This window comes from Leptospira barantonii (assembly GCF_002811925.1).
In the GTDB taxonomy this organism is placed as follows: Bacteria; Spirochaetota; Leptospiria; order Leptospirales; family Leptospiraceae; genus Leptospira; species Leptospira barantonii.
In genome coordinates, this window is sequence record NZ_NPDS01000005.1 from 107,672 (window position 1) to 223,014 (window position 115,343).

Here is a 115,343-nt window from a genome sequence, read left to right on the forward strand (position 1 = left end):
GTTTTAAAAACAATCCCACCATCCAAAAGTTCACCGGATTAAAAAGATATTTCCGGTCCCACGAAACTAAAATTTCCAGAGAAAGAATCGAAGACTTCAAAAAATTCTCCAGGCTTATCAATTTCGGAGGAGATGTAGTCGCGTTCGACATCTTGGGGTCGCTTAATTTCGGTCAGGCGACCGCGGAATCGGATACGGATATTGTGATGTACACTCAATGCGAAAATTCAAAAATGGGCGAGTGTGGAATGGAGAATTGTTATAAAATCTCCCTATTCAAACATTTGTTTATGAATCTCGTAACCTACGAACACAATACGGACGCGTATAAACTCGAGATCGTGGATTGTATCAATCTCAATCAACTCGAACAGGATATCAAAGACGGACAAACGGATTCCGAATTGGTGATACGATTTTGTTTTTATCGATCGATCTGCAGAGGAGTGAACCGTAAACTCTTGAGAAAATACGAACAACAGATCGCGTCCAACATTTCTTTGAGTCAATCCTTGGAACAATCGATCGAAAATTGTTTCGACGGAATCGTTCAAACTTCTCAACATACGTATTCGTTTCATAAGTATTCACATCGATTGCAGGACAAGGGCATCGGTCTTCCTTCCACGATGGCCGCAAAAATTAAGGACTATCTGAAACAATGACCGGATTTTTAACCGTTATGCTCTGCTTGGGAGTGGCCGCGGTTTTTTTTCATCTTCTTTACTCGGTCGATACGAAACGGATCGATAAGGCCGAAAAAAAACGCGACGCGGCAAACGGCGTATCGAAAGAATACGGAGATCCTAAAAAAGTTTACGGTAAGAATTGGGATCCGAATCTTCCCAAACCGAGAATTTGTCCCGTCTGCGGAAAATACTTGCAAAAAACGGAATATTTATACGCCGTTATAGCCGAACCTCCTTCTCCGGGTATCAAACGACACGCGAGAATTTACGGATGCAGATATTGTTATCTCGGTTTGAACGAAGAAAATCCGGCGGAAAATCAGGATCAAACACAAGCGGTAAACACGGATTCGGAATGGATTCCAACTGAAGTCAAGGATGAAGAACTCGGTCTCTAAAACGGAAAATACGAACGGAAATAGCGGACTTCTTTCACCGGTAACTGTGATCAAAGGAGTCGGCCCGGCCAAGGCCGGAGCCCTCGCGTCCATTGGCATTCATACTCTTCAGGACCTTTTGAATTTTTTTCCAAGAAGATACTTGGATCGCAATCTTACGGACAATGTCCTATTAAAAACGGGCGAAACCGTGACTCTGATCGTGGAAGTGGTGGACGCGTATCTCGCACACGGAAAAAAATCAAGGCTCGTAGTCGGCGCAAAAACAAGAAACAACGAAAGAATTTCGATCGTATTCTTTCGGGGCGTGAATTTCTTTCAAAGAATTTTCCAACCCGGGACCACGTTAGTCGCCACTGGAAAACTCGAATATTTCCGTGGTTTTCAACTCATTCATCCGGACTACGAGATTCTTACGAGCGCTATCAAACCGACTTACAACGTTTCTACAACTTCCTCAAAAACCGGCGGAAACAAAAAAGAAACTCAAGAACCCGAAGAGGAACTGGCCGAACTTCCAGAAATGATTCACGCGGGAAGAATCATTCCCTTGTATCCTTCGGGTGAAGCCTTAAAATCCGAAGGTCTCGATTCGAGGGGATTTCGAAAAATTCTTTACTTGGCCTTGGAAAAACTCAAAGGAAAAATTCCAGAAATTCTTCCGAGCGAAATCGTAAAACGAAGAGGTTTGGTTCAACGGGAAGAATCGTATCAGGAGATACACTTTCCTACCGACGAAACTTCTCTTGAAAACGCGAGATATAGACTCAAATACGAAGAATTATTTTATTTTAATCTTCTCATAGAACACAAAAAGAAGGAAAGAGAAAAGATCAAACGGGTTCTCTGGCCCTTACCCGAATCACAAACCGCCGCGACGGTTCGCAAAAATCTTCCCTTTCAACTTACCGAAGATCAGGAATCCGCGATCCAAAAGATCAAGGATCTCACAAAAAAGGAACAACCCGTCGCGGCTCTGATTCAAGGAGACGTCGGTTCCGGAAAAACGTTAGTCGCTCTTTTGACGGCGCTTCGTTATATGGACAATCAAATCCAGGTTTGTATGGTTGCGCCGACCGAAATTCTCGCGAGACAACATTACCAAACCATTCTTAACTTTTTAGGAAACATGCCCTTTCTGGGAATCGAACTTCTCGTAGGAAAGGAACCTAAAAAGAATCGATACGAAAAACTCTATCGAATCAAAAAGGGAGACGCGTTATTCGTCATTGGAACACACAGCGTTTTCCAAGAGGACGTCGTATTTTCCGAGCTCGGTCTTGTGATCATAGACGAACAACACAAGTTCGGAGTTGATCAAAGGGAAGCTCTTCGATCCAAAGGAAAGAATCCGGACATTCTCGCGATGACTGCGACTCCGATTCCGAGAACTCTTTGTCTTACTCTTTACGGCGACTTGGATCTATTGACGATCAAGTCAAAACCGAAGGGAAGAATGCCGATCCAGACAAAATGGTTTCAAGAGGATCGAAGAGAAGGCGTTTATAAATCCATCAGCAAATACGTTTCCTCCGGAAGACAATGTTATATCGTTTATCCTTTGGTGGAAGAATCCGAAAAGGTGGATCTCAAATCCTGTATCGAAGCTTACGAACAACTCAAACACGAAATATTTCCGAACTTCGAGGTGGGACTCGTTCACGGAAAGATGGAAACCGAAGAAAAAGATCGGGTGATGAAAGAATTTTCCAAAAACAGAATTCAGATTCTTGTGTCGACGACCGTGATCGAAGTCGGGATCGACGTACCAAATTCCACCGTGATGGTGATCGAACACGCGGATCGTTTCGGAATTTCCCAACTGCATCAGTTGAGAGGGCGAGTGGGTCGAGGCGATCAGGAAAGTTTTTGTATTCTTATGACCGATTCCAAAGTAACCGAAGACGCAAGGGTCAGACTCGATGCGATGGTAAATCTTTCGGACGGATTCGCGTTATCCGAAATCGATCTTCAACTGCGCGGACCGGGCGAGTTGATGGGAGTGCGTCAGAGCGGTCTTCCCGATTTTAGAATCGCGGATCTAAGAGAAGATTCCAAGTTGATAGAACTTACGAGAGAGGACGCGGCCTTATTCGGAAATCCAGGAGATTTGGAAAAGGAAGAGATTCGAGGAAGATTCAGCGAAGGAAGATTGTTGTTTTCGAATTGATCGGACGATTTAGAATTCGCCTTGTCGCTTAACAATTCTTTTGCGATTGAATTCGCACGATTTCGTTTTAACAGAAGGCGAACCGAAGCCCGCCCGCCGCGTCGAAACGATTAGTAAACGTACCAGAGAACGTATTCTCTCGGTTCCAAGTTACAAGTGAAACCGCCGATATCGATCGTTGCGATGTTGATGATCAGAGCGGAATTCGCACAATCATCCACGTCGACTTTTTTGTAGTAACGACCTTCGTCAACTTTCGCAAGTTGTGGAGAAATGACCGCGATGATCGCCGTGTTGTCCGGCGAAGCGATCGCTCCGATCAAAGCGCTGGTAAGAATTTGGTTTTTAGCTTCCTTGCCGGAAACGGTGTCAGGAATGGAAAGCCCGATCGAATCGAAAAGGTAACAATTTGTAAGCAACAGAAAAGGAATCAGGGACGTGATGAACCACTTTTTCATTGGAAAGATCTCCCTCAAATTTTTTTACTAAAATCCGCTTCCCGCTCGAGAAGTACAGTTCTTTTAAACAAAAGAATTCGAATTCGGAAAACCGAATTCACTAGATATATCCATTTCCACAATATTTCAATCTTTATTAGCGATTCTTAACGAAGAAGCGAATCCGATTTTGATCCCGGATTTTGCGGAATCGATCAGACAAAAACCATTGCAAGAGACTTGTAATCCTCCATTCTGACAACCAGATATGAAAAGCCTATTCTCCATCGTTTTACTTTTCTTTTTTCAAAACGCGATTTTTTCCCAAACGGGAAACGTTTCCGCGGAAGCGTATGTTCTCGGCGATTTTAAACAGGAAGCGATTCTTACCGCTTATTCCAATCCGGGAGAATCCAGGGTTCATTATTTAAGAAAGGACGTTTTGGAAAAACTTCTCGAGATGATACAAGCGTATCAAAGGGAAAACCCGGAAGAAAAACAAAAACCGTTTATCGTATCGGCGTTCCGATCCTTTAAGGATCAAAAAGGAATCTGGGAAGAAAAGTATTCCGGTAAAAGAAAGATGAGAGAACCCGTAAAAGGAAAAACTCCGCAGGAAATCATTGCCTTAATTTTAGAATTTTCAAGCGCGCCCGGAACCTCGAGACATCACTGGGGAACGGACCTAGATCTAAACGCATTAGAAAATTCTTATTTTGAAAAAGGCGGAAGAGGAGAAAAGTTTTACAACTGGATGAGCAAGAATGCGAAACGTTTCGGATTCTGCCAACCGTATTCTCCGAAAAGTTCCCGAGGAAACAAAGGATACAACGAAGAGAAATGGCATTGGTCTTATGCGCCGATCTCAAACAAACTTCAAGACGATTGGGTTCGATTCTATAAGGAAGGAAAGATACAGTTCAAAGACAAATTCTTAGGGGGAGAATTCTTACAAACCCTCCCCTTGGAATACGTGACTTCCATCAACCCGGAATGTAAATCGATCCGCTGACGTTCCTACGTTATGCGAAACATCAAGCAGAATGTTAAGCGAAATCGCTTACGCCGGATTCTGATAAACGTCCCACATCGTTTTTAAAAGAGTTTTCGCCTCGCTGTATTCGGGCGTCCACCGAAGCAATTTCTGAGCCATCGCGGAAGAAGCCAAAAGTTTCGCGGGGTCGCCCGCTCTTCTTCCTGAAATCTTATGAGGAATCGGTCTTCCCACCACTTCCTCGGCAAGACGAATGACTTCCAAAACGGAATATCCTTTTTCGGAACCTAGATTGACCGTAAGGGATTTTTTTTCAGCTTCCAAATATTCCAAACTCAACACATGAGCCTTTGCGAGATCGGTTACGTGGATGTAATCGCGTACACAACTTCCGTCCGGAGTATCGTAATCCGTTCCGAAAACTTCGAATTCTTTTCTCATTCCGGACGCGGCTTCCATGATGATCGGAAGAAGATTGGCCGGAGTTCTTTCCAAACCGCGCACTCTTCCCTGAGGATCGTAACCGGCCGCATTAAAATAACGTAATGCGGCAAACTTAAACCCTTTGAGTTGATCGAACCATTTCAGATTTTCTTCGACAGCGAGTTTCGTATAACCGTAATAATTTTCCGGATGAACCGGATGATTCTCGTCGATCGGGAGATATTCGGGAGAACCGTAAACCGCGGCGGAAGAGGAGAATATAAACTTCTTCGTTCCCGCTTTTTCCATAAAGGAAAGAAGTTTCAAAGTTCCGTTGACGTTGTTCAAAGCGTATTTGGAAGGATCGGTCATCGATTCGCCGGCGGCCTTCCAAGCGGCGAAATGAAACACCGCGTCGATCGGTTTTGAAAAGGCTTTTTCCAAAACGGAATCGTCCTGGATATTTCCCTGAATCAACTCGGGACCCGAAAAAAGATTGGCTTTGTTTCCCTTTTCGAGGTTGTCCACGATCACAAGTTCGTGTTTTTTTTCAAGAAGAAGGGCGACTACGTGACTTCCGATATATCCGGCGCCGCCCGTGATCAGTAATCTCACCTGTGATCCGTAACTCCCCGATCGCTATCTCTAAAGAATTTTATAATATACTTAACTTGATCGATCAGATTTCCAGAAGCTTCGAGTTCGTCCAGGGCTTTTTTCGTGGTCAATTTAGAATGATAGATGACCTTATACGCGTGTTTGATCGCGTTTCTTACGTCCGGAGAAAAACCCGCGCGTTTCATACCTACGCTGTTGAGTCCTACAACCGTACTCGGATTTCCGTCCACCGTGGAATATGGAGGAACGTCCTGAACCACCTTTGCAAGACCCGCGACCATAGAGTAGTCCCCGACGAAACAAAACTGATGAACCGCCGCAAGCCCGGAAATAAAAGAAAAATTTCCGAGAGTCACGTGACCCGCAAGAACACAACCGTGTGTAAGAATATTATTATTTCCGAGTATACAATCGTGACCGACGTGCGCGTTCCCCATAAAATAATTTTTATTTCCGATTACGGTGGGAGAATCTTCTTTCGTTCCCTTATGAATATTCGAATATTCGCGAAAAATATTATGATCGCCGATGATTGTTTTCGTCAGAAGCTGTTGATTGAATCCTAAATCCTGAGGCATCACACCGATCACGGCTCCCTGATGGAAACGATTGAATTTTCCGATTTCGGAACCCGCACAAATTTTTACGTGATTTTCAATTACCGTACCTTCTTGGATGGAAACATGTCCTTCGATAATAGAATAAGGACCGACCTCGACGGATTCGTGCAATTGGGCTCGAGAGTCGATAATCGCAGTCGGATGTATTTTCATTTAGACCTCACTTCGGTTCTAAAATACAAAAATCGACTCGGCTTTTTTATTCAAGCTTTTAAAGATGTCTTGAACATCCGTATAGTTTACTGAAAAGTAGCTTGTCTTAACCCGAAAAAAGGAAATATTTGGAGCGAGGTCACGAACATGCTTGTGGATTGGAACAGACTGGATTCTCTGAAGCAAGGAGACGATGAAGAGGAAGCCGCCTGGTTGAAGGAAATGGTGGAATCCCTTCTCACAAATATGGAAGTTCGAGTTAAGAACATCGTTCGTTTTACGGAAGAAAAAAAAGACGCGGATCTTCAAGCCGAACTTCATCAAACCAAAGGTGTTTCCGCTAACTTCGGTTTAGAGGATTTAAGATCCTTAGTCACCGAAGCCGAACATCTTTTAAAAAGCGCCGATTCCGGTTCTTGTTACGCTCTGAGTTTGAAAACTCCCGCGCTTTGGGAACAAACCCGCGACGAGCTCAAAAAAAAATTCGGAATCGTTTAACTTTTATTTCACGTTCATAATTCATTTTATCGTTGTTTTTCGTTTTAAAATCGAAATCGGTTTTCTTTTTCAAAAAGGGCTGAATTCCATTGGAAATATTTTCCGAATTCTTTTTTTAAACGGAGAATGGAATATCGAATCTTTTCCTTTAATTTTTAAAAAGGCAAGTATATGAAAAATCCGATTCTATTGTTTTGCATTTCGATTTTGTTCCTTCAATGCAGTATGGATACGAAGATCATCCGCGCCGTCAAAGAAAAGGACTTGAACAAAGTCCGTTCCCTAATCTCCCAAGGAGAGGATGTGAACGCGGTCGGAGAATGTTACAACGCTCTGAGCATCGCTGTGAACGATAAGAATATGGAATTGATCGAACTCCTTCTTTCCAAAGGTTCCAATCCAAATGTGCGCAATTACGAATGCTTTCGATCGATTCCTTATGTGGGAAGATTTCCGATCGGTCGAGATACGGCGTTGATCTATTCGGGAAATCTTGAAATCACCAAGGCATTGATCGGTGCGGGCGCAGATCCGAATATTTTGGATATCAACGGCTATTCTCCCCTGCAAAGGGCGGTCATAAACGGTTATACCGATATTGCAGAATATTTAATATTCAAAGGTGCGAATGTGAATTTGTTCGATAAGGACGGAAAAAACATTCATTTGAAGGCCGCGAATTCGATTCAAAAAAGCAAACCAAACGAATCCGAAAAATTGCTGAAGATTCTTACCGCGGCCAACGCAAAGGATTTCGATTTTGAATCCGCGAAAACCGATACGACGGTTCATGAAAGTTATTTTCATTCCGTTTGTAGATCTTCCACGAAGATGGGAAAAGAAATCGCCACTGCAGTAACAAATCGTCCGATTCAGTTTTCACCACAGACGTATTGCGCTAGCGAAAAGGCATTTTCTCATTACAGCGAATTCAACTGGGAAGACAATCAGCAAAACATGATGCACTGGTATATCAAACGATTGAAGGACACGAAGAAACCTGCGCCGACTACACCTTCACCTGCCGCCGCGCCTGCGGTTCCGTAGAATATTAGGGAAAGTAGGAGATTCTACAAAACTTCCGAAAACGAACTATTGCGGAGTTTTTTAAGAAGCGCAGTAGTTCCTACATTCTTTTATTCCGGAAATCAAACTGGCTCAGAGATTTTGTATGAGATCCTACAAAACTTCATTTTCACAATTAAACAATGACCCGATTCCAAAAAAATAAAAAAGGCGATCTCGAATTTTCAAGATCGCCTTCCCCGATTTGCCCCGCGTCATGCGGTGCTCGTTTTTACTTACCCGATTTTCGTTTCACGAAATAAGAATCCACGTCATCCGTAATCGGACGAATCGCTTCTTCGTATTTTAAGATGGATTGAACCGCTTTCTCATAGATACTCATCAAAAGAGCCTGAGCCGCGTCGCACATCTGCTCTTTTCTGAATTCTTCCACGTGAAGAGTTTCGGTGATCGAACCGTCCGGATTGAACGGAAGAGAAGCAAGAAGATTAGAAATCACGATCTTGTCGTCTCCCGCAACGTGAGAAGGATCGTAGATCACGGGAAGAATCGTTTGATTCTTTACATGAGTGATCACGTTCAAGTCCGGAGTGTTTCTACAGTAGCCTTCCTTGATAAAAAGAGTTTTAACCCCTCTTTCACAAAGAACTATATTCAAATTTCCTTGATTAGCGATGTATTCAGCGGCGGAAAACCATTCTACCGCTTCGTTTCCGAAACCGCGTTTGAGAATCACGGGCTTTCCCGTTCTTCCCACAGCTTCGAGGAGTTCGAAATCCTGCGCGTTTCTGGTTCCGATCTGAATCATATCGGCGTGTTTCGCGACTTCTTCCGCCATCGTATGATCCATCACTTCGGTTACGTAAGGAAGACCGGTTTCGGCCTTTACCTTATCCATCATCGCGATTCCTTCCCAACCGAGACCACGCCAGTCGGTAGGACGGGTGCGAGGTTTAAAAGCCCCGCCGCGAAAGATGATTCTATCTAAGATGTTGTATTTCTTTCCCATCTCGACGGCTTGTTTTGCGATCGTCAGAGTTTGTTCATACGTTTGTGGAGAATCCGGTCCAACGATAAAGATATGTTTTCCCGTTCCGAATTTACGAACCAGTCCGTCCGGACCTTTGACTTCTACGATTCTTGTTTCTCTGTGAACCACTTCTCCGTTTTTACCGGCCGCGGTTTTTGCGATGTTCTTATATGGAATGGACACGTTCCAGATTTTAGCAACCCCGGGGAGTTCTTTGACATAGCCTTCTTTTTCGGAAATATTGCGAGTATCGCCTATGAAATGAATCGTATCCGATACGGCCGCACCGCGGATGATTTCGGTTTGATTTCCGCATTCTTTTGCCAGTTCTTTAATTTTGCTCTCCGTATCCGGATGGCCTTTTTCTAACTCAACTATGTCCACACTTCACTCCAAACGGGATATTCTCCCTTAAGTTTACAACCTTCTATATTTCCGATTATCGTCAAGAATTCATCAGAAACTATGATCTTTCCCCGGAAACTCTCCGGATTTTACTTCCTTATTATAATTTCCGACCGCATCCTTTACGAAAGAATGTAGATTGGAAAACTTCTTCAGGAACTTGGGTTCAAAATTCGGATCCGACCCGAGCAGATCGTTCAAAACCAGTACTTGTCCGTCACAATCCGGCCCTGCTCCGATCCCGATGGTCGGAACTCCCGCCTCTTGACTCACTTTCTTTCCAAGCTCGGCGGGAATCATTTCCAAAACCATGGAAAACGCGCCCGACTCGGAAAGATTGATCGCCTCACGGAGAAGTTTCGCACCCGATTCTTCCCCTTTGCCCTGAACCCTGTGACCACCGAACACGTGAACGCTCTGCGGCGTTAAACCGAGATGTCCCATCACCGGAACTCCGATCTGCTTGAGAATGGTAACTAACTCGCAGATAAAATCCGATCCGCCTTCTATTTTGACTGCGTCGCAATCGGTTTCCTTCATCATTTTTCCGGCGGAACGAATTCCGTCCTCGATCGAGGTTTGATAACTGAGAAAAGGAAGATCCGCAACGATGAACTTGTCCGGCGCACCTCGACGGACCGCCTTGGTATGATAGATCATTTCTTCCAAGGTTACGGGCAAAGTGCTGGAGTTTCCTTGGAACACCATTCCCAGAGAATCTCCCACAAGAATAGAATCGATTTCGGTTTCGTTGAGAATTCTCGCAAAACTAAAATCGTAACACGTAACGACGGAAATTTTTTCTTTCCCCTTTTTCTCAGGAGAAAAAATCTTATGTACGTTTTTCATATTCGCCTCCCGTAAAATGCTCGTATAACGAACCTTCGTCGATCGATTCCAAAATTTCCCTAATAAAAGGACGAGTAAAGAGAGAATGATGCGGAAGATGCAGACCGCGAGTGTGCATCATTAGAATGTCGTAAGTGAGAATGTCGATGTCGATTTCTCTCGGACCTTTTTCGATTTCACGCACACGCCCCATTTCCTTTTCGATTCGAAGCGCGACTTCGAGCAATTCTTCCGGACTGAACGAAGTTTCGATTTTCAGAATTTGATTTAAGAAATCGGGTTGATCCGTAACTTCCAAAGCGATCGTGTTCATCGGTTCGGATTCTTTGATCACTTCGATTCCGATCGTGTTCTTGAGTTTACGCACGGCGATTTTCAAAAACTCGGCGCGGTTTCCGAGATTGGATCCTAAGGAAAGAAACGCTTCTTTCATCCTCTTCCTCCGGACTCGGAAAGTTTGAGACGATAGTCCGCACATTCCAAATGAATTTCCTGAGTCATCTCGCGAAGTCTGGAAAAAATTCTTCCTTCCGCTTTGTCCTTCCATTCCGCCGGAGATGTGTTCGAGGTAAGAATGGTGAGTTTTTCCTGTTCGTATCTCGCATCGATCAGATCGTATAATTTCGAGTTCGACCAATCGGATTCTTTCTGAACTCCGAAATCGTCTAACACCAGCACTTCGACTTCCGCAAAAAGAGTTTCAATCGTCTTCTCCATTCCGTGAGTTTCGGAATCTTTTTGATATGTTTCGCGTAACGTGTTCAAAAAGTCCCGGTTGATCTTCGCATATTTGCAATTCGTCTTATATCTAAAAATCAATTCGTTTAATATGATACAAGCGAGAAGGGTTTTTCCGGTTCCCGGTCCTCCCCAAAGATACAATCCCTGAGAATGGACGTTCGAATCCGCCCAACGATTGACGAGATCGTTCGCCCAGTCGTGAGCGATCGTAAAGGAAATTCCCACGTCGGCGCTGTGATCGGCTTGATCTAGGGTTCTATAACGGTATTTGGGAGGAATTCCAGATTTTTTGAATATAGTTTCCAAGTGCCCGAGTTCCATTCTCGCGTTGTGACAAACACAGGGAACCATCTTCCCCTGCGATTCGTCGTAAACCCTCCAGGGAGGTTTCCCCTGACAGGGACAATTCTCGGAAATGCAATGGCAAATGGATAAAACGCCGGAACTGGTTCCTGCAACATTCTCCGTAAGGGAGAATCCGACTCCCCCGCATTGCGGGCAATTGGGAGCGCCTTCTTGGACGGGTGTGTATTTCTTTAGAATCATACCGCTAATTCCAGTTTTTTCACCAAAAGGTTGAAGGAAAACCTTTTATGAAAGAAGAATCTGCTGGAAAAAAGCAACGAACTAAAGAAAGTAGGGAAAGCTTTTCGCAGAAGGAAAACTTTCCTAAAATTGCGAAAGATTCTTATAAATTCTCGGAATCTCGGGTTTTATGTCCCATCTCCGGAATAAAGTGGAAAAAAAATTCGTTCTTAGTTTATATCTCGGATCGTAAGTCCGATAGTTATACAGGAGAGAAGGCACAGGATGTACCTTTTCCCTAATACCATTGAAAGAGAAGTAAAAGGTGTGAGCATTATGAAGGTGATGAAAAGCATATTCATTCTTCTGGCCGTGCTGGGACTCAACCTGTCTGTTTTAGCTCAGCAAAACAATCAGGGTGGTAATCAGCAAGCCAACGAAGCAGTAGAGAAAATTGACGAGCTGTTAAAAGGCGAGTTGGTTCCCGAAGACGATGACAAGAACCTCACGGAAGAGCAGAAACGTCGTAAGAAGGCAATCCAAGAACAAGAAGCTCTGTGGAAGAACCCTGACTTTAAGGGCTATGACAAGAATTTCCAAGAACTCCACCAGCTCTCCAAGGCATTCGCGAACAACAAATTTAGATTGGCATTATCAAACTACCAATCGGGCGTAAACACGGTTCTCAAAATGAGAGAATCCGTTGAACAATACCGCAAAGAAGAAGCGGAGAAAAAGCGTCTCGATGAAAAGTGGTACTGGCAAAAGGTCGATCGCAAAGCTAGAGAAGATCGTGTCGTTTCCAGAGAAAAACTCGTTGCGAAACAACAAGCTCTGAACTATTTCACAAAGGCGATCAACCACTTAGATGAAATTAAGAACCCAGACTTAAGAGAAAGACCGGAGTTTAAAAGACTTCTTTCCGATACTTACAGATCGTGGATCCTCACTGAGTATGATTTACAAAATCTTCCACAGTGTATCCCCATCCTCGAGCTCTACATCGAAATCGATGAAAATGAGAAGGAATATCCTGCTCACAAGTATTTGGCAAGTTGCTACGCTTTCGAAGAGAACATGATTAAAAAATACGGTGGAGCATCCGAAGATCAGATGTTCAAATACCGTTACAAGAAAAACGTTCACCTTCTGAGAGCGACCGAGTTGAAATACGGAAAAGATTCTCCTGAATACAAACACATCGTTAACCTTGTAAACAAGGACGAAGTGATTTCAGTAAGACCGTAATCACACTCTCTTTCAAACGAAATGGACACGAACCCTGCCCTTCAAACGGCGGGGTTTTTTATTTTGACTCGCTTGAAGTAAATCTCCCGAAACTGCCCTTCCTCAAAAGTACCCGCACAATTTAATATTTCTTAAATCGGAATCTAATAGACGAACTCAACGTTATCTGCTATTTTCTTTCGTTAAACGAGGTTCATTATGTTTATATCCGAAAAGATACTCATCATCGCAGGTGTTTTAAACTTGGCATACGGAAGCCTCACCGGCTTTCCCTACGCGCTTGCAAGAAAGAAAGCCGAATTCCCCTCACGTTATTTGCAAGCGGCGCATATCGGTTCTTTGATGCAGGGAGCGATGCTTTTGGGGTTAGTGCTTGCATTTCGATACGCAAATCTATCCGAAACACTTTCTTTGTACGGTGCGGCCCTCTTTGCGCTCTCTTCCTTATTCTTGGGGCTCAAAGACACGGCCAATTGGCTTCAAGGAGTCAAAGACGAATTTCAAGAAAATCCTATATTAGGAAAAGCTTTAGGAGCGATCGGAGTGGTAACCAATCTCGCCGGAATCGTTATAATCCTGTACGGGGTCTTGTTCACGCAATAACGTAAGAACGGAGAATCGAAAACGTCAAACTTACCGTACGACTTGAAACTCCGTCTTTGCTTTCAAAACGCCGTTGATATGAATTTCCAAAACGTGTTTTCCGGGAATGTGAACGCGGGTCGTCATCTGTTTAAAGGATTGTTTCTTTTCGTAAGAAACGGATTCTTTCGGAAGAAAAACCCTTTCTTCGACCTGAAAAACTTTTCGGGACGTTTTGCCGGAAACTTTTGCATATTGAATCTTATATTCGATTCTCAACCGAAGCGGCTTCGAATCTTCGGATTGAACCTTAAAACCGAAAAATAGATCCGCGCCGATCTTAACCGATTTGGATTTCAGTTTTAAGTTTAGAATTTTCGCATGTATCTTGGAGCCGAAACCGAAGATCTCAAGCGCCTTAGGATTTCCTCCTTTCAAAAGACCGCGTAACGCGTGTTTTAAAAGCGCGTCTCTTTCTTTCGAAGAACCCGCCCAATTCTTTGCGATTTTCAAAACCAAATCCGGATGATCCTTCGATATGTCGTTGAGATGATTGGCGACACTTCTACGAACCACTTCGTCCGGATCGTCCTTTAGATTTTCCAAAATCGGAAGCGTTCTTTGCGGATCTTGTTTTAAACCCCGAATTCCCATTCCCCAAGGAAGTCGCGGTCTGCTTCCCTCGGAAGATAAACGACGAACATCCGCGTTCTCGCTTGAGGACCATTCCGACATTTGTTTCCAAGTAAGTTCCGGATGTCGGATTAAAAAAGGACGAATGGAAAACTCGCAGGAAATGAGTTTCGTGATCCTTTCGAAAGCTTTCATCGATTCTTTCGGATGATCGATCCCGAGAAGTTCCACCACGTCGCCCAAAAAAATCGTAAGAAAAACTTCCTTTCCTTCGAAAGATCGATCCAAGGAATCGGTGATGTTCAACAAAGGTTTTAACGTTTTCGGAAACGGCTTCGGTAATTCTTCGGATAAAACTTCCGCGATTCTGCGAATTCTTTGTTTGAGTTCGAGTTGTTTCCAATCCTTCTTTTTGAATCCGGAGATCCATTCTCCCCTTGAAACCGAAGGCAATTCTTTGGAGAAGGAATCCGCGATTCTCTCCAACACGTTTTCTGTATAAAGATTTTTTAGCAACTCAGCCATGTAAGAATTCCTACTTTGTCCAGTATTTTAATGAGGTCGATTTTAATTGTTCCGACAAACGAAAAGAAAAAAATTTCCGAACCGCGGCCGGTCACAACTTCCAATACAACAAAACTTCCTTGTTTCCGTCACGACCTTCGATCGGAGACCATTCCAATCCTAAAATTTTCGCGCCGATTTCCTTTTTTAAATAAGAACAAATCGAACGAACGATTCTGGTTCTGATCTTTGAATCCCGCAAAACACCCTTTACAAGATCGTTTTCGTTGGCCTCGAACTGAGGTTTGATCAAAGTAATACATTCTAATTTTGGAATATTCTTTTCTTCTCTGAATCGCTGAATCACGGGAAAGACGGATCGAAGAGAAATAAAACTTAAATCCATGACGATCAGAATCGATTCCGAATTCGGAACCGATAAACCGTTCGTTTCCCATTCGATTCCGGAAGAAGATAAATTTTTTAGATGAAAACGATCCTTTACGATCACCGCGGGATTGTTTCTGATTTTTTCGGCGAGTTGTCCATAACCTACGTCACAAGCAAAAACCTTCCAAGCCCCTTTTTCCAAAAGAACCTGAGTGAAACCGCCCGTGGACGCGCCCAGATCGATACAAAGTTTTCCTTCCGCTTTTACGGAAAAAACTTCGAAGGCCTTCAACAATTTGTAAGCCCCTCGACTCACGTATTGTGGAATTACGTTGAGAATTCTCAGTTCCGAGTTTTCCGAAAATTTTAATCCGACTTTGGTGATCTTCTGTTCGTCCACCAACACGGAACCGGAAAGAATCAAACTCCTCGCCTTTTCCAAGGAATCAGCCAATCCCCTTTTCAAAAGGAGATCATCCAGTCTAATTTTTTCTTTGGCCAATGTAGATCGGAAGTTCCCGGAAAAATATTTTTTCTTCGTCTGAAACGGAAAATTCGGAAGCCAGGGATATTAGATTTTTTTGAAGTTCTTCCACCATTTGTTTACAACGATCCATTCCGAATAACGCCGGATAGGTGGTTTTTCCGGATTTCTGATCCTTGCCGGGGGTTTTTCCCAAGGATTCCTGGGTTCCCTCCACGTCCAAGATATCGTCCGTGATTTGAAACAGAAGTCCTAAACTTTCTCCGTATCGGGTTAAGGATTCTTCCCTGGATTTCCAATCTTTTCGAAGACGATTTCCCAAAAGCAAGGACGCTTTGATCAAGGCCCCGGTTTTTAGACTATGAGTCAATTGAACCATCTCGATCTTTTCCGATTCGTTTTTGGAATTTTTATCTTCCGCGTTCTCCCGTTCCATCTGCAAATCGTAAATCTGACCGGAAACCATTCCGGGAGCTCCGGAACCTTTATGCAAAATTTCTAATAAATCTTTATGTAATGAAGAATCCCCATTCTCCCCTTGAACAAAGGAAACAAAATAAAACGCAAAAGAATTGAGAGCGTCTCCGGCCAAGATCGCGGTCGCTTCGGAAAACTTTTTATGAAGAGTCGGCAATCCCCTTCTAAAATCGTCGTTGTCCATACTCGGAAGATCGTCGTGAATCAAAGAATAGGTATGAATACATTCCAAAGAAGATCCGAGATACAATACGTTTGAACTCGTCGTTTGCAGACCGCCGAACGCGGCTAACGCCAACACGGGACGAAGCCTTTTTCCACCCGCGACGAGACTGTATTTCATCGCGTCGAAAAGTTCCGACGCGGATTGTTCGGAAAGAACGGAAAGAGTTTGAGAATTTAAAAAATTCTCAAACGCGGATCGATAAGAATCGAATATCGGAGAAAAGGCAGATTGACTCACTCTGCCTCCAAGTTGAAAGAAAACCCAGGATTGTAAAGCAAATCAGGATTTTACTTTTAAAACAACCTTCCCCACCGATGTTCCCGATTGAAAGTATTTCAACGCCTCGTCGATTTTTTCAAACGGAAACGTTTTGCCCACGAGTGGCGGGGAAATATTTAGTTTCACAAGACCGTTCAGATGTTTGGTCAATTTTTCCACTTTCTCGTAAAGCCAGATCAGATTGAATCCCATTACGGCCTTGTTGTCCGAAACCATCTGCATCGGATCCAATTTCGGTCTGGAAAGATATTTGTATGCGAGTCTCGGCCAATTTACGGAACTACTTCCGCCCATCATCTCGGCCGCGCCGTATACGACCATTCTTCCCATGGGAGCCATGATATCGTAACTTTCTTGAAAGATTTTTCCGCCGATACATTCGAGAACAAGATCGAGTTCCTTTCCGCCAAGAGCTTCTTGTAAATCCTTTGCGAATCGATCCGAACGAACGATTTGTCTATCGTAACCTTCCTTTTTTAGAAGTTCGGTTTTGGATGGAGTTCCGATCGTCCCGATCGTAAACGCGCCTAATTTTTTTGCGATTCGATTTGCGAGAATCCCCACGCCACCGGCCGCGCTGTGAATCAAAACGGTTTGACCTTTTTCAAGATCCCCCAGAGCAACTAACGCGTAATAGGCGGTTAGTCCTTGAACGAGGAACCCTGCACCTTGATCGAAGTTCCATTTGGAAGGAAGTTTAAAAACGTATTTCGAATCGATATTCAAATGGGAAACGTATCCGCCGAAACGGGTAACTCCCATAATCTTATCTTTCTTCTTAACGTTTTTAACTTTTTTTCCGGTTGCGATTACGATTCCGGAAAATTCCAAACCGGGAATAAACGCGCCTTCGGGTGTGGCGCTATACAATCCTTGAATTGCGAATAAATCGGCGAAGTTCAATCCGACCGAATGAACTTCGATTTGTACTTCATTTTCACCGGGTTCGTTTAGGGTTTCCGTTTCTAAACGAAGATTTTCAAGAGAGCCTTTTTTACGGACAAGAGCGATCGTTCTTTGCATGAGCGGAGGTTAAGAATTCGAAGGGAAAGAGCAAGAAAAATTTAAACGTTCTTTTTGAGCGTCGACTTTTTCCAACTCATCCCTTCGTTCGATTGTGTTTTTAATCGTTAAAACTCGGGAGAATAAAATTCCTTCTCGGCGCCTCTCGGTGCGATCGTAAATCTGTATTTTCTTTTTGAATGAAACTCCGGATTAAACCAACGAACTTCATAGATCGACATTCCTTGCGAAGAATTTCCTTGCAATCGAATGTCCAACTCGGTTCCGCTATCGTTTACAGTTCTTCCGTCTTGTTGTAAGGTTTTCCATTCTCCCTTATCTTCCTTATATTGAATGGAAATCAAAGACTGATGAAATTGAATCAAAGAAGGGTTCACGTCCTTATAACGAAAGATCCAATGTTTTTCGGAATTCTCTTCCGCCAGAACCAATCGTGGAGATTCTTTCAACTCTCTGTTTCCTTTTGCTTCTTTCTTTTCGGGCATATAACGTTTTGTATCGAGTTGAAATTCCCATGAATCCGGAAAACTTTCCTTTCCACCTTCGGAAGGCATTTGTTTTACGAGATCCGCAAGATGTGCTTGTAAGAACGGTTGAGTCGCCGGTCCGTAAATCGTATGTCCACCTTCGTAGTGTTGTCTGGAATATTCTTCCGGAGTTGTGGTATAACCGAAATATCCGTTCGTACAAGACAACACCGAAGTTTGTGTGATCGTTTCCTTGCTTTTTGCGGTCCGAAGTTTTTCCGCTTCCAACACTGCATTTGAGAATCTTCGGCCGGATTCGTTGGTGACTTCGAAAGGAACGGCGAGTAACGCGGTGTCTCCGATTCTTGCGGACTGGAGAATCATTCTATGTGGAAAATTCTTTTTTGCTAATACGATGTATTGAAAGAAAGAACCGGCGGTTCGTTTATGACCCTGACATCCCCCGGTAAAAATATAACGAGGCCAACCTTCTCCCCAAAATGGAAGCCAGAATAAAACGGGAGTCATTCCATCCTCGGCTCCTCCGGTCAAAGCGGTACCCGCAACCGGTCTGCTACAAAGTTCCGCTTCTCCCATCTTCGGATTTTCGTAAACGTCCACTTCTTTGGAGTTGTAAGAGTACGTTACGTCCGAGTTCAATTTTTTTCCGAGAAGCTGAAAGAGTTCATAAGATTTTCTTGATATTTCATAACCGAGTCGTTTGGATTCGATAAAACCCTGCATGTCTTCCCTGTAATCGGGAGAATTGTCCCCGTGTGTCGCGTTTGAAACGGCGTGTAAAGGTTCCCAATCGGTCTTAAATTCTTCTTTAATTTTCAGTTCGAGTTCTCGTTCGGGATAAGCGAACACGTCCGCGTTCACCACCTTATTCCAAGACGGAACCGTCGTACCGTGAATCGAATACGTGGAATAAACCGCGAGAGGTTTAAAGGCCCCGTCCTTGTCCTTTGCATCGACTCGGATCATGGTCATTTCCGGATTTACGGCTTCGTAAATTTGTTCGGTTTTGATTTCGTCGATTCCCGAATTTTGATTGGCCGCGTATGCTTCGATGGAGCGATTTCGGGTCAATCCCCAAATATTAGATTTTCCTGTTGCGATTCTCGCGGGTTTTGCGGATTGATACGCTTCCAAGACCGCGTTGTAAATTCTATCTTCTAAAAATTCATACCATTCTTTTTCGAAACCCGGTTTGTTTCCGGCGAACTCGTTGTAGAAATTATTTTCATAAAAATTTCCCGGCGCCGAGTGCGTATGTGTCCCCGAAAGAACGATTCCACCCAAACTGATATCCGTTTTATCGGCGAGTCTTTCCGCGAGTTTATGATGTAACAAAAGAGAACCGGAAAGAAGATCCGTTTGAATCAACACCAAGGGAGAATGTTGATCTTTTCTAATATAGATGACTCTTGCGTAAATTTTGGTCCTAAATCCTTTTTCCGTATTCGCCAACATGGAATAACCGGCAAGAGGAAGTCCCGGAGGAGGAGTGATGTCCACCTTGGAAGCTCCTGCAAAAAGTCCTTTCGTGTTCGAAACGACGGAAGGTTTTTTATTCTTAATCACATAGGTCGTCGAATCGCTACAATTCACGAGGCCGAACGTAAAAAACAAAAAGATCGGAATCGTAAGGACCAAACGGAAATAAAAAATTTTCAAAATCGAATTCCTCCGGGTGAGTTGTTCTATAAGATCGTTTCGAAAAATCAAGATGCTTTCTTTCGAAACGGGATATTTTAAGGAATTTTCATTATAAATCACTTATTTTCTGATTTCAAAATCGACGGAATCCGCTACAAAAGTAAAAACAACGCAAAGGTTCGATATCAAACTACATGAACTTAGGACAAAAACTTAAATTTTATTTTTTAAATTTCTATCCACCCTACTTCGGCGCCGGAATCCGCTACAAAAAAATCGGCAAAGGGTTTAACCATTTTCGACTTTCGATGAAACTTCATTGGTGGAATCGAAATCTCGTCGGCACGCATTTCGGCGGTTCCTTGTATTCCATGTGCGATCCGTTTTATATGCTGATGCTGATCGAAAACTTAGGGGACGAATACATCGTTTGGGACAAGGCCGCGACGATTCGTTTTATCGCTCCCGGCCTCGGAAAGGTTTATGCGGATTTCGAAATTTCTCCCGAAGAAGTCGAAAGAATCCGAAACGAGGCGGATGAAAAAAGAAAGTTAGACGCTTTCTTCCAGGCGAAGGTATACGACGAAAAAACCGGAAAGGTCGTAGCCGAATTGGATAAGGTTGTGTATGTAAGAAGAAAGGAAAGGATCAAAAAGGAAAAGAACTCAAAATAAGTAATAGAGTTCTCCGATTTCCTTTTCACTCAACTCGGGAAGAATCATCTCGACTCCCACAAAGATCGCATAGGCAAGTCTCGCTTTTTTTTCCGCTTGCCTGCGGTTTTCAGAAAGTTCCGAATACGTTTCCTTTAAAAAAGAAATTCTCTTTCGATCGACTCTCTCTTGTATTTTTTTTACCTTAGAATTTCGAAACGCCCAAGCTCGAATCGCCTTTTCCGCGTTTTTCGACAAACCGAACGTCAAAGCTCGCAGGGTTTTCAATTTTTTCTTCGGAGAATTTTCCGAGCCGGCCATTACGATGATATCGTCCGTGAACGTTTTTTCCCAATACATCAACATTCTCTGCGAAAAATCCTCGCGGTTCTTAAAATGATGATAAAAAGAACCTTTCGTAAGTTTCAATTTTTTGCATAAAGAATCTATGGTCAGAAACTTCTCCCCTTTGCGGTAAAGAAGATCCAATCCCGCCAAAATCCATTCTTCGGAAGATATCATAAAATTCTAATAAACCCACGAGATTAAAACGCGAACAAGGGGATCAGATACAAAATTCCGCCCGCGAAGAAGAAAACGGAAAGAATATGAACCATCGGAGAATTCACTCTCAAAAAGATAAACTGTTCGATCAACCTTCCCCACCAAAAGCCGGAAATTCCGATCAGAATCCAACGCCCCAATGAAGAATGCAAAAGTTCAGCCGAAAAAAAGAAAGTCAATCCGGCCATACATATAAAAAGATAAATCAGTCTCAGGTTTGCGATCTGTAAGATGGCTCGACTCGCCAAAGAAACCCGTTTCAGATCCTCTTTCCAACGGAATATCTTCCAGAAAAAAACGTGAAACACCGCAAAACCCAGACTGTGAATCGTTCCTAAAACAAGAAAATCATTCGGTTCCATATCGATTCTCCTAGATAAAATCTTAAACCCGAGAATCGAAGTTGTCAACATCCATACCATACCTTATGGTATGTTTTTTATATTTTTGCAGAACCGAATTCCAAGATTTTCCGAGTTTTGGCCAAATCGGTTTCGATTTAAGTTTAACTCTTTCCGAAATTCCCCGTTTTAGAGTCAGTTCTTTCAATTCTTAGATTTACCGAAAATCCGCACATAAACAAGAATCAAAAACGAAACCGTAAACATAAGGAAGCCAACAAACAAAAAGAAAAGTTTAACCGCAGTGATCGCTCCCGTAAAAGCCGCAAGTCCTTCGGGAACCTTCGGCCAAACGTTCAAAAAATAGAACATAAGAGAATTCTCAAGCAGATCGAAGATCAAAAAACCGTAAGCGAATAAATTCAATGCAATCGGGAGATTGATTCTCATAGCCGCTTTTGTATAAATCGCTCCAAAACAAAGAATCAAAGGAAACGGAAAAATCATATCGATTACGTCGACCCAAAAATACAAAGCGCGGCCAGCTTCTCCATAAAGGCTGAACACTTCCGTAAAATCCTTTGCGGAGGAAAAAGGTCGGAAGTCCATCTTTTTGGGAAGTTCGATTCCATCAACGAGTGGAATCGCTTTTTCCAAAACCTGCATAGCGCCCGAACAAAACATCGCCAGTATAAAAAGAATCAGAATACTTTTCGTCGAAGTGAATTTTGTAAATATCCCGCTCAATGTTTGGAAAAGCGGAGCAGACTTGGAACCCAACAAAAATGCGGTGACGATCATGGAAATCGGAAACAAAGGTCCGTGAGGAATATAACGAAAAATGAATGTAGATACGATCATCAAAATCGGAAGGAACATAAAGACGTTTCCTTCCATCTTTTTTTCGGAATGCATCTTAAATCCCAAATAACCAAACGCAAACAGAAGCAGAAAGATACAAGGCGCTTCGATCCATCGAAAACCGATGTTTCGAAATAATTCTCCAAAAAAACTTCCACCCCAATACGCGAGTAAATCTCCGAAAGTCGCGATCGAAAGGATCGAGAAAACGATCTTCAAAGGTTTTTTGGATGCGATGGGAAAAAATCCGTTTCGATTCAGTTCGAATAAACCCAAAAGGATTCCAAGATGAACCAAGATCACCATTCTTCCGAAAAAATAATAATCCGAAGTCGTCGGCGCGAGCGTTGTCCGCATTCTTAAAAAAGCGAAAACGAATTCCTCCGTTTTTAAAAGATATAAAGGCAAATCCTTACCGTTCCAAATCCAGGATTGAATCGGAGTTAAAATCAAAATCAGAACCGAGGCGAACAGGGAAACGATTGCGAAAGGTTTCATAGATTCTCCAGAAAGAAATTATATCTTGATATCAAGATTCTTGACGCCAAATCAACGATATCTTTATCTTGACGTCAAGATAAATTCTTAAAAAAAGGAATCATGAAATCTAAAAAAACCGAAGACCACGTCGATTTTATTCTCCGTCAATGGTCGGAAGAACGACCGGATCTGGATATGACGGCAATGGGAACGATCGGAAGAATTCATCGTTTGTCTTCGATTTTCTTTTACAACGTGCATAAGGAAGTTTTTGGAAGTCACGGTTTGGCCGCGCCCGAGTTCGATGTTATGGCCGCGCTTCTTCGAAGCGGAAAACCGTATAAAAAATCTCCCGGAGAATTGCTTTCCACTTTGATGATCACTTCGGGAACGATGACGAATCGTATCGATCGTTTGGAATCGTTAGGTTGGGTTGAGCGCGAACCGGATCCGAATGATCGGAGAGGAGTTTTGATCGGACTTACGACGGAAGGAAAAGTTGTGATTTCAAAAACTCTTACGGATCATGTAAAGAGCGGACACAAAATGATGAGTTCTCTTTCCGAAAAAGAACATTTGGAACTTTCGAAACTTTTGAAAAAACTTCTGATTCATTTTGAGGAATGAGTTTTGATTTGGGTAAAAGAAGAAAACGGAAGAGAATACTTCAACCGGAAACCTCCGATTGAAGTATTTACATTTGATTTGAATCAGTTTAAGCTCGGGTAATCGGAATATCCTTTTTCACCGGGTGTATAAAAGGTGCTTTGATCCGCGTCCGCAAGAGTTTTATCCTCTTTCAAACGATAGACGAAATCCGGATTCGCGAGGAAAGGTCTTCCGAAAGCGACCAGATCGCAATTTCCGTTTTCGAGATCGGCCTGTGCTCTTTTTTTATCGTAACCGCCGCTCAATATTAGAGTATTCTTAAATTGGTTTCTGATTTTTTGAACCACACTTTGTGGAACTTCGGGAGCTCCCATCGCGCTGTGATTTACCAAATGAATATATACCAAACCGATTTTATTCAATTCTCCGGCAAGGGCTTCGTATTGTTCTTCGATTCCTTCAAAGGCTCCGGTTTCGTTAAACACTCCGTAAGGTGATAAACGAATCGCAGTTTTTTCTTTTCCGATCGCAGACGCTACTTGTTGAGCCACTTCGATCACGAATCGATTTCGGTTTTCTTTAGAACCGCCGTAAGAATCCGTTCTTTTGTTCGCGTTCGGATTTAGAAATTGTTCGAGAAGATATCCGTTCGCTCCGTGAAGTTCCACTCCGTCAAAACCTGCGGCGATCGCATTCTTGGACGCGGCTACGAATTCTTGAATCGTGTTTTGAATGTCTTGTGCGCTCATTTCTTTCGGCAAAGAATAAGGTTGCATTCCGTTCGAATCGGTCCAGTTCTCACCCGAAAGTTGAACTGCGGAAGGTCCCATGAGCTCGGCGTTCTTTGGAAGATTGGCCGTAGTTCCGACCCTACCCGTGTGCATCAGCTGAACGAAAATTTTTGCGCCCTTCTTATGAACCGCATCGGTTACGAGTTTCCAACCGTCGGCTTGTTCCTTGCTGAAAACTCCCGGAATTCTCGCGTAGCCTAAACCGTTCGGTGAAGGAGATGTTCCTTCGGTAACGATCAAACCCGCAGTCGCTCTCTGAGAATAATAGTCCGCCATGATCGAATTGGGGATATTGTTGATCGCACGGGATCTTGTCATAGGGGCCATTACGATTCGGTTCTGAAGACCCAGATTACCCAGTTTCGCGGAACCGAATAAATCCACAGATGCCTTTGATTCAGTTGTCATTTAAATTACTCCAAAAATGAAATTCAGTATTTAGACAAGCGGGGTTGCCAGTTGTTACCTTTTTTGTAACAATTATTCTCATTTTTTTGGAGTTCATTGAAATTTTTTGATCGCACGGATTTTGTTTTTATATCAAACCTTATGGAGTATTTTATAGATTTTGAATATGATTCTCGCCCAAACGAAGTTTGATTTCAATCTGGTGAGTGATACTTTGAATTTTATCCTTCCCAATTCATACAAAAAAGGCCCTCCACTTGGAGAGCCTTTGAAAATTCTTACGTTGCGAATCGATCAAAAATTAAAAGAAAAGATTTGATCGATTGCGGTTCCGTTTACCGTTCCTGAAAAAGAAACGCTGAAATTTCCGGTTCCCGTCGGAGCCGTAGGACTTCCGCTCAAAGAAATGCTGGATTCGTATCCGTATTTTACGTTTTGAAGCGTTACGGTTTTCGAAGCACCCGGGGTCGCACCTTCGTATTCGATCATGGTCAAACCTGCGGGAGCATCAACGGTTGCGTCAAACTTTGAGTTGGACTGAACCGCAGAAGTCGAGTTTTGTCCGCTGTAAGTTCTCTTGTAAGTAACCGCCGCGCTTCCCGAAGATATAATCGCATACTTGTTGATCGTACTGAAAAAGGTTCCGAAACTTTGTTGAAGTCCCGCGCAAGTGGAGATATCCGGAGTGGCAGTCGGAGGGTTTTTATAAAACTGAATCATCGCTAGATAATCCGAATAAAAGACTCCGTAATTGGAGAATGCGACATTCGCACTTAGGTTACTGGTTCCGTTAAACGCTGTACTCGTTCCCGATCCGCTGAACGCCATCGTTCCGTTCGTAAACGTCGCGGTTCCTTGAGTTCCCGTTGAAGTAAGAAGCGTGATCGAGCAGTTCGGAATTCCCAATGCCGCTCCGAATGTCGTATTGTTCTGAGTTGTAACTCCCGTTCCGCTTACATCGCCCGAAAAAGTCCAAGTTTTATTCGGAGTACTTCCCGTAGAAGATGCGGTGATCGCGGTCAATTGTACCGGACTTTCCTGTTCGTTCTTATGCAAAGAAGCGATTTGAGAAGCGACTTCCCGAACGACAACCGGATCCATACCGTTTTCAAAAATTTCAGACACGAGCATTTGTTCGGTTTGAGAATCGTTAGAAGCGGTCATAGTGCCACTGTTCTGAGCCGACGCGGAAGCGTTCACCGCTCCGTTTGCAGTCGCGCTTGCTGATTTTTGTTCCGGCGAAAGTCCGCCGCTTCTGTTCAGAAGGGCCAATAAGGCCAAGTTTTTATTCGTATCGTCTTTAGAATCTTTCTTACAAGCGACAACGGCAAGAAGTAAGATCATACAAAGGATCAAACCTTGTTTGGATTTCATTTCAACTCTCCTAGAGATAAGGATCTTTAAAATCTATACGTCCAAATTTCGAAAGTAGGACATCGAAATTAAATTTTTCTAGGAAATATTTAATTTAGTAAATTTATTGCCAAAGAGACAGTTTAACATCGATTTCTCGACCGGAACGATACAAACGAATCGAAACTTCGCCTTGAATCGAACCAATTTCCCGATAAAACTCAGCGGAAGAATTCACCTTCTTGGAATTTACGTGCGTTATAAAATCGTATCTTTGAATTCCTGACTTTTCGGCGGGAGAATCTTTTTGAACATAGCTTACGATCATACCCAAAGGATAAGGAAGTTTTAATTTTTCTACGAGATGCGGAGTGACAAATGGAATCTCAACGATTCCTCTTTGTGCGCGAACTTTATTCTCCCTAAGCTGTGCCGAAGATTCGAGAAAATTCGAAACGTGTCCGACCGGAATCGCAAACCCCGGACCTACGGGAGAATTCCCCGAAGTATTGTAAGTAAATCGTTGAACACCGATTAGGTTACCTTGAATGTCAACGACCGCGCCGCCGGACATTCCCGGATAAATCGGTAAACTCAATTGAACAAAACCTTTTTCGGGATGAAACGGATCCACCTTTGCGCGTTGTGAAAAGGAAACGATTCCGAAAGAAATCGAATCGGGCAATCCGTACGCGGATCCGAAGGAAAGATACATCGTTCCTTCTTTGGGAACGTTGAGCTTTGGAACGGGAAGAAACGCGTTTTTATTTTCGTCAATTTCGGATTCCAAAAGAGCGAGATCGAAATTTGCGTCTTCCTTGACGACTTTTGCCTTGAGACGTTTTCCCGATCGCGCGGGTTGAACTATAAACTCGCTCGCACCTCGGATCACGTGTTGACAGGTGAGAATATGTCCGTCGCCATCCACAAAAAAACCGGAACCGATCGCACTCGACCCTTCCGTACTTCCTTTCGGAAAAATGCTGACAGTCGCGGGCGCGACCTTGTCGATCAAACCGTTCAACCGATTTTGAAGATGCAAAGAAACGGTAAGACTTTCCTCGTTTAGATCCTGGATATCGACCGAACTTTTGGAACAGGAAAAAAAGATTAAAATCAAAGATAAGGATATAAAATATTTCATGCTTCTTTCCAATTTTTGAATACGATTTCGGAATTGAGATTCGACTTTATTACCGCACAGGAATCAAAATTCGGACACAAAAAAAATCTTTATAGAAAAAAAATACGTTTAAAAATCGCGTCAACCCGGTCGATTTCGAATTCTTTTTACGAATCAGCTTAACGTGATCGTCGCGTAATATCCGGTTTCTTTTCTTCTTTTGTTGTTCGTTCCTTTGGCCTTCGCGGGACATATCTTGGGTATCACAATCCGCTGGAAAGAATGGAGGACGGAAGAAAAGTTGGTATGAGTCGCGGCTTCGAATTGTTAAACGAAGTGATCGGAAATCGAGGAAAGGAAAAAATCAATTATGGATTATATAGAACCCTTCGAAGGTGAAAGAGCAAACAAATACGAAAACAATATCGTGACGATGATTCCGTTCTACTCCGGAATTTCCGAATTGGTTGCCACTTTGATTTTACGATCGGTTCCATCGGGAACGAAAATTCTCACGGCGGGTTGCGGGACGGGCGCGGACTTTCGTTCTCTACTCAAAGTCGCACCGGATCGTTATCAAATTACGGGCGTTGATCCTTCGGCCGATATGATCGCCATCGCTCAAAAAAATTTTCCGGGAGCCGAGTTGATCTGCGCTCCGGTTTCCTCCTTGGATCCAAATCGAAAATTTTCCGCGGCGACGTTATTGCTCGTTCTTCATTTTCTTCCCGACGACGGCGCGAAACTTTCTTTGTTAAAGGATATTTCTTCTCGGTTGGAGCCGGGAGGAATGTTCATTCTGTTTGATATTCACGATTCTCAATCCGATATGGAAATCGTATTCGAGGAACTTTCCCTGTATCTGAAAGAATTTCAGGGTTGGGAAGAAGAAGCTTTAAAAACATACGTGAATCGCGTCAAAGGTTTGAAAAGAATTTCGAATTCCCGTTACGAAGAATTGTTCCGAGAAGCGGGATTCAAAAGTTGGAAAAAGATTTTCCAAGCCTATCACGTGGGCGGATGGCAATTGTTTTTATAGATTTAGAATATTCTAAACTTAGAATGTTTTAAATCGTCCAAATCAATCGGCCTCGGCCGCCACATTATCGTTCGGAGAATCTTCTCAAAACCGGAGTTCCATACGGATAGGATTCGTTCAAATGGGATATAAATCCTCCGTAAGTGAACCAACCCGCGGAACCGAATTCATTCGGAGCTTTTTCGATATGCATTTCCTGAGCGGGCATAAAGCTGAAACCGACCAGAAATAAATTCTCGCCATTCTTCCCTTTTGCGGAATCGAGAATCACGGAAACGTGCCCGATTCCACCGGTTTCGTTTTGGACAAAAAGATCGCCCGGTCTTAGATCCTTTTCTTCTACTTTCTCGCCGCCTTTTTTTAAAGAGTAAGAATTCGAGGACGCAAACGCCTTTCGTAAAAAAGACTGATAGGAAAGTCCACTTTCGGAAAATCGTTTTCGATTTCCGTTGTAATCAAAAAGATAAAGTCGGTTTAAATTGTTCGTCTGTTTGTGGTATTCCGCCCAAACTCGCATGGAATAATCGGCGCATTGTTCGAGATCGTCCTTGAACAAAAGTGGCAAATCGACGACCGCAATCATATCATAACGTCTGATGATGTTTTGTTTTTTGTAAGTCCAAAGAGTCGCTTCCGACTTTAAGGGAAGATTCCGCACGAATTCCGGAAACGAACCGTTTGGGAAACGAACCCTCACGGCGCCCGGAGGAAGGCGGATCTCGTTCACCTTCAAAGGAATCGGGTCCGCTTCCAAACAACCGCCGATGAAAAGATAAAAACCGAAGAGAATCAAAACGAAGACAATACGTTTTCCAATCTTTGAAGCGAAACTAAAACGAATCATTTTACCCATTGATTCGATCGCCTTCCGTATTTCAATGAACAAAGGATTTACCCGATTCGATAAAATCTTAGAATTTCCACACAAAAGAAATAATTACGGCCCGCGTTCAGAATCTTTTCTGCTTGAATTTTAAAAATCGGGTCTTGATACTTTTAATAAAAAGAAGAGTTTAAGAAAGAGTTAGATTTTTGTATATTCAGGAATTCTTATGGAATCGGTATTTTCAATCTCTCAATCCATCCTTCTAACTCTATTTATTCTTTTATTTCCTTGGCTTGCGATCCGTTTGGCTCAAAGGTTTAAAGTTTTGGGAATCTTAGGCGCAGTATCCCTTTGTTATATCGCGGGAATCGCGCTTGGAAACTTGATTCCAAGTTCATGGATTTCGAAACAGGTTCCGTTGACGATCGCGGATATAACGATCCCGCTTGCGATTCCGTTGTTATTGAGTTCCACGGATTTTAGAAAAGGTTTCGGCGAAGCCAAACAGGCACTGTTTTCATTCTTCCTTTCGGCGATTGCCGTTACGATCTCTTCCGCGTTAGCCGGTTATTATTACGCTACCGCACATCCCGAATCCATAAAAATCGCGAGCATGCTTTCGGGAATGTATACCGGAGGAACTCCGAACCTAAACGCGATCGGGTTGGCTTTAAACGCGAACAAGGAAACGATCGCGCTCGTAAATACGATCGACGTCGTATTCGGCGGGCTTTATCTTCTTTTCCTTCTTACGGTTGGAAAAAAATTCTTTTCTTTGTTCTTAAAAAAGGAAGAAGAGAAAAACGTTCCGATCGAACTCGTCGAAACGGCGCACGAAGAACAAACACCGGCGTGGAAAAGGATCATTCTTCCCAATGGAATCGGATTGTTGTTGGCGACCTTGGGTTTCGGAGTTTCGGTCGCGTTTACGTTTTTGATTTTTTCTTCGTTGTATGCGCCTTCCATCCTTCTCGGAATCACCACTTGGGGAATCGGAATCTCGTTTCATTCCAAGGTAAGACAACTCAAAACCTACGAGTTCGGAAGTTATCTCATTTTGGTTTTTTCTGTTGCGATCGGATTTCTTGCGGATCTGGAAGAATTGAAAAAAGACTTCGGAACCGTATCGTTGATTTTAGTTTCGATTCTCTTTGGAGCGATTGGAATTCATCTTATCTTGGGAATTTTATTTAAAATCCCGGTAGATACATGGATCATCACATCGGTCTCAAGCATCTACGGACCTGCGTTCGTTCCGCCGGTCGTACAAGCGATTCGAAACAAAGGAGTTTTGGTGGTCGGCATTCTAACAGGATTGATCGGCTACGCGCTTGGAAATTATTTAGGAATCGGAATCCATTCTTTCTTGGTTGGAATCGGAAGTTAAGAAAGTTTAGAAGTCAGAAATCGAATTTAGATTTTAAGATTAGAATTTAAGATTTTGTTTCACAAGTCGGATCGAAATTCAAAAGCAGATTCTTAAAAAAAGAATTCAACACTTCTCTACCTCGAACTTGAAGATTTCTTTTTTCGGGAGATATGTCCGCTTGAATTTGTAAACCGTCGAACACCGCGAGAATGGTTCTTGCGATCAGAATCGGAGACATGGAACTCACGATACTTCCCGCATCTTGACCTTCTTGAATCGTCTTGGCAAAAACGGTTTCCAGAGAATCGTAAAAGGCAACGATTTCATTTTCCATACTTCCACCGCTCGAAGTCGCTTCCGCAAACAAACGCGGAGAACAATTTCCCTCGATGGTCAGCCGTTTCGCAAGACGTTCCAGATATTCCTTCATTCTTAGATGAGGCGGAAGAGAAACAACTTCCGGATCTTGAAAACCGAATCGATCCAGATTCAAAAATTCTCGGATCAGAGTATCACGGATTTCTTCCTTACTTTCAAAGTGAAAGTAGATTCCGCCCTTGGTCAAACCCGCGGTTTCGGCGATATCTTGAACCGAAGTCTTTTCAAAACCCTTCGAAAAAAAACAACGCATCGCCGCGGATAAAATCGATTCTCTGCGAACGTCTTCGGGTAATTTTTTCCATCCGAGGGTTTTGGACATGGCGAAATTCTCCCTTTCATTCTCAAAGTCGTTCTCTCGCAGTCAAACGAATTCATTCTTTGAGTTAAAAATAAATACCAACTGGTAGGAATTAAAATTTGACAAAATTCTTTCAATAAATACCGATGGGTAGGAAAGGAATTTCCAAACGGAGAATGTACATGTCAAAATCCGCCTCCCCCCTATCTCAATCCCTCAAATTGCCAAACGGACAAGTTCTGCTAAATAGAATCGCAAAAGCGTCCATGGAAGAAAGTCTCGCAGACGATCGTTTCCTCCCCGGAAAAGATATGATCGGTTTATACCGACGCTGGGGACAAGGCGGAGCGGGTTTGCTTTTGACCGGAAACGCGATGGTCGATCCGAACGCGTTGACCGGACCGGGAAACGTGATCGTTCGAGATCAGGGAAATTTGGATTCGTTCAAACGTTGGGCCGAAGCCGGAAAATCGGGCGGTTCCAAAATGTGGATGCAGATCAATCATCCCGGAAGACAGGTCTTCAGTTTTGTTTCGGAAACTCCCGTCGCTCCTTCCGCAGTTAAGGTTCATATTCCGGGAAGAATGTTCGAAAAAGTTTTCGGAACTCCACGCGCTCTCACCGAAGATGAAATCAAAAAAATCATAGATCGTTTTATACAAGCCGCGGTTGTCGCGGAAAAATCAGGCTTCGACGGCGTGGAAGTTCACGCGGCTCACGGTTATCTTTTGAATCAATTTCTTTCTCCTTTGACCAATCTTCGAAAGGATCAGTGGGGAGGTTCTTTGGAAAACAGAGCGCGAATTCTTCTCGAAGTGGTGAACGGAATCAGAGCTTACACAAAAAAAGAATTCGGTCTGGGAGTTAAGTTGAACTCCGCGGATTTTCAAGGCGGCGGTTTCGCGGAAGAAGACGCGATCCAAGTGATTCGAATGTTAAATAAATCTAAATTAGATCTTCTTGAAATATCGGGAGGAAACTACGAATCCCCCGCGATGCAAGGCGGAGAATCCAACGGAACCAAAAAACGGGAAGCCTACTTTTTGGATTTCGCAAAAAAAGCAAGAGCCGTCGCCGAAATGCCTTTGATGTCCACGGGTGGATTCCGTTCCAAAAACGTAATGGAAGACGCGATCTCTTCCGGCGCGATCGACTTGGTGGGAATTGCCGCTCCATTCGCGTTCGAACCCGATTGCGCTTCCAAAATTATTTCCGGAGATCTGGATAAGCTTGAAGTGAATATTCCGAGCCTTTCCAATCCCGCTTTCAACTCGCTTTCTAAGATGTCCGCGATTCGTTTTCAGTTTAAAAGACTCGGAAACGGAAAAGAACCGAGAATTCCAAGATCCTTAGTCGGAAACCTCATTCTGGATCAGATCCGAGGAAGAAGAAACGCGAAGAAATACAAAAAGTTTCTGACAAAATTCGGAATTACGAACTAAAACCAAACACTTACTCTCTGGAGAATGGTGATTCGATGTTCTTTACATCGTTCACCATTCTTTTTTTTGTCCGTTGTCGGTCGCAATTGGCTCGTCACTCTTAAATATAATATTTTTAGAATATTCTTATTTTTGAATAACCTGGATCAATCGATCGGGATAATCGCTAATAATTCCATCCACTCCCGCTTCGATCAATCGTTTCATTTCTTCCGAATCGTTTACGGTCCAGGGAATCACGGAAATTTTTTTGGAATGAACTTCCTGCACGAATTCTTTCGTTACGTATAGGAAATAAGGAGAAATGATATCCGCCTTTACTTCCAAGGTTTTTTCGAGAGCGTTTTGACGCGTTCCGTTTCCGAATCCGAGTTTCATCATCGCACCTTGAAAATACGTTAAGGAAAAAAGTGCGCTCGTCTTAATCTTCGGATTTTTTTCTTTTACGATCGGCAACGCCGGAACGTAAAACGATTGAATCGTAGTTCGCTCGACGACCTTCGCTTTTTCAACCGCTTGTACCAATAAACTTACGTGATCCCTTACTTTGTCCGCGGGAAGGTTTGCCTTATCGTCGTTTGGAAACTTCGTTTCAATGTTGAATCTCAACCTAGGTTGTTTCGGATTTTTCCTTTCCAAATCGGCGACGAGCGTAAAAAATTCTTCGATCGTGATCAGCTCCGTGCCTGGAACGGGAACCTGTTCCGGATACTTCGGATTTTTTTTGGTTCCACAATCGAGTTGTTTCAATTCCGCCAAGGTAAGTTCGTATAAGGAAGTCGACGTGATTTGAGTTCCGTCTTTCTTTTGGCAGATCGTAGGATTGGTTTCGGAATCGTGATGAATTACGATTTTACGATCTTTTGTCAAAACGGTATCCAACTCCAATGTGGTCATCCCGTATCGAACGGCTTCTTCAAACGCGGGCCAAGTATTCTCAGGTTTTAAACCCCTTGCTCCTCGATGACCTTGCAAATCCAAACTTCCATCCAAGGGTTTGTTTACGATCGGCGCGCTGGAACACGAATGAACCGCGATACAAAAAACGAATAAGAACGTTGTCTCTAAAAGAAATCTAACTTTGAATTTTGAACTCATCTTAACGCAGAATACTTTTTACTTTCGGATTGCGGAAAAGCTTTTTTTATAAATTCCTTCTACATTACTTGACAAACAAAAGAACAAATGCTTTTTTTAATATAGATTCCGAGTCTTCTTCGGAATCTTCTCTTGAACGGTTTTGTGTTTCGCAAAACACCCACCTCGATCGACGCGATTCATTCGCAAGATCGACCTCAGTTTCAAATCCCAAAAGGTTAAACTAACATTCAAGAACTCGTTTGAATCGATCGATCGGATCGTTACAATTCGATTTCACCAAACATCAATTTTACGAACACGGAGAATTCTATGTACACAAGATTGTGGATCGTCGCGGCGGTTTGTATCTTTCTGATAAACCCAAGGAGTGTTATGAGTCAAAGTCAACCGGTCTTCCCGGATTACGGAAACCCGATCCGTTTGGATCTGGCAAAGAAGATCGTTCTCAAAGCGCAAGCGGAAGCAAAGAAGAACGGATGGAAGATGGTGATCTCCGTAGTAGATTCCGGGGGAAACTTGATTCTTTTGGAAAGAATGGACGGAGCTCAATTCGGTTCCATCGACATTTCGCAGGGAAAAGCGAAATGTGCGAACAACTTCCGAAGACCGACTAAGGCGATGGAAGATTCCGTTGCGGCCGGAGGAATGGGACTCAGAATCCTCGGACTTCCCGGAGTATATCCTCTGGAAGGTGGAGAATTGATTTTAATCGACGGAAAGATCGCGGGAGCGATCGGAGTTTCCGGCGGAACTTCGGCTCAAGACGGACAAGTCGCACGAAACGGCTTGGAAGCTCTGAAAGAATAATTTAAACCGACTTCGCTTAACAAAACCAGGAACGGTTTCGATTTTGGATTTTGTTAAGCGGAAGTTCGTATCAGAGATGTCGTATCTCTGCAGGTTGTTCTCTCCAGTTGTTATGAAGACCGTCCGCATACCAAAGAGGCGCGGTAACCAAGTCCGAAATTTCCAAATCGTTCAAGGTCGCCAAACTAACGCTCACAAAACTACCGCCGATTTCCTCGATATAACCTTCGGTAAACGTTCTCACACCGCAATTCTTACAGAATTTGTGGGTCGCACTTTTCGTTCCGAATTGATAACTTCCCAGTTCATCTTTTCCGGTAATCAATCGAAAGGCTTCCGGTTTTACCGTAGCGCTCCAATTTCTTACTTTGGAACAAAAGGAACAATTACATTTCCCCGTTCCTTGAGAAAGATCCAAATCGACCTCGTAACTTACTTTACCGCAATGACAACTTCCGGTATATTTTTTCAAAGACATATTCAACTTCCTGAATGATATGAATTTTGTTTCCAAAAATCGGATCGTCTAAATCCTAACGAATTCCGTTTGAAAGAATTTCCGATCAAAAAGGAATTCATTGAAAAAAGTATATCATAAGAAAGTTGCCAAAATATGTCATATATTCTCAAAAAAGTTATGAATGAAAAAAAAGACAAACCAAGAGGAGTATTAAAGAATACGAATACCCAAATTCACTCGGAACACGCGCGTTATCTCCCGAGTGAACGTCTTCAATCTTTGATCGAACATCACTGGACGGTTCGTTGGGATCTGAGAGGAAAAGAACCGTATCTTGCGCAAACCCTCCCGCATCCGAGCATACATATCGTTTTTGAAAAAGGCCAATCCAGAATCCAAGGAATCATCGAAGGAAAATTCTCCCATCTTCTCGAAGACGAGGGTTTTGTCTGGGGAATCAAATTCAAACCCGGAGCGTTCTATCCGTTTTTTCAAAAACCAATTCGCACCCTTACCAATCGTTCCATACCGATCGAATCCGTTTTCTCGGTGGACGTTTCCAAACTTGAACATTCCATTCTCAGCGCGAAAGATAACGACCAAAGGATCGAAATCACTGAGTCGATTCTGTTCGAAAGACTTCCTGAAATCGACACGAACATACCTTGGATTCAAGAAGTGGTTCAACTCATTCTGGATCAAAAAGAAATTCTACGCGCGGAAGACGTAGCTCAAAAAGTCGGAGTGAACCTGAGAACGTTACAACGTCTGTTCAGTCGTTACGTGGGGGTCACACCGAAGTGGGTGATTCAAAGATACAGATTGCACGAGGCCGCGGAACGATTGGAAAACGGGGAGAATGTGGACGGTAGCGGACTTGCGCTCGACTTGGGTTATTTCGATCAGGCGCATTTTATCAAGGACTTCAAGTCCATGATCGGAATCTCTCCCGAAAAATATTCAAAAAATCTAAAGTTTAAGAATTAGAATCCTTCGCAAGATCGATCTTCATTAGGGAAGAATTATATACGAAAGTGAGATACGCGTCGAAACAGATATTGAATCCGTCCATGGTTCGCAACAAGATTTGTTTTTTCAATTCTCCGTTCGGTCCTAAAACGGTAAGGCGAAACTGATTTTCGGACCCGTAACCGTCGTGTATGGATTCGACGATCGCGATATTTTTTCCGTCGAATGTGAAAAAATTTTTGAGAGGATTTTGAATCGGATATTCGGATACGAATTCTCCGTTTCGTTTTAGAATCGTTACGTGTCGATAATCCTCCGCGAATACGATCCGATCCTCGACAACAAGGGAAGGGAAAATCGGATTGGTGCTTTTGTGAGGTCCCAAAATATCCGTGCTGGTTTTATCGTATGTTTTGAGAATATCAAATTCCAAGTTCGTAATATACGATTTATCGTAACCGAAACAAAAAAGATAACCTTCCTCAAAGACCAACGGCGGAGAATTTAAAAAATGAATGAGTTCGACTCCGCTTTCCTTTTTGTCCTTAAATTCGATCCGCCTTTTTCTCTGCGGGTTTTCGATCTTCGCATAATAATAGAATAGATTCAGATATTCGTCTATAAAAACCGGATGAGCAGAGGATTTCCAATACGCCTTGAGTTTGCGTTCGGAATCGAAAACACAAATTCCTTTCAACGCGAAGAAGACCGAATTCCCTTCTCCGTCAAAAAGAACCTTCCCCGAAAAAATTTCGAGACCGGGCAGATCCAAGGTCCATAGTTCTTTTTGTTCCAGCAGATCGTATGCGACGACCGATTTGTTTTTTGGGAAATACAATACGTGGTTCAAAATCGTAACTTCGAAATTATGAACGGTTCTACATTCCGAAAAATCCCTTTCTCGGGTCGGATCGACTTCGTAGCAGGAAAGTTGCAGAGAAAATTCTCCCGCTTTATTTCCGTTTAAATCGTGAATCAGAAGAACGTCCGGACGATCCAAAAGCGAAAACGAAGTTTCTTGAACTCCGTGAAAGGAACACAGATAACCGGACTTCCAAAATAGGATCGGAATCTTAGGTCCGGTTTTGAACGGAGGAAGAACTTTCGTTTTCCATAATATACTTCCGTCCCCGACGTCGATCCCGGATAAAAAATTCTCGCCTTCCTTATTTTCGGTCCAAAGAACGATTTTATCCGAGTCGATGCTACAACTTTCGATCGTTTTCGTTTCTTCCGGAAGTGTTAGAAGAGCGACCGCGCCTTGGTGAAATCCTTTTTCAAAAATTCCCTTGTGTTCTTTCGGGAAATTTTCGGAAAACCATTTCTCCAACCAGTATTTAATCGAGGAATCAAGATTCGTCGATTTTTGAATATACAGATTTTTTAATGTTTCTCTTTCTCTAAGTTCTATCTTTTGAAGACAGGAGACCGCGAAGTCGTAGGGAAGAATCCGATTTTCATCGAATCGGACTTCCAGAAGTTTGGCAAGAGTCGGATCCTGAACCAGATCCTTTTCCTTTCCTTCCAAGAGCTTCGCTTCTTGAACGTAAAACTCTGGATAAGTCGATCTCGGATCGCCCGTTCCCCTACTCTGAATCACCCAAAATTCTCCGCAGGTTTTGCATCGGTAAATATCGGGAAAAACCTGGGTGGAATGTTCCACGATGTCCCGGATCGGAAAATCGTAGGAATACCGATCCTCCGTCAAGGTCACCCTTCGGAAAAAAGTTTTTTCACCGTTTTTACAGAACAAACAACTCATAATTTTCTACAATTGGACTTAAAAACACATTCTTTGCAAAGAATTAATCAAATCCGAGAATTCGCTTTAATGAGATAAATGTTAAACCGATCCGATTCACGAAATTTCCGATCGGAAATAATCCTTATTTTATCTTTAAGATTTCCTTTTTAAGATTCTGTGGTATCGTTTTTTCTCTGTAATCCGTTTTAAATCGGTGAGGAAAAGCCTCTTCCCATCTTCTTCCATCACCTAAGTATAAACGATAGGCTTGAAAGTGGTTCATTATGATTCATCATTATATCGATACTGCGACATTCCCGAAAAAAGAAGCGGCGTCCTCGTCCTTTGAAACTTTTTTCGCATTCTTAATCTCACCCATCGTATTCATAAGAAATTTACTCCGAAACTTATTCTTATCCAAAGGCAAGTTGACCCCATTCGATCTGGAAGAACAAAGAAAAGTGGAACTCCTTTTGGATCACCTCTTCCAAGTTTTCGAAGAACTTTCCGAAGGTAAGTCGCTCTCCGATATTCTACTTACCCTTGCCGAAGCGATCGAAAAATACAGACCGAATATTCATGCGAGTATTCTTTTATTGGATAACGACGGAACCACTTTAAGACATAGAGCCGCTCCGAGTCTTCCCAAGGATTACTGCGCGTTAGTGGACGGAGAAAAAATCGGACCGAAAGTCGGTTCCTGTGGCACCGCGGCTTATACGAAAAAACTGACGATCGTCGAAGACATACAAAATGATCCGCTTTGGGAAGATTACGTGGATATCGCGAATCGATTTCATCTGAGAGCCTGTTGGTCTCACCCGATCCTCTCTCCGAACGAACAAGTATTGGGAACCTTCGCCCTTTATTATTACGAACCGAAAAAACCTTCCGATTTGGATCTTCGATTGATCCATTCTTTGGCGCATATCGCGGGCATTGCGATCGAACGAAAAAGAATCGAAGATTTAAAAACAGAAAGCGAAGCGCGTTATCGTTCTCTTGTAGAACAGGCCTCGGATACGATCTTCCTCACCGATAAGGAAGGGAAATACGTCGAGATCAATCCGAGCGGCTGTGCGTTGTTAGGTTATACCAAGGAAGAATTTTTAAAACTTCATCTTTGGGACGTGATCGATCCGGACGATCTAAAAAAACAACCTCTTCGTGTGAACGATCTAAAAGCGGGAAAACACGTTTTATCGGAAAGAAAACTGGTTCGCAAAGACGGAAGTATCGTTCCTGTGGAAATCAACGCAAGATATTTGGAAAACGGTTATCTGCAGGGAATCGTCCGAAACATTTCCGAAAGAAAGATCGCGGAGGAAATCGTGAGACAGGCGCAAAAGATGGAAAGCGTCGGCTTGCTCGCAGGAGGAATCGCGCACGACTTCAACAACTTATTGACGATGATTCTCGGAAGCGCGGAGGTTATGGAACTAAGGATCGATAAGAATTCCGATCTAAACAAACACGTAACCAGAATCATAGAAGCGGCCAAACGAGGCGGATCGATCACAAAACAACTTCTTCTTTTTTCTCGTCCCGGTTCGTCCGAACTCAAGCCGGTTTCCATTTCGCATATTATCAAGGAAGTCACGGACATTCTCGCGTTTTCTCTTCCGAAAAACATTACGATCGAAACGAAGATTGATCTCGCAAACGGAATCATTCTCGGGGACAGCGGACATCTTCATCAGGTGATTCTAAACCTTGCCTTAAACGCAAGAGACGCGATGCCCGACGGCGGAAAGATAACGATTCAAGAAACCACGATCTCGGGAGAAGACGTAAGAAAAAAATTCTTATCCGGAAGCGCGTCTCAATACGTTTGTATTCACGTAATCGATACGGGCAAGGGAATGGATTCCGCAACCAAGTCGAAAATTTTCGAACCGTTCTTTACGACCAAAGAAAGAGGAAAAGGAACCGGCTTAGGACTTTCGATCGTGGACACGATCACTAAAAATCATTTCGGGTTTATCGACGTGGAATCGTTTCCGAACCGAGGAACAAAATTCTCCTTATACTTTCCGGCGGTTGCCGCCGGAGAAGCGATCGATTCCGAAACGATCAAAAGACAAACCAAAATCGACGCGAACATTCTGATCGTGGACGACGAGATTATGGTTCTGGACGTTCTCAAAGATATTTTGGAATTGTCCGGTTGCCGCGTATTTTCCGCGAACAACGGTAATCACGCTTTGGAAATTTATCAAGACCCGAAAAACAAAATCGATTTGGTTATTTCAGATTTGGGAATGCCCGATATGAGCGGCGACGTTCTTTTTACGAAACTGAAGAAATTCGATCCTTCCGTTAAGGTGATCATCACCTCGGGCCATATCGAAAGGGAAAAAAAGGAAAAGCTTCTCGAACAAGGTGTAAAAAACGTTTTGGACAAACCTTATAAAATCGAAGCCGTTCAGACGATCGTTCAGGAAATCATAAAAACATTATAAAAGAATGATTTAATAATCTATTTTATACTTCCGTTAAAACGACGTTTCAAAATTTCGGCGCCGTGGTTCCGACGCCGAAAACGTTACAATCAACGTAATTTCGTCCTTTTAATACTTATGTTTTTGGTTACAATCCGCTTCGCAGGCTTTCTGTAAAGCGTTACAAGTAACGGCCAGATTCGCGATTTCTTGGCTGTTAGGAGTTGAATTTGTCAACGAAGACGTAGCTCCCGATACGACAATAAAACCCGAAAAACAAGCCTGCGCTCTATTGTTACACGCGTTATTTTCCAAACACTTTTCGCGAGGAGAAAGATCGTCGCAAGAGTGAACCAAAATTCCCAAAAGAATACTTAATAAGATGAGTGATATTTTATTCATGTATTGAATCTTAAAGAAATCAAAATCCAGTCAATAAATTACAAAATCATCCCCTGCTCACCTTATAATTGAATAAAAGACACATTATGGAATGAGAATATTTAAAAAACAGAATGTGCTCCGAATCTGAAAAGGAAATATTTATTTCAAAATCGCGAACACCCTGTCTATCATTAATTTTATGTCAAACTATCGCTTTGTTTCTTTTTATAGAGCGAACGATAATTCTTCCCCGAAAAAAAAAGTGAAAAAACTGAAAAGCCCCCATTCTCCGATGAAAAGAAATCTAAAGGGCAAGAAAACGGCCCCAAACGCCCTTTGAACCGAAATTTTTACCCAAAAATCCATTTGTCCCGGTACGGAAGTAGTAAAAATTGGTACCCGGAAAGCCTTATGTCCCAAGATAAAAAAACTCCGCTCTACGAAACCCATCGCGCCCTGGGCGCCAAAATGATTCCGTTCGGGGGTTGGGACATGCCCGTCCAATATTCCGGCATTATCGCGGAACACAACGCCACACGGGAAGCCGCCGGGCTTTTCGACGTTTCCCACATGGGTGAAATTTTCGTTACAGGAGAACCGAAAGCGATTCTCGACTTTTTGGAATCCGTTACGTGCAATTCCGTTTCTTCCCTTTCCGATTTTCAGGTTCAATACAACGCGGTCCTGAACGAACAAGGCGGACTTGTGGACGACATAACGATCTACAAATTCTCCCCTGAAAAATATATGATCTGTTCAAACGCATCGAACTACGAAGCGGTGAACGCGCACCTACTCAAACATCTTCCTGCTTCGGGCGTAAAAGTCGACGATCAAAGTTTACGTTGGCATCAAATCGCATTACAAGGTCCTAAAGCGAATGAAATCTTTTCCAAATTCTTAAACAGAGAATTGGACTCCGTTAAATACTATCACTTCGCATTATTGAATCATCAAGGCGAAGAGATCATCGTTTCCAGAACCGGTTACACCGGCGAAGACGGTTTCGAAATTTATTCCACCATTCCGATCGGATTAAAACTTTGGAATGAACTTTTGGAATTCGGAAAACCGTACGGACTGCTTCCTTGCGGACTCGGTGCGCGCGACACTCTGAGAATCGAAGCGAAGTATCCTCTTTACGGACACGAACTCAACGATTTGTGGACTCCGATCGAATCGGGAATCGGTTGGATCGTTAAGGAGAAGGAGAATTCTTACTTTTCGTCCGATAAAATTCTTTCTCAAAAGAAAAACGGCGCGGGTTCCAAGATTGTCGCGTTCGCATTAACGGAAGCGGGAGTTCCCAGGGAGAATTTTCGTGTGTTGGATTCCGAAGGAAACGAAATCGGCAAAACGACTTCCGGCACATTCTCTCCTTCCTTAAAAAAGGGAATCGGATTGGCTTTGATTCGAACCGAAAAAATCAAGGACGGCGAGCCGATTCAGATTGAAATCCGCGAACAGCCGAAACAAGCTATCATTACTACAAAGCCTTTTATTCCAGGCAGTATCAGAAAAAATTAAACAGGAAAAAACGGATCATGGCAGAAACACAGGCACCGGCAGGTTATCTATTCTCGGAAAAACACGAATGGGTAAAAGTGGAAGGCGATACCGCCCTCATCGGAATTTCGGACTTCGCTCAATCCGCGTTAGGCGACATCGTATTCGTGGATCTTCCGAAAGCTGGGAAGAATATTAAACAATTCGAAACCTTCGGAACCATCGAGTCCGTTAAGGCGGCCGAGGATCTTTACGCTCCCATCGGCGGAGAAGTGATCGAATCCAATCCGGCTCTGTCCAAAAATCCGGGCGACGTAAACGCGAAACCTTTCGATTCCTGGATGATCAAGGTGAAGGGTTTTTCAACTTCCGAACTGGAAAAACTTCTGAGTCCCGAAAAATACAAAACCCTCGTAGCCGGACTTGAATAACAGTAAAGTCTAATATATAGAATTTAGAAGCAGGTGAACATGAACTCCACTCTCCAGAACCAAACCAAAACAAATCTTGAAAAGGTCGGCTTAGATCCGTTGGATACCTTTCCAAGAAGGCATATCGGACCGGATCCGAGTCAAACCGGCGAAATGCTGAAAGAATTGGGACTTTCTTCTCTGGAAGAATTGATCGACAAGGCGGTTCCCGCCGGAATTCGATCGAAGAAACCCTTGGATCTTCCGAAGGCCTCCACGGAACACAAGATTCTTCAGGATCTAAAACTCATCGCTTCTCAAAATCAGGTTTTTCGTTCTTATATCGGCACCGGTTATAACGCTTGTATCGTTCCCGGTGTGATTCAAAGAAACATTTTGGAAAATCCGGGTTGGTATACTGCTTATACTCCGTATCAAGCGGAGATTTCTCAAGGACGTTTGGAAGCTCTTTTGAACTTTCAAACGATGATCATCGATCTTACCGGTCTTGAAATTTCAAACGCTTCCCTTCTTGACGAAGGAACCGCGGCGGCCGAAGCGATGTTTCTCGCCTATTCCGTTCGTAAGAATGAAACCGCTAAAAAATTCTTCGTGTCGGAACTTTGTCATCCTCAAACCGTAGACGTAGTCGTAACCAGAGCCAATCCTCTCGGAATCGAAGTTGTGATCGGAAATCACGAAACCATCGAACTCAACGAGGATTTTTTCGGGGTTCTTCTTCAATATCCCGCAACCGACGGAAAGGTTATCGATTATACTTCGTTCATCCAAAGAGCGCATAACGTGGGAGCGGTTTCCACAGTTGCCGCGGATCTTTTGGCGCTGACCCTTCTCAAATCTCCGGGAGAAATGGGCGCGGATATCGCTGTCGGTTCGTCTCAAAGATTCGGGCTTCCACTCGGATTCGGCGGACCACACGCGGGCTTTTTTGCGACCAAGGACGAATTCAAACGCAGTATGCCCGGAAGATTGATCGGAGTTTCCAAAGATTCTCAGGGAAATCCGGGACTCAGACTTTCCTTACAAACCAGAGAACAACATATTCGTAGAGACAAAGCGACGAGCAATATTTGCACCGCACAGGTTTTACTCGCGGTGATCTCTTCCATGTATGCGGTCTATCACGGACCGGAAGGTTTGAAAGATATCGCAACTCGTGTTCATAAGTTTACGGCGATTCTTGCGGACGCGTTGAAGTCGGCGGGTTTTACGATCACCAACGATTCTTACTTCGATACGATTACGATTCAAGCCGGAGCGAAAGCGAATGGGATTCTCGACAAGGCCCGCGCTAAAAAGATCAATTTAAGAGAATACAAGGACGGAAGAATCGGGATCGCGTTAGACGAAACCGTAAATTCGGAAGACATCAAGGATTTGTTCGAAATTTTCGAAGTGAAGAACGCGGATCTCGAAAATCTTTTCGCGAGCTCGGGGAATATTACCGAATCCTTAAAAAGAAATTCTTCCTTTTTGTCTCATCCGGTCTTTCAATCGCATCATACGGAAACGAAAATGCTTCGTTATATCCGCAAATTGGAGTCCAGAGATCTTTCCTTGACGACTTCGATGATTCCTCTCGGTTCTTGTACGATGAAACTCAACGCAACCACCGAAATGTATCCGGTTACTTGGCCGGAGTTCGGAGCGATTCATCCGTTTGCACCTGCGGATCAAACCAAAGGTTATAAACTCGTTTTCGAACAACTCGAAAAATGGCTCTGCGAAGTCACGGGATTTGCGGGAGTTTCTCTGCAACCGAATGCGGGTTCTCAAGGAGAATACGCGGGTCTTTTAGCGATCCGCAGATATCACGAAAGCAGAAAAGAATCTCACAGAAACGTTTGTCTGATTCCTATCTCGGCTCACGGAACCAATCCTGCAAGCGCGGCGATGGCCGGCTTTAAAGTTGTCGTAGTTTCCTGCGATCCAAACGGAAACGTGGATCTTGATGATCTCAAAGCAAAAGCGGAAGAACACAAAGACGATCTCGCCGCTTTGATGATTACCTATCCTTCCACACACGGAGTTTTCGAAGAATCCGTAAAAGAAATCTGTCAGATCGTACACACTCACGGCGGACAGGTTTATATGGACGGAGCGAACATGAACGCTCAAGTCGGATTAACAAGTCCGGGTGAAATCGGAGCGGACGTTTGTCATCTCAATCTACATAAGACTTTTTGCATACCTCACGGAGGCGGCGGTCCCGGCGTAGGACCGATCGGCGTTGCAAAACATCTCGTTCCATTCTTACCCGGTCACGTGCTTGTGGACAACACAACCGGAAACGAACACGGTGCGGTTTCTGCGGCTCCTTGGGGAAGCGCGAGTATCGTGTTGATCTCTTGGACTTACGTAGCTCTCATGGGTTCCGAAGGGCTTACGAACGCGACTCGTATATCCATCCTAAATGCGAACTACATCGCAAAACGTTTGGAAAAAGCGTATCCGGTTCTTTACAAAGGGAAGAACGGTTTTGTCGCTCACGAATGTATTCTCGACGTAAGACCTTTCAAAAAAACCGCAGGGATCGAAGTGGAAGACGTCGCAAAACGATTGATCGATTACGGATTTCACGCGCCTACGATGTCCTTTCCGGTTCCAGGAACTTTAATGATCGAGCCGACTGAATCCGAATCCTTGGAAGAATTGGATCGTTTCTGCGAAGCGATGCTTTTGATTCATCAGGAGATCCTGGACGTTCAGAACGGAACGTTAGACAAAACGGACAACCCGCTGAAGAATTCTCCGCACACTGCGGCAATGGTGACTTCGGATCGTTGGGATCATCTGTATCCGAGAGAACGCGCGGCTTATCCCGCTTCTTGGTTGAAGGATCACAAATTCTGGCCTTACGTGGGAAGAGTGGATAACGTGTACGGGGATAGAAACCTGATTTGTTCCTGTCTTCCGATCGAAAGTTATCAGTGATTTGTTAAACGAAGTCGAAGAATTTTGAAAACGAGCCGGGTTCTTCCGCCGATTTCAACGGACATCGTGAAACATAAAAAGCCGAGGTTATCCTCGGCTTTTTTATAACTTCAAATCGAGAATGGAAAGAATTACATTCTCATCCATTCAAAAATTCTTATGAACTTGAAACGAATTCTCAAGCGATATAAGAACAGCAGTAGTCGCTGATTGTCTTTACGTTCATTTGAAATCTCGATTTTGCCGGAACCTCGAAGGATTGTCCGCCCTTGATTTCTTTCCAAGAATCCTGTCCGGGAAGTTTCACGAGCATTTCTCCGTCGAGAATTTCCATGATTTCCTTTTCGTCGGTTCCGAAGTCGTATTCGCCGGGCATTAAAATCCCCAAAGTCTTTTTGCTTCCGTCTTGAAACAGAACGGTTCTGCTCGTTACTTTTCCGTCGTAGTAAACATTCGCTTTTTTAATGATTGTAACGTTCTCAAACTGCGCCATGCGGCCTCCATGATCTTTATAAAGAATTTCGTTTTAAAACGAGTTTCAGCTTTTTTAAAAGCCCTTTCTGCAAGGCTTCCAAAGGAAGGCGTAAAGGATACAACTTTTAAAACGTTAAGAACCTATGAATCCGGTGAAAAATCGGAATCGGAAAATCCGGTTTTACTGCTTGACCCGGCTTTAAAAAAGAAATAATTTATTGTTCTCATTTTTCCGGATGTAAGCCGGATTTATAGATAGATCGTATAACACGAATGAGGTGATAGACTTGTCTTCCTGGAATTTCGAAACTTCTCGCGCAAAAAAGATTTCTCAAAACCCGTATCGTTTTTCCGGAATATCCGGATGTTTTCTGATCTCTCTACTGATATTCGTGATCTTGTTTTCGATCGGCGCCGCGTTGTACGCGGCAGTTCGATTTTCCGAGGGAGAATATATAACTCCTGGAATGATTTTATTTTTCTGTTTTTCATTTTTGTTTCTGTTGATTTCAACGATCCGTACGTATCGAAAGACCAAGGATGCAATTCGAACGGAAGAATTGGATTCGGTCAATGGAATCTATTCCATCTCCGAAACCGGACAAACGATCGTAAATATAAACCTCGAAAATTTCATAAGTTACAAAATCAAAAAAAGAATGATATCGCAGAGAGGAACCACGAGTTCTTCCTCTTATTCCGGAACGGGTTCCGGAGTTTATTGGGATTTGTTTCTTTTAAAATCGGACGGAGCCTTTTATATCCTTGAAACGTATTCAAATAAGGAAGAATTTAAGAAAAATCTAATTCTTTTCCGATCCATAGTTTCCCTTCCTGTTTCGGATGATTCGAAAGAAGGTTTCGAAACATCCGAATCGAATTTTAAACCTTCTTCCTCCGCGACCTACGACGAAATCGTAAAACCGGATTCAAAATTTCTAAAGTTAAATCGAACCGAAAACGGAACGGAAGTCGAGTTGCTCAAACGCCAAACGACAAAGGAAAAAATCACGATCGCGTTGGTCGCCGGAATCTTTTACGGCATTTGGGCGATGATTTTCTTTCCCATCAAAGAAGCTGAACCGATCTTTCTTCTTTTTATGATTCCGTTTTCAATTTTGTTTTTAGGAATTTTCACGTTGAGTTTCGTGTTTGTGATGACCAAAAGTCTTAAGTTGACCGTAAATTCTTCCGGATTGAAAATCCGATATAAAACGAGACTTCCGATCCTATCGAGCTTTCTGTTTTCGGAAAGATTCTTCCCTACACACGTTATGCGTCATATAAGGGTCAACCGACTTCCCGGAGAACAAAACATTCTCACGATCGCGTTGAAGGATTCGGAAAAAAATTCGAACGGAACTCTTGCGTTTCTTTTTAATCTTCAGACGATTTCTTTGAACCAATACATTCTTCCCGGCGATAAAGAACTTTTGGGAATCTGGCATCTTATGCCTTGGCTTCCGGATTCTCCCGGATTTGCGGATTTAGTCGCGGCCGAAATTGCGATCGAAGAAATTCTCCGCTTAAACGAGGAGAAAATCGGATTCGAAAATTCGTGAATTCCGTTTAAAAAATTCATCCATTCTTTTAATTTAAGAATGACAAAGCGGACGGATATAAAACACTGTCCTCAAGATTCCCGGTGACTATAGAGAGAGGGCCACACCCGTTCCCATCCCGAACACGGAAGTTAAGCCTCTCATCGCTGATGGTACTGTGTGGTTCGCTGCATGGGAGAGTAGGACGTTGCCGGGTTTTTTTATGCCCTCACAATCCTTTTGTTCAATTTTGCAACTTCCTTTCATTCTTAAGTTCTTATAAAAAGCCAAAGCGCTCGCCGAAAAAACTTTAAACGAACTCTTTTCAATCCGACAAAGATTTTTGGTTTAACATTCTATCGTAAGAATAGAATGGCGCACACGCTTTGCGCGTATCAAGGACGGCCTGAGAATGAGTATGCGATTACTGCAAAGAAAAGATCTTTGCAAACCTTTGGAATACGAAAAAGATCTTTCGATTTTTTATCAAACAGCGCCGGATAAAAAACGTTCTTGGATGGATTCGATCTTTCGAGAAACGGACATTGCATTTCATTACGGCTACTTCAAAGAAATTTTTAAAAGTAGGGATTTGGCCCTTAAGGGACTTTACGATAACCCGACTTGGTGTGAATCCTCCGCGAGAATTTTGGATCTGATCGAAAACTGCGGCGGCAAAATCCAAGTGGAAGGAATCGAAAAACTTCTCAGCGTAGAAGGTCCGGTCGTCGTCGCCGGAAATCACATGAGTACTTTGGAAACTTTCGTACTTCCGACCTTTGTGACCCGATACAAACCGGTAACCTTTGTCGTTAAAGAAAGTTTAACGAAGGGAAATCTTTTCGGTCCGATTATGCGTTCTAGAAATCCTATTTCCGTCGGAAGAACCAATCCAAGAGAAGATTTGGTGGCCGTTTTGGAAGAAGGAAGCGCACTTTTGAAAAAGGGAATGTCGATCATCGTATTTCCTCAGAGCACAAGAACCACCGACTTTACTCCCGCTGAATTCAATTCCATCGCGGTTAAACTCGCGGCTCGCGCGAAAGTTCCTTTGGTTCCTGTGGCGCTTCGCACCGACTTTTGGGAAAACGGAAGAATCATCAAAGAACTCGGAAGAATTTTTAGAGATAGAAAGATCCGCATCACATTTGGAGATCCTCTTCTTCCTACAAACGATTCGAAAAAGAATCAAGAAGTCTTATTGAAATTCGTAGTGGATCATTTGAAATCCTGGGGAACCACCGTTCATGAATCCTGAATCGCATCGTAAAATCGAAAAAGGTCGGAACTACGGCAAAAAATTCTCCATCGAACCTTCAAATACCGAAAAATATTCCCGGCTCAAAACAAAACACGCCATCATCTTCGTTTTCATTCTCACCAATTTTATTGCACTCACTTGTCAAACTTCTCAAACAAGAAGCCCTTTCTCCGATTTAAAAGTGACCGAGGCAGAAGCGGATCGTTTGTGGGAACAAAAATGCGCCGCTTGTCACGGAATGGACGGAACTCCGTCCGAATCTCTCCCGACAAAACCCCGTAAACTCAAAGGTTTCGGATTGAAAATGGGATTCTTATTCGGAGGCGATAAGATGCGCGAAGGAATTTATAAAACAATCCGAGACGGAAAGAATCAAACAATGCCTTCCTTTAAGGAAGAATTGTCGGAAGAGGAAATTCGAGCATTGGTAAAAAGAATCGAAAGATTTTAAAGAATGTGGTCGTGGTAGTTCCTACATTTCACGTTTCTTCCGCAAAGTCTGTGATAGTTCCCACTTTTCTTCTGTAATAGTTCCTACATTTTTAAAAAATCTAAAACTTCTCAAAGGCTTCTAGACAAAAAAACGACTTCTTCCCTTGTATACGCGTCCGGCTTCTTTAAAATTTGAATCAAAGCTTTGAACTGATTGGTTTCCAGATCGATCGGCTTTCTACGAAAATAATAACGAGAAGCCTGATTCAAACCGTTCATTCCCCTGCCCCAATAGACGCTGTTTAAATAATATTCCAAGATCGTATTCTTACCGAATTCTTCCTCTAAAGCGGAAGCGATTTGAATTTCTTTCCATTTTCTCGAAAGCGATTTTTCGCGAGAAAGAAAAAGAGTCCGCGCCAACTGCTGAGTGATCGTACTCGCGCCGCGCATCTTTCGAAACAACAACGTCGACGAAACGACGGTAGAATGAATGTCCGAAATCGAATACCCGCCATGAGAATAAAATCTTCTGTCTTCCACCTGAACGGTATAGGAAACCCATTCTTCCGGAATTTCGGAAAGGCGAACCCATTCCAGTTCCAGAGGAACCGATTCCTTTTGATCCGGCAAATAGACCAATCGATCTTGTTGAACCAAAATTTTTCTTTCGGGGAAGAATTGTTCGTAAATCAGAACGGCCGCGAAAAAAATCGGAAGAACTCTTAGAAAAAAATTATAAAACAATTCCCTTTGTTTCATGACCGAAAACGAAAACCTAAACTTCTTCCTTTTTTTCATACATTAGAAAAACTTCATTTTCTAATGTTTCCGAAGAGACGAGATTCCAACGGCTTTGATCGAAATTCGGATATTCCTTTCTACCACCCGTTATCGACGGAAGATCTTTTTGTCCGATTAAGAACGGAACGATCGTAAGATGAATTCTCGAGATCAAATCCAATCGAAAAAAAGAATCGTTCAAAGAAGGTCCCCCTTCCAGAAGAACTTCCTTGTAACCCATTTCGGAAAGAATCTTAAGCACTTCCAACGGACTCAAATCGTCTCCGGGGATAAGAACGATTTCCGCGACGGAACATAGATTGTCTCGAACCGAGGAATAATTCTCGTTTAAACAAAAGATCAAAGGAGGTTGTTTAGAAAAACGGAATACTTTTTTGTCTTCGGGAAGTGTTCCGGATCTAAGAAGAATCACGGGACGCGGATCTCTTTCGTTTTCGACGTAACGAAGATGGATAACCGGATCGTCGTTGATGATGGAATTCTTCCCAAGAATCAAAACTTCCGCTTTGGAACGGATCTCGTCCATTTTCCTTTTATCGTTTCTGGAAGAAAGACCGTACCATTTGCCGTCGGGGCGGCAAACCTTACCGTCCAGAGTCATGGCCATATTGATTGTAACGTTAGGAAGCGAAGTCATGCTCTCGGAACTTTTAGTTCACGAGCCAGAAGTTTACGAACCGAACCCATGCAGGTCCCGCAACCCGTGGAAGCGCCCGTATCATCCATGAGCTTTTCCAAAGTATCGTTGCCGTTTCGGATCGACGTTAGAATCTCTTCTTCAGAAACCTGATTGCAAACGCAGACTTTGCGCGGACGCATCAGCTGACACAGGTCGACTTGATTGAAAAAGGAGGAATCCATAATCTTCTATTTAATTGGACAGTTAGAAAACAAGTTTCCAATCAGATTAATGAGTCTGAAAATCTTCTGCAAGAGAAATTTTTTGCGGTTTTCATTTGACATCCGGTTTCCGAAAAATAGCCTTTTTTGAAATTTCTGATCGAAAATAAAAAGGAAAGCCATGCAAGATATAAAAAGAGCCCCGTTTCGAGAGATTCTCGGGTGGTGCATGTTCGATTTTGCGAACTCGTCTTATACAACCGTCATTATCAGCGTCACATACGGAATCGTTTTCAGCCAATTGGTGGTTCCCGCTTCCTCCAACCAGGAAAATCCATACGAATACGGAAACCTACTTTGGTCGATCGCCCTTGCGATCTCGTATCTATTAGTCGTGGTAACGGGACCGATTTTTGGGGCGATTACGGATTATTCCGCACGAAAGAAACAATTCCTTTTTTATAGTTATGTCTTTTGTATCATCTCCACCGGCGCACTTTGGTTCGTGATCGCTCCGGGACAGTATGTGCTCGCATTCATTCTGATCATATTCTCCAATTTCTTTTTCGCTTCCGGGGAAAACTTCGCGTCGAGCTTTCTTCCTTATTTAGGACCGAAAGAAGACTTGGGCAAAATCTCGGGTTACGCTTGGGGAATCGGATATTTCGGAGGAATCGTGGCGGTTGCGTTAGTCAACACACTGGGTCCGAAAACTTTGGCAAATTTCGACAATCTTCGTTTGGTCGGTCCTTATACCGCGTTCTTCTTTTTGTTCGCCGGAATTCCGACCTTTCTTCTTTTGAGAGAATACACTGCCGGTAAGGAAAAACCGGAAGGACTTTCCTATCTCAAAATCGGAATCGAAAGAGTAACCGCAACGATGAAGGAAATTCACAAGTTCAAAGACATGGCCTTGTATTTAACATCCTTGTTCTTCGCTATGGCGGCTTTAGGAATCGTAATCAGCTTCGCATTTATCTATGGCGCCCAGGAAATCAAAACCGAAGAAAAACACGAGATCGCTATGTTTCTTTTGATTCAACTTTTCGCGGCGGTCGGCGCGATCATCTTCGGTTTTATCCAGGATAAAATCGGAGCGAAGAAAACTTTTAACATTACGCTTTTCTTATGGGTTTTTTGTCTTCTTTTGATCTATTGGGTCAAGGATCTCACCGCGTTTTTAATCGGAATCGGAATTCCGACCACACAACAATGGGTCTTTGTAGGAACAACGGTTTTCGCAGGAGCGGGATTAGGCGCCACTCAATCCGCAAGCCGCGCGATCGTCGGGCTTTTTGCACCCGAATCTAAGTCGGGAGAATTCTTCGGTCTTTGGGGTTTGTCCGGTAAGATCGCGGCCGCTTTCGGTCTTGTGGCCGTAGGAGGATTGCAGGTTCTTTTCGATTTGAGAAATTCCTTTCTCGTGGTTTGTGTTTTCTTTATCATTTCGCTTCTCATCAACTTCTTAGTGGATGAGGAACGAGGAATCCAAACCGCAATCGATTACAAAGAAAACTGATTCTCACTTTTTAAAATCCGGGAATGACTTGCTTTTCCCGGATTTTTTGATACGTTTTACTCGAAGGTAAAAAGTAAGAATGGCTTTTGAAACCGAAGACGAGTTCGAGTCGCACCAAAGTCAACGAAGACTTGCGTTGGCTACGATCGACGAGTTGACTCAGACAAAATTGGATTTGTTGGACGCGGGAAAAGAAATTCCCCGTTTTATCAATCACGCCATTTCTTATCTCAATAAAAAATATCTGACCGAAGAAAAGGTCATCAGCGATTTCTTAATCAAGAAATAAAAAAGCCGCGATAACTTCGCGGCTTTTAAACGGAATCCATAAATCTGCGATTCTTGAAAACGATTCTTAACTTTTTTAGATCGTTTCTTCCCTTAAAATAAAACTCAACGAAACTCGAGCATTTTGGAAATCATTCTTTTTTGATCGAGTTCCATCGCGTGCAATTTGAGACTTACCATCTTATCGACTTTTCTCATATATCTTTTGTATTGAAGAATGATCTGTCTTTGTTTGTTATAAGGCAACGGATTGGCCGCGTCGTGCAATTTTGAGGTTACACTCGCGGGAACGGGTTGAATCGGATTATCGGGCCAAAGAAAATCCGTATCGTGACTGGAAAAGAATTCCAAAAGAATTTCGCTGTTGTTGTTCGGAGTTCTTTTACCGTCTCCTAAGAAAGTCGGACCTTTCGGAGAATTGTTAATGAGACGTCGCATCTCTCGGATAAAAACTTCTCCCTTAGCGTTCGTTCTTTTGAACTGAAGAATGATTTTCTCCAAGGATTGTCCGTCCGTTCCGGGATAAATATAAATTCTAGATTGGTAAAGATAAGTCTTCGGATAATCCGCAAAGGATTGACCAAGACCCAAGTCGAGCTCGAGGTATTGTTTGTTTTCTTTATCTTGAAACAAAAACTTCGCGGCTTCACGAGGTTCGTCCTCGATATAACGAAGCGCTTTTTTATACGTTTCGTTTCCGAGAAGATTATTGATTTTTAAAATATTCCCGGCGATCGAAGCGTGAAGATTGTCCACTTCTATATCCGTAAAACCGCCCTTACGTACGGCTTCAATCTGTTTCATTTCTTCCTTTTCTTCGAGAGTTAAAACCTTGTTAGGTGCGGCTCCCAATCCAACTAAGGAAAGAATTGTCAGAAATGATAAAATACGGATGTTCATAGATTTACCCTTATTCAGATTATCGAAATTCTGATCCCCCGTTCTTGATTTTACAAACTAAAAAAATTCGGGAAATTATGACTCGTTATTATAGATTCAACGGTTTTTTTGAGGAAGAGTTAAAAGCCTCCTCGATCGCTCCCGAAAGATTGGATTTGAAGAATCGATCTCTGGAAAATCTATTCTTCCTTTTTCAATCGATTCGAGATCCAGCTTCTACGATGTTCTTAAGCGAAGTTCCCGATTCGAGTTGGATGGATTTTTGGAAGTCCAGAGGAATTCGCTTCTGCGATTTTCGGATTTTGATACGAAATTCGAAGAAGATTTTGCAAGCCTCCCCCGTCGACCCAGTTCGCATTTGGGAAGAATGGGGATCCGTTTCCGATTTGAACGACAACGGTGAAATTCTTTATTCTCCAGAGAAAGCGGATCTTTCGAAGAAATTGAATTCTAAAATTCTTTTGTCACGTTGGAAGTCGGAACACGGATTTCAGGATGTTCCGGGAAGAATTCTGGAGAATCTTTCGCATTTGGCGGATTTGTTTTCAGAATGGTCGGAACTACGTCTGGAAAAGATCGTTCTCAAACCTTATTTCAGTTTTTCGGGAAGACATAAAATTCTTAAGTTCCATTCTTTGAGCGTTGGAGATCCTACAAACTTTGATTTAGAAACGGATTCTTCTTGGTTTCCTTGCGTCGCCGAACCTTGGTTTGAAAGAACGTATGATTTTTCGTGCCTCTATGATTTTTCTGCCGGAGTTCCGACCTTTTCCGGAAGCACGATTCAGATCTGCGACGAAAAAGGAAAATACAACGGCGCCTATCTTCCTACCGAAAAGGAATCGAATCTTCTTTCTTCACACCTAGAACCCGTTACAAAAGAATTAGCCCAAACCTTTTCACCGGAATACAAAGGCCCCGTTGCAATCGACGGTTTTGAGTTCTATTCTCAAAATTCAAAAAAAATCCAAAGAATCAGCGAAGCAAACTATCGTTGGTCTATGGGAAGAATTCTTCTCGAGTTTTCGAAATTCGAGATTCTCCAAGAAACAAAAAAAGAATTCCGCGAGAACCTTTCGATTCTCCCCTTACCCTTAAAACGATCCATACCGGAATATTCGAAATCGATATCAACTTGGGGCAGAACTCAAGGAGTGGAAATTCTTCCTTTGACGCCGGACCGATACGCTTCCGGGAAACAGTACGGTGCTTCCTGGATTCTTCTCAGCTTTTTGGAAGATTCTCGGGAAACGACTCGGGAACGAATTCAAAAGTTTTATTCCGAATGGAGGAAACGGATTCTCCATTGAAATGTACTTGAGGCTTTTTCAGACCTTGTCAAGATGTCCTACAGGTCGCGGTTTACCGCCCGGAAAACCATCCGCATTCTCTGCGGTCCACATTCAGGATATAAAATGGAACTGTTTTTAAACTACTCTCTTTATGTAATCGTTAGCATCGGGTTTCTAATCCCTTTTACCGGATTTGTAGTCGGAGCCGGAGCGATCGTAAACGCAACTCTCGCGGGATTTGCGGTTAACTTCCTCTCTCAGATTTTAGAGGAAAATAAACTCAACGACTTTATCTCTCGTAACAAAGACAACAAACTCGGCAAAGCTCTTCAAGACGCGGTTTTAAAAGGCCAAGAAAAATTGAAAGGCGCACCGGCTCCTGTGGCTCACGCTGAAGAAAGTCATGGCGCTCACCACATCATTTCCGTAAAAACCTACTCACTCATTTTCGCTACTCTGATCTTCTTTACCTTCGTAACCGTTTGGGTTGCGGGAATCGACTTCGGAGCTATGAACGTTATCATCGCGATGGCAGTTGCTACGATGAAAGCTTCTTTGGTTCTTGGTTACTTCATGCACCTTAAATACGATACGGTGATGAACCGAGTGATCTTTGGATCCGGCTTCCTGTTCCTTCTTCTTCTGTTCGGATTTTCCGCGGCGGACATCTTTACAAGATTCAAGGTTTTGATCTCTTTCGCGTTCTAAACTAATCGTAATTATACGATATTTGAAAAGCCGGTTTTATGCCGGCTTTTTTATTTTCGGCGTAGAGCTCCATCCGCGTTCGCGCGGTGATTCGTCCTTAAAAAGAGAAAGTTCGTTCTCCAATACCTCTTATTTCAATATTCCCGAATTAAATTGACTGGCTTTTTTTATCTAAGCGATTAATCTTTCCAATTCTTAGGAGCATTCATCGTATGAAGCAAAATCCAATTCGTATTCTATCGATCTTCATCGTATTAGCGTTTGTACTTCTCGCTTGTAAAAAGGAACACGCACTAGATCCAAATGCAAAGATAGTTCAAATCCCTTCGCTCGGTCTTGGACTCGACTACGACGGTTGGCAATTTAACGATAACCCGAGCTTAATCAATCAAGCCGAGAAGATTGCGGCCGAATCCGACAATTCCGGCACGATGAAAAAGGCATTGGATGTCGCGGGAATCAACTTCTTTCTTTTTGAATATGCGCAAGGAACACCGGAAGCGGCGCAGTTTAATACGAACATCAATTATACGATGGAAGATCTTTCCAAACAACCGAGAGAGATAAGCCTAGACGATTACGTTTCCGCAGTAACCGGTTTGTATCCTACCGTATTTCAAAAATATGAAATGATCAACCCTCCGAAAAAATCGAAAATCCACGGTATGGAAACCGTTCTTTTGGAAAGTAGATTCGAACAATCAGTCGGCGGAAAAAGTCTGAAGATCCACAACTATCAAAGAGTTTTTATCGTGGATAAAAAGGCTCACGTCTTTACGGGAACTTTTTTGGATAAGGACGCGCAGTCCAAAGGACCGAAGGTCCTGGAAGTTTTAGGAAAGTTCGTTAAACTTTAAAGCCAAAATCGGGATTATTATTAGCCGAACGGAAAGAGAAATAGTTTCAAAGTTTCACTTTCCGTTCAAGTCTAATAGCATCGCTCCTGTTTTTCCATTTGGCAAAGTTAAAAATCCGAGTCCACCCAGATACAATTTAAGTTCATAACTTCCTGAACTCGTGAGAAATTCAATAGTACACCAAGGCGAATAATGCCAATTTTTTAATATTTCATCCTTCGGTTGAATCGGTTCGGCCTTATCAAATAAGGTTAAAAACTTACGTTTATCCAGCAGTTTATTGTTATTAAAAACATAATTGATTCTTAATGCCAATACGTCACGAGCCGTCGGTAATTTTTCTATAAAAATAAGATTCGGATGAATGCTCATACTTGCTTGTGAAAACAAACTGCCGCTTATCAATAATATTATAATCGTAATTTTAAGTCGACAGATTGTTTTCATATACAATAGATCATTCAAAATACATTCAATTTTTATTTAGTGTTAGTAACTTCATGTGAAGCAGTTACATCACGCATTCGAAGGACGTCAACTGGTCAAATAAAGCACACGTTATAGTGATTCTCTAAAAGGAATTCCCATTCTTTTAAGAATTTCTTTAGCCCGATTTTGAAATTCAATTTCTTCTTCGGGCGTGAACGGGCCGAAAATTCCTTTTTTAAATCGATCCGATAAGGCGATGTATTCCAAACAACCGGCCACGCTGAAAACGGGTTTGGCCTTACCTTCAAAGATTTTTAATTCTCCATTCTTTTGAATGACCATTGCGCCGGGCGGAATTTTTTTTCCTCCACGGATCATACAACCGGCCATCACCATCGCACCGTCTCCGATTTCGGCTTCGTCCAAAACGATCGTTCCGATTCCGATCAAACAACCGCGACCGATTTTACAACCGTGTAACATCGCATTGTGACCGACTAACGTATAATCTCCGATCGTAATCCCTCTGCTCGAATCGGTATGAAGAGTAGTATTGTCCTGAATGTTAACACCTTCTCCCAAAACGATACGATTCATATCCGCGCGAACCACGGCCCCAGGCCAAAGGGAAGAATATGGACCCATTTCCACGAGACCGATCGCAGTCGCCTGCGGATGAATGAATGCGGTTTCGTGAATATTCATTTTTTATTATCTAAGAACGAATCCGTTTTTTCCCGCCAGAGAAACGAGTTGATCGGAGATTTCTTTGATTCTTTCCTGCGTGAACGTTTTTTCGTAGTTCACCAATCGGAAACGATAACTCACGGATCTTTTTCCCTCCGGAACGTTTCCGCCCGCAAACTGAGAATACACCCAACCTTCTTGTAGTTCCGGGATACTTTCCTTTTTCACGAGATCTGTAAACACGTTCGTATTCTCCTTTTCTCCGATCAAAATCGAAAGATCGATTTCCGCCTCGGGGAATTGAGAAGGCGCCACAAAACGGGAAACCTTGCGGTTCGCGTTCCAGAGTTCAACAAGGGATTCGAATTCAAAAGAACCGTATACGGTTCTTTTTTTAAGTTCGAACAAATCCAAAACCGCCGGATGAACATAACCTATGTTTCCGATCTTCTTAGAGTTCACGATCAAAGATAAACTCGCGCCCGGATGAAAGATCGCTTCGGGTTTGGTTTCCCAAGTATAATCAAAAATCTTAATGGAGTTTAAAAGCGATTCGATTTCCTTTCTGACTTTCAGAAAATCCTCTTCCAATACCTTAGGATCGGATTCCGAATTCTTCCGATCAAAGGAAACTGCGAAAGAAAGATATTTCTTTTCGTTATCGGGCTCGGGTAGATTGAAATACGCGCGACCGAATTCGAAAATTTTGATCTCGGAAAAACGATCCTGATTGGTGCGTATGTTTTTGAGCAAAGAAGGCAGAAGGGAATTCCGAAGAACCGATTGTTCCTCGGGCATTTCGTTTTTGATCTTTACGGAAAGTTTAGGATCTCCGTCGAGTTCATTCTCCTTTAAAGATTGAAACGAATAATTGAAAACTTCGTGATAACCGAGACTACCCGCAAAAAAAGTCTTACACTTTCTTTCCAATTCTCTGCTTAGATTTCGGATCGGAGTTTTGACTTCCGCGAGCAAAGGAGTTACTTGAATCGTATCGTAACCTCTGGTTCTTCCGATTTCTTCAACGAGATCCTCCGGAATCGTTACGTCGTAGTTGTGACGAAACTTAGGAACCAATACTTCCAGATGATCGCCATTCCAAGAAACGGTGAAGTGAAGTCTTTGAAGAATATCGGTGATATCTCCCTGAGACAACTCGACACCCAACTTCGCATTGATAAAATGAATGTCCGTATGAATATGAACTTCTTTGTGAGGTGTGTGCAAAAATCCAACGGGCTCGCCCGCTTTCAAAGAAGGACAACCGTTCTCCTTTAAAAGATTCAAAGCACGACGAATGACCGGAAGAGTTGTGGTCGCTTCGAGTCCCTTTTCGTAACGAACGGAAGAATCGGAACGGATTCCCGTGGAACGGATGGACTTACGAACTCTTTCTCTTGCAAACACGGCGGATTCCATTACGAGTTCAGTGGTCGTATTCTGAACCGCGGATTCTTTTCCACCCATCACACCGGCGATCGCAACCGGTTTTCCCTGATTGCGGATCAAAAGAATTTCTTCCTCCAGCGCGGGAGAAGTATCATCCAAAAGACCGAAACTTTCTCCCTTCTTTGCAAAAGAAACTTCGAGAGAAACACCGCCCTGACCTTCCAGAAACTTCTTATCAAAGAAGTGAGTCGGTTGTCCCATCTCGAGCATCACGTAATTGGAAACGTCCACGACGTTATTGATGACTCGAATTCCGCATTTCTGCAAACGGGATTGAAATTTTCTGTTCGAAGGAAGAATCGAAACTTCTCGGATCGAAGAAGCATAGTAAGAATGTGCATTCTGATTTTCTAATACTTTCGGAAGATCCACGGAAAGATCGAAATTCCAAAGTGATTCGAACGGATTAAACCGTATCGGAAGTTTTAACTGAGAAGCGAGTTCCCTTGCAAAACCGAAATGATTCCAAAGATCGGGTCTGTGTGTGATGGATTTATTATCAACATCGAATATAATATCATCGTAATGTAAGAAAGCGCGGATCGTTTTTCCGATTTCGGCGCCCTCGAGTCCGTTTAAAATCCAGACCCCGTTGCTTTCTTCCGACAAGGAAAGTTCTTTTTCGGAGCAGAGCATTCCCGAACTTCTAACGCCTCGCAGTTCGGATTCTAAAATTTCCTTATCGCCGAGTTTCGCGCCCGGAATCGCGAGAGGAACCAAATCGCCCACTTTTACGTTGGTCGCTCCCGTTACGATTTGGGACTTACCCGCGCCGTTTGAAACCTGAGCGATTTGAAGTTTATCAGCGGAAGGATGTTTTTCAAGAGATTCGATCTTAACGATCTTTACGAAATCCAATTCGGGACGAAACGGATCGGCGCCATCGATCTCACAAACCGAGATTGCGATCTTCTTTAAAATCGCGTCGAGTCCCACCTCCTTCAAAGGTGTAAAATCGTTCATCCAATCTAAGGAAAGTTTCACGTCGAGAACTCCGGTCCAATTACTAAGGTCCAGAAACCTCGATCAAAATCGGATGTCGAGCAGGAAAACTCTTCTCGGGTCAATCCGGAAGATATACTTGAAAGAGTTGAAAACGGTGTTGGATCGTTTTGCCGTTTCTCACCTTACGAAGTTCACGATCGAAGTCTTCCTTCACCTTTTGAATTTCGTTGCGAGTTCGGTTCATCGCCGATTTCTTTTCGGGTTTGCCTTCCCATTTAAAAGCGGCTTCCTGACGCATCAGTTTTTCCTCGAGTTGTCTCAGAGTGTTCTGATTGCTCGTTCTGATTTTAAATTCTTCCTTTTGAAAAAGATCGAGCGTTTGATCCCCGAGTTCTTTTTTTCTGGATTCCACGATTTCATCGAGCGCGAGAAACGTTCGGATTAAATTCTCCTCCAACCGGGAAGGAAGTTCGACTTGGGAGGAAGTCGACGCGGAGGATTTTGAAACGGAATGGGATTCTCTGAGTTCTTCCGGAAGTTCTTCGATTTGTTTTACGGTTCCGGTGCGCGGGTTCGTCTCGAAATAGAACAACTCCGCGCGATTGAGAGTAAACTGAAACTCTACCAGAAAAACATAATATTCTTTATTGGAAACGGAATGAAAGGAAGTGCTCCAACCCTTTTGATTCTGAATCAGATACGAAACCGTTTTATCGATGAGAGGATGACCGAACGCCAAAAATTCCAAACTGTCGTTTTGAAGCGCAAGCTCGGAATCGAAAGTTCCATACTTACCCTTGTATTGGGAAGAATCGATTTCGTAAATCTGGGGTTTCGTACGAATCAGTTTAAAACCCGCTTCGTCCGGAAAAAGTCGAGTGAAACGAGAAACGAATTCTTCCAAGTGCGTATTGTTAAACGAACGCTCTTCGAGCGTATGACTGTAATAATCCTGAAGATTGAAATCGATCAATTTCGGAGTTACAAGTGCGCCGAGTTTTTCAAAACCTTTCTGCGCGATTTTGATCCGGTTATCCATCTCCTCTTCCATTTCGATTTTGGACTTATTGCCCGTAACGAACTTCATAAAGGAAGAATTAAAATCCAATTCGTCTTCGATCGCGCCGAGCAGATCATCCGAGGATCCGATGGATTCTTCGAACAAACGGATCTTGTTGGTAAGAACTTCCAAAATTCTTTCCGCAACCGTATCCTTACTCGCAAAGTTGAAGATAAAAACGTTATCCTTTTGACCGAACCTATGAATCCTTCCGATTCTTTGTTCGATCTTAAGCGGGCTCCAAGGAAGATCGTAGTTAAAAAGAACGTTCGCAAACTGAAGGTTTCTTCCTTCGCCGCCTGCTTCGGTACAAATCAGAATTTCCGTTTTCGTTTTAAATTCTACGATCGCTCTTTCTTTGGCGTCCGCGCTCAAGGAACCGTGAAACAAAGTTACCTGAAAATCGGAAAGAACGGAGGCCAAAAAATCCTGAGTTGTTCTGAACTGAGTGAATATGATGAATTTTAAATGTCCTTCTTTTTGAAGTTTAAGGATCGTTTCCTTTAACTTGATGGACTTTTTGTCTTCTTTGATTTTTTTTCCGAGAAGAATCAATCGATTGAGCGACAAAAGTTCCCTTTTTAAACTCTGAAGATCCAGTTGAACCGATTCGTCCAAACCGGAAACGAACTCCTCGACGTCCTCTGTTTCGTCCAGATCCCATTCATCCAAACTAGATTCCATTTGTTTAATATGATGAAAACGATTCTCCAAAAGGAATTTTCGTTTTGTAAGAGCGGACAAAAGCGCAAACACGGAAGAATCCAAAAGTTTCTGAAACACGATCATCACAAATCCGATCGCGCGGTTTTGAGTTCTCATCGCGAGATTGTATTCTCTGCGGACGTAGTTCGTGGTTTCTTCGTAAAATTCTCTTTCGACCGGAGAAAGTTCGATTCGAACGGTTTTTGCGAATCGTTTCGTAAATCCGCCGACTTCGACTTTTCTCCTTCTTAAAAGAACCTTCGAAATCTTATCCTTAAGATCCGTTTTGTTTCCGAGAATATAATCGTTTACGAATGTATGATACGGACCCAAAATATTCGGATCGATCAAGTGCATGAGATAGTAAAGTTCTTCGAGTTTTCCTCGGAACGGAGTCGCGGTTAAGAGAAGAAGACATTCGCATTTTTTGGAAATTTTTTCAGCGAACAAATACGCACGCGTGATCTTATGATAATCCCTTCTGAGTCGATGCGCTTCGTCGAAGATGACGATGTCCCATTTTGTTTTGAGAATTTCTTCCGCGTATTTCGGATTTTTAATAAAGTCAACGGATGTGATGACGTGTTGAAAGTTTCTCCAATTCTTATCGCCTTCGGTGTGAAAATTCTTTCGTTTTACGATTTCAAAATCTTCGTTGAACTTATTCTTCAACTCTTGTTGCCACTGAACGAGCAAGGGAGAAGGCGCGACGATCAAAACCTTTTTGTAACCTCGGCGGAAAATCAATTCCTTCATCACGAGCGCGGCTTCGATGGTTTTTCCCAAACCGACCTCGTCCGCCAAAATAAAACGAGGACGTAAACTGTTGACCACGATGTAAGTCGATTCGATCTGATGCGGAAGAAGTCTCGTTCTCGAGTTGGAAAGCGCGGAAAGTTTATCGAAAGCGTGCGTGAGTTTCAACTCGTAAGCGGTGAGGGAAAGATCCATCAAACCCGCTTGTTCTCCCACGTTTCGCAACGGAGAAGGATAACCCGGAAGAATTTTTAAATGGGGAGAATTTTCGGAAACCGTCTTCTTCGACGATGTGGACGCAAATTCGATCGTGAACTTACCTTCTGCGGAGGTTACGATCTTTCCGATTCCGGATTCGGGAGAATTCGTCAGATAACAAAAATCTCCCCGATATCCGGAACGGGATTTGGATTCGAAGTCTAGACTGAGTTGTATAGTATCTTCCAACTAAACGCCTCTCTGATCGCCCCAAATGTATTTATGAGTTTGAAGGGAAAGACGAAGACCGCTTCCTAAAAATGACTTCATCCATTCCGCGAGAACTTCCGGGGACAATTCTCCTTGAACTGGAGAAGCCAAAAGATTTCCCGAAAGTTTATGATTTTCGATTACTTCAATACATCTTTCAAAATCGTTTCTATCACGAATCACAAACTTAATCTCATCCAACACATCGTTTCTTTGTTTATAGATTTCCAGATTCTTAAGATCCATTCTATCTTCCATACCCGAACCCGGAAGTTTATAATCCAACGTAAACACGAATCGATCCAAACCTTCGATCGATTCCGCTCCGTTCGTTTCCACTCTCGGTCTCGGATATAATCCGGAAGAATTTCTAGTTCTGAAAATTTCGTTTCCTAAGGCGATACTAAAGTCTCGATTTTTTCCTTCGAGAGGTTCTCCACCCGTAAGAAGAATCTGCGTATTCACCGGACTCAGTTCTTGAATTTTATCCAAGACTTGATTCAAGTTCGATTCTTCCCCTGCGTTCGGAGACAAAGCATACGGAGTATCACACCATAACTTTCTTCCGACAGCCATTCCGCATCGAAGAGAACATCCGGCCATACGAACAAACACGGTCGGGATGCCCGTTGAAATTCCTTCTCCCGAAAGAGAAAGATAAATTTCATGTACGGAGGTTTTCAGATTGTCCATGGGTTCTTTCGAGTACAAGATTTTTCTTTCAACAAGCAAGGAGATCGTAAAAAAAATAAAAAGGTAAATTCCAGAATTTCCTACCTACCCTTTGCGGTCAACTCTCGGAGTTCCGAACTACTAGTTCTTTTGCTTGTCAATCCGGATGGAAAACGTTCCCTTTGTAATATAAAACAATTTGGGGTTCCCTTGATTCGTTATATACCGTCTTTTATTTTTGTTTATTTATTTTATCTTCCGTTTCGAATTTTGCCGTATCGTTTTTGTCTTTTATACGGAAGATTTCTCGTAATTCTTCTTTATCCTTTAGCAAGAAGACACAGAAGAATTGCGTATGAAAATATTTCTTACGCTTTTCCGGAATATACGGAAGCGCAGAAAAAAGAACTCGTTTGGAAGAGCATTCTTCATATCGGGAATCTTGTCGCAGGCACTTTATACGCTCCCCGTTTGAATCAAAAGTGGATGGATCGTTATCTTGTTTATGATCCGGAATCCTTAGCTATCGAAAAGAAAACAAACGAAGAAGGCGTTGGCGTAGTTTTGATTTCCGGTCACTTCGGCACCTGGGAAATTCTCGTTCAGTTTATGGGAATCCGCATGAAGGGCGGCGGGATTTATAAAAAAGTAAGAAATCCGTTCGTTGATAAGCTGATTTATAAACTCAGAACTAAAAACGGAATCAAACTCGTTTCTACGGAAGAATCCACCCAAGTAACCAAGATGTTAAAACAAGGTTATTGGGTAGGTTTCGGTTCCGATCAAAACGCGGGTAAGGTGGGAATCTTCGTAAACTTTTTCAATCGTCCCGCATCGACTTACCAAGGCCCGGCTTTGATGGCGTATCTCACCGGAGCGAAGATGCTTTTGTATTCGGTTCTCTGTGGGGAGAATGGAAAAGTAATCGTTCGCGTAAAAGATTTGGGCTTTGTAGATAAAAAAGCTTTTGAAGATCGAGAAGCGGCAATCCGTCATTATACCGAGGTTTGGACAAAAGCCTTAGAAGAAGAAGTGAAGTTGTATCCGGAACAATACTTTTGGGTTCACAGAAGATGGAGAACCAAACCCGGAGATTTTCCGGGTCAGGTTTAAAACAATCGATTTGTCTTCGATTTCAATTATTTCTTTGGAAAGGTTTTCTTATACAGTTCTAAAGAATCTAAAACGATCTGACGCGCCAGCTTTGCGTTTTGGAATTCTTCAATGACTACGGTTTTGTTTTCCAGTTTTTTATAATCTTCAAAGAAGTGTTTGAGTTCCAACGTGAAGTGCGGAGGAAGTTCGGAAATATCGTTGATATGATTGACCGACATGTCGTTCGCCGCTACCGCGATGATCTTATCGTCTTCTTCGCCAGAATCCAACATTCTCATCACACCGATTACCTTTGCTTTTACCAAACAAAGAGGCTCCAACTCAACCTGAGAAAGAACTAAAATATCGAGCGGATCGTGATCGCCGCAATACGATTGCGGAATAAATCCGTAGTTTGCGGGATAATAAAAGGAAGAATATAAAACTCGATCCAGTTTCAAAATTCCGTATTCTTTATCGACTTCGTATTTCGCACGGCTTCCGCGTTTGATTTCGATTACGCCGTTTACGAATTCAGGGCATTGTTCGCCCGGAGAAATATCATGCCAAGGGTGTACCATAACTGAAACCTATTTAACGAGCAAAAGGAAGGCAAGTTTAAAATACGATCGGTTCTAAGGCCAATTTGGCAGTGGTTTCGCGCTGGATTTCTGTCGCTTTAGCAAATTCCTCGGGTTGTAGCGTTGGTGCCTGATTTTAAAAAAACAATTCTCCATTTATGAATTAAAAATTTTTAACGATTTTATTTATAAATCAGGAAAAACTTATCAATAAATTTTATACAAGGGGTTATCTTAAAAGAGGCAAACCCTATGCGTAAAATTATCATTTTGACTTCATTCATTTTATTCTATCAATGCTCTCAAGCCGATAAGGTTCAATTCGACGCTTCCAAGGGTTTAGGAAGTGTGATTCAGATTGTAGCAACGGAAACAGTCAATGCTCCGGTAAACAACAATCAGCAAACCGGGGGTTCCGGCGGAGGAAGCGGAACTTCCTCTTTCAATTACGGTGGGAATATTTCTGGACTTGTAAGCGGGAGCCTCACTCTTACAAACGGATCTTCCACGGTTACTTTGACTCCTACCTCACCCGGAATTTCGGGCGGCGCGGGAACCTATCAATTCTCCGCTTCCTTGACCGGTGGTTCGGCTTACAGCACTTCGATCACTTCTTTCCCGAGCGGTTTATCCTGTAATATCTATAATTCTTCCGGATCGATTTCGGCGGCGGTGACCGACATAGACGTCTATTGTTATTCGGTCGTTCTTACTTCCAGTTTAACCGTTGTCGAAGGAACCACGAACTCTTCTAATAATATTTCGATTTCGCTTTCGCATCCACCGGGACCGAATCCAGCCGCGGGAGTTGCAGTCACCTATCCGAGTTTTCCAACGAATTTAAGTGTGAATTCTGCGTTGCCTTCTACGATCACTACCACGGCGACCAATCGTATTTTAAGCGCGACAAACGAAACGGGAACTCCCGATTTCGCCAATGAAAGCGAAGTGATCACTGCAAAAGTTGCGCAGTCGGCCGGAAGCGCGACTAACGTATCTGTGACATCCGATATCACGATCACGGACAACGACAAAAGAATGTATCTTGCTCATATCGCAAGCGGCACCGGAAGTCTCGGCGGAAAGGCGGGTGCGGATACCACCTGCACTTCCAATAAGCCGGCTTACATTACGGGTTCCGTGGGAGCGATGGTCGGAACCTCGACCAGAAAACCGTTACCGACTCCGAGTAGCGATTGGCCACTGAAACCGCTTTACACTTATTATAGAGACAACACGACTACGATCATTGCGAATTCGAACAGCGGTGCGATTCTTCCTTTTTCTTGGAGTAATAAGGTAAGTTCTGCGGCAGGAGTGACGGCGGCATTTGCTTGTCCGATCAGCAGTACCGCATGCGGATACGTTACCGGAATGGATAATACTTGGACCGTTCTGTCGGGTCAAAATTGTAGCAACTGGACGAGCGGACTTTCTTCCGTAGACGGAATGACCGGTTGGGCGGGAAGCGTTGACTCGAACGCGCTTTCTTACTTTGCTTCCACCTGCGACGCGTTAGGTTCTTCTGCCAACATCATTTGTGTGGAACTTTGATCGATCGTCAATCGTAAGGAGTTTAAAATTCATAAAAGATCGGACGTAGTTCCGACCTTTTTCGAAAAGAACGTCGAGTTCGAAAAATTCTCCCTTACGCTTTCGGTTTCCAACTCCAAGTCACGGCCAACAAAGCGAGCGCAATCAGCGTGGAGCCGATGATCAGATACAAAGATTGTTCCCAATGAAATCCCGGTTGTTTACTGAGCCAGCCTACCGATTTGGAAAGCGCGGTTCTTCCTAAATAACCGAACAATCCGATAAAACCCGCCGCAGTTCCGACCGCCTTCTTAGAAGTGAAATCCAAGCCTGCAACGCCTAACAACATCACAGGCGGATAAATAAAAAATCCGATCACTCCGAACAAAGTCAAATCCAACCAAAGATGACCGGGCGGCGTGAATAGAAGCGCGATCAGCGCGGAAAGAATGGGAAGCATACATAAAAAGCTGACCATTCCACGTTTTCCACCGAGTTTATCCGATCCCCAACCGACGAGCAGAGTCGAACCGATTCCGGCGAATTCATAGATAAGAGTACTGACCCCGCCCTTTTCCAAGGTTGCACCTTTGGCGAGTTTCAGATAGGTCGGTCCTATATCCGTCAAACTGTAGCGAACCACGTAAACGAAAAAGTTGGCGAATGCAAAAGTCCATATATAATAATTTTTTAATACGGAACCGAGAATGATTTCCTTAAAGGAAAGTTCCCTTTCTTGTTCCTGAGAGGAAATTCTAAGTTCTTTGTCCGGATCTTCCTGATATTCTTCGATAGGCGGAAGTCCGACCGATTGAGGAGTATCCACCAATCGAAAAACTAGATATATCGCGGTAAGGATCGCGATGGACGCGGGAATATAAAAAGCGTTTCTCCAACCCCACCACGCCGCGCTGTAAGCCGCGACAACTCCGACCAATCCCCCTCCGACATTGTGAGCTATATTCCAAATTGCGAATTTAGATCCGCGTTCCGCAACGCCGAACCAATGTCCAAGTGAACGTCCGCAAGGAGGCCAACCCATTCCTTGGACAAGTCCGTTCAAAGCCCAAAGATAAAAGTGAACGTCGTATTGACTGGATGCGCCGAAACAAAGATTGCAGATCGCCGTTAAAATCAAACCTAGGGGCATAAAGTATTTCGGATTGCTTCGATCCGATAAAGCGCCCATCAAAAACTTTCCGATTCCGTATGTGATCGCAGTCACCGCGAGAATATTCGTAATCTGTTCCTGACTATAATGAAGAGCCTCTCCCATTTCTTTCGAGACTACGGGAAAATTATTCCGCACAAGATAAAACACCGCGTAGCCGACAAAGGTCGCTTCTAAAATTCTCCATCTAAAACGGGGATAAAGACGATCGATGGTATCTTTCGGAAGTAAAGGTTTGGGTTTTGCTGGAAGAAAACGACTCAAAATTGAAATCATTAGGCCACAATCTTAAGGATCCCGGGCCGCTTACAAGATCATTTTGATCGGAATTCCGATTCGATTCGTGTTAAATTTTTCATTGAATGTCGGATTAAAAAAATCAAAAGTTTTTTCGAGATCGATTCATAAAATAAAATTCTGAACTTCCATTCTTTTTAAAAAATTTACAATCGACAACTAAGTACAAAGGGCTATAAAATAAAATGCGCTCCGAGTGCCCCTTGAAGGATAAAATACTTTCCCGAAATTGAAAAGATTAAATCGTCGAAAATTAAATACTCTTTCTCTCTGAAACAGGAAAGTATCATTTTATAACTTACGATATATGATTAAGAACCTGCCTATCTCAGCCCCGGCCCGGATTTCTTTCTTATACCTGTTGCTTGCCTCGGCTTGGATTTTTTTTTCCGATCAGTTCATTAGCTTATTATCTTTTGATCCTATTATCTTAACTACCTTACAAACATATAAGGGTTGGGCCTTCGTAATCACTACGACGGTTTTGTTATTCTTCATTCTCAATCGATACTTTTTACTTTTAAAACAAGAAACCGAAGAGCAAAAAGTGGCCGAAACCGCGCTGATCGAATCCGAAAGAAGATTCAGGGCCACTCTCGAAAATATAAATCTCATCGGCTTGGGTTTGGATGCGGACGCGAACATCACATTCTGCAACGATTATCTTCTCAACTTAAGCGGATGGAAAAGAGAAGAGATCATCGGCAAAAATTGGTTCGATTACTTTTTACTCGAACAGGAAAGAGATCAGGTTAAATCCATCTTTAGAGAAGCCGTGATCTCCAAAACACTTCCTCTTCACTATGAAAATTATCTAAAAACAAAGAGCGGAGAAAAAAGACTAGTCCAATGGGACAACACTCTTCTTCAAGATCCGGACGGCAACGTGATCGGAACCATCAGCATCGGAACCGATATCACGGATCGAAAACGCGCAGAGTCGGATCGTCTTGAATTGGAAAGAAGACTTTTACATGCGCAGAAGCTCGAAAGTCTCGGAGTTTTAGCGGGAGGAATCGCGCACGACTTCAATAACTTGCTCGGAGGAATTTTCGGCTACATCGATCTTGCTCGAGAAAAGTTGGACGAAGAAGATCCGATCGCGCGTTATCTCGACAAAGCGATTCAGGTTTTCAATCGTGCAAAGGATCTGACTCAACAACTTCTTACCTTTGCAAAAGGTGGAAAACCGATTCGTAAAACCGGTTCCTTAGCTCCTCTTTTGAACGATTGTGTTCTTTTTGCTTTGAGCGGTTCCAACGTTTCCTGTCATTTCGATATCGATCCGACTCTTTGCCTTTGTGATTTCGACGAAAATCAAATCCATCAAGTGATAGAAAACATCATCATCAATTCGATTCAATCCATGCCCTTAGGCGGAACGATTCAAGTCACCGCCAGGAACACTTACTTAAGTAAGGACAATTCAAAACACTTAAAAGAAGGCGAATATGCTTTGATCTCCGTTAAGGACAGCGGGATCGGAATTCCGAAGGATTTAATTTCACGTATCTTCGAACCTTTCTTTACCACAAAACAAAAAGGTACGGGGCTCGGGCTCGCCACCTCCTATTCCATCATTCAAAAACACGACGGCGGAATCGAAGTGTTCTCCGAGCCGGGAACGGGAAGTACATTCAACATCTATCTTCCGATGTCCAAGAACAAGGTAGATCATTCTCAGTCGAAAAATCCGATGTATCATCACGGACGCGGAAAAATTTTGATTATGGACGATGAAGAATTTATACTCGAGATCTTTTCGGATATGTTGGAAAGAATGGGTTATACCACGGCTCACGCAAAGAACGGTTCCGAAGCGATTCAACTTTTCAACCGGGCCAAAGATTCCGGCCAACCTTTCGACGTTTTGATTTTCGATCTTACGATTCCCGGCGGAATGGGCGGCGAAAAAACGATTTCCGAAATCAGAAAGATCGATTCGGAAGTGATCGCGATCGCATCGAGCGGTTACTCGGAAGATCCGATCATTTCTTCTCCGAAAGAATACGGGTTTCATGCAAGTTTAAGAAAACCGTTTCGCAAAAGCGATCTCTCCGAACTTTTAGAAAAAGTAATCGACGGAACAAGAACTCTGAAACGTTAAATATGAGTTATGATCGAATTGAATTCCGAACTCATTCAGAAGATGCGACTCAAAGAAGGAAACCGATTGCTCGTCCTCGACAACGAGAAAGAATATAAATTCTCTTCCATCAACGGCGTTCGGTTTACGAATCAAAGTTCGGAAGCCGACGGAATTCTTCTTTTCGCAAATTCGTCTTCTTCTTTAAAATCCGCGTTCTTAAAAATCCTCAAATCGATCGGAACCGAAACATTGCTTTGGATCGCTTATCCGAAAAAATCTTCGGGTATTAAAACGGATTTGGATCGGGATCACGGTTGGGATGTTCTTTCCGAGAACGGATACGACGGGGTTTCTTTGATTTCTTTAAACGATACTTGGTCGGCGGCGCGTTTTAAAAAAGCGGACACGGTAAAAAAAGGCGGATCAAAAGCCGAAAAACAAAAACGACCGGAGCTTTCCAAATATATAAACTATGAAAAGAAAACGGTCAAACTTCCGGAAGACGTAAACAAATCCTTATCCAAAAATAAAAACGCAAAAGAATCCTTTGAAGTTTTAGCTTGGTCGCACAAGAGAGAATATATCGAATCGATCTTGGAGGCGAAATCTCCAGAAACAAGATCCAAACGAATCGACAAAATGATCGAAGCCTTAAGCGGCCAAAAATCCACGATTAAAAAGAAATCTAAAAGTTGAATATTCTAAAAATATAAAACTTTACCACGGGAAAAAATCCAGAACCTGTCCTTCCGGAATTTCATTTTGATCCGCCGGATGTAAGGCGATTCCGTCGGAAAGAAGCCCGGCTCGAACGTCCCCGCTTCCGTTAAACGACTTGGCCGCAATTCCCGTTTGGTCCTTTGTTTCAAGAAAGACAGGAAAATATTCCGGCAAAGAATTTTTCTTTTTGCGGGTTCCGAAAAATGTATATCTTTGCGGTTTTGAAGTTTCCATTCCGAGAAAAGAACGGATATACGGATCCAAAAAAATTCTCGCGCAAACTTGAACGCTGAACGGATTTCCGGGAAGTCCGAAAACCGCGGTCTGTCCTTTTTTACCGAACCAAATCGGTTTACCGGGTTTCAAATGAACCTTGTGAAATACTTCCTCCACTCCAAGTCGCTTTAACAAAGGTGGAACCAAATCCATACTTCCCATGGAAACTCCGCCGGACAAAAGCAGAATATCCGATTGCAAACCTTGTTGTAGGGCTTCCGAAATTTTCGATTCGTCGTCGGGAACCAACAGGACTGCATCCGGTTGAATTTCATATTTTCTTAATAAAGCGATCAGAGAATAAGAATTGGAATCCCGAATTTGATACGGATGTGGTCTCGCGTCCACTGGAACGACTTCGTTTCCGGTCGATATGATCGTAACCTTCGGCAAAGAACTTACGGAAACACGATTCATTCCGAGAGAAGCCAAAAGGGAAAGTTCGGACATTCCGATTTTTGTTCCCGCTTTTATAACGGAATCTCCCTTTTTCAAATCCTCGCCTCGAACCGCTATATTCAAAAAATGGAATACTTTATTCGAGCTGAATCGAACCCGAACTCCATTGCCTTCTTTGGAAACTTCTTCGCTTTCTTCGATCTTAATCACCGCGTCCAGATCTTCCGGTACGACGGCTCCCGTCATGATCTTTACGATTTCCTCTTCCGGATCGAGTTCGGATTCCATTCCGGCAAAAATTTCTTTTTTGCAGGTGTAAATCTTGGACGAATCGTAGTCTTGACTGCGGATCGCATAACCATCCATAGTCGATCTGTTGAACGGAGGATAATCGCGATCCGCGGAAATGTCTCTGGCTAAAATTCTTCCCAAACTTTCCTTCAACGGAAGAATTTCCGTTTTCGCTTTCAAAACGTCGGAAAGAATTTTCGAAATAGCTTCTTCGACGGAAATCAATGACCTTCTCCACGCATCATTTTTTTTGCATGAAAGATCGCGGGAAAGATCGCCTTTAAACTTTCTCTCGCTCCGTTGGAACTTCCGGGAACACAAACGATTAAGGTTTTTTTAATTCTTCCCGCCAAGGAGCGGGACAACATCGCATAAGGAGTTCGATCCTGACCGAAAGAACGCATCGCTTCCGCAACTCCGGGAATTTCCTGATCCAAAAGTTCCTTTACCGTATCGGTCGTATTGTCTCGCGGCCCGAGCCCGGTTCCTCCGGTTGTAACGATCAAATCGATTCCGGATTCGACCCAGGAAAGAATTTTCCTTCGAATCTCTTCGGGTTCGTCTGGCACGATCGAATAATCGGAAATTTCTACATTCGATTCTTTTAATATAGATTCTATCGTTTTACCGGAACCGTCCTCTCTTTTTCCGGCAAACGTGGAATCGGAACAAACGAGGATCGCGGCCTTGGAACCTTCCGCGAACTTGGAGAATTGAGTATCGCTCTTTCCTCCTTTTTTTTCAAGAAGCCGTATGTCCGAAATTTCAAGTTGTTTGTCGATTGGTTTTAGAAGATCGTAGATGGTCAACGCGGCTACGCTCAAGCCCGTGAGAACTTCCATTTCGATTCCGGTTTTACCGATGGACTTCGCCACTGCGTTGATCTTAACTCCGCGTTCTATAACTTCGAAAGTAAGATCGAAAGAATCGATGTTCACCGGATGACAATGAGGAATCAGATCCGAAGTTTTTTTGGACGCGAGTAAGCCGCTCGCCTTTGCTATACCGAAAAGATCGCCTTTCGGCAAAGTGTTTTCGCGGATTCTTTTTACGGTTTCGGGAGTACAATATACGAACCCCTCAGCCGCCGCGGAACGAAGGCTGATTCTTTTTTCTGTGATGTCGATCATTCTCTTGTCCTAACTGAACGTATAAGGACGATTGATGAGAGTTTTTAAAGAATCCATTTTATGATAGTAGTCGACTATATCTCCGATAATCAGAAGCGCTGGGGAACGAACCTCGTTGACTTCGGCGACTTGAACTATGTTTTCCAAATTTCCGGTGACCATTCTTTGATGCGCGAGAGTCGCGTTCTCTACGATTCCCACGGGAAGACTTTCCGGATTTCCACTCTCTATCAGATCGTCCACAATCTCTTTCAGTGAATTCAAACCCATATATACTACTAGAGTTTTTCCTTCACAGGAAAGATTTTTAAAACTATGGGAATTTTTTCCATTCTTTCCATGACCCGAAATATAAAGAATCTCTTTCGAATATTCCCGATGTGTGAGCGGGAAACCGAGGCTCGCCGCGGCTCCGGACGCGGTCGTAATTCCGGCCACGATCTCGCATTCGATTCCGAGGTTTAAAAGAAATTCGTATTCTTCGCCTACTCGACCGAAGACGGAAGGATCTCCTCCCTTGAGTCGAACCACGTTCCCGTATTGAAGCGCGGCATCGGCAATTTTTTGATTGAGATCGATTTGCTGGCAACTGTGTTGTCCCAATCGTTTGCCAACGTAAATCAGCTCCGCTTTTTTACGGCACATCCTGAGAATTTTAGAGGACACTAAGTCGTCGTAAAGAACCGCTTCCGCTTTTCGCAAAACCTTTACGGCCTTTCGAGTCAGAAGTTCCGGATCGCCCGGACCCGCTCCGACCAAATAAACCTTTCCATATTCCCTGTTTGGATTCATACGATCACCTCCGAAATTCCGATTTCTTTCGGAGTATTGAAATTGATAAACGAATTCGTAAAATCCTCATCGACGATCCAATGAGTTTGTGCGTTTTCCAAGATCCGCGAGGGAGAATGAACGGATTCTTGAATATTCCATTCTCTGAATGTCTTTTTTAAAAGTTCGGCCTTGTAAATCGCGGGAAAGGGTTCGGTTTTTCCGTTCACCTTCCAAGCATAGGCCTGCGTTCCGGGAGATTGTCGATAAACGTCGATTAGTCGACTTAGAATCGAACTTTCCAAAACCGGCATATCGCAGGCCAAAACCAAATAATCCGCGGTCGTATCCAAAAGATGCGCGGAAAGAATTCCGGAAATCGGTCCCTGATTCTGATACAAATCCTCGACGAACTCAAGGGAAGAATCGACTTCCAGATACGAAGATTTTTGTTCCTTTCGAACGGAGATCAACGAACGTTCCACAAAAGGACTCAGAGTTTCCATTCTCCGTTGAACCCAAGTTTTGCCGTCGGTTACCAGAAGCCCCTTGTCGGTACCCATACGCGAAGAATTTCCTCCGCAAAGTATCAATCCTATGGGCTTCTTGGTATTCATCGGTGGGCCTTCAATGGCGTATAACGTTCATGTCCGGTCGCACCCGCGGCACAACCTGCGCAGTTTAAGGTCCACTCCGAAGTTCCGTCGCTGAAAAATTCTTTTTTCCAAATCGGAACCTCGTGTTTCACACGATCTATGATATATCGATTTGATTCGTATGCTTCTTTTCTGTGAGAGGAAGTTGTGATGACACAAACGGAAGATTCTTCCGGATAAACGATTCCGGTTCTATGAACACAGATCGCTTTTTTTAGATGAAAGATTTCGGTCGCTTCGTTTAATATTTGTGCGATCATCGGTTCGGCCATCGGAGCATACGCTTCGTAAAAAAGATGAACGACTTTCTTTTTTTCCGTTCCTCCGCTATCTCTCGGTTCTCCGCTAAAAAGAACAACCGCACCGCTGGAAGGATCGTGAGCTTGTGCGATCAGATAGGAAAGATCTATGACTTCTTCTTGAAGATACATTTCAACCTCCGCTCAAAGGAGGAAGGATCAAAACGATTTCCCCTTCTTCCACGATTCGATCCGCGCCGACCATTTTGTCTTGAACCGCCCAAAGCGATACGTCCAAGATTCCGCTCGTTGCAGGTTTTGATTTGCGCATTTCTTCGACTACGTCGAGTACACGTACCGGTGTTTCCAAGTTGAGAATGAAGTCGGATTGAAAATGATCTTTTAAGATTCCGAATGTTTTTACCGCTACGTTCATCTCAACCTCCGATCGCCATCATCGTTAAATCGCTTCCTTTAAAACGGAGATCCTGTTTTTGACGCAAGACCAAAGTAAGAATTTGTTCCATATCGATTCCTTGTTCCATCAACTTAGGAAGCGGAAATCCGGTGGAAGAACTCAGACATCCGTAGAGACTTCCCTTACTATCCAAACGAAGTCTGTCGCAATCCCTGCAAAACGGAGCCGATTCGTTGGCGATGATTCCGAAAGAATTTCCGTTCTGCGTGTTCCAATAATTTGCGGTCGAAGATTCCTTGCGAGTCTGAGGAGTCAAACTTCCGTATTCGTTTTCCACACGATCGAGAATTTCTTCCTGAGTGAAGATCGGAACCGTATCCGAATTTTGAAGATAACCCATTCTCATCAATTCCAAGAACCTGGGAACGATTCCTTTTTCCCAAGAATATTCAAGAATTGGAATGATCTGATCCTCGTTTTTTCCGCGAACAAGAGTACAATTGATTCTTACTTTCAAACCGGAGGAAACCGCGGCTTCAATTCCGCTTAACGTTTGTTTCAACGCGGAACGTCTGCTCATCGTTTTAAAGGATTCCTGGGTCACCGCGTCCAAGGAAACATTGATCGAATCGAGTCCGGCCTCTTTAAGTTCGAAAACCTGTTTCGATAAAACGGAACCGTTCGTTGTGATCGATATTTCCGGGATGTTTAAATTCTTAAGTTCTTTAACGAGAATTTTTAAACCCGGATAGAGGGTCGGTTCGCCTCCTGTAAGACGAACCTTTTTAAGATCCAGAACGGAATGAAGACCTTCCACCAATCGAACCCATTCTTCCGTTTTTAAAAGATCCATCTTTTTTAAACCGAACTCGGACGATTCCCGATCCACGCAATAAGTGCAGGCGAAGTTGCAACGATCCAGGAGGCTGATCCTAAGAGTTTTAAAACTCCTGCCGAAACCGTCGCGTATCATAACCTTACCTCGCGTTTTTCATTTCGCCACCATGGAAGATTCAACGGCAACATAGACCATTCCGTCTTCGACCATCACCGGGAAGGTGCGGACTGAGTATGATTCTCCCGAAATACATTCTCCCGATTTAAGAGAGAATGATTTTTTATGAAGAGGACAAGCGACCTTCGGTTCCCCTTGGGCGTCGCCGGTCAATCCTCTCGATAAAACCATATCTCCCGTATGAGGACAGCGATTCTCACAAGCATACCACTCATCTTCTTGTTGGAAATGAAAAATTGCGATTTGTTCGTCTCCAATCTTAGCGCAGGTTCCCCCGTTCGGAGAGAATTCCGATACGTGGGCGATTTCGATCCAGATTTTTTCTTCAATCGTTGTTTGCATGATGAATTCCTTCCTTAGTTCTTAGGTTACCGAAAGTTCTTTGTTCTGCCAATCCACGGGACGAATCTGACCCCTTTCCTGGATGAACTTCACGTTCTCGTCCGATTGATCGCTGTTGACGAAGTGTTTGAACTTTTTTTGTTTTTCGGGATCGTCCACCACGGCTTTCCATTCGCAGTGATAACTATCGACGAGACCTTGCATTTCCATTTCGAGTTGTTCGTTGATTCCGAGACGATCGTTGATGATTACGTCTTTGAGATAATCGATTCCACCCTCGAGTTGATTGAGCCAAGCCGCGGTTCTTGTGAGTTTATCCGCAGTTCGAATGTAGAACATCAAGAATCGATCGATGTAACGGATACAAGTGTCTTCGTCTATGTCCGCCGCGAGTAACATCGCGTGTTGTGGAGTAACTCCTCCGTTACCGCCGACGTAAAGATTCCATCCTTTTTCAGTCGCGATCAATCCGAAGTCCTTGCTCTGCGCTTCCGCACATTCACGAATACAACCGGACACGGCCCCTTTTAATTTATGCGGAGAACGGATTCCGCGATAACGTTCTTCGATACGAATCGCAAGCGACGTACTGTCTTGAACACCGTAACGACACCAAGTCGAACCGACACAACTTTTTACGGTTCTCATCGCTTTACCATACGCGTGTCCGCTTTCAAAACCGGCGTCCACAAGATCTTTCCAAATATCCGGAAGATCGTCCATCTTCGCACCGAGAAGATCGATTCTTTGTCCGCCGGTGATCTTACAATATAGATTGTATTTCTTAGCGACCGCTCCGATAACGATGAGTCTTTCGGGTGTGATTTCTCCGCCCGGAATTCTCGGAACCACGGAATAAGTTCCGCCTCTTTGAATGTTCGCGAGATACTTGTCGTTCGTGTCTTGGATCTCTCTGTGTTTTTTATGGACGATGGTTTCGTTCCACAAACTCGCGAGAATGGAAGCGACCGCAGGTTTACAAACCTCGCAACCTTTTCCCTTACCGCTTTCAGAGATCACGTCTTCGAAACTTTTCAGTTTCTTAACTTTAATGACTTGAAACAATTCCTGTCTTGAGAACGGAAAGTGTTCGCAGATATGTTCCGTTACTACTTTACCGAGGGATTTTAATTCTCCCTTAAGAAGCGAATTTACCTGAGGAATACATCCTCCACAACCCGTTCCCGCTTTGGTGCACGCCTTCAACGTTCCCATTTCGAAACATTCTTTTTCGCGGATCGCATTGAGAATGTCCCCTTTCGACACGTTGTTACAGGAACAGATTTTCGCTTCGTCCGGAAGAGAACCCGCACCAAACGACGATTCGGCGGATACAGAACCTACGATCAGACTTTCCGGCTCGGCGGGAAGTTCGATCTTGTTCAAATACAACGCGAGAAGATTTCCGTATGCGCTTGCGTCTCCGACGAGAATTCCTCCCAAAAGAGTTTTACCGTCTTCGGATATTACTAATTTCTTATAGATTCCGGTGAGCGGATTTTTAAACGCGATCGGAATGTGATTGGATTGTCCGAGCGCGTCTCCGAAAGAAGCGACGTCCACACCGATCAATTTGAGTTTTGTGGATAAGTCCGAACCGAGATACGTTTTCGATTCTTTTTCCACATAACAAAGATTATGCGCTACGATTTCGGCCATTTCGTAACCGGGCGCGACAAGACCGTAGATCATTCCTTTGTGAAGAGCGCATTCTCCGATGGAATAAATTCCGGAAGCGCTGGTTTCCAAATGATCGTTCACTTGAATTCCGCCTCTTTCACCCACGGCGATTCCCGCATTCTTTGCAAGTTCGTCTCTGGGTCTAATCCCCGCGGAAACAACGAGCATCTCGGTTTCTAAAACCGAACCGTCTTGAAATTCAAGACCGGCAAAAGATTCTTCCCCGATCGCTCTTTTCGTATTTTTTTCCAGATGAATGGAAACACCCAACGTTTCGATTTTGGATTTTAAAATCGAAGAACCCGCGTCGTCCAACTGACGAGGCATCAAACGAGTCGCGAACTCGACTACATCCGTTTTTAGATTCATATCGACGAGAGCTTTTGCGGCTTCGAGACCCAAAAGTCCTCCGCCTAACACAGTCGCTTTTTTTACGGACTTGCCGTATTCTAAAATTTCTTCCAAGTCTTCGATGGTTCTGTAAACGAAAACTCCCTTCTTGTCGATTCCTTCGAAGGTCGGAACGAAAGGAGCGGAGCCGGTTGCGAATACGAGTTTATCGAACGAATAAGCCGCTCCCGAGGACGTTTCCACTTTTTTGGAAGTTACATCCACGGAAGTCACTTTTTCCTTTAGGCGAAGTTCGATTCCGTTTTCAGAATACCAATCCTCTTTGGAAAGATACAACGGATCGACGGAACGATTCGTAAAATATTCGGAGAGATGAACGCGATCGTACGCCCGTCTAGGCTCCTCTCCGAATATTAGAATATTAAACTTTTCGATTCCACCGAACTCGACCAATTTTTCGGCCAGCCTATGACCGACCATCCCATTACCTACTATGATCAACTGTTGTTTTGACATTTTTATTTTTCTCCCGATCTCTCTATACGTGCAAGTTAAGCGGTTTCGATTTCGAGTTGAGTGTCCTCGATTTTACTCCAAACGTAAAAGTTCGTTCCGTATAATACCGCCGCACCGATCAAGACGATGATTCCGAGGATCGTAAACCCCGCGGAATAAGTTCCCCAAGCCGACTTCAAAGACCCGAGAAGATTCGGAACCAAAAATCCGCCGAAACCTCCGAACGCCCCGACGAAACCGGTTACGATTCCGATGTCTTTTTTAAAACGGGACGGAACGAGTTGAAAAACGGAACCGTTTCCGAGTCCCAAACATAACATTAACAAAATGAAAAGTGGAAGAACCAGACCCAAACTCGGCAGAGTTGAAATTCCGAAAAAGATCATGGATACGAGAAGAAGTACGAAACAAAGAACGGTGGCTCCTCCGAATTTATCGGAAAGATAACCTCCGAAAGGACGAATCATACTCGCACCGATGATACAATACGTCGTGTATAAACCTGTGGTGACTTTATCCGCTCCGTACTGATCGTAGAAAAAGATCGGAAGGAAACTTGCTAAACCGACAAACCCGCCGAATGTGATGCTGTATAAGAAACTGAAAATCATCGCGTCTCTAGACTTGACAGGCGCCAAATACTCGAGAATCGTTTTACCGGAAGGTTGAACCTTTTCTTCTTTTGCGAAAAAGTAGAAGAAGATAAAAACGAGAACCATCGGAATCAACGCAAATCCGAAAACCGCGTGCCAACCGAAACTACGAGCCAAATCCGGAGCGAACAATGTAGCGATCACCGAACCGCTGTTTCCGGCTCCGGCAATTCCCATTACTAAACCTTGATATTTTGCCGAATAACTTCTACTCGCAAGAGGAAGCGCAACCGCGAAACTGGAACCCGCGATTCCGAGAAGAAGACCGATCGCAAAAATTTCGGTCATGGAGTTTCCGAACTGCCATCCTAAAAACAAAGGAAGCATGGTAAGAATCATTCCCGTAAGAGCGACTCTTCTCGAACCGAAACGATCGGATAACAATCCCATCGGAATTCGAAGTAACGTTCCTCCGAGAAGCGGAACGGAAACCATCAATCCCTTTTGTGCGGGATTTAAGCCGAATTCTTCGGAAAGAAAAACTCCGAGAGCCGCTAAAAGCATCCATACCATAAAACTAAAATCGAAGTATAGAAAAGCGCTCATAAGCGTCGGAAAGTGACCGGCAGATAAGAATTCTTTGATCTTTTTCATTTTAATATTTTCCTTAAGTGGAAGTTTCCTTTTTAGATTCCTGTCTCTATTCAGCAAAAACCGTACCAGTTTCGGATTAATTTTTAGGCAAAGTGACGGATCGGCCTCCTTTCTATGCGTATTTGCAACTTATAACTTGAAGTGCCGCATTCCATAAGGATCCGAAAGGGCAAAAATTCTCTTCCGAAACGCCGGAGTGAGAATTTTCTGCTGATATATTCAGCATTTGGTACAGTATCCTGTAATTATTTTTGATTTTCGAATATATTATATTTTTATAATATGTTTCAATTGGATTACGAATTCGTAATTCAACCCCGCTTCAGTGTGTGAACGGAAAAGATTTCAATCGAATTAGGGATCGGTTTACCGAAATCGAAACCTGGTACCATTCTTGCATAATATGTACCGTGAACATCGCGGAAACATTTCAAACAACATGCTCCTATTGCGGAGTCGGGTGTGGAGTTCTTATACATAAACATTCTTCCCAAGAATTGAAAGTGGAAGGAGATCCGACTCATCCAGCGAACAAAGGCCTTTTATGTTCCAAGGGAATGAATCTAAACTATTCTTTGTTAAATCGTTCCGATCGTTTGTTCTTTCCTTCGATGAGGAAGGACGGAAATTCTCCGCAGATCAGAACCGATTGGGATTCCGCTCTTCAAAGAATCGCTCAAGAGTTTAAAAAAATCATACAAGAACACGGACCGGATTCGGTCGGCTTCTACGTTTCCGGTCAATTGTTAACCGAAGAATACTACGTAGTAAATAAAATCGCGAAAGGTTTTATCGGAACCAACAATATAGATACGAATTCAAGACTTTGTATGAGTTCCGCGGTCGTCGGTTACAAGATGGCTTTGGGCGAAGACAGCGTCCCGGTGAGTTATGAGGACATTGAACTCGCCGATTGTTTTTTAGTCGCTGGCGCAAACCCCGCCTGGTGTCATCCCATTCTATTTCGCAGAATCGAAGCGCATAAACAAGCGAATCCGAACGTAAAACTCATCGTAGTCGATCCGAGAAAAACGGAAAGTTGCGAGGACGCCGATCTTCATCTTCAAATCAAACCGGGAAGCGACATTCATCTCTTTCATGCAATTGCAAGAATTCTAATAGAACAAAACAGAATCGATTCCGAATTTTTGAAAAATCACACGGAAGGTTTCGAAGAACTCAAAGAAAAAGTATTTCAACAATCCGTTGAAGATTACGCGAACGCTTGCGATATTCCTTCGGAACAAATCCGCCAAGCGGCCCAATGGATCGGCGATTCCAAAGGGTTTCTTTCGCTTTGGGCGATGGGTCTCAATCAAAGTGTGATCGGAGTCAATAAGAACCTCGCCCTTTTGAATCTTTCTCTTCTTACGGGACAAATCGGAAAACCCGGATCGGGACCATTCTCCTTAACCGGACAACCGAACGCGATGGGTGGTAGAGAAGTCGGCGGTCTTTGCAATTTATTGCCCGCTCATAGAAACTTGGCGAATCCGGAACACAGAGCCGAGGTCGCGCAATTTTGGGGTGTGAATTCCATCCAAGAAAAACCGGGTTATAGCGCGACCGAGATGTTCGATCATCTTAGAACCGGAAAGATGAAAGCGATCTGGATCATCTGTACGAATCCGACGGTAAGTCTTCCAGATGCGCGTCTTGTGGAATCCGGTCTTAGATCCGCGGAGTTCGTAGTCGTTCAAGATATTTCCAAAGATTCTTCCGCGATTCCGTTTGCGGACGTGATCTTACCGGCCGCGGGTTGGGCCGAGAAACAAGGTACGATGACCAACTCCGATCGAAGAATCACGTATCTTCCGAAAGTTCTGGATCCTCCGGGCGAAGCGATGCCCGACACTTGGATCTTAAATCAGTTCGCAAAAAAGATGGGATGGACTTCCTCCTTTGCATTTGAAAACGAAGGAGAGGTTTTCGAAGAACATTGTCGCTTAACAAAAGGAACAAACATAGACATCGCGGGACTCGACTATTCCGTTCTTATGGAAAAAAGATCCGTTCAATGGCCTTATCCAACGAAGGGTCACGGTGGCACTCAACGTCTTTTTACCGATCGCAATTTTTATAGACCGAACGGAAAAGCAAAGATTCACGCGGTGGAACCCGATGACAGTTCCGAAAAAGCGACTTCCGATTTTCCTTTGATCTTAACCACGGGAAGAATTCGGGATCAATGGCATACGATGACTCGAACCGGCAAGGTTCGCAAACTCAACGAACACAAACGCGAACCGTATTTGGAAATTCATCCGAATGACGCGAAGATCAGAAACATCGAAGAAGGATCTCTCGTCGAGATTTTCAACGAAAGAGGTAAGACAAAGGTCAAGGCGACGATCACCGAGTCGATCAAAGAAGGTGTTGTTTTTCTTCCCATGCACTGGGGAAAAAAATTAGGAAGGGACGATTCCCGCGCGAACAATCTTACGAGCGGCGCATACGACCCGTATTCAAAACAACCGGGCTTTAAAATTTCCGCGGTTGAAGTTAAAGTTTATCACAAACGAAAAGAAAAAATTCTCATCATAGGCGGAGGCAACGGAACTCTTGCGTTCCTTCGTTCTTACAGAGCTTTGGATCCAGAAAGCGAGATCACGGTTCTTTGTAAGGAAAAAAATCCGTTCTACAACCGCATTCTTCTTCCGGATTATATCAGCGGCGAAAAAATCTTCGGCGACCTGATGGGTGTGAGCGAAGAGGAAATTCTTTCTTGGAACTTCGATATCTTCCCGGATAGGACGGTGACCCAGGTTCATCCCGAAGGTAAGATCGTTCGAGACGATCAAGGCAACACGTATTCTTACGATAAACTGATCTTCGCAACCGGAAGTTCTCCGTTTATCCCGAGTATGATTCCGAAGGAAATGGAAGGAATTTTCGCGCTTCGTTCCAAAGAAGACGCGGAAAAAATCAAGGGCTTTTTCGTAAGAGACACACACGTTCTGATCGTGGGCGGCGGACTTTTGGGTTTGGAACTCGCGGCCGCATTACGATCTTTGCATGTTCGTGTTAGCGTATTAATCCGAACTGACAGACTGATGTCCAAACAACTCGATCCGATCGCCGGAGAAATTCTAAACGAAGAAATCGAATCGAGAGGAATCGAAATCATCCGCAACGCGGAAATCGTAAAGATCAAAGGAACTTCCAGGGTTCAAAGCGTCAAACTCAGTAACGGAGAATCAATCGTTCCCGACGGAATCGTTTATGCGACCGGAACAACTCCGAATCTTCAACTCGCAAAACTCGCGGGTTTGGAATGCAAACAGGGGATTCTCGTGGATCCTTATCTGCGTTCCTCCGATCCGGATATCTATGCGATCGGCGAAGTCGCAGAACATACGTCCGGTCTTTACGGAACCGTAGCCGCAACGGAAGAACAATCCAAAATCGCGGCCAATCATATCTACGGATACGCATTCGATTTTTATAATGGATCGATTCATTCCAATCTTCTAAAAATCCCGGAACTCGATCTTGTTTCATTGAGACTCGCCGATACTCCGATGGATCTTTCCGAAGATAAGTCCGGCGAATACGAGGAAGTCGTTTTTCTCGATCGTAAAAAAAGAAAGTATAAGAAGTGCATTATCAAGGGAGATAAACTCGTAGGAGCGATTCTCATCGGAGATAAATCCAACTTCCAAGATTTTAAAGAACTCATCTCAAGCGGAATCGAACTCGGTGATCGAAGGGAACAACTTCTTTCCGGCGGTGGCACTGCGAGAAAACCCGTAATCGGAAAACTTGTCTGCTCCTGCAACGGAGTGGGCGACGGAAACCTCCGGGAAGAAATCAAGAACGGTTGCAAATCCATGGAAGCCCTTGGTAAGGCCACGGGCGCCGGCACAGGTTGTGGTAGTTGTCGTCCCGAGATTTCTAAAATTCTCAAGTCCGACTTGGCGATGAGTGAAATTGAAAAATGAATCTTAAAAAAATAAAATCGAAAGGGTCCAAAATTGAAAGCTTACAAACAGGGAACGAAAATTCTCGTGTACGTCCTAGTCGTCTTTTCTTTTCTGAAAATCGACGCTCAGGAAACGAAGGAAACTAAATCTCCGGAAGTTCAGAACAACACAATTCAACTTCAAAACAAAGAACCGATTCAGGAATCTCAAAAGCAGGAAGTCAACTCTTCGACGACTACAACGCCGGCTTCGACTTCGAACACGGTTCTTGTTCCACCCAAGGAAACGAAAAAAGAATTACCTTGGTATGAAACCGTTAAATTCGGCGGTTTGATTCGAATTCGTCCAGAAGCGAAATACAACTTCGATTTCGATAGATTCAAAAATGATAATGCGTCTTTCGTAGGCGCCAAGGCGCAGATTTGGATCGAGAAGGAACTCACCGAAAAAACAAAAGTGAGAGTGACCTTGCAGGACACCACTTTGTGGGGAGCGGAAAAAGGTTCGTCGACCGGACTCGATACAGCAAACGATAACACAAGACAATCCGTGGGAATCCGCGAAGCCTGGATCGAATCCAAAGAACTGATCGGTCCGGTTACCTTGCAGGCTGGAAGACAGATTCTCAAATACGGAGACGAAAGACTTGTGGGCGCGTTGGAATGGACCAACGTGGGAAGAAGTTTCAACGGATTTCGTTTTAAAGTGGATAAGGAATTTTTCTCGTCGCACGCATGGGCGATGATCGTGGGCGAACAAGATTCGGACATCGCGGGCAATTCCACTTATTTAGGAAAACGGAATACGTTTCAGACACAGTATAATTGTCCGGCGAATTCTCCAGCAACTACTACTTGTTCGTTATCCGCGGACCTTACCAAACAACAACCGGGGGACGCGACGTTTACGGGGTTTTACAACACATTCAAACCTTCTAAATTTCTTCACGTAGACGGTTACTACATCGGTCTTTATCGCAAGTGGCTTCCTCAAAACAATTCCACGATTCTTCTTTTAACGAATCCGGAAACGGTTCCCAGAGACTCGAGATACGATCAACTTCATACGTTCGGTTTCAGACTTACGAACAGAACGACGAAGGACAAAAAATCGGAAATCCCTTTCGACTTCTCGATCGAATACGCCGTACAAACCGGAAAAACTGGCGTCAACGTAACTCCGGGTTGGGATAGCTTGAATACGAATCTTTCCACGATCGATCCTCTTACGGGCAAAACCGTAACGAAGAGCGTATACAAAGAAAGACAAGGATACGACGCGTACGCATTCGCATTAGATATCGGTTATACACTTGGATCGTTTCGACTCGGCGCGGAATACGACGTCGCGAGCGGAGATCCGAATCGCAAAGACGGAAAGGTCGCAACGTTTTCCAATCTGTTTCATTCCAATCACGTTTTTTACGGAGAAGCGGATCAAGTGAGTTGGGTTAACATGGTCGGTAAGTCCGCGAACCTGACTTGGGACGGGGGAGAATTCGGCAAACTCAGACTCGCCTATTGGATCGTGGATAAACAAAAAATGCAAGACGGTTGGTATGATATAACCGGAAACCTCAAAGACGGAGCGAGTACGGAATCCTACGCAAACGATCGTTTTAAAAATCCGTATCCGCAAAGCGAGAAAGGCGTTCTGGATCAAAGAGGAGTGGGAACCCTCGGAAAGAATCTATTCCGAGAAATCGACTTGGTTTATTCTCTCAAATACAAGGACATACTTTGGGCCTTTGGAGCGAGTTGGATTTATGCGGGCGACGCGGTCCGGGGAAAACTCAACGATAACTCGATATCGCCCGAATTCAGAAAAACGAGTTTTTTACCTCAGGCCCAGTTCGCTTATCTATCGATGACGGTTCAGTTTTAAATCGAACTCGAAAAAGAACTTTCAGAAAGTTGAATGTAGTTTGAACCGAACTGCATTCTTCTTTTTTATACTTGTATTAATAGCCACTTCTAAAATCGTAGTAAAAACAGACGTCTTATCAAACGAAGACGCAGAATATCTCCTGATTCCAGCTCTTCCTCTCTTCGATCGGCTTTTTGATCTTCCGGATAGTTCATCTTGAAAATTCAAAGTATAGAGGTTCCCGGAATACGGGCGATTCATTGCTTTGAAAGGAACAAACATGAAGAAACTCAAGTTTAGCGAACTAAACTTATCCACAGAGATCCAAAACGCGATTTCTGAAATGGGCTTTGAAGAAGCCTCCCCCATTCAATCGGAAGCCATTCCGGTTATACTCAAAGGAAAAGACATCATCGGTCATGCGCAAACCGGAACGGGTAAAACCGCCGCGTTCGCAATTCCTACCATAGAACTTCTCGAAGTAGAAAGCAAACATCTACAAGCGTTGATTCTCTGCCCTACTCGCGAACTCGTAATTCAAGTAAGCGAACAATTTCGTAAGCTGATGAAATACAAAGGAAACTTCGAAGTGGTTCCAGTTTACGGCGGTCAGGAAATCGACAGACAATTAAGAGCGCTTCGTAAAAATCCTCAGATCGTAATCGCGACTCCGGGAAGAATGATGGATCACATGCGAAGAGGTTCCATCCGTCTCGACGATATCAAGATGGTCATACTCGACGAAGCCGACGAAATGTTGGACATGGGTTTCAGAGAGGACATGGAATTCATTCTCAAGGACACCCCGGCGGATCGCCAAACGATCATGTTCTCGGCGACTATGACCGACGACATTCTTACGTTGATGAAACGATTCCAAAAACATCCTCAAATCATCGACGTAACACATCAAAAACTCAGCGCTCCGAAAATCGAACAGATCTATTACGAAATTCAAGAAAACGCAAAGGGAGAAGCCCTTGCAAGATTGATCGAATACAAAAACATCAAACTTGCATTAGTGTTTTGTAATACAAAAGCTCAGGTCGACACGGTCGTGGAACTTTTAAAATCGAGAGGATACTTTGCCGAAGCTCTTCACGGAGATCTCAATCAGAAACAAAGAGATAAGGTGATGAACGGATTTAGAAGCGGAAGTATCGAAATCCTAGTAGCGACCGACGTTGCGGGAAGAGGAATCGACGTAAACAACGTGGAAGCGGTGTTCAACTACGATCTTCCAAGAGACGGAGAAGACTACGTTCACCGGATCGGAAGAACCGGAAGAGCGGGAAAAAAAGGAATCGCGTTCTCCTTTATCGTTGGAAAACAAATCTACAATCTTAAAAAAATCGAACGTATCAACGGAATCAAAATCGAATTGGGCAAAATCCCAACGTTAGACGATCTCGAAGAAACAAAGATTCATTCTTATACCGAGAAAGTAAGATCCATCGTAGACGCGGGTCATATCGGAAACTACGTAAACCAGGTTGAAAAACTGATGGGTGACGATTATACCGCTCTTGATATCGCGGCGGCTTTGTTTAAGATGACGATTCTCAAAGACAGCGTCACCTTCGACGATTCCGTTAAGTTCGAATCCGATTTCAAATACGATGATAGAAATCCCTCCAAAAAGAAATCCGGAGGCGGTGGCGGTAGATACAGAGATCGCAACTTCGGAGGAAGATCCGGAGGCGGCGGTGGAGGTTCAAGACCTAGATCCAATTCAGGCGGCGGATCCGGTTCTCATTCGGGAGGCGGTGGCGGACGTTCTTATGGATCTCACGGAGGCGGATCGGGATCCGGCGGTTCTTCCGGTTCCAAATTCTCCAAAGGGGATAAAAATCAAAAATCCGGCGGAGCCTCTTCCTTCAAAAAAAAGAAGAAGTAAGAACGGTTTCTGCCGAAAATTGAAACAGGACCATCCCTTCGATAGGATCGGATGGTCGTGTTTTATGATCTTCGAATTCATCCTTTCATTGAAACGCATCTCCCTTCTCCTTCTCATCCTATCTTTGGGATCGATTCTTTCTTTGTCCGCGCAATCGACACAATCCTCGCCACAACAAGAAGACCCTTCTCTCAACTTAAGAATGGTTCCGTTTTGGAAAGGAGAAGTCGAAGCCGTTTATAGAGGAAAAGGAAAAGTAAAAATTCGAATCCGAAGAGGATCTATTTTTTACGGAAAAGAAGAAGAGGAAATCAAAGCCATTCTCGAAAGAAAACCTCAATACGCGGTTTTACAATCGAACCCCGAAAAAGAAATCGGTTCGTTTTCCATCCGACAGATCTCCGTCGCATATCAATCCAATTCAAAAGGGAAGAAGGCTTCCGAAATCGAACTCTTCGGAACGTTTAGCGCGAACGTAGGAGTTCCGGAAAATCTTTTAACGGCGGGAACGTTCATACAGGACTACAAACAAGAAGTCGCGTACGTCGAACCGGGCGCATTCTTCACCGAAGATAGAAGAAGAACCAGACCCGCGAAACAACTCAGACATCCGAGAGACGGAAAGGAAATGGTTCTTGTTTCGGGCGGATACGAACAAAACGGAGAATTGTTTTACGAGTCCATGGGATTTTTTCTACACGGACAAGGAAACGAATCGGCCGAAGACAGTTACAATCCGTTCTACTTCAAAGCGGAACGAGGAAATCTTCAGGACATCTCCTCGTATTACATAGACAAATACGAAGTTACAAATCAAGAATATTCTAAATTTCTAAAGGAAACGAACACACCTCCGCCTCCGCATTGGAAGCAAGGGACTTTTCCTTCGGGTAAGGAACACCATCCCATAAACGGAATCACTTACAGAGAAGCCGAAGCCTATGCGCGTTGGTCCGGTAAACGACTTCCCACAGAAATGGAATGGGAGAAGGCCGCACGCGGAACCGGAATGACTTGGATGATCAATCGGGACGAGTCGTATTCCTTCTTTCCAAGTCCTTTGGAATATCCATTCGGAAACGATTTTGATTCTTCTCTCTGTAATACCCTGGAAAGTAAAAAGTCGGATACGATTTCGGTTTACGAACTTGCAAAAAAATCTTCAAGCCCTTACGGTGCGATCGGAATGTGCGGCAACGTAGCGGAATGGACAAGTTCGGATTATCTTCCGTATCGAGGACATTCCTTAAAACGAAACGCATTCGGAAAAATGCATAAAGTCATTCGAGGCGGTTCTTATTCATCCACCAAGGAAGAATCTACCGTGTATTTCAGATCCTTCGGCGGGATTCCGAATTTAAAAACGGATCGAAGAGCGGGCATTCGTCTCGTTTGGGATTTGCCGGGAAAGTAAGACGTCTCGTTTTTCCGACGATCTTGTCGTAAAAACGAAAAGATCCGACCCGTATTACGTTACCCTGGCTCTTCTCAAAAGTTTATCCAAAAGAGAAGGTGAGAATCTGCTGATCCAATACGCCAACATTTCTCGAAACTGAGAAGGATAAACGTCCCTCTTCTTGGATTCGATCGCTTTCAAAACGATGGCCGCAACCTTTTCGACTCGCATTCCATTCTTAATTCCCTCGTCCATAATTCCGTACGCGGAACCGTCGCCCGACAAGGCCTTCACGGAAATATCTGTCTTCACATAACCGGGAGAAACGGTCATAACGTGCATTCCGCTTTCGTAGGTTTCCAGTCGAATGCTGTCCATAAAGGCTTGGACCGCGTGTTTGCTCGCGGCATAACCGGAACGATATTGAGTCGCGAACCTTCCCTGCAAGGATGACACTGCGATAAAATGTCCTTGGTTTTGTCTGAGTTCCGATTCCAAAAGACGGAACAGATGAATCAAAGGATAAAAATTTATGTTCATTAGACTTTCATAAACTTTAAAATCCGTTTCTTTTGCAAGACCGCGCATACTGATTCCGGCGCTGTGGATCAGTCCGTCGATTCGTCTCACTTTCTTTCTAAATTCTTCCGTGATCTTTTTGATTTGGGAAGAATCGGAAACGTCACCCGGAAGAGCGATCACCTTGTCCGGAAACGAAGCTTCGTTTTTTAAGTCCTTTAACAATTCTTTTCTTCGAGCAATCGCGCCTACCACTGCGCCGTTTCGATTGAGTTCCAAAACGAGAGCCTTTCCTATTCCGGAACTTGCGCCCGTAACCAAAAATGATTTTTCTAAAAAGAAGGATGTGATCATAAAACCCGATTGAAGATACCAGAAACGAACAAAAAAGCAAATGAAAATAGAGGGAAAAAATCCTTTAGAGAATCCGAACCGATAAAAAGATGATCCTATCGAACGCAACAAAAGCGAGATGAGGTTGGAATGAGTAGCGCTCTACAGGAACTTAAAGAGAGAATTCGTTTTCGAAACACGGACTTTCAAAGAAATTATGAAAGTAGATACTATTGGTTTCCGGAAGAATCTCCTCCGTTTTGTGTCATCGAAGTGAATCAATACGATCCGTATCACGACATGACCTTGTATCTTGAAGTCGATCTTACAACGATGAAAATCGTGAAGTCCGCAGTGGAAGAAAAAAGGGTTCCTTACGAAACCTGTCCGGCCGCCGTGAAAACATACGATTACTTAGTCGGAGAGGAAATGTCCTACGCGAAACTGATGAATCGTTTTCCCGCGGATAAAACGTTAGGTTGTCTTCATATCAACGAATTGATTCAAAACGCCGCGATGAATTTTCATTCCGCATACGCGTTCTATCTCAAAGAAAGAAATTTCCCGGCACAATACGACGAGTATAAAATGTATGAAGGTGATCTTCCCGCCCGCGAAAGAAGAGAAATCGGAAGACATTGGTGGATGAAGGATCGAGGAGTGAAAAATTCCTGTTATTCTTTCTCCACACGTCATGAAAAACCGGACCTCAAAGAACAGGTGAAACATCTTGACAGCATCACCGCAATGATGGTAAAAGAATTCAAGAAATCGAGAAGGGAAGAATCGTAACGTACGATAACCCCGACTTGAAATCGACTTCAAGCCCGCTTAGCTCAGGGGTAGAGCATTTCCCTCGTAATGAAAAGGTCGCCGGTTCAATTCCGGCAGCGGGCTTTCGCTAAATCTCTTGCCCTTTCGCTTTCGATATTCACTCTGTCCATCGTGTCTCATCTGATTCTCATTCCCCTATGCTTGATCGCGGGTTTTATACTCAAACGAGGGAGAATTTTTCCGGAAAACGCGGGGTTAACTCTCGGCAGTTTTGTGATTTATATTTCCTTACCTTCTTTGATTCTAACGAACGTTCCAACGATGAGATTGGAAAGTTCTTTGATCTTTTTGGCGACGATGCCCTGGTTCATCTTCGGACTTTCCATCGTATTCTTTTACTCGATCGGAAAATTCTTCCATTGGGATCGGGAAACTCGAATCGCCGTTACGCTTTGTTGCGGACTCGGAAATACATCTTTTTTAGGGCTTCCCGTCTTAAGGATGTTTTACGGAGAAGAAGTCACCGATTCCGTATTGATCATCGATCAGTTCGGAACCTTTCTTTGTTTGGCGATTCCCGGATTTATTTTAGCGTTGCGTTTCCTTTCCAAAAACGAACAGGAAAAAAGCGAGAACCCGTTGAAATCCATTTTGAAAAAGCTATTCACTTTCCCACCGTTTCTTGCTTTACTTTTTTCGTTTTTCCTCAGACTTTTCACCATTCCGGAATCGATTCATTCCGTATTGAAAATCTTGGGAGAAACTCTGGTGCCGATCGCCCTATTTACAGTCGGATTTCAAATGGAACTGCCGGCTTTGAGTTCCAAAAACGAGAAGTCCGAGAATTTCATACAACCGTTAACGTTTGGACTGATTTATAAATTGTTCATTGCTCCGATTTTGGTCTTGATCGTGTATCGATTTTTCAACGTGAATCTGAAACACTTGAAAGTTGCGGTTTTGGAAGCGGGAATGGCTCCCATGATTACTGCATCCATCGTTTCCATGCAGATGGGTTTTAAACCGACACTCTCTGCGGCATTTCCCGGAGTTGGTATTCTTGTTTCCATTCCTACTTTGTTTATACTCTATTCTTTACTGGAGAATTTTTTCTGACCGATTTTTCAGACTCATTGATCGACCTCTTTTCCGCAGTCAAAACCGGGAAGACGGATGAAATCCAAAAACTTCTTTCTTCGATGGAAGGAGAACCAGTCCTAATCGATTGGCTGAAGGATTACCGTGACAGCTACGGTTCCGGCGTTTTATCTTGGGCGGTTAAGAATTTGGATCGGGAATCGATCGAACTTCTTCTCGAAGCCGGAGCCGATCCCGACGAAACGAACGCAAGAGGAGAAACCCCGCTCTTAACTTCTTTGGATCAGGGAAAGGAAGATTTGATTCGAATCTTTCTCGAAGCCGGAGCCGATTCCGGTAAAAAAGATTTTTCCGGGAACACACCACTTACAAAAGCGGTAAGCACCGGGAACTTGGAAATCGTGGAGATGGTTTTCGAAAACGAAAACGCAACACCCGATCTTGAGGAAAGAAACGGAGAAGGATACAGTCCTCTTCTACTCGCGGTGGATCTCGGTCATCTTTCCATCGTGGAATATCTTTTGGAACAAGACGCGGATTTTTTAAAAAAGAATTCGGAAGGAAGAACCATTCTTCACTTAACCGCTCTTCACAACGATTACGAAATCTTGGATTTGTTTTTGGAAAAAGAAGAAACCAAAAGCATTCTTGAAAATCGGGACGCGGACGGAAATACGGCTTTGTTACTCGCGGCTTCGCACGACGGCGTGGAATGTTTGGAAAAACTTTTAAAAATCGGAGCCGATTTCTTAAAAGTAAACGCTTCCGGAAAAACCGGTCTCGAAGAAGCCGAAAGACAAAAGTATCATCACGTTTCTAAAATTCTCAAAAAGGTACTCACCGAAAGACTTTTCGATGCCGCCGAACACGGCGAAGACGATTTATGCAAAACCGTTCTTCGATTGGGAATTTCGCCGAACGTGATCGATGCGGAGGGGAACACTCCTCTTCACATAGCCGTAGTTCACGATCGGATATCCACGGCCACACTGTTGTTGAGTTTAAACGCTTCCCAATTCCTAAAAAACTTGGAAGGAAAATCTCCATTAGACATCGCTAAAGAAGAAACCAAGGAAGAATTGATTCTCCTCTTGGAACCGGAACCCGAAAAGGATTAAACGAATCTTTTACTAAGAAGATCGAGTAGTTCTTCCGGGTCGTCCGACACGATTAAACCCTCTTTCGTTTCCGGGTCTAAAAAGCCGTCGTCCACCATTCTCCCCAATTGTTTTAGAAGAAATTCGAAGTAACCGTTTACGTTGAGCAAACCCAAGGGTTTTGAAATCAGCTTCAATTGATTCCAAGTGGTGATCTCGACGAGTTCGTCCAAGGTTCCGATTCCTCCGGGCAACGCGATAAAGCCCGAAGATTTTTCGTACATTCTAAACTTTCGTTCGTGCATGGAAGAAACGATCATCAGATCCTTAACACGATCGTGTTTCACTTCCTTGATGGAAAGAAAATCGGGAATGATTCCCGAAACGGTTCCGCCTTTTTCCATCACCGCGTCGGCGATCGTTCCCATAATTCCGCAGGAAGCTCCTCCGAATACTAAGTCGAAATTTTTTTCCACGAGCAAACGACCCAGATCCTGAGCCGTCTTGGTATAAACCGGATTGGTTCCGGAACGGGAACCGCAAAAAACACAAACTGCCGGATTGGTTGAATTCATAATCTCTCTTTTAGTTCTATTCAATATGACTTTTAGGAACGTAAATTCTTTATAAAATCATTCGTTCTATTTCTTTATTTTCATCGGAAAGATTTCTGTAACGTTTTTCTTTTTCTTCGCTTGGGAAAAAAATGTTTGAATTTCGGATTCTTTCGTCTTATCTATCTCTCACTCTTTAGAACCTATGAAAAAACAAATTCAAAAAACGATTCCCTATCTTCTTACTATTTTTTTCCTTTTGTTTCAAATCGGCGTATCGAACGTGTTTGGCCAAGCGAAACCGGTTCAACCCGATCCGGACGTTTTGGAAAGAGAAGCCAACGAACTCGAAATCAAAGCGGGCAAGGCTCAGGATTCGGTTACGAGACAAAGGATGATTCTCGAAGTTCAGAGAAAAAGAACAGAGGCCTCCGAACTCAGGGACAAACTTCACGAACAGGAACTCGCCAAAACTCCGAAAGGGGCTACGTTCGAAATTTCGATTCTTTTCAACCAAGCGACTTGGGTTCCGGAATCTTTAGCGAGAAGACAAAACGTTTCCGTCAACGAGGCGAACACATTTCTTTATACGAGCGGGTTCTATCAAAACGTAAACACGATCGCAAGAGTCGGAGGATTCGACGCGCACCTCATCAACAACACGGGAAGTTTTTATTCCGATCCGCAGGGAAACACAAAGACCGCGTATCCGATCAAATTTTTATTCTTAACCGAATCCAAGAAGTTCGGAGTGGAAGGAAGTTTTCTCGATTTTAGAATCAATCCTTCGTATTCTTCCATGAACATCAATCCTTCTCCCGCAAACTTGAATCAAAGTTACAGCGTATACGGACCTCAATTTAGAAGAACGGATATCCAACTGAATCTTTTGTATTTTTTTGAAACGGGTTCGGGGACCAGAATCGGGCCTTCCGTGGGAATCAGAAACCTGGATATCTATTCCAAAGAATACGGAAACTTACCGGGCGGTTTGGGCTTCGGAAACTTGGAGGAAAAGGCCGGAGGATTAGGTCCCCAAATCGGATTTAGAATCGTAAAAAAATTGAACAACTACTTTCAATTTCATGCGAACGCCGATTACTTTAAAACATTAGGAAAATATCATCTAAAGACGAATGCGACCACGGCTTACAATGGCGCTCAAAACTTTTTAGTCACCGAAACCGCCGGCTCCGCAGGCGAGAATCTCGTGAAACGAACCGGTTACCAACTCGACACGGGAGTTTCTTTTTCAAGAACAAGCTGGTTGAAGTTCACGTTCGGTTTTCAATATACGGAAATGCGATCTTCCGTGAGCGGATATAACTACAACGCGAATCTTTTGTTTCCCGATCTCGTAAGTACGACCGCTTTGAATACGATCACAAAACCCGTGGACTTAGCGACGACGAGACCCGCCTTACAAAAGGAAGTCATCGATACTTACTACGGATTTTATCTGGGAATTACTTTAACGCTTTGAGAAAGGTTGGAGGTTGCCTCGCAGAACTTTTCCAAGTTTCGAGGCAACCGTATTCGGAAGAATCTTACTTAACGGGAACGGTTGCGAGTTGCATCCAACCGGCTTTTTCAATCAGAGCGAATCCGCCGAAAAGAACCGTGGTGTAAAACATATCGCCTAAAAGTGTGTTCTGGAAAAAAGGGACCGCCATGATGTAACACTGAACGAGTCCGTTCAAATCATAAGTATAATATCCCGCAAGCCATACGTAAAAGTTCGTAAGGATAAAAAACGCTACGGAACTTCCCAAAGAAGTAAGCGCGATTTTTCCAACGGAAGAAGAAGTTCTTAACTGCCATCCAGCCACAACAACCAGAAGAGTCGTTGCGTAAACAGGCAACATTTGATCGTGGAACCCGAGAATTAAATCGCTGATAAACAGAGCGGCAATCGGAAGAAGCAGAGAAAGTTTCTTAGAAGCGAAATGAGCTCCCGCAAAAAGAGAAATCGCAAGAATAGGCGAAAAGTTAGCCGGGTGCGGAAAATAACGGCTTGCAACCGCAATTAGAATGAGGGAAAGAACGATAAAACTTTTTGAACGTACCATAAAGCGCCTACAAAGTATTTTTTAGTACTATACTTGAATTTTGCGGCTCCCGTCAATCCAATCCCGATTCAAAACCGGCCGAAAAGGAGTGCAGAGCTGGCTCCTCGATAAAAAATTGGAACAAACCCCGTTCGATTTCGGAGAAACTACAATGCAGGCAAAATCACTTACCGAAGAAATCTCCAAACTCCAAGAAGTAACTGCCGTCCTCCGAGGAGAAAACGGATGCCCCTGGGACAAGGAACAGGATCATCAAACCTTGGTTCCCTATTTAATCGAAGAATCCCAAGAAGTGATCGAAGCGGTTTTAAAAAAAGACGACGAGCTTCTCAAAGAAGAATTGGGTGATCTGCTCTTTCAAGTTGTCTTTCACGCAAGAATCGCCGAAGAAAGAAAGGCATTCGACTTAAGCGACATAGCCAAAGGTATTTCGGATAAGCTGATTTTCCGACATCCCCACGTCTTCCGACCGGAAGAATTGACCCTTTCCTCCTCCCAAGAAGTCGTGGAAAATTGGGAAAAAATCAAGGATAAGGAAAAGAAGAAACCGACTTACTCGTCTATTTTCTCAAACGTTCCCGAGAATTTTTCCTCCTTACTGAAAGCGGAAAAATACCAAAAGAAAGCCGCTAAGGTCGGATTCGATTGGAAGAACGTAGAAGACGTACAAGGAAAAGTAAGAGAAGAGATGGAAGAATTCTTAACCGAATTCGGCCGTGAAAAAGCGGACGGGAACAACCAAGTAAGAATCGAGGAAGAATTCGGTGATTTACTTTTTAGCTTGGTGAACTTAGGAAGACATCTCGGAATTTCGGCCGAATCGGCTCTCACGAGAACGAACGCAAAATTTAAAAAACGATTTCAGTACATAGAAGAAACCTTACAAGGTCGGGGGAAAACTCCGAACGATTCCGACCTGGAAGAAATGGATTCTCTTTGGAACGAGGCCAAAGGGTTGGAAAAATGAACGGACCCGGTTCGTTTCAAAATAGAATCGAACATACGGAAGGATTGATTTCTTTTCTTTCCGAAGAGTTTCCGTTGGAACTCAAATCAAGCGGGGAAGAATGGCCTCGCGAATATGAAATGATTTATCTGAAAAAAAAATACAAGGCCTTATTCTCCATCTTCGGTTCTTTTACGTTGATACCGGCGGATGCAAACAAGGTCGTGGGAACTTCTCCGATCTATTATCTCAGTTTAGATGCGGATTCTTCCCAACAACTCGTTTGGACCAAACCGGACGGGGAAATCGTAAACGACCGTCCTCAAATCGTGAACGAGTTAAAAAATCATATTCAATTTTTTGAATCCGGAATTTCACAAATCAAACTTAGAGAGACGCCGATTTGAAAGTGCTCGTTTTGGATTCAGGCGCCACGGTAAGAAGGATCATATCCTCTTTTTTTCCGCCGGAGGATTTCGAAATCGTGGAAGCGAGTTCCGCAAAGGAAGGACTCGATCTTGCGTTTAAGGAGAATTTCGATTTAATCACGATCGGAATGATTCTACCCGACGCGGACGGGTTTACCGTTTGTAAAATCATTCGAACCAGCCAGCGGGACAACAAAAACAGTATATGCAAAAATTCTAAAATATATCTGATCACATCCGGCGACATAGAAGCCAACCGGGTCAAATCTTTAGAATACGGTTTTGACGGAATTTTTCCGAAACCGTCCGGGATCGACGAGTTCAAAACTGTCATCAAAGAAATCATAGAACTCGCATACGTTGCGGAAAATACGAACTCCGGTGAAGCGCAAAAGTTCGGAAAAATTCTGATCGTAGACGACTCCGAATTGAACTTACTTTTGCTCGGAAAAATTCTGAAAAAAAACTGCTATTCTTACCAAGCGTTTACGGAAGGAAAGAAGGCTTTAGAGTATCTTCAATCTTCGACCGAGACGATCTCTTACATTCTTACCGATTGGATCATGCCGCATTTTTCCGGAGAAGAACTCGTGGAAGCGATTCGCAAACAGGAAAGATTCGATAAAATTCCGATCGCGGTCATCACGGGTCTGGAAGAGAATGCGGGTTTGAATATTTCCGTGGTTCAGAAGAACGTGCACGTTCTGCAAAAACCGTATTCCGAAAGAAAGATTTTAGAATATATTCGAAAAGCTTAATTTGCCGCCGGAAATTGAATTTCCCGGACCACGTCGGGATGACAATCCGTTCTGAATTCTCCCATAAAAGGTTTTAAACCGGAAAACCATTGTCCGTTTTCATACTGCAAATCGTTCCAATATAAAAACAAGGTCGTATCGCCGAATTGATTGTTGAATTGAATTTGCTGGATTTCTCCCGTCGGCGAAGGTTCCTTAAAAAATGTTTCACCCGAAAACGAGATCATCTGGATCTGATAAGGCTCGGCTTTATAAGGAGTTCCTTCCTTTCTTTTATTCGACGACTTCAATTTCCAACCCGTAATTTTGATTTTAGAAACCTCTTCTAACTTTAGAGATTTTGAATATGTAATATTGCTTTTTTTATGCTGAAACTTGAATTCAAGCGGCGGATTTTTCCAAAATCCTTCCACGTCGCGTCCGTCGCATAAGATCAATTTGACCTTTTTTTCGCCCTTCTCGTCGACTCCTGTTCCACCTTGTTTACCTCCGGTTTCTCCTCTTGGATTACGTGAATCGCCGACGGTCGGTTCGTTTGGTAAAGTCGGTTCTTTAGGACCTTTTTGAGAATGGAGTGAAACAACGGAGAATAAAAAAAAGAATACGAACCACCAACGAGCTGTTGAAGAAAGAATCCGATTTTGAATCAAAGTCTTTAGTTTCATTGCGGTTTCGGTTTTTTGAATGAGGGTTGTTTAGGAGTTGAGGGCCGCGTGTGAGCGACCGAAAGGTCGTTCACACGCGGATTCTTTATATCGGAACGATTAAAGTTTTTTCTGAATCGCTTCCATAAACTGAAAGGTATCCAGAGCTTTTGCGTTCGGATCGGTGCAAAGAAGAGTTAAATCCTTTGTCATCTCTCCGCCTTCGATCGTATCGATCACTGCCTTTTCCAGTTTTTGACCGAAAGCGACAACGTCCGGAGTTCCGTCCAATTCTCCCCTTTTCATCAAAGCACCAGTCCATGCAAAGATGGAAGCAACGGAGTTTGTGGAAGTGGTTTCACCTTGTTGGTATTTACGGTAGTGTCTAGTTACCGTTCCGTGAGCGGCTTCGTATTCGAATTTTCCGTCCGGAGAAACGAGAACCGAGGTCATCAAACCTAAGGAACCGAATCCGGAAGCAACCATGTCGCTCATAACGTCCCCGTCGTAGTTCATCAGGGCCCAGAGCATTCCACCTTCGTTTTTCATGATCTGCGCGACCGCGTCGTCTATCAGATAATATGAATATTCGATTCCCGCTTTTTTAAGATCTCCCGCTTTCGCTTTTGCGAGTTCGTCGAAGATCGCGCGGAAACGAGCGTGATATTTTTTAGAAATGGTGTCCTTAGTCGCGAACCAAAGATCGATTTTTTCTGAGATCGCGTAGTTAAAACAAGCCTGAGCAAAACTAAGAATGGATTTATCCAAGTTGTGCTGACCCATTATCACACCGGCTCCGTCGAAGTCGTGGATCAAAGCTCTTTGTTTTTCTGTTCCGTCTTTTCCGGTATAAACGAGTTCCACTTTTCCGGCTTCGGGAATGTAGATTTCCGTATCTTTATAAAGATCTCCGTAAGCGTGACGACCAACTGTGATCGGTTTTTTCCAAGAACGAACTGCGGGAGGAATGTTATTTACGATGATCGGTTTACGAAAAACGGTTCCGTCAAGAATCGAACGAATGGTTCCGTTCGGAGATTTCCATTCTTGTTTAAGTTTGTATTCCGTAACTCTGTCTTGGTTCGGAGTAATCGTAGCGCACTTAACGCCCACTCCGTATTTTTGAATCGCGTGAGCGGAATCGACCGTAACTTTATCGTCGGTCTTGTCCCGGTATTCTACGCCTAAATCATAATAGTCCAGTTCGATATCGAGATAAGGGTGAATGAATCGATCCTTGATCTCCTTCCAGATGATCCTGGTCATCTCATCCCCGTCAAGTTCTACAAGCGGGGTCTTTACCTTGATCTTTGCCATTGAATTCTCCTTTAAAAATTTGCGATGATATAATAATAGAATATTATTCTGTTCTAAAGTCCTAACGGGTTATTGGGAAGGAAAATTCGGATTCTCCGTGATTTTCATAACGCCGTTTCTCAACCAGGCGAGATTCTGCATTTCAAAATAATTGATCGCAACCGGAAGAGATACGATTCCGATCACCGAAAAATATCTATATTTTAACGAATCCTTCGAACTCAGACCTTGGATCGTTTTTTCAAGACGAACGAGAATTCTTTTCCAGCGAAGAAAAAGCGGTCTTAGTTCGGGATTACAATCCTCGAAAAAAAGTTCTTCGGCGCTTTGAGTGATGATTTCTTTAAGACCGATCGGCAATGCGGGAGAACCGAACTGATCCCGAAAACGAACGAGGTCTTTTTCGATTTCTTCCTCGGATTGTCTTGCGATGGGAAGAATGGAACTGATTCCTACGGAAATGGGAAGTGAAACTCTTAGGAAAAAATCCCCCGCGACCATTGCCTGAAGAAAGGATCGAACCGACTCTCTTGGAGTGGTCGAAAAATCGAGTTGATTGGAACTAAAATTCTTAGTGGTCTGAATGATATATTGGGTCAGTTTGATTTTTTCTGTCCAAAATATTGCCAGTAGATCGGATTCCATAGTTCTGAATGATACTATTTTGATTTTCGCTATTTTAGCAAGAGTTATTAAAAGGAACTCGCTTCAAAGCGCTCAGTCAAAATCCCTCAAAGAATATCCCTTCAGTTTAACATCAAATCGCCGTTTTTTTTAAGAAAATTCGTGACATATTCGTAAAATCGAAATCCGGCAAAAAAAAATTCAAATTTGAACGCTCCGCCTCGGTCCTTGGGAACCGCTTTCAGGGGATCAAATATGAAAGACACAATCGATTTAAATCGAGGGGAATGGATGAAGCTGATTTCAAAGAAGGAAGAATTCTGTCGAATCGTATCCACGTTAAACCGCTTCTATATTCCGAGAATTCCGTTTTCTAAGTTGAACGAAGGTCAAAGGATGAGGCTTCGTCTTGGGGAGAATCCAGTAAAAGACTTCGAAGTGTTTTTCAAAAAAAACCGAGAATACGAGTTCTTCGTTTTCTTAAAGATGGAAGGTCGTTTCGAATCTTGGATTCATTTGGACGGAATTCAGAAAGAAAGGGATCGATTCTTAAAAGAGGGAAAAACGGATCACGATATTTTTAAACTGATCTGTGTTTCGGATCTTTATGAAAACCATTGTGTTTTTGCCGGGGAAGAGGAGACGAAAACTCTGAAAGTGAAAGATTCTGCTTGATCATTTTTTTCCCGGGTTGAAGCATCTTTGAAATGTTGAACCAAGCCGGATCGGGAAAAAATCGTTTTAGAATTCTGTCTCTTCCAACCTTTCGATTCTTATTATCGTTAGTACTTTGTTTTTTCCTGAATGGAAACGGAGTTCTAAACGCCGATGAGACAACGGTTCTCAAACGTGCGGGGATTAAGGATTATTCTTTTCAACCTTATACGCAGGAAGGTTACTTCCAAGCCTGGAACTATTCTTATAGGGACGATAAGACTTTTATCTACGCGACTTTTTTGGTGAGTAACTTAGGACCGGGAACCAAAAACTGCGGAATCAGTTTAGTGATTCATACTTTGGGAGAAGGAACTCAGTTTATCACCAAGGAATTTTCCGCAAAAGAATTAACCGCGGAAAAGGGAAAATTCGATTTAAAGATAGAAAACAATCGTATGTCCCTCAACCAAGAAGGAATCGAAATTCAGCAGGATACGGAGAATATTAAATTATTCTTATCTTTTAAATCGGATTTTAAGCAGGGTGTTTCTCTTTCGGGAGGGAAACATACGGTCAAGGATCCCGGCGGTTTTGTTCAAGCGGACATGGCGTATTCTTTTCAATCGGCTTGGGGTTATTTGATTCAAGACGGCAAGAAGAAGGAACTTTTGGGAACGGGCGGACTCGAACATCTTCTTACCAATTATGAGGTGTATAAGTACAGCCGGAGATGGGAGTTGTTCCGTTCGATCAACGGAAAAGAATTTCGTTTTTATACCGGCGGTTTTTTAGGGAACGATTCTTTTCCGGGAGGTTACTTTAGAACTGCCGCTCTTTTGAGTCCCGATGGCAAGACCGTTATTTCCGGTAAGATCACTAAGTTCGAGGTTCTGGATTCCGAGAAGGAACCGTTTTCCGGATACGATCTTCCCGTTCGCGAGAAATTTTATTTTGAAGACGGTTGTTCCGCGGAGATTGTTCGCAAGCAGTCCGTGGGAAGCATCAATGTTCTTTCGAATATTTCTTCCGTGCTTCGATTTTTTATCCGTTTGTTTTTTGCAAAACCGTATCAGATTTATTCATTAGCGGATTTGAATGTTCAATGCCCTGGTAAGAATTTGCCCGCCGGTTCTACGGAGACTTTTAGCGGAATTCTTTCTTATTATCTGATCAATCCGTAAGGTCGCGGTTCTTAGGAATCGAACCAGTCTCTGTAATCTAAAACGTGGAATGTGTCGGTTGGTTCGGTTTCTAATCTGCGAATTATGCTGTTATTGAGGAGATCGAGGTGGAGGATATAACTGTAATTTTTGTGAAATGTGGGACCTCCTTCATTCATCGTATTCACGGTATAATCTCCGACTCCTACCTCATCCAACCAAAGAAGATAATTGAAAAGATAACAGCGAGACACCCCGTGCACGAACGCGAGCATTCCTAAAAAAGCCCAACTTCCTGTACTCAGCCGAACATTCACTCGACGCATCTTCTTCGGACCCGGACTGACCTGATACAACGTTTTCCGCGCATTCTTCCCCAAACGAGGAATCGCAGTCAGATACTTTCCATATCTCCGCAAAAGCATTGGAATTCTTTTCCCAAGAAGCCTCAGCTCCTTTTCGCGATAACCGAGCAAAGTCAACTCAGGAATCAGAAGAGTAACCACTTCCGTTTTCCTTTCCTGAAGAATGGAACGAAGATTTTGATCCGAGCTTAAGAGAAGAATTCCCATACAAGGAACGGTTCCAAAACGCGAAGGGAAGAATTGTTTTTAGAAAAATAAAATCAGGAAATCAAAAAAAGTAAAACCTTAAGCTTTCCAAAGAAGACGTTCTACCCTTTTAAAAACTCGGGCCTATCGTTCTACCGACGACCGGCCACACGCGTACGCCGATTCGAATCAAACCTCGACTTCAAGTTTCTTTTTTAAAAACTTGTGAATGACCAATGTATCGAAATAAAAAATTAAAAAAACGCCAATGAGATATGCTAATAAATCCATCCAGTCAAACACCGAACCGAAAATGATTTTCGTACTCCGAGTTTCTTCAAACCCAAAAAGCCGGAGCATCTTAAAATATTGAAACACTTCCACGGAAAACGAAAACACGATTATAAAAATCGATAATTTAACGGGATCAAAATCGGCAATCGATTTGAAAAAAACATAAAGAAGCATAACCACGACCACGTCGCCGATAAAACCTCGGATAAAACGATTGAACCCAAAGAACTGAAGAATTAAAAAACACAGACCTAAAAAAAACAATACAAGGCCTATGTATATCAATCTCCTCTTCATCAGCTCTTTGGATTTTTTTCAAAGATTCTCGAGAACGTTTAAACTAAGCCGTCTTCAATTTTTTCCCTCTCCGAATTCCGATCAAAACATTGAGATAGTAAAGTCCGGTTAAGAAAAGCATCAACCAAGGAATCAAATTTCCATACTGCGTATAAAACGTAGGTGGAGAATCGATCACATCTACCGTTTCAGAAAGCGACTCGGCCTTCATCAGGTCAGTTTTTTTACCACCCACAAATCTTCCCAAATGATCGATGTTTGCGGAAATTCCCGAATTGGTGGAACGCACCATCCATCTTCTCAATTCGATAGATCTCAATCGGCCGAGCTCCATATGCTGATCGCTTTCGGTCGTGGTTCCATACCACTTATCGTTCGTAAGATTTACGATAAATTCGGGATTTCCCGCCGTTCTAAATTCTCGGACGAACTCTGGGAGAATGACCTCGTAACAAATCAACGGAAGAAACTTACCGGATTCTTGAACGTCCGTCTTTGCGGATTCATAATAAGAACGGACCGCTTCGTGATTCAGATTCTCCGTATCAAGCCAACCCAGATGCAGACCTTTCGGCGCCTTTTCCTTATCCGCCGGAGAATAATAACGAATCAAATTATGAGTCAGGCCCGGTTCGAATCTTCCAGTTTGTTGACTGAGTTCGTAAAGAAAATCGAAAGGCATGTATTCTCCGAACATCAAAAGAAATTTCTTTTGATACGCGTCCCTGCGATCTCCGTTCGGATCATACAATACGTTATTATTATAATATCTTAAATTACGAGCTCCCGGTTCTCCCTTATAGCCTGCGTCGATTTCGTTGAAGAATACGTTCGCCTTATATCGATTGGCCAAAAGAAACATCAAAGAATCGAATCGATGCCAGTAGAGCCTGCGCGCAACGGTCGTAACCGGTGTACTGTGCGCGGAAAAGAACGGAACACCCGCTTCGGGAAGAACGATCAAATCCGGCTTCTTTCCCATTTTCGCAACACCCTCGTCCGTCAACTTTTCGATACGGGCCATAAGAGCTTCGATCGATTCTTTGACTTCTCTTCCGTCTCTAAAACTCAAAGGAGCGTCCGGTTGAATGATCAAAACATTCAAAGACTTGGTGGGCTTTACATTCTCCCATTTTTTATAAAGAATCGCCCCTGAAACGACAAAGCTCAAAAGCAATAACGCGGGCAACGCAACAAAACGAAGATATTGTTTTCTCTTTTCCTTTGAATTAATAATTTCTTTCCAATGCCATGGATTGGATTGAAACAAAGTATAAGAAACCACAAAAACTAAAAAGCTGATTCCGTAAACTCCGGTGATCTCCACATTCTGCGCGAGAATCAGATTCCCCGCCGCAAGATTTCCCCAATACCAAGGAAACAACTGAGGACCGATCAACTCGGACAAAAGCCCGCAAAACCCGGCGACCCAAACGGAATGACGTCCGATCTTTCCCGATAAAAAGGAAAAACTCATCATAAAAATCGGAAACTTTAAACTGAATAAAAGTCCCGCAAAAAGAAGAATGAGAATCGCAACCACATACGGAAAATTTCCGAACGTAATCGCCATATGAATGATCCAATGAAACGAAATCGCATAAAAGACGACTCCGATGATAAGACCCTGGTAAAAAAGTTTTTTATACTTTCCGTGATATTTCAAACTCAACCAGAAAAGTCCGAAAGGTGCGATCCAAACAAAATGACTGAGTGAAACGGGTGCAAACGCTAAGAAGGAAAAAAGGCCCGTCCAAAAATAACAAAAGATATCGAACCAGATTGTTTTCTGGAACTCTTGAAAACGATGATGTAAATTGTCCATGGATAAAACGTTCATCTCCTAATCGGAACGGGAAGTCAACAGAATTCAGCGGGAACGGTTGTTCCGGTTACAATTCGATTGCCAGAAAGACCGGATCCTACAGCTTATCACTATGAGTTCTTCGTATTTTAAGATCATTGGAAAGACCCCTCTTCATGGAACCGTGGTTCCACAGGGAAATAAAAATGAGGCACTTCCGTTACTCGGCGCCGTTTGTATGGTTCCGGGAACCGTTCGTATCAGCAACATTCCGGTCATCTCCGACGTGCTGATGCTGATGGAAGTTCTGCGTCATTTGGGTATGGAGATTACGGAAGAAGAACCCGGAACTTATACGTTTAAACACGACGGCAATTTAAAAAATCAATTACCCGAGGAACTCTGTTCTCACATTCGCGGAGCCGTAACTTTAGCGGGTCCGATTCTCGCGATGACCGGAAGAGTATTCTTACCCAAACCGGGCGGAGATAAAATAGGAAGAAGAAGATTGGATACGCATCTTCTCGCCTTACAGGCGTTAGGCGCAAGCATCGAGGTTTTTCCGGACGGATACGAAATCAAAGCCGATCGTCTTCGAGGCACCGACATTTTGATGGACGAAGCCTCCGTTACCGGAACGGAGAATGCGGTGATGGCCGCCGTCTTCGCCGAAGGCACCACGATTCTTCGTCACGCCGCAAGCGAACCTCACGTACAAAGACTTTGTAATTTTCTAAATTCTTCGGGTGCAAAAATCTCCGGAATCGGTTCGAACATTCTTACCATCGAAGGAGTTTCTTCTTTAAAACCTCCCGAGAAAGAACACAGAATCGGATCGGATTATTTGGAAGTCGGTTCGTTTATCAGCTTGGCCGCCGTGACCGGCGGAGAACTTATGATCCGCGACGTGGAACTCGAAGACATTCGTATGATTCGAATGGTTTATTCTCGCCTTGGAATCGAAGTGCGTCCTCACGAAAACGGGATCTTAGTTCCTTCCGATCAGAAGATGGAAATCATTCCCGATTATCACGGAGCAACACCGAAGATAGACGATTCTCCCTGGCCCGGTTTTCCGGCGGACATGACCTCGGTCGCGCTTGTTACCGCGACTCAGTGTAAGGGAACCGTTTTGATTCACGAGAAAATGTTTGAGTCAAGACTCTTCTTCGTGGATAATATCATCGCTATGGGAGCTCAAATCATTCTTTGTGATCCGCACAGAGCCATCGTGATCGGTCATTCCAGATTGTACGGACAAAAGGTCGCAAGCCCGGATATCCGCGCAGGAATGGCGATGATCATCGCGGCTCTTTGTGCGGAAGGAACGAGTTATATTCACAACATCGGTCAGATCGATCGGGGTTTTGAAAACATCGACACTCGTCTGCGCGCGTTAGGCGCAAGAATCGAAAGAGTCAGGGAAGATTGAACCGAAAGGATTTTTTTAAGAAAGGTCTCGCGAGAATGTTCGACCTCGCTCAAGAAAGCGCGGCCGATCTCGCTTCCGGTTTTAAGGAAATCGTTTCCGAAGATTCTTCCTCATCGACACCGGAGAAAAATCAACAAACACAAACCGGGCCCGCTTCCAAAAAAACGAAGGCAAAAAAAACCTCGAAAGAAACCGGATTCATTCTTCCCCAACAAATCAAACCGAATCGAAAACGAAAGATTCGGAACGTTCAATCCCCGCCCGGTGCATTGGATGAAATGCAATTCCTAAAAAAATGTACGGGTTGTGGGGATTGTATTTATGCCTGCCCCTACAGCGTTTTGTTTCCGGTCTTCGACGAAACCTCGGAAAAACATATCCCGAGAATGGACGTAAATCTCAACGCGTGTATGCTTTGTAAGGATTGGCCTTGTATCAACGCGTGTAAGGACGAGGCCCTTCTTCCTTTAACAAAAGCGCCTAAATTCGGACAAGCAAAAGGAATCTTCGAATTTTGTATCAATCACAAAACGGGAGAATCCACCTGCTCGAATTGCAAGGACAGTTGTCCCGTGGAAGGGGTCGTAAGTTTCAAAGGAAACAAACCCTCTTTTGCTAAAAGTTGCACCGGTTGCGGTCAATGTGTTTCCGCTTGCCCTACGTTTCCAAGAGCGATCCGAATTCAGTAAAAATTTCCATCTCGATAAAATACGGTTGGCATTTGTTCCGCAATAAAATATTTCCATTCTTTATGACGAGCAATACGTTACCCACAAAAATCATCCTCTTCTCCGCGTTGTTCACTTACAGCTGGATCGTTAGTCAATCTTACATGTATGTAATCGCACTTGAGAATGTGCAAATGGCGATGGACGCCCCCTCTTATATCGAACTACGTCAACTGCTCGATACAAGTTTCAAAGCGAATTTCAAGTTTGCTATGATCGGTGCACTTGTAAGCAATCTCTTGCTCGTGATTTTCACGGCTCGCAACTATCGCAGTCCGTTCTTTATTGCGGCCGCGCTTTCGTTTCTTGCATTGATAGTAGATACTCTATTGACTTTAAAAGGGAACGTTCCCCTCAACGAACTGATCAACACATGGACTGCAACGAGCTACCCGGCCGATTGGTCGGAGACCCGCACAAAATGGCTTCGAATTTTTCATTATCGTCAGATGGCGAACGGTTCCGGTTTTGTGATTTTACTCGCGGGAACGATCTTCGGTCTGCGCGATACGAGTTATACGAGAAATCAATAACCGAGATTCTTACGAATCTTTTCGGGAATTTCTTCGAAGTGTTTGTACTTATGTTTTTTTCCATCGGGAAAAATCACGTAGTAAACCCCGTTTAAAATTTCCATATAATACTTGCCGGCTTTTTTTTCTCCGGTCGCTCGATGGTCCATTTCTTTGACCATTCTTTGATAGCGGGAAGGAAGGGTTTGCCAAGAACCGTAGACTTCGATTTCGCCGCCGGTGTTTACGGTATAAATTCCGTTTTCATGCATGATCTTGATTCCGTTGTAATCGAAGACTTCTAAGATATTCGTCTTTTGATTTTTATTCTCCCTTGAATCCGCTCCGCGATTGATCGAAGCGTTCGGATCGTCCTTCGGAAGAGAATACTTAACTACGGAGTTGTTTTCGGTTTTTTCTTTTTTTCTTACAAGAAGAAGAAACAGATAAATCAAACCCGCGAAGAATAAACTGATGATAAAAAACCATTCGGCGGGTTTCATTTTAGTTTCTCAATATCGGAACTCGATCGCCTTACAAGTGGCCGGTGTTGAATCCGCAGAGGTCGAAGCCCAGGACTGGCAACTCACCGCGAGAACCGCGTTCACACAAAGATCGATATCCTTTTTGCGGGAACGTCCCGGAACAAAGGCCGTAACTCTTCTGCTCGTATTGCAAGTCACATCCTTGGATTCGTATGCGAAAATCAATTTCGTATTTGCTTCTTCGAACGTATAAAAATCGGCGTCCGTATTTTTCTGATAACAGCCTAAGCAAAAAATCAATCCGAACAAAGCGAGTTTCGGAAACAGGTTGAGATCGAACCTGAAATTCTTCATATTTACCATTCTTATCAAAGAGAGATTGGAATCAAATCCCAAAGAATTTTTCAAAGTCCAAGGCCGTTCTTCTTTCCCGTTTTCAAAGGAATTTTTTCGTTCACCGGAATCTGAACCGGACCGAAGATCGTCTCGTATTCGAAACTTCCTCGAACCGAAAAGTTGAGTTCCTTTCCGGCAAGCCCGGCTTGTAAAATTCCCAACGCGATCTGAAGAAGATTTCGATCCATCTTCTTTTCGAAAAGTGTTTCCACCTGAAGGTCCACTATCTTTTTCTGAAGAGCGGGCAGAACGATCTTCTCGTTGGATACAACGCGGGCCAGCTCCGATTCTTTTTCGGTTTGATCCGGTACAAAAAATGAAAGATCGAACTTATGAAGGGTCACATCGATTTCGTTCGGATTTTCGATTTCAACCTTCGCTAAAAAAAGAATCTTAGGAACGGGCGGAAAAGAAATCAATTCCGCCTTTTGTGTTTCCAGAGACAAAACCTGAAACTTACATTTTTGAAGAGCCTTGTAATTGTCTTTCAAAGCCGAACAAGAATGTAAAAGAATCGAAATTCCTAAAAAAAGAATCCATCCGATCGAAACTCGCGAAAACCGGAAAACGATCCCGTTCAAAATCTTATTTACCTTCGGCATACGGAGTTTGAATCAAAACTTTTCCTTTGGTCATATTCACCGCGTAGTTGTCGATCGCTTCTGCCGCCTTCTCAAGCGGAAAACGCGCCGCGATGTCGGTCTTCAATTCCTTCTTTGCAAGAGATCTGAGTTCTCTGGAAAGTTTCCATATTTTATAAAAACTTTGTTGAGGAGCCCAAGTCGACAGCCAAAAACCTTCCACCTTCTTATCTTGGAATATCATAAGTCCTGCATGTAATGGAATCTCTTTTTCCGAAAGGGCGCCGTAAACGATGACTCTACTTCCGTAAGGCATCGCTCCTAAAACTCTTGCGGTTAATTCTCCGGCGACCGCGTCCAAACAGACCGTGGCCTTGAGTTCGTTTGAAAGAACTCTCAACTGTCTATCGAAATTGGAAGTTTCGGAATTTAGAATATGTTCCGCGCCTACGGCTTTCAACGCTTCTTCCTGTTCGGGCTTACGAACCACGTTGATCACTTTCATTCCTTTGCGGGCGGCGATTCCCACCACCATCTTTCCAAGTGCACTCGCGGCCGCGGTTTGAACCAAAGCCTTTGCTCCGATTTTCTGCGCTTGTTCGACCATCGCGATCGCGGTGATCGGGTTTACATAAAGACAAGCTCCTTGTTCCAAGGAAAGATCGTTTCCGATCGCAAGACAACTGAACGCATCGGTAATCATATATTCCGCGTAAACACCGTCCCCTCTTCCGGGTGCGGTACAGGCTACATTCTTCCCTTTTAAATAAGAACCGTAAAGTCCTCCACCGGAAGCCACAACGGTTCCACTTCCTTCAAAACCCGGAACAACAGGAAGTTTCTTTTTGATTCCGTAGAGCCCTCTCAAAAACATAAGATCCGAAGGATTGATGGAAGCGGAATGCATCCGAATCAACACTTCTCCTTTTTTCAAAGGACGAATCGTTTTTTCCACAATGGTCGCTCGATTTTTATTCTCGCTGTATTCTCTGAGTTCTAACGCTTTGTATGTTTTTGGGAGATTCATTGGTTTTCCTTAATGATTAAATGTTCGATCTTTTCAATTTGTTCCGATTGTATATAATATTTTAAGAATATATCCACGTCCTCTTCCGTTCTTAGGGAGAACCATCGTCCCTCCGGATAACAGACTTGAACGGGACCGAGTTCGCATCGATCCAGACAACCCGCTCTTTGAATTCTGATTTTTCCCGCGATCGGGAGATCCTTCATCTTTTTTTTGAGGGAGGCAAGAAGTTGAATCGAACCCGAACGCCCGCAAGAAACCCTTTCCCCTTCGGCTCTTACGTTTTCGCAGACGAAAACATGTTTGGTATAAAAGTTCGACATCAATGAGAAACCTCGATTTTCATTTTCAGTAGAATCGGATGCCCGGTCGATTCTGCAACCCGTTTCCATGGGAAGAATCATTCGAAAAACAACTTAAGGAACCTGCGAACGGTCTAACAATCGTTCTTAACCTGAAAGGCGTATGATAAGTTGTCATTCTGAGCGGTTTTAAATCGAATTGCTTCCTTTGAGAACTTGGTGATCTAAAAACAAATATGAGCATTTTTTGGATTTTAAACGATTCCGTACTTTACACCAAGGTTTTTTCGAGAATTGTAGACTTAAACTTTGTTAACGATCTTGGAGATTGGTTATAATGCAGAGAATTTTATTCTTATCAATCAGTATTCTCGTCTTTTTATCCGTTTGTAAAAAAGCTCAGCCTCAAATCACCGAAACCGAAAAGGACGCCCTACAACGGGTTCTCGTGGAAAACGAATCCATCCACGGTTTCTTAATGAAGGAAGAGAATAAAATTCCCGACATAAGCAAGTTAGTCGCTCGTGTTCAGGAACTTTCTTCCCTCAACGGTGGTTTGAAGGAATCCGCCGAAAAAATGGAGAATTCTTTAAAAGACAAGGAAACGAAGGACGTCGAAAAATTCTTCCTAGCCTATTCTTCCTTTTCGGACAACCTCGCGGACGGTCTCAAACTGGCCGGTGGAAACGGGGTTTTTAACAAATTCTTTTGCCCGATGGTAAACAAGAGCTGGGTAAGCCACGGAACCAAAATTCAAAATCCTTACGCGCCCGAAATGAGAGATTGCGGAGATTTAGTTCCCTAATTAGGTTGCGTGGAAATTTTCCTGGAAAAAGAAATTAAGACCCATTGTAGAATCGGAATTTCCTTCGGAGAACCGTGCCCTACCAACTGCAGACAGAATTTGATCCCGAACGAATGGAGTCGGGAAATCAGAGAATCCTGCATCGCCGGCGAAAAGATGAACGCCTTTGCGGAAGGAAAGGCGGGAATCAACGTGGGCGCTTCCGCATTCTTACAAGCTCATCCTTTGGTCTTGGAGGAATTCATATCCAAGGGAGAAGTATACTTCGAGGTCCTTCGATACTTTCTCGCGATCATCGAACCCGCGAAAATTAAGGAAGTCATCGAGGCGTTCAGCAACAAACTTCTTTATAAAATCATAATTCACGAATATAATATCTTTCAACAAACCGAAGACGAAAGAAGAAGATTGAAAAAAACGGCTTCTTTTCTGGACTTAAAATCGAACGAATATTGGAGTTCCTTAAGTCCGAATCGAATTTGCAGTTTTATCGCGTATTGTCTTCAAGAAGCGAAAGATCCCGAGTTCGCTTCCCAATTTTTAACCGTACTTCCTTCCGAAGCGGTTTCCGATTTAAAACATCTGGCGGGACTGGACATCGAGGAAGAAAAGGAACTTTATCTTTCTCTCAAAGACGGAATCTATGAATTGCCGATCCGAAGCCCGGGGATCTATCAGCACATTCTAAAATTGTTCGAAGACGATCCCGAAATTTTTCTAATCCTTTCCACGATGGAAGACTTGGTTTCGAGAAAACAACAGATCATAGAATCGTCGCACGTAATTCTAGAAAAATACAGATCCGGAAAACTCAACCATCAATCCCTGTTCGCGGACTTATCCTTACTCGAACCGGAAATCACGATGGAGATTCTGGGAATTTTCGAAGAAAAAGGGATTCTTGGAAGGTCCGAAAAGAATCTCATCAAAGAACTTTTATCCAAACAAAGACATTCCAAAAACTGAATCTAATCGTTTACAATGACGCGTCAGATTTTTAGTTATCTATTCTCGCCGTTTCTAAAAAACGAAAAAGAAATCCAAGCCTTAAACGGAATCCGAGCGATCGCAATTCTTCTTGTAATTGTTTACCACGTCTGGCTTCCCTTCGGCGTAGCCGACTTTCCGCAAATTCTTAAGAACACGATCTCGAATTTCAACTCGGGAGTGGATCTGTTTTTTGTGCTCAGCGGATTCTTGATATATTCAGGAATCCTAAAATACTCCGACCATCCGGAACGTTTCAAAAAAGGAAAATTCTTTTTGGCCCGCTCCTTAAGAATTTTTCCGGCCTATTACGTTTGTCTTTTGATTCTGTATTTATACTTTCAGGGGCAATTCGATCGATTGTCCCTGATCGAAAACCCGAACGAGTTTCAACTCGCGGAGCTCAAATCGGTTTCCGAAGTTCTACGAAGTAGTTACGCGGACTTTCTCTATATTTCCAATTATACGAAACAAAGGCTTTCGTTGGTCGGTTGGTCCTTGTCGATCGAAGAACAGTTTTATCTCATTCTTCCCTTTTTTGCGACTTGGTTTCTGTTTCGGTTGAACGCCAACCGGAGAATTTTGATCCTTTCCGTACTGTATACAGTTCCCCTAATATTTAGAATTTTTTATGTTATCGACGATGCGAATTTAAGTGTTTTGATTTATTCTCACACGAGAATGGACAGCCTTGTGATCGGAATGATCCTGGCGGAAATCAAAGTTTTATCGTCGCGACGCGATTCTTTTCTTTTGTTTTTAGGAATCGCCGCCTTAACGATCGGACACGTTTTCCCTCTCGAACACTGGTTTCGAAAAACGCTCGGTTATAATTTTTTCAACATAGGGTACGCGATCTTGATCTATTTATCTTTAAACGAACAAGGAAGAATCGCGCGAGTTTTAAGTTCGGCGATCTTCAGACCGATCGCAAGACTCAGTTATACGATGTATCTTTGGAATATTCTAATCGCAGGCGTCGCGGTCTCCAAGGTTTTTTCCGGCGTTTCCCAACCGCACGCAGGCCATTTCGTATTAGCAATTTTTACCGCGATCGTTTATTGTTTTTTATTCTCTTGGATTTTGTATCTGATCGTAGAAAAACCGTTCTTAGTCTTAAAGGAAAGAATTCTTTCCTCCGAGAAATCCGCAGTATTCCGGTGATAACATACGATTCTCCTAAACGTGAATTTTGGAAATTTTACGAACCGATTCCGCGATACGATCAATTCCCATTTCGATCGCGTCCAAAGAAGAATGGGAAAAATTGATTCGCATCGTATCGGGCTCGGGTTTGTCCGCATAAAATGGAATGCCCGGAACGAAAGCCACATTGTTTGCGATCGCGACGTCGAACAATTCCATGGATCGAACTCCGTCTTTTAACTTGAGCCAGAAAAACATTCCTCCTTTCGGAGAAACCCAATCCGCAAAGTCGATCATAGTTCGATTTAAGAATTCTTCCATACATTCCTTCTTGATTCGATACGAAGAACGGGTTTTTTCGATCTGTAAATTCAAATCGTATCGATTCAAATACTCGTCCAAAACGATCTGGGAAAGCAGATTGGAATGAAGATCGCTCGCCTGTTTTGCGATCAAAAGTCGATCCATAATTTCTTTTGGAGCGCAGATCCAACCGACTCTGAAACCCGGAGTTAAGGTTTTGGAAAAAGTTCCCAAGCTGACCGTTCCTTCGGGATAAAAGGATTGAACGCTCTGAAGAATCTCCTCATCAAAACGAATCTCTCCGTAAGGATTGTCCTCTATGAAAATACAATTCTCCTTTTTCAAAATTTCGGAGATTCGTTTTCTTTTGTCGAGGGGCAACGTCTTTCCGGTCGGATTCTGAAACGTAGGATTCGAATATAAGAATTTAGGATCGACGTCGCGGAAAACCGTTTTCAAGAATTCCGGATCCAATCCGTCGCTTTCCATCGGAATTCCGACCAAGTTCGGTTCGTATAAGGAGAACGCTTGGATCGCGCCCAAGTATCCCGGTCTTTCAATGAGAATCGAATCTCCCGGATTGATAAAAACTTTTCCGATCAAATCCAAGGCCTGTTGAGAACCGGTGGTAATCAAAATATTTTCCGGTCCCAAAGAGTAGTTTATGTTTTTATAATATCTCTCGAAAATTTTTTCCCGAAGCGGAGTGAACCCCTCCGAAATTCCGTATTGAAGAAGTTTCGATCCGTATTTTTGAAACGCTGATTCCGTGGAAGCCGCAAGTTCTTGAACCGGAAATAAGTCCGGATCGGGATGACCCCCCGCAAACGAAATGATTTCGGGATGAGAAGTCACTTTTAAAATTTCACGGATAAAGGAACGGTTCGACTTTAAGATCCGATCCGAAAACAAAAATCGATTCTCGTTCATACTTCGATCCATCCTTCCAAATAGGGAACACAAACTCCTCCGATTCGAACTCTATCTCCCAAATCTTCGCAGAAAAGTTTCCCTCCTCGGCTCGATGCTTGAAACGCTTTCAGATTTTTTTTACCTAAACGCTCGGACCAAAAAGGAATCAACGTACAGTGAGAAGAACCCGTTACCGGATCTTCCGCCAAACCTATGCTCGCGGAAAAGAATCGGGATAAAAAATCGAATTCTCCGTTACCCGGACAGGTAAGAATGACGCCTAACGCATCCATATCCCGCAAACCTTCGACTGAACAAGTTACGTTTCTGAGTTGGGTTTCGTTTTCGTAAACAAGCATGTAATCCCTGGATTTGAAAACTTCCGCCGGAGCAATCGAAAAAGAATTCAGGATCGATTTCGGGATTTCGGTCTTGTTCGGTTTTCGGGATGGGAAGTCCAAATAAAGAATATTCTCATTTTTGAATACGTTTAATTCTCCCGAAGCGGATTGAAAACGAATTCGATCGCCGGCCAGACCATCTTGAAAAAACAAATGATAAGCGGTCGCCAAAGTCGCGTGACCGCAAAGATCGACCTCGCGCAAAGGAGTAAACCAACGAATTCGATACGAATCCCCTTCTCGAACAAAAAATACGGTTTCGCTCAGATTATTTTCCAAGGCGATCTTTTGCATGAGGTCGTCCGAAATCCATTCCTGTAAGGGACATACGGCGGCGGGATTTCCCTGAAAGACTTTTTCCGCAAAAGCGTCGATTTGGAGAATTCTCAGTTTCATAAAAAAATGATTTCCTTACTACGTTACTCATGTTATAACAAATTTACTTCGATCATAACAGATACAGAAATGAACATTTTAACCAGTACAGATCAGAATTCTAAATACGAAACGATCGCCGGGACCTTAAAAGTTATGTTGGAATCTGGCGTTC

The 115,343-nt window shown here is 43.4% G+C and carries 114 protein-coding genes, 1 tRNA gene and 1 rRNA gene (2 of these 116 running past the window's edge); 54 read left to right on the forward strand and 62 right to left on the reverse strand.

Annotation, left to right across the window (positions count from 1 at the left end; all coding sequences use genetic code 11):
- The 3 genes in view from CH367_RS12290 to recG are tightly spaced (each overlapping or abutting the next) and all read left to right on the forward strand, a layout consistent with a single transcriptional unit that may run on beyond the window.
- Positions 1-665: the 3' portion of a hypothetical protein gene (locus tag CH367_RS12290; RefSeq protein WP_100762812.1), read on the forward strand. 13 nt of this gene lie to the left of the window's left edge; only the last 665 of its 678 coding nucleotides appear in the window; its start codon lies beyond the left edge, outside the window; it ends in the stop codon at positions 663-665.
- Positions 662-1,087: a hypothetical protein gene (locus CH367_RS12295; protein WP_100762813.1), complete on the forward strand. Its 426-nt coding sequence runs from the start codon at positions 662-664 to the stop codon at positions 1,085-1,087. The genes CH367_RS12290 and CH367_RS12295 overlap by 4 nt, the downstream gene beginning before the upstream one ends.
- Positions 1,068-3,257, forward strand: coding sequence for an ATP-dependent DNA helicase RecG (recG, locus tag CH367_RS12300; protein ID WP_100762814.1), 2,190 nt, complete (start codon positions 1,068-1,070; stop codon positions 3,255-3,257). The genes CH367_RS12295 and recG overlap by 20 nt, the downstream gene beginning before the upstream one ends.
- Before the next feature lie 110 nt (positions 3,258-3,367).
- On the opposite strand, the gene CH367_RS12305 is transcribed toward recG, so the two are convergent.
- Complete coding sequence (locus CH367_RS12305; RefSeq protein WP_100762815.1) at positions 3,368-3,715, reverse strand: TIGR04452 family lipoprotein; 348 nt, start codon at positions 3,713-3,715, stop codon at positions 3,368-3,370.
- A gap of 247 nt (positions 3,716-3,962) precedes the next feature.
- Between CH367_RS12305 and CH367_RS12310 the strand changes: the two genes are divergently transcribed.
- On the forward strand, positions 3,963-4,706 hold the full coding sequence (locus tag CH367_RS12310) for a M15 family metallopeptidase (protein WP_100762816.1): 744 nt from the start codon (positions 3,963-3,965) through the stop codon (positions 4,704-4,706).
- Positions 4,707-4,754: 48 nt separating this feature from the next.
- On the opposite strand, the gene galE is transcribed toward CH367_RS12310, so the two are convergent.
- Positions 4,755-5,717, reverse strand: a complete 963-nt coding sequence (gene galE, locus CH367_RS12315; RefSeq protein ID WP_208861998.1) for a UDP-glucose 4-epimerase GalE — start codon at positions 5,715-5,717, stop codon at positions 4,755-4,757.
- Between the two features lie 5 nt (positions 5,718-5,722).
- On the reverse strand, positions 5,723-6,502 hold the full coding sequence (lpxA, locus tag CH367_RS12320) for an acyl-ACP--UDP-N-acetylglucosamine O-acyltransferase (RefSeq protein ID WP_100762818.1): 780 nt from the start codon (positions 6,500-6,502) through the stop codon (positions 5,723-5,725).
- A 147-nt stretch (positions 6,503-6,649) separates the two neighbouring features.
- Here lpxA and CH367_RS12325 point away from each other — a divergent pair, with 147 nt between their 5' ends.
- Positions 6,650-7,000: an Hpt domain-containing protein gene (locus tag CH367_RS12325; protein WP_100762819.1), complete on the forward strand. Its 351-nt coding sequence runs from the start codon at positions 6,650-6,652 to the stop codon at positions 6,998-7,000.
- A 171-nt stretch (positions 7,001-7,171) separates the two neighbouring features.
- Positions 7,172-8,047, forward strand: a complete 876-nt coding sequence (locus CH367_RS12330) for an ankyrin repeat domain-containing protein (RefSeq protein ID WP_100762820.1) — start codon at positions 7,172-7,174, stop codon at positions 8,045-8,047.
- Between the two features lie 250 nt (positions 8,048-8,297).
- Here the strand turns inward: CH367_RS12330 and CH367_RS12335 are convergent, their stop codons facing one another.
- The 4 genes from CH367_RS12335 to zapE all read right to left on the reverse strand — a co-directional run bounded on the left by CH367_RS12335 (position 8,298) and on the right by zapE (position 11,597).
- Positions 8,298-9,440, reverse strand: a complete 1,143-nt coding sequence (locus CH367_RS12335; RefSeq protein ID WP_100762821.1) for an N-acetylneuraminate synthase family protein — start codon at positions 9,438-9,440, stop codon at positions 8,298-8,300.
- A gap of 72 nt (positions 9,441-9,512) precedes the next feature.
- Entirely contained in the window at positions 9,513-10,310 is a 798-nt protein-coding gene (panB, locus tag CH367_RS12340; protein WP_100762822.1) for a 3-methyl-2-oxobutanoate hydroxymethyltransferase, read from the reverse strand.
- Positions 10,294-10,743 (reverse strand): 2-amino-4-hydroxy-6-hydroxymethyldihydropteridine diphosphokinase, encoded by a 450-nt coding sequence (gene folK, locus CH367_RS12345; protein WP_100762823.1) that lies wholly within the window; start codon positions 10,741-10,743, stop codon positions 10,294-10,296. Before folK ends, panB begins: the two co-directional genes overlap by 17 nt.
- Positions 10,740-11,597, reverse strand: coding sequence for an AFG1/ZapE family ATPase (zapE, locus tag CH367_RS12350; protein WP_100762824.1), 858 nt, complete (start codon positions 11,595-11,597; stop codon positions 10,740-10,742). The genes folK and zapE overlap by 4 nt, the downstream gene beginning before the upstream one ends.
- A gap of 47 nt (positions 11,598-11,644) precedes the next feature.
- On the opposite strand from zapE, the gene CH367_RS20830 reads away from it, so the two are divergent.
- From CH367_RS20830 to CH367_RS12365, 3 genes are all read left to right on the forward strand, one after another.
- Positions 11,645-11,878, forward strand: a complete 234-nt coding sequence (locus tag CH367_RS20830) for a hypothetical protein (protein ID WP_165783279.1) — start codon at positions 11,645-11,647, stop codon at positions 11,876-11,878.
- Positions 11,879-11,912: 34 nt separating this feature from the next.
- On the forward strand, positions 11,913-12,824 hold the full coding sequence (gene fcpA, locus CH367_RS12360; RefSeq protein WP_026131228.1) for a flagellar coiling protein FcpA: 912 nt from the start codon (positions 11,913-11,915) through the stop codon (positions 12,822-12,824).
- Between the two features lie 198 nt (positions 12,825-13,022).
- A complete protein-coding gene (locus CH367_RS12365) occupies positions 13,023-13,427 on the forward strand; it encodes a hypothetical protein (RefSeq protein ID WP_100762825.1) in 405 nt (134 codons plus the stop codon).
- 30 nt (positions 13,428-13,457) lie between these two features.
- On the opposite strand, the gene CH367_RS12370 is transcribed toward CH367_RS12365, so the two are convergent.
- The 5 genes from CH367_RS12370 to CH367_RS12390 form a co-directional block, all read right to left on the reverse strand.
- Positions 13,458-14,564 carry a DNA alkylation repair protein gene (locus CH367_RS12370; RefSeq protein WP_100762826.1) on the reverse strand — a complete coding sequence of 369 codons (1,107 nt, stop codon included), beginning with the start codon at positions 14,562-14,564 and terminating at the stop codon, positions 13,458-13,460.
- A 91-nt stretch (positions 14,565-14,655) separates the two neighbouring features.
- Positions 14,656-15,435, reverse strand: coding sequence for a TlyA family RNA methyltransferase (locus CH367_RS12375; RefSeq protein ID WP_100762827.1), 780 nt, complete (start codon positions 15,433-15,435; stop codon positions 14,656-14,658).
- Positions 15,416-16,357: a polyprenyl synthetase family protein gene (locus CH367_RS12380; protein WP_100762828.1), complete on the reverse strand. Its 942-nt coding sequence runs from the start codon at positions 16,355-16,357 to the stop codon at positions 15,416-15,418. Before CH367_RS12380 ends, CH367_RS12375 begins: the two co-directional genes overlap by 20 nt.
- Positions 16,358-16,399: 42 nt before the next feature.
- Positions 16,400-17,422, reverse strand: a complete 1,023-nt coding sequence (locus tag CH367_RS12385) for a synaptic vesicle VAT-1 family membrane protein (protein ID WP_100762829.1) — start codon at positions 17,420-17,422, stop codon at positions 16,400-16,402.
- A gap of 107 nt (positions 17,423-17,529) precedes the next feature.
- Positions 17,530-19,563 carry a neutral/alkaline non-lysosomal ceramidase N-terminal domain-containing protein gene (locus CH367_RS12390; protein WP_425268845.1) on the reverse strand — a complete coding sequence of 678 codons (2,034 nt, stop codon included), beginning with the start codon at positions 19,561-19,563 and terminating at the stop codon, positions 17,530-17,532.
- Positions 19,564-19,745: 182 nt separating this feature from the next.
- Here CH367_RS12390 and CH367_RS12395 point away from each other — a divergent pair, with 182 nt between their 5' ends.
- Positions 19,746-20,225 (forward strand): DUF4442 domain-containing protein, encoded by a 480-nt coding sequence (locus tag CH367_RS12395; protein ID WP_100762831.1) that lies wholly within the window; start codon positions 19,746-19,748, stop codon positions 20,223-20,225.
- On the opposite strand, the gene CH367_RS12400 is transcribed toward CH367_RS12395, so the two are convergent.
- The 3 genes from CH367_RS12400 to CH367_RS12410 form a co-directional block, all read right to left on the reverse strand.
- Positions 20,217-20,726, reverse strand: coding sequence for a TetR/AcrR family transcriptional regulator (locus tag CH367_RS12400; protein ID WP_100762832.1), 510 nt, complete (start codon positions 20,724-20,726; stop codon positions 20,217-20,219). The two genes, CH367_RS12395 and CH367_RS12400, sit on opposite strands and share 9 nt — an antisense overlap.
- 23 nt (positions 20,727-20,749) lie before the next feature.
- Positions 20,750-21,130: a hypothetical protein gene (locus CH367_RS12405; protein ID WP_100762833.1), complete on the reverse strand. Its 381-nt coding sequence runs from the start codon at positions 21,128-21,130 to the stop codon at positions 20,750-20,752.
- 183 nt (positions 21,131-21,313) lie between these two features.
- Positions 21,314-22,468 carry a hypothetical protein gene (locus CH367_RS12410; protein ID WP_100762834.1) on the reverse strand — a complete coding sequence of 385 codons (1,155 nt, stop codon included), beginning with the start codon at positions 22,466-22,468 and terminating at the stop codon, positions 21,314-21,316.
- 102 nt (positions 22,469-22,570) lie between these two features.
- On the opposite strand from CH367_RS12410, the gene CH367_RS12415 reads away from it, so the two are divergent.
- Positions 22,571-23,077: a MarR family winged helix-turn-helix transcriptional regulator gene (locus CH367_RS12415; RefSeq protein ID WP_100762835.1), complete on the forward strand. Its 507-nt coding sequence runs from the start codon at positions 22,571-22,573 to the stop codon at positions 23,075-23,077.
- An 83-nt stretch (positions 23,078-23,160) separates the two neighbouring features.
- On the opposite strand, the gene CH367_RS12420 is transcribed toward CH367_RS12415, so the two are convergent.
- From CH367_RS12420 to CH367_RS12430, 3 genes are all read right to left on the reverse strand, one after another.
- The gene (locus tag CH367_RS12420) at positions 23,161-24,258 is read right to left on the reverse strand and encodes an alkene reductase (protein ID WP_100762836.1); all 1,098 of its coding nucleotides are present in this window, start codon (positions 24,256-24,258) and stop codon (positions 23,161-23,163) included.
- 294 nt (positions 24,259-24,552) lie between these two features.
- Entirely contained in the window at positions 24,553-25,632 is a 1,080-nt protein-coding gene (locus CH367_RS12425) for a hypothetical protein (RefSeq protein ID WP_100762837.1), read from the reverse strand.
- A gap of 103 nt (positions 25,633-25,735) precedes the next feature.
- Positions 25,736-26,755 (reverse strand): S1C family serine protease, encoded by a 1,020-nt coding sequence (locus tag CH367_RS12430; RefSeq protein WP_100762838.1) that lies wholly within the window; start codon positions 26,753-26,755, stop codon positions 25,736-25,738.
- A gap of 349 nt (positions 26,756-27,104) precedes the next feature.
- On the opposite strand from CH367_RS12430, the gene CH367_RS12435 reads away from it, so the two are divergent.
- Positions 27,105-27,773: a class I SAM-dependent methyltransferase gene (locus CH367_RS12435; protein ID WP_100762839.1), complete on the forward strand. Its 669-nt coding sequence runs from the start codon at positions 27,105-27,107 to the stop codon at positions 27,771-27,773.
- 64 nt (positions 27,774-27,837) lie between these two features.
- Here CH367_RS12435 and CH367_RS12440 read toward each other — a convergent pair whose 3' ends face one another.
- The gene (locus CH367_RS12440; protein WP_100762840.1) at positions 27,838-28,626 is read right to left on the reverse strand and encodes a DUF4846 domain-containing protein; all 789 of its coding nucleotides are present in this window, start codon (positions 28,624-28,626) and stop codon (positions 27,838-27,840) included.
- Positions 28,627-28,825: 199 nt separating this feature from the next.
- Between CH367_RS12440 and CH367_RS12445 the strand changes: the two genes are divergently transcribed.
- Positions 28,826-29,986: a DUF819 family protein gene (locus CH367_RS12445; protein WP_100762841.1), complete on the forward strand. Its 1,161-nt coding sequence runs from the start codon at positions 28,826-28,828 to the stop codon at positions 29,984-29,986.
- A gap of 46 nt (positions 29,987-30,032) precedes the next feature.
- On the opposite strand, the gene CH367_RS12450 is transcribed toward CH367_RS12445, so the two are convergent.
- Positions 30,033-30,668, reverse strand: coding sequence for a TetR/AcrR family transcriptional regulator (locus CH367_RS12450; RefSeq protein ID WP_100762842.1), 636 nt, complete (start codon positions 30,666-30,668; stop codon positions 30,033-30,035).
- 161 nt (positions 30,669-30,829) lie between these two features.
- On the opposite strand from CH367_RS12450, the gene CH367_RS12455 reads away from it, so the two are divergent.
- Positions 30,830-32,089 carry an NADH:flavin oxidoreductase/NADH oxidase family protein gene (locus CH367_RS12455; protein WP_100762843.1) on the forward strand — a complete coding sequence of 420 codons (1,260 nt, stop codon included), beginning with the start codon at positions 30,830-30,832 and terminating at the stop codon, positions 32,087-32,089.
- Between the two features lie 126 nt (positions 32,090-32,215).
- On the opposite strand, the gene CH367_RS12460 is transcribed toward CH367_RS12455, so the two are convergent.
- The gene (locus CH367_RS12460; protein WP_100762844.1) at positions 32,216-33,187 is read right to left on the reverse strand and encodes a glycerophosphodiester phosphodiesterase; all 972 of its coding nucleotides are present in this window, start codon (positions 33,185-33,187) and stop codon (positions 32,216-32,218) included.
- 312 nt (positions 33,188-33,499) lie between these two features.
- On the opposite strand from CH367_RS12460, the gene CH367_RS12465 reads away from it, so the two are divergent.
- Positions 33,500-33,997, forward strand: coding sequence for a GlcG/HbpS family heme-binding protein (locus tag CH367_RS12465; RefSeq protein WP_100762845.1), 498 nt, complete (start codon positions 33,500-33,502; stop codon positions 33,995-33,997).
- Positions 33,998-34,067: 70 nt separating this feature from the next.
- On the opposite strand, the gene CH367_RS12470 is transcribed toward CH367_RS12465, so the two are convergent.
- Positions 34,068-34,475 carry a GFA family protein gene (locus CH367_RS12470; protein WP_100762846.1) on the reverse strand — a complete coding sequence of 136 codons (408 nt, stop codon included), beginning with the start codon at positions 34,473-34,475 and terminating at the stop codon, positions 34,068-34,070.
- Positions 34,476-34,634: 159 nt separating this feature from the next.
- Here CH367_RS12470 and CH367_RS21010 point away from each other — a divergent pair, with 159 nt between their 5' ends.
- Positions 34,635-35,444: a helix-turn-helix domain-containing protein gene (locus CH367_RS21010; RefSeq protein WP_100763013.1), complete on the forward strand. Its 810-nt coding sequence runs from the start codon at positions 34,635-34,637 to the stop codon at positions 35,442-35,444.
- Here the strand turns inward: CH367_RS21010 and CH367_RS12480 are convergent.
- The gene (locus CH367_RS12480) at positions 35,434-37,188 is read right to left on the reverse strand and encodes a hypothetical protein (protein WP_100762847.1); all 1,755 of its coding nucleotides are present in this window, start codon (positions 37,186-37,188) and stop codon (positions 35,434-35,436) included. The two genes, CH367_RS21010 and CH367_RS12480, sit on opposite strands and share 11 nt — an antisense overlap.
- 266 nt (positions 37,189-37,454) lie before the next feature.
- On the opposite strand from CH367_RS12480, the gene CH367_RS12485 reads away from it, so the two are divergent.
- A complete protein-coding gene (locus CH367_RS12485; protein WP_100762848.1) occupies positions 37,455-39,632 on the forward strand; it encodes a hybrid sensor histidine kinase/response regulator in 2,178 nt (725 codons plus the stop codon).
- A gap of 108 nt (positions 39,633-39,740) precedes the next feature.
- On the opposite strand, the gene CH367_RS12490 is transcribed toward CH367_RS12485, so the two are convergent.
- Positions 39,741-40,013, reverse strand: a complete 273-nt coding sequence (locus CH367_RS12490; RefSeq protein ID WP_244284566.1) for an LA_0364 family Cys-rich lipoprotein — start codon at positions 40,011-40,013, stop codon at positions 39,741-39,743.
- Positions 40,014-40,406: 393 nt separating this feature from the next.
- On the opposite strand from CH367_RS12490, the gene gcvT reads away from it, so the two are divergent.
- Genes gcvT through gcvP form a run of 3 tightly spaced genes read left to right on the forward strand, consistent with a single transcriptional unit; the run spans position 40,407 to position 44,866 of the window.
- Complete coding sequence (gcvT, locus tag CH367_RS12495; protein ID WP_100762849.1) at positions 40,407-41,522, forward strand: glycine cleavage system aminomethyltransferase GcvT; 1,116 nt, start codon at positions 40,407-40,409, stop codon at positions 41,520-41,522.
- Positions 41,523-41,539: 17 nt separating this feature from the next.
- Positions 41,540-41,932, forward strand: a complete 393-nt coding sequence (gcvH, locus tag CH367_RS12500) for a glycine cleavage system protein GcvH (protein WP_100762850.1) — start codon at positions 41,540-41,542, stop codon at positions 41,930-41,932.
- A 39-nt stretch (positions 41,933-41,971) separates the two neighbouring features.
- Entirely contained in the window at positions 41,972-44,866 is a 2,895-nt protein-coding gene (gcvP, locus tag CH367_RS12505) for an aminomethyl-transferring glycine dehydrogenase (protein WP_100762851.1), read from the forward strand.
- 178 nt (positions 44,867-45,044) lie between these two features.
- Here the strand turns inward: gcvP and ppnP are convergent, their stop codons facing one another.
- Complete coding sequence (gene ppnP, locus CH367_RS12510) at positions 45,045-45,359, reverse strand: pyrimidine/purine nucleoside phosphorylase (protein ID WP_010572853.1); 315 nt, start codon at positions 45,357-45,359, stop codon at positions 45,045-45,047.
- Positions 45,360-45,627: 268 nt separating this feature from the next.
- Here ppnP and CH367_RS12520 point away from each other — a divergent pair, with 268 nt between their 5' ends.
- The 4 genes from CH367_RS12520 (at position 45,628) to CH367_RS12535 (ending at position 48,593) form a co-directional block, all read left to right on the forward strand.
- The gene (locus CH367_RS12520; protein ID WP_100762853.1) at positions 45,628-46,902 is read left to right on the forward strand and encodes a hypothetical protein; all 1,275 of its coding nucleotides are present in this window, start codon (positions 45,628-45,630) and stop codon (positions 46,900-46,902) included.
- 79 nt (positions 46,903-46,981) lie between these two features.
- A 5S ribosomal RNA gene (gene rrf / locus CH367_RS12525) occupies positions 46,982-47,098 on the forward strand.
- A 195-nt stretch (positions 47,099-47,293) separates the two neighbouring features.
- Positions 47,294-48,139 (forward strand): lysophospholipid acyltransferase family protein, encoded by an 846-nt coding sequence (locus CH367_RS12530; protein ID WP_244284567.1) that lies wholly within the window; start codon positions 47,294-47,296, stop codon positions 48,137-48,139.
- Positions 48,129-48,593 (forward strand): c-type cytochrome, encoded by a 465-nt coding sequence (locus CH367_RS12535; RefSeq protein ID WP_100762854.1) that lies wholly within the window; start codon positions 48,129-48,131, stop codon positions 48,591-48,593. Before CH367_RS12530 ends, CH367_RS12535 begins: the two co-directional genes overlap by 11 nt.
- A 110-nt stretch (positions 48,594-48,703) precedes the next feature.
- Here CH367_RS12535 and CH367_RS12540 read toward each other — a convergent pair whose 3' ends face one another.
- The 3 genes from CH367_RS12540 to CH367_RS12550 are packed head-to-tail and all read right to left on the reverse strand — an operon-like array spanning position 48,704 to position 50,239.
- The gene (locus tag CH367_RS12540) at positions 48,704-49,336 is read right to left on the reverse strand and encodes a biosynthetic peptidoglycan transglycosylase (protein ID WP_100763016.1); all 633 of its coding nucleotides are present in this window, start codon (positions 49,334-49,336) and stop codon (positions 48,704-48,706) included.
- Between the two features lie 16 nt (positions 49,337-49,352).
- Positions 49,353-50,015, reverse strand: a complete 663-nt coding sequence (locus CH367_RS12545) for a RibD family protein (RefSeq protein WP_100762855.1) — start codon at positions 50,013-50,015, stop codon at positions 49,353-49,355.
- Positions 50,012-50,239, reverse strand: coding sequence for a (2Fe-2S)-binding protein (locus CH367_RS12550; RefSeq protein WP_100762856.1), 228 nt, complete (start codon positions 50,237-50,239; stop codon positions 50,012-50,014). The genes CH367_RS12545 and CH367_RS12550 overlap by 4 nt, the downstream gene beginning before the upstream one ends.
- 160 nt (positions 50,240-50,399) lie before the next feature.
- Between CH367_RS12550 and CH367_RS12555 the strand changes: the two genes are divergently transcribed.
- Entirely contained in the window at positions 50,400-51,737 is a 1,338-nt protein-coding gene (locus CH367_RS12555) for an MFS transporter (RefSeq protein ID WP_100762857.1), read from the forward strand.
- A 79-nt stretch (positions 51,738-51,816) separates the two neighbouring features.
- Positions 51,817-52,026 (forward strand): hypothetical protein, encoded by a 210-nt coding sequence (locus CH367_RS12560; RefSeq protein ID WP_010572860.1) that lies wholly within the window; start codon positions 51,817-51,819, stop codon positions 52,024-52,026.
- A 104-nt stretch (positions 52,027-52,130) separates the two neighbouring features.
- Here the strand turns inward: CH367_RS12560 and CH367_RS12565 are convergent, their stop codons facing one another.
- Complete coding sequence (locus CH367_RS12565) at positions 52,131-52,925, reverse strand: LIC13212 family protein (RefSeq protein WP_100762858.1); 795 nt, start codon at positions 52,923-52,925, stop codon at positions 52,131-52,133.
- A gap of 44 nt (positions 52,926-52,969) precedes the next feature.
- Here CH367_RS12565 and CH367_RS12570 point away from each other — a divergent pair, with 44 nt between their 5' ends.
- The 3 genes from CH367_RS12570 (at position 52,970) to CH367_RS12580 (ending at position 55,782) form a co-directional block, all read left to right on the forward strand.
- Complete coding sequence (locus CH367_RS12570; protein WP_165783282.1) at positions 52,970-54,235, forward strand: hypothetical protein; 1,266 nt, start codon at positions 52,970-52,972, stop codon at positions 54,233-54,235.
- A 105-nt stretch (positions 54,236-54,340) separates the two neighbouring features.
- Positions 54,341-54,925, forward strand: a complete 585-nt coding sequence (locus tag CH367_RS12575) for a cytochrome C oxidase subunit IV family protein (protein ID WP_100762860.1) — start codon at positions 54,341-54,343, stop codon at positions 54,923-54,925.
- 212 nt (positions 54,926-55,137) lie between these two features.
- Positions 55,138-55,782 (forward strand): LIC_13215 family putative lipoprotein, encoded by a 645-nt coding sequence (locus CH367_RS12580; protein WP_100762861.1) that lies wholly within the window; start codon positions 55,138-55,140, stop codon positions 55,780-55,782.
- 54 nt (positions 55,783-55,836) lie between these two features.
- Here CH367_RS12580 and CH367_RS12585 read toward each other — a convergent pair whose 3' ends face one another.
- The 5 genes from CH367_RS12585 to CH367_RS12605 all read right to left on the reverse strand — a co-directional run bounded on the left by CH367_RS12585 (position 55,837) and on the right by CH367_RS12605 (position 62,974).
- The gene (locus CH367_RS12585; protein ID WP_100762862.1) at positions 55,837-56,229 is read right to left on the reverse strand and encodes a hypothetical protein; all 393 of its coding nucleotides are present in this window, start codon (positions 56,227-56,229) and stop codon (positions 55,837-55,839) included.
- A 111-nt stretch (positions 56,230-56,340) separates the two neighbouring features.
- The gene (locus CH367_RS12590) at positions 56,341-56,916 is read right to left on the reverse strand and encodes a gamma carbonic anhydrase family protein (RefSeq protein ID WP_100762863.1); all 576 of its coding nucleotides are present in this window, start codon (positions 56,914-56,916) and stop codon (positions 56,341-56,343) included.
- A 6-nt stretch (positions 56,917-56,922) separates the two neighbouring features.
- On the reverse strand, positions 56,923-59,331 hold the full coding sequence (gene pheT, locus CH367_RS12595) for a phenylalanine--tRNA ligase subunit beta (protein ID WP_100762864.1): 2,409 nt from the start codon (positions 59,329-59,331) through the stop codon (positions 56,923-56,925).
- Between the two features lie 79 nt (positions 59,332-59,410).
- The gene (locus CH367_RS12600; RefSeq protein WP_100762865.1) at positions 59,411-62,260 is read right to left on the reverse strand and encodes a DEAD/DEAH box helicase; all 2,850 of its coding nucleotides are present in this window, start codon (positions 62,258-62,260) and stop codon (positions 59,411-59,413) included.
- The gene (locus CH367_RS12605; protein ID WP_100763017.1) at positions 62,261-62,974 is read right to left on the reverse strand and encodes a 7-carboxy-7-deazaguanine synthase QueE; all 714 of its coding nucleotides are present in this window, start codon (positions 62,972-62,974) and stop codon (positions 62,261-62,263) included.
- Positions 62,975-63,163: 189 nt separating this feature from the next.
- Here CH367_RS12605 and CH367_RS12610 point away from each other — a divergent pair, with 189 nt between their 5' ends.
- Positions 63,164-64,066 carry a lysophospholipid acyltransferase family protein gene (locus CH367_RS12610; protein WP_100763018.1) on the forward strand — a complete coding sequence of 301 codons (903 nt, stop codon included), beginning with the start codon at positions 63,164-63,166 and terminating at the stop codon, positions 64,064-64,066.
- 26 nt (positions 64,067-64,092) lie between these two features.
- Here CH367_RS12610 and CH367_RS12615 read toward each other — a convergent pair whose 3' ends face one another.
- Positions 64,093-64,629: an inorganic diphosphatase gene (locus CH367_RS12615; protein ID WP_100762866.1), complete on the reverse strand. Its 537-nt coding sequence runs from the start codon at positions 64,627-64,629 to the stop codon at positions 64,093-64,095.
- Between the two features lie 252 nt (positions 64,630-64,881).
- On the opposite strand from CH367_RS12615, the gene CH367_RS12620 reads away from it, so the two are divergent.
- Positions 64,882-66,183, forward strand: coding sequence for a DUF1554 domain-containing protein (locus CH367_RS12620; protein WP_100762867.1), 1,302 nt, complete (start codon positions 64,882-64,884; stop codon positions 66,181-66,183).
- Between the two features lie 94 nt (positions 66,184-66,277).
- On the opposite strand, the gene CH367_RS12625 is transcribed toward CH367_RS12620, so the two are convergent.
- The gene (locus CH367_RS12625) at positions 66,278-67,609 is read right to left on the reverse strand and encodes an MFS transporter (protein WP_100762868.1); all 1,332 of its coding nucleotides are present in this window, start codon (positions 67,607-67,609) and stop codon (positions 66,278-66,280) included.
- A gap of 328 nt (positions 67,610-67,937) precedes the next feature.
- Between CH367_RS12625 and CH367_RS12630 the strand changes: the two genes are divergently transcribed.
- Entirely contained in the window at positions 67,938-69,737 is a 1,800-nt protein-coding gene (locus tag CH367_RS12630; protein ID WP_100762869.1) for a hybrid sensor histidine kinase/response regulator, read from the forward strand.
- A 9-nt stretch (positions 69,738-69,746) separates the two neighbouring features.
- A complete protein-coding gene (locus CH367_RS12635; RefSeq protein ID WP_100762870.1) occupies positions 69,747-70,415 on the forward strand; it encodes a YdeI/OmpD-associated family protein in 669 nt (222 codons plus the stop codon).
- Between the two features lie 21 nt (positions 70,416-70,436).
- Here CH367_RS12635 and CH367_RS12640 read toward each other — a convergent pair whose 3' ends face one another.
- The 10 genes from CH367_RS12640 to CH367_RS12685 are packed head-to-tail and all read right to left on the reverse strand — an operon-like array spanning position 70,437 to position 79,770.
- Positions 70,437-71,630 carry a molybdopterin molybdotransferase MoeA gene (locus CH367_RS12640; protein ID WP_100762871.1) on the reverse strand — a complete coding sequence of 398 codons (1,194 nt, stop codon included), beginning with the start codon at positions 71,628-71,630 and terminating at the stop codon, positions 70,437-70,439.
- The gene (gene moaCB / locus CH367_RS12645; protein WP_100762872.1) at positions 71,627-72,535 is read right to left on the reverse strand and encodes a bifunctional molybdenum cofactor biosynthesis protein MoaC/MoaB; all 909 of its coding nucleotides are present in this window, start codon (positions 72,533-72,535) and stop codon (positions 71,627-71,629) included. The genes CH367_RS12640 and moaCB overlap by 4 nt, the downstream gene beginning before the upstream one ends.
- A 9-nt stretch (positions 72,536-72,544) precedes the next feature.
- A complete protein-coding gene (gene cobA, locus CH367_RS12650; protein ID WP_100762873.1) occupies positions 72,545-73,327 on the reverse strand; it encodes a uroporphyrinogen-III C-methyltransferase in 783 nt (260 codons plus the stop codon).
- A complete protein-coding gene (gene mobA / locus CH367_RS12655) occupies positions 73,324-73,923 on the reverse strand; it encodes a molybdenum cofactor guanylyltransferase (RefSeq protein WP_100762874.1) in 600 nt (199 codons plus the stop codon). The genes cobA and mobA overlap by 4 nt, the downstream gene beginning before the upstream one ends.
- On the reverse strand, positions 73,920-74,393 hold the full coding sequence (locus tag CH367_RS12660; RefSeq protein ID WP_100762875.1) for a molybdenum cofactor biosynthesis protein MoaE: 474 nt from the start codon (positions 74,391-74,393) through the stop codon (positions 73,920-73,922). The genes mobA and CH367_RS12660 overlap by 4 nt, the downstream gene beginning before the upstream one ends.
- Position 74,394: 1 nt before the next feature.
- Entirely contained in the window at positions 74,395-74,637 is a 243-nt protein-coding gene (locus CH367_RS12665) for a MoaD/ThiS family protein (protein ID WP_100762876.1), read from the reverse strand.
- Between the two features lies 1 nt (position 74,638).
- Positions 74,639-75,592 carry a GTP 3',8-cyclase MoaA gene (locus tag CH367_RS12670; RefSeq protein WP_100762877.1) on the reverse strand — a complete coding sequence of 318 codons (954 nt, stop codon included), beginning with the start codon at positions 75,590-75,592 and terminating at the stop codon, positions 74,639-74,641.
- A gap of 18 nt (positions 75,593-75,610) precedes the next feature.
- A complete protein-coding gene (nirD, locus tag CH367_RS12675) occupies positions 75,611-75,976 on the reverse strand; it encodes a nitrite reductase small subunit NirD (protein WP_100762878.1) in 366 nt (121 codons plus the stop codon).
- Positions 75,977-75,997: 21 nt separating this feature from the next.
- Positions 75,998-78,523: a nitrite reductase large subunit NirB gene (nirB, locus tag CH367_RS12680; protein WP_100762879.1), complete on the reverse strand. Its 2,526-nt coding sequence runs from the start codon at positions 78,521-78,523 to the stop codon at positions 75,998-76,000.
- Positions 78,524-78,558: 35 nt separating this feature from the next.
- On the reverse strand, positions 78,559-79,770 hold the full coding sequence (locus CH367_RS12685; protein WP_100763019.1) for a nitrate/nitrite transporter: 1,212 nt from the start codon (positions 79,768-79,770) through the stop codon (positions 78,559-78,561).
- Between the two features lie 410 nt (positions 79,771-80,180).
- Here CH367_RS12685 and CH367_RS12690 point away from each other — a divergent pair, with 410 nt between their 5' ends.
- The 4 genes from CH367_RS12690 to CH367_RS12710 all read left to right on the forward strand — a co-directional run bounded on the left by CH367_RS12690 (position 80,181) and on the right by CH367_RS12710 (position 88,870).
- The gene (locus tag CH367_RS12690; protein ID WP_100763020.1) at positions 80,181-83,711 is read left to right on the forward strand and encodes a molybdopterin-dependent oxidoreductase; all 3,531 of its coding nucleotides are present in this window, start codon (positions 80,181-80,183) and stop codon (positions 83,709-83,711) included.
- Between the two features lie 33 nt (positions 83,712-83,744).
- On the forward strand, positions 83,745-85,577 hold the full coding sequence (locus CH367_RS12695) for an alginate export family protein (protein WP_100762880.1): 1,833 nt from the start codon (positions 83,745-83,747) through the stop codon (positions 85,575-85,577).
- 262 nt (positions 85,578-85,839) lie between these two features.
- Positions 85,840-87,456 (forward strand): DEAD/DEAH box helicase, encoded by a 1,617-nt coding sequence (locus CH367_RS12705; protein WP_100762881.1) that lies wholly within the window; start codon positions 85,840-85,842, stop codon positions 87,454-87,456.
- Between the two features lie 64 nt (positions 87,457-87,520).
- A complete protein-coding gene (locus tag CH367_RS12710) occupies positions 87,521-88,870 on the forward strand; it encodes a formylglycine-generating enzyme family protein (protein WP_100763021.1) in 1,350 nt (449 codons plus the stop codon).
- Positions 88,871-88,924: 54 nt separating this feature from the next.
- Here the strand turns inward: CH367_RS12710 and CH367_RS12715 are convergent, their stop codons facing one another.
- Complete coding sequence (locus CH367_RS12715) at positions 88,925-89,725, reverse strand: SDR family NAD(P)-dependent oxidoreductase (protein ID WP_100763022.1); 801 nt, start codon at positions 89,723-89,725, stop codon at positions 88,925-88,927.
- Between the two features lie 129 nt (positions 89,726-89,854).
- On the opposite strand from CH367_RS12715, the gene CH367_RS12720 reads away from it, so the two are divergent.
- From CH367_RS12720 to CH367_RS12735, 4 genes are all read left to right on the forward strand, one after another.
- The gene (locus tag CH367_RS12720) at positions 89,855-90,496 is read left to right on the forward strand and encodes a DUF2889 domain-containing protein (protein WP_100762882.1); all 642 of its coding nucleotides are present in this window, start codon (positions 89,855-89,857) and stop codon (positions 90,494-90,496) included.
- A 33-nt stretch (positions 90,497-90,529) separates the two neighbouring features.
- Positions 90,530-90,601 (forward strand) — tRNA-Thr (locus tag CH367_RS12725).
- A gap of 48 nt (positions 90,602-90,649) precedes the next feature.
- Positions 90,650-91,594: an AEC family transporter gene (locus CH367_RS12730; protein WP_100762883.1), complete on the forward strand. Its 945-nt coding sequence runs from the start codon at positions 90,650-90,652 to the stop codon at positions 91,592-91,594.
- Positions 91,595-91,677: 83 nt separating this feature from the next.
- Positions 91,678-92,694, forward strand: coding sequence for an ankyrin repeat domain-containing protein (locus CH367_RS12735; protein ID WP_100763023.1), 1,017 nt, complete (start codon positions 91,678-91,680; stop codon positions 92,692-92,694).
- On the opposite strand, the gene CH367_RS12740 is transcribed toward CH367_RS12735, so the two are convergent.
- Positions 92,691-93,248: an LOG family protein gene (locus CH367_RS12740; RefSeq protein WP_100762884.1), complete on the reverse strand. Its 558-nt coding sequence runs from the start codon at positions 93,246-93,248 to the stop codon at positions 92,691-92,693. The genes CH367_RS12735 and CH367_RS12740 overlap by 4 nt on opposite strands.
- Positions 93,249-93,432: 184 nt before the next feature.
- Here CH367_RS12740 and CH367_RS12745 point away from each other — a divergent pair, with 184 nt between their 5' ends.
- On the forward strand, positions 93,433-94,710 hold the full coding sequence (locus CH367_RS12745; protein WP_100762885.1) for an LA_2444/LA_4059 family outer membrane protein: 1,278 nt from the start codon (positions 93,433-93,435) through the stop codon (positions 94,708-94,710).
- Between the two features lie 64 nt (positions 94,711-94,774).
- Here the strand turns inward: CH367_RS12745 and CH367_RS12750 are convergent, their stop codons facing one another.
- Positions 94,775-95,296, reverse strand: coding sequence for a DUF6580 family putative transport protein (locus CH367_RS12750; protein WP_100762886.1), 522 nt, complete (start codon positions 95,294-95,296; stop codon positions 94,775-94,777).
- A gap of 151 nt (positions 95,297-95,447) precedes the next feature.
- On the opposite strand from CH367_RS12750, the gene mazG reads away from it, so the two are divergent.
- The 3 genes from mazG to CH367_RS12765 are packed head-to-tail and all read left to right on the forward strand — an operon-like array spanning position 95,448 to position 97,428.
- Positions 95,448-96,263, forward strand: a complete 816-nt coding sequence (mazG, locus tag CH367_RS12755; RefSeq protein WP_100763024.1) for a nucleoside triphosphate pyrophosphohydrolase — start codon at positions 95,448-95,450, stop codon at positions 96,261-96,263.
- Positions 96,260-96,649 (forward strand): LIC_13241 domain-containing protein, encoded by a 390-nt coding sequence (locus CH367_RS12760; RefSeq protein WP_100762887.1) that lies wholly within the window; start codon positions 96,260-96,262, stop codon positions 96,647-96,649. The genes mazG and CH367_RS12760 overlap by 4 nt, the downstream gene beginning before the upstream one ends.
- A complete protein-coding gene (locus CH367_RS12765) occupies positions 96,646-97,428 on the forward strand; it encodes a response regulator (protein ID WP_100762888.1) in 783 nt (260 codons plus the stop codon). Before CH367_RS12760 ends, CH367_RS12765 begins: the two co-directional genes overlap by 4 nt.
- Here CH367_RS12765 and CH367_RS12770 read toward each other — a convergent pair.
- The 3 genes from CH367_RS12770 to CH367_RS12780 form a co-directional block, all read right to left on the reverse strand.
- A complete protein-coding gene (locus tag CH367_RS12770) occupies positions 97,425-98,093 on the reverse strand; it encodes a hypothetical protein (protein ID WP_100762889.1) in 669 nt (222 codons plus the stop codon). The genes CH367_RS12765 and CH367_RS12770 overlap by 4 nt on opposite strands.
- A gap of 99 nt (positions 98,094-98,192) precedes the next feature.
- Positions 98,193-99,389 carry an NADP-dependent isocitrate dehydrogenase gene (locus CH367_RS12775; RefSeq protein ID WP_100762890.1) on the reverse strand — a complete coding sequence of 399 codons (1,197 nt, stop codon included), beginning with the start codon at positions 99,387-99,389 and terminating at the stop codon, positions 98,193-98,195.
- 69 nt (positions 99,390-99,458) lie between these two features.
- Positions 99,459-100,034, reverse strand: coding sequence for a hypothetical protein (locus CH367_RS12780; RefSeq protein ID WP_100762891.1), 576 nt, complete (start codon positions 100,032-100,034; stop codon positions 99,459-99,461).
- Positions 100,035-100,268: 234 nt separating this feature from the next.
- Between CH367_RS12780 and CH367_RS12785 the strand changes: the two genes are divergently transcribed.
- The gene (locus CH367_RS12785) at positions 100,269-100,688 is read left to right on the forward strand and encodes an LIC_13246 family protein (protein ID WP_100762892.1); all 420 of its coding nucleotides are present in this window, start codon (positions 100,269-100,271) and stop codon (positions 100,686-100,688) included.
- 32 nt (positions 100,689-100,720) lie between these two features.
- Positions 100,721-101,851: a hypothetical protein gene (locus CH367_RS12790; protein ID WP_100762893.1), complete on the forward strand. Its 1,131-nt coding sequence runs from the start codon at positions 100,721-100,723 to the stop codon at positions 101,849-101,851.
- An 11-nt stretch (positions 101,852-101,862) separates the two neighbouring features.
- Here CH367_RS12790 and CH367_RS12795 read toward each other — a convergent pair whose 3' ends face one another.
- From CH367_RS12795 to CH367_RS12805, 3 genes are all read right to left on the reverse strand, one after another.
- The gene (locus tag CH367_RS12795; protein WP_100762894.1) at positions 101,863-102,402 is read right to left on the reverse strand and encodes a DUF1564 domain-containing protein; all 540 of its coding nucleotides are present in this window, start codon (positions 102,400-102,402) and stop codon (positions 101,863-101,865) included.
- Between the two features lie 168 nt (positions 102,403-102,570).
- Positions 102,571-102,972 carry a ribosomal maturation YjgA family protein gene (locus CH367_RS12800; protein ID WP_100762895.1) on the reverse strand — a complete coding sequence of 134 codons (402 nt, stop codon included), beginning with the start codon at positions 102,970-102,972 and terminating at the stop codon, positions 102,571-102,573.
- A 43-nt stretch (positions 102,973-103,015) separates the two neighbouring features.
- Complete coding sequence (locus CH367_RS12805; RefSeq protein WP_100763025.1) at positions 103,016-104,797, reverse strand: apolipoprotein N-acyltransferase; 1,782 nt, start codon at positions 104,795-104,797, stop codon at positions 103,016-103,018.
- 112 nt (positions 104,798-104,909) lie between these two features.
- Between CH367_RS12805 and murA the strand changes: the two genes are divergently transcribed.
- The 3 genes from murA to CH367_RS20740 are packed head-to-tail and all read left to right on the forward strand — an operon-like array spanning position 104,910 to position 107,469.
- Entirely contained in the window at positions 104,910-106,208 is a 1,299-nt protein-coding gene (gene murA, locus CH367_RS12810; protein ID WP_100762896.1) for a UDP-N-acetylglucosamine 1-carboxyvinyltransferase, read from the forward strand.
- A complete protein-coding gene (locus tag CH367_RS12815; RefSeq protein ID WP_100762897.1) occupies positions 106,205-106,897 on the forward strand; it encodes a 4Fe-4S dicluster domain-containing protein in 693 nt (230 codons plus the stop codon). Before murA ends, CH367_RS12815 begins: the two co-directional genes overlap by 4 nt.
- A 32-nt stretch (positions 106,898-106,929) precedes the next feature.
- Complete coding sequence (locus CH367_RS20740; protein ID WP_165783284.1) at positions 106,930-107,469, forward strand: anthrone oxygenase family protein; 540 nt, start codon at positions 106,930-106,932, stop codon at positions 107,467-107,469.
- Here CH367_RS20740 and CH367_RS12825 read toward each other — a convergent pair.
- From CH367_RS12825 to CH367_RS12845, 5 genes are read right to left on the reverse strand one after another with little or no spacing between them, the layout of a single operon-like run.
- Entirely contained in the window at positions 107,463-107,951 is a 489-nt protein-coding gene (locus tag CH367_RS12825; RefSeq protein ID WP_100762899.1) for a hypothetical protein, read from the reverse strand. The two genes, CH367_RS20740 and CH367_RS12825, sit on opposite strands and share 7 nt — an antisense overlap.
- A gap of 9 nt (positions 107,952-107,960) precedes the next feature.
- Positions 107,961-108,287 (reverse strand): LIC13255 family lipoprotein, encoded by a 327-nt coding sequence (locus CH367_RS12830; protein ID WP_244284568.1) that lies wholly within the window; start codon positions 108,285-108,287, stop codon positions 107,961-107,963.
- A gap of 50 nt (positions 108,288-108,337) precedes the next feature.
- Complete coding sequence (locus CH367_RS12835; RefSeq protein ID WP_165783285.1) at positions 108,338-108,931, reverse strand: LEA/WHy family protein; 594 nt, start codon at positions 108,929-108,931, stop codon at positions 108,338-108,340.
- The gene (locus tag CH367_RS12840; protein ID WP_100762900.1) at positions 108,915-109,937 is read right to left on the reverse strand and encodes a zinc-binding dehydrogenase; all 1,023 of its coding nucleotides are present in this window, start codon (positions 109,935-109,937) and stop codon (positions 108,915-108,917) included. The genes CH367_RS12835 and CH367_RS12840 overlap by 17 nt, the downstream gene beginning before the upstream one ends.
- Positions 109,934-110,260, reverse strand: a complete 327-nt coding sequence (locus tag CH367_RS12845) for a (2Fe-2S) ferredoxin domain-containing protein (RefSeq protein WP_100763028.1) — start codon at positions 110,258-110,260, stop codon at positions 109,934-109,936. Before CH367_RS12845 ends, CH367_RS12840 begins: the two co-directional genes overlap by 4 nt.
- A 316-nt stretch (positions 110,261-110,576) precedes the next feature.
- Between CH367_RS12845 and CH367_RS12850 the strand changes: the two genes are divergently transcribed.
- From CH367_RS12850 to CH367_RS12860, 3 genes are read left to right on the forward strand one after another with little or no spacing between them, the layout of a single operon-like run.
- Complete coding sequence (locus tag CH367_RS12850; protein ID WP_100762901.1) at positions 110,577-111,044, forward strand: LIC13259/LIC11441 family protein; 468 nt, start codon at positions 110,577-110,579, stop codon at positions 111,042-111,044.
- A gap of 9 nt (positions 111,045-111,053) precedes the next feature.
- Complete coding sequence (locus tag CH367_RS12855) at positions 111,054-112,010, forward strand: hypothetical protein (RefSeq protein WP_100762902.1); 957 nt, start codon at positions 111,054-111,056, stop codon at positions 112,008-112,010.
- Positions 112,011-112,025: 15 nt separating this feature from the next.
- On the forward strand, positions 112,026-113,195 hold the full coding sequence (locus CH367_RS12860) for an acyltransferase family protein (RefSeq protein WP_100762903.1): 1,170 nt from the start codon (positions 112,026-112,028) through the stop codon (positions 113,193-113,195).
- A 15-nt stretch (positions 113,196-113,210) separates the two neighbouring features.
- On the opposite strand, the gene CH367_RS12865 is transcribed toward CH367_RS12860, so the two are convergent.
- Both CH367_RS12865 and CH367_RS12870 read right to left on the reverse strand, forming a co-directional pair.
- The gene (locus CH367_RS12865; RefSeq protein WP_165783286.1) at positions 113,211-114,410 is read right to left on the reverse strand and encodes an aminotransferase-like domain-containing protein; all 1,200 of its coding nucleotides are present in this window, start codon (positions 114,408-114,410) and stop codon (positions 113,211-113,213) included.
- Entirely contained in the window at positions 114,407-115,189 is a 783-nt protein-coding gene (locus CH367_RS12870; RefSeq protein ID WP_165783287.1) for a PhzF family phenazine biosynthesis protein, read from the reverse strand. Before CH367_RS12870 ends, CH367_RS12865 begins: the two co-directional genes overlap by 4 nt.
- A gap of 69 nt (positions 115,190-115,258) precedes the next feature.
- Here CH367_RS12870 and CH367_RS12875 point away from each other — a divergent pair, with 69 nt between their 5' ends.
- Positions 115,259-115,343, forward strand: the 5' portion of a protein-coding gene (locus CH367_RS12875; protein WP_165783288.1) for an aminotransferase-like domain-containing protein. Its footprint extends 1,346 nt past the window's final position; the window shows 85 of its 1,431 coding nt (coding positions 1-85); its start codon is at positions 115,259-115,261; the stop codon falls past the right edge of the window.

Coding starts and splice junctions, on each gene's coding strand:
- CH367_RS12745 (WP_100762885.1), top strand. CDS start 93,433: ATGAAAAAACAAATTCAAAAAACGATTCCCTATCTTCTTACTATTTTT.
- CH367_RS12445 (WP_100762841.1), top strand. CDS start 28,826: ATGGAATCGGTATTTTCAATCTCTCAATCCATCCTTCTAACTCTATTT.
- CH367_RS12585 (WP_100762862.1), bottom strand. CDS start 56,229: ATGAAAACAATCTGTCGACTTAAAATTACGATTATAATATTATTGATA.
- murA (WP_100762896.1), top strand. CDS start 104,910: ATGAGTTCTTCGTATTTTAAGATCATTGGAAAGACCCCTCTTCATGGA.
- CH367_RS20830 (WP_165783279.1), top strand. CDS start 11,645: ATGAAAGAAGAATCTGCTGGAAAAAAGCAACGAACTAAAGAAAGTAGG.
- CH367_RS12490 (WP_244284566.1), bottom strand. CDS start 40,013: ATGAATAAAATATCACTCATCTTATTAAGTATTCTTTTGGGAATTTTG.
- CH367_RS12435 (WP_100762839.1), top strand. CDS start 27,105: ATGGATTATATAGAACCCTTCGAAGGTGAAAGAGCAAACAAATACGAA.
- CH367_RS12480 (WP_100762847.1), bottom strand. CDS start 37,188: ATGAGTTGTTTGTTCTGTAAAAACGGTGAAAAAACTTTTTTCCGAAGG.
- CH367_RS12845 (WP_100763028.1), bottom strand. CDS start 110,260: ATGTCGAACTTTTATACCAAACATGTTTTCGTCTGCGAAAACGTAAGA.
- folK (WP_100762823.1), bottom strand. CDS start 10,743: ATGAAAGAAGCGTTTCTTTCCTTAGGATCCAATCTCGGAAACCGCGCC.
- CH367_RS12715 (WP_100763022.1), bottom strand. CDS start 89,725: ATGATCACATCCTTCTTTTTAGAAAAATCATTTTTGGTTACGGGCGCA.
- CH367_RS12750 (WP_100762886.1), bottom strand. CDS start 95,296: ATGGTACGTTCAAAAAGTTTTATCGTTCTTTCCCTCATTCTAATTGCG.
- CH367_RS12470 (WP_100762846.1), bottom strand. CDS start 34,475: ATGTCTTTGAAAAAATATACCGGAAGTTGTCATTGCGGTAAAGTAAGT.
- CH367_RS12780 (WP_100762891.1), bottom strand. CDS start 100,034: ATGGAATCCGATCTACTGGCAATATTTTGGACAGAAAAAATCAAACTG.
- nirB (WP_100762879.1), bottom strand. CDS start 78,523: ATGTCAAAACAACAGTTGATCATAGTAGGTAATGGGATGGTCGGTCAT.
- CH367_RS12405 (WP_100762833.1), bottom strand. CDS start 21,130: ATGGAACCGAATGATTTTCTTGTTTTAGGAACGATTCACAGTCTGGGT.
- zapE (WP_100762824.1), bottom strand. CDS start 11,597: ATGATTCTAAAGAAATACACACCCGTCCAAGAAGGCGCTCCCAATTGC.
- CH367_RS12720 (WP_100762882.1), top strand. CDS start 89,855: ATGAGTAGCGCTCTACAGGAACTTAAAGAGAGAATTCGTTTTCGAAAC.
- CH367_RS12670 (WP_100762877.1), bottom strand. CDS start 75,592: ATGATACGCGACGGTTTCGGCAGGAGTTTTAAAACTCTTAGGATCAGC.
- mobA (WP_100762874.1), bottom strand. CDS start 73,923: ATGAATACCAAGAAGCCCATAGGATTGATACTTTGCGGAGGAAATTCT.
- CH367_RS12550 (WP_100762856.1), bottom strand. CDS start 50,239: ATGGATTCCTCCTTTTTCAATCAAGTCGACCTGTGTCAGCTGATGCGT.
- CH367_RS12790 (WP_100762893.1), top strand. CDS start 100,721: ATGTTGAACCAAGCCGGATCGGGAAAAAATCGTTTTAGAATTCTGTCT.
- CH367_RS12665 (WP_100762876.1), bottom strand. CDS start 74,637: ATGAACGTAGCGGTAAAAACATTCGGAATCTTAAAAGATCATTTTCAA.
- CH367_RS12330 (WP_100762820.1), top strand. CDS start 7,172: ATGAAAAATCCGATTCTATTGTTTTGCATTTCGATTTTGTTCCTTCAA.
- lpxA (WP_100762818.1), bottom strand. CDS start 6,502: ATGAAAATACATCCGACTGCGATTATCGACTCTCGAGCCCAATTGCAC.
- CH367_RS12800 (WP_100762895.1), bottom strand. CDS start 102,972: ATGAAGAGGAGATTGATATACATAGGCCTTGTATTGTTTTTTTTAGGT.
- CH367_RS12555 (WP_100762857.1), top strand. CDS start 50,400: ATGCAAGATATAAAAAGAGCCCCGTTTCGAGAGATTCTCGGGTGGTGC.
- fcpA (WP_026131228.1), top strand. CDS start 11,913: ATGAAGGTGATGAAAAGCATATTCATTCTTCTGGCCGTGCTGGGACTC.
- CH367_RS12460 (WP_100762844.1), bottom strand. CDS start 33,187: ATGAGTTCAAAATTCAAAGTTAGATTTCTTTTAGAGACAACGTTCTTA.
- CH367_RS12415 (WP_100762835.1), top strand. CDS start 22,571: ATGAAATCTAAAAAAACCGAAGACCACGTCGATTTTATTCTCCGTCAA.
- CH367_RS12530 (WP_244284567.1), top strand. CDS start 47,294: ATGAGTATGCGATTACTGCAAAGAAAAGATCTTTGCAAACCTTTGGAA.
- CH367_RS12860 (WP_100762903.1), top strand. CDS start 112,026: ATGACGCGTCAGATTTTTAGTTATCTATTCTCGCCGTTTCTAAAAAAC.
- CH367_RS12575 (WP_100762860.1), top strand. CDS start 54,341: ATGGAACTGTTTTTAAACTACTCTCTTTATGTAATCGTTAGCATCGGG.
- CH367_RS12760 (WP_100762887.1), top strand. CDS start 96,260: ATGAACGGACCCGGTTCGTTTCAAAATAGAATCGAACATACGGAAGGA.
- CH367_RS12795 (WP_100762894.1), bottom strand. CDS start 102,402: ATGGGAATTCTTCTCTTAAGCTCGGATCAAAATCTTCGTTCCATTCTT.
- moaCB (WP_100762872.1), bottom strand. CDS start 72,535: ATGATCGACATCACAGAAAAAAGAATCAGCCTTCGTTCCGCGGCGGCT.
- CH367_RS12870 (WP_165783287.1), bottom strand. CDS start 115,189: ATGAAACTGAGAATTCTCCAAATCGACGCTTTTGCGGAAAAAGTCTTT.
- CH367_RS12710 (WP_100763021.1), top strand. CDS start 87,521: ATGATCTTCGAATTCATCCTTTCATTGAAACGCATCTCCCTTCTCCTT.
- CH367_RS12485 (WP_100762848.1), top strand. CDS start 37,455: ATGATTCATCATTATATCGATACTGCGACATTCCCGAAAAAAGAAGCG.
- gcvH (WP_100762850.1), top strand. CDS start 41,540: ATGGCAGAAACACAGGCACCGGCAGGTTATCTATTCTCGGAAAAACAC.
- CH367_RS12590 (WP_100762863.1), bottom strand. CDS start 56,916: ATGAATATTCACGAAACCGCATTCATTCATCCGCAGGCGACTGCGATC.
- CH367_RS12430 (WP_100762838.1), bottom strand. CDS start 26,755: ATGAAATATTTTATATCCTTATCTTTGATTTTAATCTTTTTTTCCTGT.
- CH367_RS12385 (WP_100762829.1), bottom strand. CDS start 17,422: ATGCAAAGAACGATCGCTCTTGTCCGTAAAAAAGGCTCTCTTGAAAAT.
- nirD (WP_100762878.1), bottom strand. CDS start 75,976: ATGCAAACAACGATTGAAGAAAAAATCTGGATCGAAATCGCCCACGTA.
- CH367_RS12465 (WP_100762845.1), top strand. CDS start 33,500: ATGTACACAAGATTGTGGATCGTCGCGGCGGTTTGTATCTTTCTGATA.
- CH367_RS12785 (WP_100762892.1), top strand. CDS start 100,269: ATGAAAGACACAATCGATTTAAATCGAGGGGAATGGATGAAGCTGATT.
- CH367_RS12805 (WP_100763025.1), bottom strand. CDS start 104,797: ATGGACAATTTACATCATCGTTTTCAAGAGTTCCAGAAAACAATCTGG.
- cobA (WP_100762873.1), bottom strand. CDS start 73,327: ATGAATCCAAACAGGGAATATGGAAAGGTTTATTTGGTCGGAGCGGGT.
- gcvT (WP_100762849.1), top strand. CDS start 40,407: ATGTCCCAAGATAAAAAAACTCCGCTCTACGAAACCCATCGCGCCCTG.
- gcvP (WP_100762851.1), top strand. CDS start 41,972: ATGAACTCCACTCTCCAGAACCAAACCAAAACAAATCTTGAAAAGGTC.
- CH367_RS12440 (WP_100762840.1), bottom strand. CDS start 28,626: ATGGGTAAAATGATTCGTTTTAGTTTCGCTTCAAAGATTGGAAAACGT.
- ppnP (WP_010572853.1), bottom strand. CDS start 45,359: ATGGCGCAGTTTGAGAACGTTACAATCATTAAAAAAGCGAATGTTTAC.
- CH367_RS12835 (WP_165783285.1), bottom strand. CDS start 108,931: ATGCCGAAGGTAAATAAGATTTTGAACGGGATCGTTTTCCGGTTTTCG.
- CH367_RS12865 (WP_165783286.1), bottom strand. CDS start 114,410: ATGAACGAGAATCGATTTTTGTTTTCGGATCGGATCTTAAAGTCGAAC.
- CH367_RS12605 (WP_100763017.1), bottom strand. CDS start 62,974: ATGGACAATCTGAAAACCTCCGTACATGAAATTTATCTTTCTCTTTCG.
- CH367_RS12400 (WP_100762832.1), bottom strand. CDS start 20,726: ATGATATCTTCCGAAGAATGGATTTTGGCGGGATTGGATCTTCTTTAC.
- CH367_RS12565 (WP_100762858.1), bottom strand. CDS start 52,925: ATGAACATCCGTATTTTATCATTTCTGACAATTCTTTCCTTAGTTGGA.
- CH367_RS12310 (WP_100762816.1), top strand. CDS start 3,963: ATGAAAAGCCTATTCTCCATCGTTTTACTTTTCTTTTTTCAAAACGCG.
- CH367_RS12825 (WP_100762899.1), bottom strand. CDS start 107,951: ATGAAACCCGCCGAATGGTTTTTTATCATCAGTTTATTCTTCGCGGGT.
- CH367_RS12685 (WP_100763019.1), bottom strand. CDS start 79,770: ATGAAAAAGATCAAAGAATTCTTATCTGCCGGTCACTTTCCGACGCTT.
- CH367_RS12295 (WP_100762813.1), top strand. CDS start 662: ATGACCGGATTTTTAACCGTTATGCTCTGCTTGGGAGTGGCCGCGGTT.
- CH367_RS12620 (WP_100762867.1), top strand. CDS start 64,882: ATGCGTAAAATTATCATTTTGACTTCATTCATTTTATTCTATCAATGC.
- CH367_RS12305 (WP_100762815.1), bottom strand. CDS start 3,715: ATGAAAAAGTGGTTCATCACGTCCCTGATTCCTTTTCTGTTGCTTACA.
- CH367_RS12370 (WP_100762826.1), bottom strand. CDS start 14,564: ATGGCTGAGTTGCTAAAAAATCTTTATACAGAAAACGTGTTGGAGAGA.
- CH367_RS12705 (WP_100762881.1), top strand. CDS start 85,840: ATGAAGAAACTCAAGTTTAGCGAACTAAACTTATCCACAGAGATCCAA.
- CH367_RS12740 (WP_100762884.1), bottom strand. CDS start 93,248: ATGAATTCAACCAATCCGGCAGTTTGTGTTTTTTGCGGTTCCCGTTCC.
- CH367_RS12625 (WP_100762868.1), bottom strand. CDS start 67,609: ATGATTTCAATTTTGAGTCGTTTTCTTCCAGCAAAACCCAAACCTTTA.
- CH367_RS21010 (WP_100763013.1), top strand. CDS start 34,635: ATGAATGAAAAAAAAGACAAACCAAGAGGAGTATTAAAGAATACGAAT.
- CH367_RS12325 (WP_100762819.1), top strand. CDS start 6,650: ATGCTTGTGGATTGGAACAGACTGGATTCTCTGAAGCAAGGAGACGAT.
- CH367_RS12410 (WP_100762834.1), bottom strand. CDS start 22,468: ATGAAACCTTTCGCAATCGTTTCCCTGTTCGCCTCGGTTCTGATTTTG.
- CH367_RS12420 (WP_100762836.1), bottom strand. CDS start 24,258: ATGACAACTGAATCAAAGGCATCTGTGGATTTATTCGGTTCCGCGAAA.
- CH367_RS12830 (WP_244284568.1), bottom strand. CDS start 108,287: ATGAAGAATTTCAGGTTCGATCTCAACCTGTTTCCGAAACTCGCTTTG.
- CH367_RS12635 (WP_100762870.1), top strand. CDS start 69,747: ATGATCGAATTGAATTCCGAACTCATTCAGAAGATGCGACTCAAAGAA.
- CH367_RS12395 (WP_100762831.1), top strand. CDS start 19,746: ATGAACTTAGGACAAAAACTTAAATTTTATTTTTTAAATTTCTATCCA.
- CH367_RS12630 (WP_100762869.1), top strand. CDS start 67,938: ATGATTAAGAACCTGCCTATCTCAGCCCCGGCCCGGATTTCTTTCTTA.
- CH367_RS12735 (WP_100763023.1), top strand. CDS start 91,678: ATGGAAGGAGAACCAGTCCTAATCGATTGGCTGAAGGATTACCGTGAC.
- CH367_RS12840 (WP_100762900.1), bottom strand. CDS start 109,937: ATGAATCTCCCAAAAACATACAAAGCGTTAGAACTCAGAGAATACAGC.
- CH367_RS12540 (WP_100763016.1), bottom strand. CDS start 49,336: ATGAAACAAAGGGAATTGTTTTATAATTTTTTTCTAAGAGTTCTTCCG.
- CH367_RS12560 (WP_010572860.1), top strand. CDS start 51,817: ATGGCTTTTGAAACCGAAGACGAGTTCGAGTCGCACCAAAGTCAACGA.
- CH367_RS12850 (WP_100762901.1), top strand. CDS start 110,577: ATGCAGAGAATTTTATTCTTATCAATCAGTATTCTCGTCTTTTTATCC.
- CH367_RS12770 (WP_100762889.1), bottom strand. CDS start 98,093: ATGAAACTAAAGACTTTGATTCAAAATCGGATTCTTTCTTCAACAGCT.
- CH367_RS12545 (WP_100762855.1), bottom strand. CDS start 50,015: ATGACTTCGCTTCCTAACGTTACAATCAATATGGCCATGACTCTGGAC.
- CH367_RS12425 (WP_100762837.1), bottom strand. CDS start 25,632: ATGAAATCCAAACAAGGTTTGATCCTTTGTATGATCTTACTTCTTGCC.
- CH367_RS12660 (WP_100762875.1), bottom strand. CDS start 74,393: ATGTATCTTCAAGAAGAAGTCATAGATCTTTCCTATCTGATCGCACAA.
- CH367_RS12455 (WP_100762843.1), top strand. CDS start 30,830: ATGTCAAAATCCGCCTCCCCCCTATCTCAATCCCTCAAATTGCCAAAC.
- CH367_RS12365 (WP_100762825.1), top strand. CDS start 13,023: ATGTTTATATCCGAAAAGATACTCATCATCGCAGGTGTTTTAAACTTG.
- CH367_RS12615 (WP_100762866.1), bottom strand. CDS start 64,629: ATGGTACACCCTTGGCATGATATTTCTCCGGGCGAACAATGCCCTGAA.
- CH367_RS12535 (WP_100762854.1), top strand. CDS start 48,129: ATGAATCCTGAATCGCATCGTAAAATCGAAAAAGGTCGGAACTACGGC.
- CH367_RS12450 (WP_100762842.1), bottom strand. CDS start 30,668: ATGTCCAAAACCCTCGGATGGAAAAAATTACCCGAAGACGTTCGCAGA.
- mazG (WP_100763024.1), top strand. CDS start 95,448: ATGCAGGCAAAATCACTTACCGAAGAAATCTCCAAACTCCAAGAAGTA.
- CH367_RS12775 (WP_100762890.1), bottom strand. CDS start 99,389: ATGGCAAAGATCAAGGTAAAGACCCCGCTTGTAGAACTTGACGGGGAT.
- recG (WP_100762814.1), top strand. CDS start 1,068: ATGAAGAACTCGGTCTCTAAAACGGAAAATACGAACGGAAATAGCGGA.
- panB (WP_100762822.1), bottom strand. CDS start 10,310: ATGAAAAACGTACATAAGATTTTTTCTCCTGAGAAAAAGGGGAAAGAA.
- CH367_RS12580 (WP_100762861.1), top strand. CDS start 55,138: ATGAAGCAAAATCCAATTCGTATTCTATCGATCTTCATCGTATTAGCG.